Source organism: Pseudoalteromonas byunsanensis, from assembly GCF_001854475.1.
Classification (GTDB): domain Bacteria; phylum Pseudomonadota; class Gammaproteobacteria; order Enterobacterales; family Alteromonadaceae; genus Pseudoalteromonas; species Pseudoalteromonas byunsanensis.
The window spans coordinates 144,105-259,447 of the sequence record NZ_MNAN01000031.1 but is presented as its reverse complement, the minus strand read 5'-3'; the positions used below and the strand labels follow the sequence as shown (position 1 = coordinate 259,447).

The following is a 115,343-nucleotide window of genomic DNA, read 5'->3' as shown; positions in this document are numbered from 1 at the left end:
GATAAATACCTGTGTCGACCATTTGATTACTTAACCGTGATTAGTACAAAAAACCTCGCAAGGCCGTGTGTCGATGCACTGTTTGCCACACCGGTATTAGCTGTGGCTGTGTGGTATTCACAGGCTCAGTATGGCGTCAGTAGCTGGCTGCAATTTTTTATCGCCACTGTAGTGTCTTTGCTAATCCTCATCGAAATTCAAAAAGTGATTGGACTTTTATCGCTGTGGCTTGAAAAGGTGTTTGGGCTAAGAGACATCCTTTTTAGCATCATGATGTTACTTTCCGGACAGCTTTTACCGCTGAGTATTTTGCCTGGCTGGTTGGGAAGTATCGCGTCTTATTCACCCTTTGCGGCGTTATTTCATGCGCCTATCTCTCAAATTATCGACACCGGTGGGGTAACAGGCCTCGCGGCAATGCAATTGCAGCTTTTCTGGCTGGTCGTGTTTGCTCTATTGGGCAAAGGGTTATGGGTCATTGGCAGACCAAAGTATCAGTCTTTGGGTGGCTAACTTCAGGAAATTTATAATGCAATCAATTATTAAAGCACATGCACTAAGCAAGTATTACGATGTGGGAAGCATTCGCACAGAAGTGTTTAAATCATTGTCTTTTTCCGTCAATGAGGGAGAGTTTGTATCTATTGTTGGCCCCTCTGGGGCGGGGAAAACCACTTTGCTCAACACCATAGGGCTACTTGAGCGCTTTCAAAGCGGTAGTTTGGAGTTAGCAGGTAAAGACGTAAGTAAATTGAACGATGCGAAGCTATCTGCAATACGTAATCGCTATCTGGGTTTTATTTTCCAAGATTTTAACTTGCTACCAGAGTTGGATGTGTTGAGTAATGTGATGTTGCCGCTTGAAATTTCAGGTGTAAAAACACAGCACGCAAAAGACCGGGCACAGTACCAATTGCAAAGAATGGGATTGCAAGGAAGAGTGCACCATAAACCTTATTTGCTTTCAGGTGGACAACAGCAACGTGTTGCGATTGCACGAGCACTGGTTGGTGAGCCAAAAATGATCCTAGCGGACGAGCCTACAGGTAACTTAAACTCTCAAATGGCCATTGAGATCATGCAGTTATTGCAGGAAATTAATCGCCAAGGCACAACCATTTTAATGGTGACTCATGATGAACACCTGTCTAACTTGGCATCGAGAAAAATATGCTTGTCTGATGGCCAGATTCAAGAGGCCCAGCCACAGGAGCTAGCCTCATGCGGTTAAGCACTTTAGTTTCTAATCTAACATCGCAGTCATTAGTGAGTGTGCTGGTGGTGTTGCTAATCGCAACGGGCCTTGGCGCCTTTGGCACCACTTACAGCGTATATCATATTATGTCGAGTAACCCCATGTCTGACGGTCAACACAATACACGTTATGTGATTATTGATGATTGGAGTCCGGACAAAGACTTACAATGGCTCCCTCCGTTACTTAGCTATCAAGATGGTACGGCATTGCTAGAGTTATTGGGGGAAGGTAAGGGGGCGCTTACTTACGACTCTAAGCTTGTGGCTCAGCAGCCTGATTCTTCCTATGTTTATGAACTGACAACAAGGGCCACAACGCCTGACTTTTTCAGCATTTTCCGAGCTCAATTTAAGTATGGTGCCCCATGGAGTATGGCTGAGGATATCAATCGAACAGCGGTTGTGGTGTTGTCTCATCATGCTAATAAAGTACTATTTGACTCAAAAGATAGTGTTGGACAGTTGGTGTATTTAGACAGTAAAGCTTACACCGTGGTGGGGGTACTTAAGGATTTTGAAATGACACCCAAGGTGTACGATTTACATGTGGACCCCTATGCTGCAACGGAAGATCTATACATACCTTTTTATACTGCAATTGAGAATGACGTGTTGCCTCATGGTCGCCTACTTGGCTGGAGAGATGAGCCAATTAGCGGCTTTCGAGATGTACTGACAACCTCAATGATTTGGCTGCAATTGTGGACTCAATTTGACTCAACACAAAGCATGGCCGCATTCCGTTCTGCCTTGGCAGGATATACTGAACAGCAATTTTTAAAAGGCAGAATGCTACGTGGGCGTGATCAGTTTGAGTTGCTCACTCCAGCTCAATGGTTGCAGAGAAATCAGGTCGTTAATAGTGATAGTAAGCTGCTGTTGATATTAGCTGTGGTGTTTTTAGTGATTTGCTTGGTGTGTGTGGCTGCGCTGTTGTTTGCAAGTTATGCCACACGGCGTCGCTCTTTGAATGTGTATCGAGCGCTTGGCGCATCAAAGCAATATGTATCTCGCTTGCTGTTTGCCGAGCTGAGCTTATTGGCATTAAGTGGTTGCTCATTGGGGCTGTTGCTAACGGCGCTAGGCTTAAGTTACATGGAAAAGCTCTATGGCAGCAGTTATCAACAGGTAGCAAGTTTGGATATAACACCGATTATTATCGCCGCTGCATGCTGTTTGCTTGGAGTGGTTTTGGCAAGTGTGCTGCCGATCAGTCAATGTTGTCACAGCAAGAGCATCTATATTCGCAGGTAAGCTATGAACATAAAAACAATACTGAAATTTATTAGTTACCGAAAGCTACCTTTTGCGATGATGGGGGTCATTATTGCGTTGGCGGTGATGGTTCTAGTCAATGCGGTGGCGGTATTACTAAAAACCCATCAGGACATCGAGCAAACTCCTTATTTGGGGGCGAACACCATAGCATTATGGGTTAAGTATTTAGAAGAAGGGGTGGATTACAGTGCGCAGGCGCAAGCTGATAGAGAAGCGTTGTTATCTTTGCCTGAGATAGATACCGTCAGTTTTGCTTCGCCTACTCCTTATGGCGGCGGTGGCCCAGAGATGACATTAAAACGCGGCGATGCGCAAGACGAGCTAACCGTTAGTGTGTTTTATGCCGATGAACATTTTTTACCCGCGTTAGACATAGAATTGGTAGCAGGGCGTAACTTTACAGCCTCTGAAGTCGTGCCAGCCACGGCTGAAGAAGCTCAAGAAGCCACTTTGGCAATCATCAATCAAACACTGGCAACAGAGATTTTTGGAGATACTTCACCTTTGGGTAAAACCATACAAACCTCAAGCCAGAGTTACACTGTGATTGGCGTGTTAAAACCTTTGGTGGGCGCCAACTTTAAGTCACAACGGGGTAAGTTTACCCTTGTGTTACCGCAGCTGAAACTAGGGAAATGGACGTCAATGCTAGTTCATACAAGCCATGCACAGAACATCCAACAATTGCAGAAAAAGTTAGCAGATGTGATTTATGCTCAGGAGGTAAAGCGGCTGCTCACTCGGAACGAACCCTTGCTGGCACAACGTTCATTGGGTTTGCAAAAAGAAATGGCTTTGGGCGCAATATTAAAAGCGGTGATCATGGCATTTGTGCTGGTGGTGTTTGCCGCTGTATGGGGCGTGGTGAAGTTTAATTTTGTTGCTCGCAAAAAGTCGATGGGCATTGCCAGAGCTTTGGGACTGAGCGCTAATCAGCAAATACTAGCGGTAACATTGGAATTTTCTGCTGTGTGTCTGATAGGTGTTCTCACAGGTACACTGTTGTCAGCTTTTTTTGCAAATTGGTTAAACGAAGCCTTTGCCATTGCTAAGGTAAGTAACTCAATAGTGTTGGCAATAGGTACTGGGATGCTGCTATTGGTGAACTTGGTGGTTGTATTTCACTTAGCACAAACTCAAAAATCCACTCTCGCAGAGATAATTTATCGCGGATGACTATAGGCATATATCATGATTCAGCGTATAATCCGCGCCGAGTCAGCTGGATAATCGCTGCCTGTGACGAAAATGATCAGGGGGAGGAAAGTCCGGGCTCCACAGGGCAGGGTGCCAGCTAACGGCTGGGAGGCGAAAGCCTACGACAAGTGCAGCAGAGAGGAGACCGCCAGTTTTCGAGCTGGTAAGGGTGAAAGGGTGCGGTAAGAGCGCACCGGGCCACTGGTAACAGTTGGTCGCAAGGTAAACTCCACCCGGAGCAAGACCAAATAGGGTTCCTTATGGTGTGGCCCACATCGGAACCGGGTAGGTTGCTTGAGCCTAGGAGCGATCCTAGGCCTAGACGAATGATTATCGCTCGCAAGAGTACAGAACCCGGCTTATAGGCTGACTCAAATTCAAGCGTAAGCATTTGAACTATCAGGTGCTTACGCTTGAACCACTAATTTCATGGCACAAAAAATTAAAACTGTGCCAAATAGTGTGCCATTTGATGCAATACGTTATCTAACTTAGGTAACGAAATGAGACACATAAAACTCCCTGAAAACCTCATCTTACGTAACGAACGTTTTTATTTTCGCTATGTCTTTCCTCGTAAGTTTATCGGCTCCGATATACGAATCTCACTCAAAACTAAAAACCTCCAATGCGCACTTCAGCGATTAGATTTAATATCCCCACATGTAAATAGACTCAAAGAACTTGCTAGTTCTCGTAACGATATAGATACTAAACAACTAGTATTTAAAGCAAAAAGTATTACGGACGATATGAAGCAAGCCCTAACCTTTGAACTGATCCGGATGACTACCATTGATAATCATTAATGTCCTTGCTATTTCGCTGGAAGTAATCGTTTTATTGTAAGTTGTTACAAAAGTTTTAGTAACCGCTCGGTCTTTCAGGCGGTTTTCTAAAATTTCACATATCCCCATATGAATCCGAGTATCTGCAGTACATTGTTTTGTACAAACACAAAAATTTCCAACCATTTGAAATCATATAAAAGGTGTTTTTGTTCGAGGTTTAGAGGTCGAGTTATTTTTTATAAGATTCTGTCGCATGTGAAATATCTCTAGCTATGCAATTATAAATGTGAAAGAGCCAACAATTACTTAAGTCAGTACTTGTTTCTATTAAAATTTATTATGGAGAAAGAGATATGTTCTTTTCTGGAATTCAAAACACAATCAATGCTGAGCTGTTTAGCAACATGCCAATTAAGGATCAGAACACTAGTCTGCAAAATTTGTATGACAAAGGTTATTCTGTTCCTGAAATATCCAAAAAAATTGGAATTCAAAGCGGTACCATATACAAGCGAATTGATGCTCATAGAGGTCGTAAAGGGTTATTCGCAGGTTAAGTTTGGGTTAAGCCATCACTTTTGTTAAGTGATGGCTTCCTATTGAAGGGATGAATTATGACGTTGAGCAAGACAATTGAAAATTTGAAAGAAGAAACGCTAATTCGGTACCTTAGTAAGTCAGAAGTGCATTGGTATAACACGCCTGAATACTTCAGCCCTCTTTACCGAAAGTTTATTGCTACTCTGATAGAAGGTAAGGAGCCTGAAGGTTTTAGAGAAAAGTTCTTACAGCAAAGTATTGATGTTCAAAATGAGCTTATAAATGATGAATGTTATAAGAATAGCGGGGTGCTTTTTGATCGGTATTTACTTTGCATATATCCGGCACGATACGAGCCATCTAATCCTCGAAAGCTTAAAGACCATGAATTAAATGAGAGGGGGCTGCTTTCGTATTTGCAAAAAGAATATGGGCGATCATCTAATGAGCATCAATCTTTTCAACTTTCTCGAGAAATAGAGGGAATCTTACAGCTATTACCATATGAAGATGGAGATGTGGAAGGGAAAGAAATCAAGGAGAAATATAAAGTTGAAGCAAAATCATCCTGCTTTAAATTGGTAGTTCTTAAGCACAAGCTAAGTCTAATCAATAAGAAATGGATGGAGCTGATTAGGTACAGGGAGCCAAGTAAAGCCAGTCAAGCTAGCATGGATAATATCGTTGATTTCAATATGAGTAGCGACGAACACGCCAAATTGAACACTGCAGTTATTAAACGCTTTTACTTTGAAATTGATGAAGGAAAAGCTGCCGGTGATGATACATATTCGTTTCGGATTAATCAGATACCTTATTATTTGCGAGTTTTGGAAGAACAAGTTAAACAAGAACTATGGGTTGCTTTAACTAAAGGGAAAAATATAGAGTCAACAAAGGAGAGGATTTTAAATAGATTTGAAGTGTGTAAATCTGAGGTGGTTGGAGGTTTAGTTAATCATCACTACAAAGACTATGATCAGAAGTTAATGGATCAATTACAGCATACCATTTTGGTGAATCAGTTTTCTAACTCCTTCCTTGCAGAAAATGAGCTTATTAAGTTGTGTAGCGATGAGTTTTTCACCTTTTCGCACAGCACAGATTGGCTAACATCCAATAATGAGAATGAGCGAATTGAGGGACTAATGAATGAGTTGGGCATACCTGAGAACGAATTCAAAAAAGAATGGGTTGCAATGGCAAGCACGTTAGCACGTATGCTTTCGTTCACAAACAAAACCTTGCGTCAACTTATGCCTACTACCCAAATGAATATATGCATTTTAATTGTAGCTATACTAAAGAGCCCCCAATCGTCAAGAAATAAGGCTGTAAAAAGTAAGATAGCGGGGTCATCTAAAAATAATTATTCAATTTATAATGATTTGAAGAAAGCTCATGATTGGATCATCAAAAACGATCCTGATTTACGGGATAAACACAGTATCAGTAAGCTGAGACCAACAAGTTTGTCTTTCTTTAAGTCAATATATGAAGAGATACACTATTCTTTGGTGTGCTCCGTAGAAGGTAAAAAAGTTAGTCATGGCACTTTTAACAAAATGAGGTTGATTCACTTTGATATTGTGAGTGATTTGCTCGGAAAATTAAGAAAGCAATCGCATTTATACACCATTTGGATAATCGAGTCGTACTATGTAAAGAAGCGTAATGGGGACTTGGGACCACAAGAACTCCCCCTATCACTCAATGTTCCCGGTTCTAAGCATGGTTTGTTAGGGATTATTGAGCATCATATAATAAATACTGAATGGGGAGGTGCTCTTGAATCGTTAAAAGAACGCCACTCTGTTACTTGGAATCCTGTCTCTTGGATGAAAGAACAAGTTTTAGAGTCGAACATTGAACTATGATTCTTAGCATTTAGTAGTTTTTATAGAACAATTACAGTGGCCTCAGCCAGTTATGAGCTAAGCTTTAGAAACATTTGGTAGCAGCAAAATCGACAAAGAGAGACCTGTTTATCTAATTAGCAATGTTATCTGACTTTGCATAAACCCCTGTATCGAAGGTGCAGGAACAGGTTCGTATTTAAAAATTCCAAACCATCTGAAACCATGTTGGTATTTAGTCTATCCAGATTGTCATTGGACGATTCAGTTGACTTACAGGCTGACTCAATAATTTTAGTAACCGCTTGATTTACTTATGTAAGTCAAGCGGTTCGCTAAAATCACCCATCACCAAATCACATTTCCATGTACTGTTTGGTACACGGTTTTCTGCTTATGAGCAAAAAGCCACTTTATAAAACATACTATTACTCATGTCACAATCAATAATTCTCTTGAATTCCCAACGCTTGGCGTTTTACTAGCTACACTTACTCTCATACTTTGGGTTTTTACCCACGAATAAATGTGAGAGAAATCAATGGCAACAGTTACATTTTACGGTGCGGTGCAAGAAGTTACGGGGTCATGTCATCTTGTTCACTCGGATGCGCTTGGAGAGGTCCTTCTAGATTGCGGTATGCATCAAGGGATGAGAGCAAAACACTTTATTTCCCGCGAACAGTTTGCTTTTAATCCTTGCAGTATAGACATGGTCATTCTATCTCACGTTCATTTAGACCACTGTGGTCGGTTACCGTCTTTGTTACATGAAGGGTTTGCAGGCCCTATCTATTGCACCGAAGCAACGGCGCAACTATTACCCATCATGCTATTTGACGCGTTGAGTTTGTACGAAAACGATTTACGCCGGGAAAATCGTAAGCGTGCACGTAAGGGGTTACCTGATATCGAAGCTCATTATTCTAAAGAGGATGTACTCAACGTATTGGACTGCCTAAAACCACTTGCATATAAGCAACGAGTGGCAATTGGCGAAGGGGCATATGTATGTTTTCACGATGCAGGGCATATACTGGGGTCTGCGATTACCGAGTTGACGGTCACTGAAAATGGCAAACAAAAGAAATTGGTGTTCTCTGGCGATTTGGGTAATACCGATACTTTGCTAATGAATGACCCTGTGTGCTTGGAAGAGGCTGATATGGTGTTGATGGAGGGAACCTATGGGGATCGGGAGCATAAGTCTTTAGGTGATACGCAAACCCAGCTCAAGGATATTCTGCATGAGGCTTTTGTTAGAGGGGGAAATGTAATGATCCCCGCTTTTGCAGTGGGACGCACTCAGGAACTATTACTTTATCTTGGCAAGCTACAACAGGCGGGAGATCTCGATAATTGGCAGGTTTTTCTCGATAGTCCAATGGCGATTGAAGTCACTTCTGTTTATGACCAGTGGCTACCAACACTGGACTGTGAGGGAGTAAAAAAGCTTTGTACGGGTGAGCAAACGTTATTAAAGAACTTTCTCTCTACCCTGCACTTGATGGTTGACGCAGAAGACTCAATGGCTATCAATAAGATAAGCAGTGGCGCTTTGATCATAGCTGGCAGTGGCATGTGTACAGGTGGACGGATCACCCATCACTTTAAACACCGAATTTGGGATAGTCGTAATACCATTATTTTTGTTGGCTATCAGGCGAATGGCACCTTGGGTCGGATATTAGTCGATGGAGCACAACACGTTAAGTTGTTTGGTGATGATATTATCGTCAAAGCCAATATTGAAACTTTAAACGGCTTTTCTGCACATGCGGGGCAGGCGGCACTAGTTGATTGGGCGAGTCACTTTAAAACAGACCCAAAAGTGGTGTTGGTACATGGTGAACCGGATGCCCTTATGGGCCTGGCCGACAAACTTGAGCAACTGCATGGTATTAAGGCTGAAATTCCTATTTTAGGCGATACTCTTGAATTTTGAACGCTGGTGTTGATTAGCATTAAAAATCCCGCTTTTTGGCGGGATTTTTTGTCTAGCTGCTGTTGGTTAGTGGCCTAGCTGAATACGAACACCAGCGTTGACGGTAAATCCGTCGTTGCGAGACCAAAGGTCGGTTGTCCAACGTCCACTTGGCGCTTGTTGTGGCAGCAGCAAACGCTCATCCTTGGTCTGTCTTACATCAAGGAGGTTTTCGGCGTTTACGAAGTAGCTCACGCTGCCAAAAGTAATTTGACCGAGCAATCCCAAATGCCAATAGGCGTCGCCTTTCTCACGGTAAGGGTTATTCTCTAGGTGCTGTGTGCCGGTGTAATACGCTTCGAAGCCCAACAAGTGACTACCATGTTCTTCCCACATGACAACAGCACCAGCTGAATGTGTTGGAGTTAGCGATAAGGGTAAACGCCCCGTACCAGATAGGTTCTGCTTAGTCGCATCGGTGTATAAATAACTGCCGGTAATTTTCAGGTCATGCCAGCGGTAGCGTAGCAGTAATTCAGCGCCGCGGATCTCACTTTGACCAGGCGCGTTAACCAAACGCACTTGTTTATCTGTTGACTCAGCAAGTGGGTTGATAACTTCCAGCTCAGTGACATTGTCTACGTTTGAGGAGAACAGGGTGACGCTGGTTTCAACGCTATCAAACACATAACTCATATCAATCGACGCGGTGGTGGCATGCTCTTCCACAAGGTTATTGAGGGGGTCAAGGCGAGATAAACCCGCGTCCTCAATATCTTCGATAAATGGGGTTGGAGCAAAGAAGCCTTGGCCGTAGCTACCGCGAACAGTCCAGTTATTGGGGCTATAGAGCACAGATATTCGTGGACTAAATTGTGTACCATACTCGTTATGCCAGTCAGTGCGAGCACTCAATGAAAGGGATGTGTTTTCACTTGCTTCAAAATCTACTTGAGAAAATAGCCCTGGAACTTGGTAATGGTAATTGAATGCTGAAAACTCATCAGAGCTAAAGCGCTCAGACTGGTAAGCTACACCCACAAGCCAGGCAATATCAGTGCTGTAACCCGATACGCTTGATTCTAGTAAGTAACTATCATGGTTGTCATTTTCATTTATGGTGCCATACCCATGAGTGTGTCTCTGCTCCATCGCTGAACCACGGACATTGAGATTAAGCACGTCACCGACTGGCTGCTCAAAGGTAAAACCACTATCAAGTCTCAATGTTTCTTGATTTTGTATAAAAGGAGTGCCATCGGGAGTTACCGCCCCCTCAGCCGTACCGCCTTGTCGTTTTTCTTTCATTGCACCGAAGGTTAGGTAGAGGTTTGCGTCGCTCCCACCTGACCAATAAAAGCGAGGTCGAATGGTGGCTCGTTCATAACTTGCCATATCTAGCCAGCCATCGTCATCTAAGTCTTGTTGCTGCTGGTGGTGTGCGCCGGCGGTGATTGAAGCTCGGAGCCCATGACTTATCGGTGCAGCTAGGTAAGTGGTGACATCCTGCCCATTTTTAGATGTGGCATTGAGCAGCATCTCAGCTTCTAGCTCGTCAGAGGGCGTTCGAGAAATCAAGTTTACCACTCCACCTAGGGCGGAACCGCCATATAGTGATGATGCAGAGCCTTTAATGATTTCCACATCGGCCAGATCGGTAGGTGGAATTTGTAATAAACCGATAGAGGCAACTGAACCTCCGTACAGTGGCAAGCCATCACTGAGTAATTGTGTGTAGCGGCCATATAAGCTCTGCAGACGAATATTGGCGCTACCAAGTGCCGGTGAAGTGTTTTGTACACGTACTCCACCTGTTTCAGCGACTAACATGGAAATGTTGCCCGGTCGCATCAAGGCTTTTTCTTGAATTTCTTCGCCATTGATGATTTCAATTCGCGTGGCGGATTCGGTAACAATGCGACCTAATCGAGAGGCCGTTACTTGGATTTTCTCAATCTTGTCAGCATGTTCAGAGTGATGGTTTTCACTCGCGTAGGATGTTGATAATAGCAACGCGGTAGACAGCGCGACTAAAGAGTATGTGTTTAGCATTTTATGCCTCAAGCTGCATTAGCAATTGCGTCATATGCGCAATCGCCTATAAGTAAATAGGTATGTTTCTTGTTTAGTGATGCTATACGGTAAAAATAGGAGGGCGGTATAAGGAAGTGGCAAATGCCCGTGTAGCGGTTGAATTTGCTGGTAGCACAGGCTCAGTTAAATTCACTAAATTAGAATGCATTACAGGGTTTTCAATATAGAGAAAAGTAATACAGGTGTTTGCTGGGCAAATACAGTCATCTTCACAACACTCAATCTCACAACAATCATCCGAACTTTGCGATGCAATTTGTTCATCGCCTGAGGTGGCCAATGCTTGTTGATGCTCAGAGGTGTTCGAAACCAAGCTATCATTGTCTAATATCATAGATGGGTGAGCCATTGATTGCCCTATAAAGGTAGTCAGCATAATCATTATTATTATTAATTTTAACAATGGCTTGTACATCGTGTTCTCAAGTAAACGTAGCTAGATATTGTAAGGACTTTTGAACAGTATGTGAAGTTGGTAGCAGTACTCACTTTGAGTTAAGCAAGCTTTTTCTGACTGTGAAACCATTCGTTGAATTTTGGTCTACCTCTTTGGCAAGCTTGTAATCTAGCCTTTAAAGCATAAGAGGGATGTAGTCTCAATCAATATTGGCAGGTTACAAGGTAGGCTCGTGCTAGTGGATTTAGGAGGGATGTATATTCAGTGTTAAAACAGGAGCATGGGATGATTGTGGTTTAGGCCATGTCGGATAGGCAATGGGTTATAAATGTAACTGAATCAATAAATTTATCGTCAAATGAGCGGTCTCGTATATAACTCGACCGCTCTAACCTCAATACTTAAACGCGTGAATCTAAGTGTCTAACATGTCCATATGTTTGTAAGAGATTTTAAATTAACAAGGCTCGTTACCACACATTCTTGGTGGGCTTTTAATTAATGTCACAGTTTTAGATATTTCATCGGTATGGCCATCATTATCAGTCACTCGTCCCCTTACTTGGAAAGAATCCCCTGAGTTGCCATATAAACTCAATGAATCACCCGATTGCTTTACGCCATTGACCCAAAGCTCTGCTTTCACAATATGTCCGTCACTATCAACACCATGTGCTTTTACATAAGTTTCGGTTGTTCCTTCATCACGGATAACTCTCACACCGGCAACAGGCGTATATTCACACTGTAGTTCCATTGTCGGCTCAGTATGTGAATAGGGAACTTCTGCGTTACACGAGATACCTGTTCGATACGTATACTCTCTTAGCATCCATGTATTAGAATTAATAGTTGCCATACCTGACAAGGTCGTCCATTGTCGAGTTGTTTCTGGGACGTATTGGCTTAAAACCTCAGAATATGTGTGACGTTGAGACTTTCTATTTTGGTCATATCGAGTGTAGTGATGGTAAGCAGGACACGACGCTTGGCCTGCATATATTTTCGTTTCTGACACTTGTACATTTTTACAATTGACGGGATTGTTACCTGCATTTGCTGCTGTTGTAAGTAATAAACACTGAGCACTTATACCTAACAAGGCACTTTTTGACAGTATTGATTTTTTATTATTAGAAGTTGTTGAGCTGGTCATTTTATCTTTACCTTTTTTCATTTTTAATGTTTACAAAAATTGCATTCAATTAGTTCGTGCTCTTTTAGCAACACTAGCGAGCAGCGACTTCTCGAATCAGATTTGTGCACAGATTAAAGGCTTTTCTAAGCAGCTGTTAAAAAAAGAAGGACAATGAGTTACAATATCGGGACATTAAATATAAAAGCTTATATATCAAAAGTATACAGGTAGATAAAGTGTCAATATGTTGCTTTTGTTGTGTTTTTTATAATGAATGCTGTATTTGAACCGTGCTTAGGCTCAAGGAGCAAATTGTACATATTCAAGTAAAATTAAGTGTGGAGTCCATGAATATTGCCCATATCGCTTTTGTCCTAATATGCTGCCTTGTCCAATCAAGCTATGTATTTGCGTCAGAACCAAGCACGCAGTTTGAAGTTTCGGGCCCGTTGTTTCATAAAATACAGCCTACAGAAAGCTTAGTTTTTGGAAATGTGAGAAACATTGAACAGGATAATTCAGGCTTTATTTGGTTTACTTCTGCCGCAGGGTTATTTAGGTATGATGGCACACACTTTTTACATCACCCACTACCGCAAACTCCTGATGTTTTTGACATTAAGTTTTATAACAAAGCAATGTGGATAACCACTTTAGAACATGGATTGTACAAGCTTAATTTAGAGACTCAGGAGATAAAGAGGTATACCCAAAACTCTGTTGATCTTTCTAAGCGACTACCCACCAATTCATTGGCCCAATTAACCATCTCCGGAAGTGTTTTATGGATAGCTACCTCTGAAGGGATAGCTCAATTAGATCTGATAACGGAAACCATCGTGGTTAACCCAATATTAGAAGAAAAGTTACCACGCGACCTTAATAGTAAAAATGTACTAATGGACAGCAAATCTAGATTATGGATCACGACGTTTGGTAGCGGGTTATACATGTGGGAATCTAAGAATAACCTCATGCATCATTATAGTGGGATAAATAACACGGCCAATCAGATAAACAGCTCAAATGTAACTCATGTCGTTGAAGATCAAAACGGAACGATCTGGATAGGTACATTTAATGGCATCCAGTACTTTGACGAACAAAAGCAGTCTTTTATCAGCGTGAAGGGGATTGAGAAAAAATCCATTAGTAGTTTAAACGTGAATAAGAGCGCAGAGATATGGGCAGGGACCTGGGAACAGGATCTATATAAAATTGACCCGAAATCAAAGGTCGCGAGCGTTATGAGTGCAAAGCTCTCCACAGATAAATCTCTCAACCAATTGCAAGTTTACGATAGCTTTGAGGACCAAAACGGTAATATGTGGTTCGCTTCAAATGACGCCATCTATCAATTAAGGTTTTCAAGCCTATCTTTTACACACCTTGAGCACTCACTTAATGAGCTATGTTATATCAGGGGGCTATCGCTGCGTATCCGTGATGAACTTTGGTTCAGTTGTAATAATGAATTACTGGTGACAAATACACACTTAACCTCTGAAGCAAAGACTGTTTTTAGTGCACCCGATGAGATATCAAATCTAATCATTGATGGTAAAAATAACATTTGGCTGTCGTTTTTCAGGGGAAATGACCTGATTAAGTATGAACCTAATAACAACACGTACACTCACTTTAAACCCGGGACTGGTAAGGGATTACAGGGCGGAGTGGTGCTTGGAATCGAAAAGGATATTGATGGTGAGCTATGGGTTGGTACATACGCAGCGCACATCCCCGGTAAGAGTGGTCAGCTACTTAAATATGATGAGAAGAACGGACAGTTTGAACCTCACGTCACTGATATCGATGTAATTAGTTTGTCAGCATTGAATGATGGCTCGCTACTATTAGGGACAAATGATGGTATTTTCCGTTATCAGCCCCATACCAGGCTCTATACCCGAGTAGACCCATCCAACAATGTCTCAGGAATTGGCAGAATTAACTCTCATTTTAAAGACAGCCAAGGCGATGTATGGTTCAGTATTTTTGAAGTTGGCTTACTAAAGTACTCATATAAAACAAAAAAACTTAGTTTTGTGCAACTGCCTACGCACATAAGTAATAGAGAATTTCAAAGTATTTCAGAAGATGCTGATGATAACTTGTGGTTCAGCTCACAACGTAACCTTATCCGGTACTCTAAAACCGATCACACAACAGAAGTATTTACCTCTAGTGATGGCTTGAACGTAGAGACCTTTATGCGATCCTCATCGGTCTTTACTGAAGATTCTGGGCTATTATTTGCGGCGATAAATAGCATTGTTAAAATACATCCGAAAGCCTTATCTGCAACGTCGTTAGACACTCCCACAGTCTTAACTGATTTTAAAATCAAAAATCAAGCTGTGGCATTGAAAAACCAAGACCCATCATCCCCTTTAGATACAGCAATTCATGCGACGGAGAGGCTGACACTGTCACATGAAGACTACTTTTTTTCCTTTTCATTTAACAACTTAAATTACATGGATGCGTCGCTCAAACATGCTTATAGACTAGAGGGGCTTGATGAAGATTGGGTGTACACCACAGGACGTAATAATGTTGCAACCTACACAACACTACCTGAAGGGCGTTATATATTTCAGGCTAAGTCTGAAAATCTACAAGGTCAGCTTGTCAGCGTAAGTCAGCCTCTCGTTATCCAAATTACACCACCCATATGGAAGACTTGGCAAGCCTATGCGATCTACGTGTTGCTTTTGTTATTGATTTTATACGGCACGATTCATATTCGAACGAAAGTTTTGACTATACGAACCAAAGCACTTGAAGCTGGTATTCGTGAAAGAACCGCTGAATTAGAAGAGCGAAACCAAACGATAGAAGCACTGTTTAATACCAAAAAGCAGCTGTTTGCTAACGTATCTCACGAATTTAGAACACCGCTGACACTAATACTCGGACCAATAGAAAAATTGCAAGACACCCTTACCGACTCGAATGTTAGAACGCAAATTTCGTTAGTCAAAAAAAATGCACAAAGGCTACTTTATATGGTTGAACAACTACTGGAGTTGGCCAAAATAGACTCGCCTAGCCAGGTCGAAAAACAGCACTATGACCTTAACCAGAGCATTGTAATTATCATTGCTTCTTTTCAGTCTACAATCGAAGAAAAGTCACAGTCTCTTGAATATAAATCGACCTTTGATGGTGAACTGGAGCTCGTTCGTGACTCACTCGATAAAATAATGCTTAACCTAATCTCTAATGCCACAAAATATACGCCGGCGGGCGGCAAGATAACGATTGAAACACGTTTGACTCATGATGGAATAGAGATGATCGTATCAGATACAGGTATGGGTATTTCTCTCAAAGATCAAGCATTAGTCTTTGAACCCTTTATGCGAGTTAATGATCAGCATGTTGATTATGAGGTGGGCACAGGTATTGGTTTGGCGCTCGTCAAAGAGCTTATACATGCAAATGGTGGCTCTATAATAATTGAAAGTGAGCCTGGCAAAGGCGCTTCTTTCATCTTAAAGTTTCCTACTGAAACGGTCATTAGTACGTCATCAAATAGCCGGTTTTATTCTGTACCACACACATCCGATAGTGTGCCTTTACTCGTTAATAAAAGTGATGCATATAGTGAGTATGTTACTGGAACCGCCAATTCAGACCGCAAAATCGTGTTAGTCATTGATGATAATATCGAAATGTTGAATTACCTTGAAAGCGTACTCAGTAGTGAGTTTTCATGCTTGTTAGCGCAAGGTGGTAAAAAAGGACTAGAAGTAGCCACTGAAATAGTACCGGATCTGATTCTGTGTGATGTCATGATGCCAGATATAGACGGCTACACCACGGTTGAAAAGCTACGAGAAAGCGAAGTAACTAGTCATATACCTATCATAATGCTGACAGCCAAAGGAGATATGCAAAGTAGAATTGAGGGCTGGAAACGAAATGTCGATGATTACATTCCTAAACCTTTCCATCATCAGGAGCTAAACACTCGTTTAACCCGTTTATTGTCGATACGAGACAAGCTGAAAAAGAAGTTTGCCAAGAACTTACTAGACCTGAACTTTTCCGCAGGAAAGGCTTCTGTAGAAATTGGCCAAAGAGACAGTAAGTTCATAGATAGATTTGCAAAAATTATAGAGCATAACTATCAGCACGAGGCATTTAATCGAAGTCAAGCAGCCGAACTATTGGCGATGAGTGAGCGACAGCTAAATAGAAAGTTGTCAGCATTACTTGATCACAACTTCACTGAATATTTGAGAAAATATCGTTTACATAAAGCGCTCACTTTACTAGGTAAAGGTAAGCAAATACAACAAATTGCTGAGGATGTCGGATTTGCATCTGTGACATACTTTAGCCATTGCTTTAAGCTAGAGTTTGGTAAGAGCGCAAAAATATATGAAAAAGAAATGCTTGAGATGAAAAAGCAACAACTCGACAATTAGTTTATTTAGATGGCTGGGTGTTGCCTATATTGTCTGCGTAATCGGCGTGATATTTACCAGAAAATAATGATTTCGTGACTTTATTTTTTGTCATCCTTTGAATTAACTAGCCAACGTAGTCCGTCATAGACAGCGTTTAGGCAAAGACAAGTATTGTGAAATTCATATTGTTCATTCTCCGGTCAAACTCAGTAATCCAACGGGCACTGTGAGTTACAGCATTGCACCGTTGCTGGCTTAAGTTTGGGATTAGAAAATAGTTACCGAGCTGAATAAAAATACTCGCGGTTAAGTGCTCCGCCGACTAATCCACAGATAGCTATAGGTTCGCAGGGCTTATATGGACACATTGGGCGTGAATATGTAGTTTATTAAGCAAGGCATATTAGAGCCAAAAAGTTACTCTAATATGCACTTGTATTATTTTAAGAACATGCTTGAGAAGCGCTTACTGTTCTTGATTTAGCTGGGTTAACTTATCGCCAATGGGTTTTGAGAAATTATAGCCATCGTATTTATCCCAGTTGATAGACCAGGTCATCACCCCACCAAAGTTTGGATAGAGTTTACTCGGTACGATACTTGAACAGCTGACTCCTTTTATTAAGCAATCCAATGCGGCGGTAATATTCGCTATGGGAGCTTGACCTGAATTTGCTGATTTTGGGCCTGAAGGTAAACCAATCGCTACTTGATCATCACGCAGAGGCATAAAGCGTGTACCATTGGCTAACTCAAACCCTTCTACCAGCATCTTCGCATGTGCGACCATCATGTTGATTGACCCCTCAGGAGCACTGCCTGGTTCATACGGATTTGGTAAACCGCCATTGTTGTATAGCTGTACATGCAACAGATCTAGCGTGTCGCGAAGTTCATTGATCAGTGGAATGTAAGCTCCCCAAATACCAGAGTAGGCAATCATTCCTCCGTGCACATAAGGGTGTTCGGGTGCCATGGTTAACACCATATCGCCACCAATATTTTGCTCGATCTGCTTTAGGGCTCTGGGTAAGCGAGCCTGAATTTGCGAGCCATGGACTAGGTTCGAGCCGCTTTCTAGGTCAATGTCTAATCCGTCAAAGCCCCATTCATTAATAATCGCTGTGAGGCTGGCAATAAAGTTTGCTTCATCGGTGTCGGTATTGAGAGTAATAGTACCTTCTGCGCCACCCAGACTTAACACAAATACCTTTCCTTGAGCTTGCAGGTTGCGCATATCTTGCTTGAATTGCAGAGGATCTATTGGCGGACAATTCGAGTGAATATCTTTTTCAAACAGGTTGAAGTGTACTGTGCCATTTGAATTTCTATCATTATCAGCAAAAGCAATGTCTATGATATCCCAAGCATCAGACATTTGGTTAAGCGGTAATGGACAGCCAGCGGGATTAACAAAGTTGTGCCAATAGCCGATGAGTTTGTGCGTTTTGCCCAGTGGCTTTTCGATCACTTTAATGCTGACACCTTCACTGCTGGCTTCGTTACCCAAACTGTCTTTTGCGAGCGCAACAATGGTTTTATTGCCTAAACTCGCAGGAGTGTATGGTGCAGAATAAGGTGTGGTGGAATCGGTTGCAACAACAACGCCATCAACTAAGAAGCTCACTTGGGTTACTTCTCCAAGTAAAGCTGAGGCACTGGCTTTAAGCTCAACCGTATTGCCTAAGGTTAACTGTGCTCCAGCAGTTGGGGCGGAGATATTCGCAACGAGTGGTTGATCAGTCACACTGACTATCTGTTCACTTGTGCTTTGATGGCCTTCATTATCGATAGCCAAGGCTTTAAGTGATATTGTGCCTAGTTGTTGGGCTTGCCAATTTATGTTGTAAGGGGCTTGGGTTAGGCTTGCAAGCAGGGTATTGTTGGCATAAATATCAACCTGTTCTACTTGACCATCGGCATCGTTAGCGCTTACGCTGATTTCATATTGGTTGCCCTGTAATAACGTGCTATTTGGTGCAGGGCTGATGAAACTAACCTCTGGTCTGATGGCACAAATGCCTTGGTCGGTCCAAGCTTCCTGCCAGTGTTGGCCCACTCCTGGCTCATAAGCCCACAACGCGGTTGAGCTACACCAAGGGCCGATATCGCAGCGATATTTATGGTTGTTATGAGATACAAAGTCACCAGCACTATATGGACCGCCAGCTTGATACGCTGGAATGTTAGCGCAGCCACCAGAGCTAGAGCCGGTGACTGTGATCATGGCTTGCGCACTTGCTGTGGCATCTAAATCATCCGTAGCAATCACTTTAATTTGTTGTTCACCAACACCAGCTACCCATTCGTGTTCATAAGGTGCATCCGTATCTTTGGCCAATAAAGTGTTATTTAGCCAAAAGCTGACTTCTTTGATTTGGCCATCTCTATCTTGTGCATCAGCACTGATCTTAATGACCTCACCTGTTTTGTATTGACTGTTGTTTGCTGGGGTAAGTAACTCAATCGTTGGCGGCAAGTTTGGCATCCCGTCTCGCACGAATAGCACGGCGGTGTCACTCCTTTTCGTAGCGCCCTGATCATCAGTTACCACTGCGCTTACTTGATATTCACCTACAACGGTCTGCCAGTTGATTTGATACGGCTCGTCACTATCAACGCCAATGGATTGATCGTTAATGAAGAATTCCACTTGCACCACGTGTCCATCGTTATCACTTGCTTGAGCACTAAAAACAGCGCTGTCATTTACAGGTAAAGTAGTGCCGTCAGTAGGGCTGGTTAACGTGATATTGGGGGTTTGATTAGCGCTACATTGACCGAGTGATTTCCAAACGGAATAAGGAGTTGAATTGTTTATAGGTGATTCAGATCTTGTCCACCACTGAGCTTCAAATGCAGTATTTTGTTGTCTGACAAGATCACCTTTTACATAAACTTCGCTCGTTGACCAAGTACTTAGACCATCACAGTTGTAAGCAAAAACATGTAATGGTAGGGCGGATAAGCCCAGCAATACATGCAGCATCTTTCTTTTGTTTAGGTTCATGATTTTTCCTTTACAGTTGTATTAATTTTGCTCAAAGCAAATTTCAGCATATAACCTAGGTACATGTTAATCAATTGTGATTTAGTTATAAGGTGTGAGGTTTTGAGCATAATGTGTTGATATACGCTCTACAATGGTGGGTAAACAGTTGGTATCTGTTATACTTGATTTCTTACTCATGAGTTGATGAAGCTTTTATTGGCTTAAGTAAGTACAGTTGGCTGAGTAAAGGTACGTTAAGCGCGTTCATTCACTCGGGCTTATGCCACTGTTGTAATCCTATCTTAATTGTTGAAGATAAGCCCCAACACATGAGAGTTTAAATGACATTTTCTGACTTGGGTTTATCTCCCGAAATTGTTCACTGCATTACCGAAAAAGGCTATACCACACCAACACCAATTCAGGCTCAGGGGATCCCTGCTGTATTATCTGGAAAAGATGTTATGGCTGCGGCGCAAACGGGGACTGGTAAAACAGCTGCCTTCACCCTTCCGATTATTGAACAGCTATTACATCAGCCGCGCCCTCATGCCAATCAAGCTTTGGCGTTGGTGTTAGCTCCTACGCGTGAGCTTGCGTTACAAATTGCTGAGAACGTAGAGGCATATAGTCAGGGGACGCGATTGCGCTCCGCTGTCGTTTATGGGGGCGTTAAGATCAATCCGCAAATGATGCAACTGCGAAAAGGGGTTGATATTTTAATTGCCACACCAGGGCGACTGTTAGATTTATACAACCAAAATGCGGTTAAATTTAATCAATTACGCACTTTGGTGTTGGATGAAGCAGACCGTATGCTCGATATGGGGTTCATCCATGATATTAAAAAGATTATCAAGTATCTGCCAAAGACGCGCCAAAACTTACTGTTTTCTGCCACTTTCTCAGAGCCAATACAGGCGCTGGCGAAAGGTTTAATTATTGATCCTATTGAGATTTCGGTTACGCCTAAAAACGCTGCATCGAAGACTGTTACACAGTTTGTGTACGGCATCGATAAGGCTCAGAAAACGAAATTACTGAGTCATTTGATCCGTAGTAAAAATTGGCAGCAGGTGTTGGTATTTTGTCGTACCAAGCATGGCGCCAACCGTTTGGTGACACAGTTAGAGCGAGATAAGATCACTGGTGCTGCAATACATGGTAACAAATCTCAGGCGGCGCGAGTAAAGGCATTAAATGGCTTTAAAACTGGTGAGATCACAGTTCTTGTGGCAACGGATATTGTGGCGCGTGGTTTAGATATTGCTGAGCTCCCTCACGTTGTGAACTATGATTTACCTAATATTTATGAAGATTATGTACACCGTATTGGCCGCACAGGAAGAGCGGGTAGCGATGGTGTAGCAGTCTCCTTTGCTACTTTGGATGATGCTGCTGATTTATATGGTATAGAGCGTTTTATTGGTGCGTTGATCCCTCGTGCACAGGAACCTGGGTTTGAACCAACTCACCCAGTGCCAGAAAAAGCACTGGATACACGTCCGGTTAAAGCTAAAAAGCCTAAAAAGGCAAAGCCACATCAGGAACATCAGCCTGTGGATGCTAACAAGCGTCAACAAAATCCTGCTACGAAAAAAAGTAAACCGAATAGCGCAGGTAAGGCACAGCAACAAAGAGTTCGTTCAGCGATTGACAATCCAACTAATGCCAAACCAAAACGCCGTCGCTTTAAGCCAAAACCGACCAAGATATAAACACACATTGTGTTATTCGCCAGTTTAGCTCATGCTAAAGTGATTGACTAAACCGTCATTTGATGACGGTTTTTTCTGTTTACTCTGGCTAAGTGTAAGGGAATAACATGGCTGATTACGCACTGGCTTGCATTGGTATTGCTATTTTTATTTATTCAATTAGTGTTCGACAATTAAACCGGGCAGAGCTAACAGGACCGATTTGGTTTGTATCTTTAGGTTGTATTCTTGGTTGGTGGTTCGCTGATGCGTGGCACTTTCAAATTCAAGATAGCGCTTTATTGCTGCCTATCATAGAGATCACACTGGCTATTGTACTGTTCAGTGATGCGGCAAGAACGCGTTTACGGGTATTATTTCACTCCTATCAACTTCCTTTGTTAATGCTGATAGTGGCGTTGCCTTTGACCATGCTCTTTGGCACTCTACTGGCGCATTGGTTGCTGGCGCTACCGTGGTTACAAGCGGCTTTGTTGGCGGTGATCATCAGTCCAACCGATGCGGCTTTGTGCAAAGGGTTTATTACTAAAAAGAATGTTCCTGCAAATTTAAGAGAAGCCATTAATATTGAAAGTGGCTTAAATGATGGTTTATGTATTCCCGTTTTTGTTTTTTTGCTAGCGGTGGTAGCGGGGCAGATTGACGCGAGTTGGTTTGAGTTATTGGGTTTGTTTGGTAAAGAAGTTGGTATTGCGCTGTGGGTTTCAGGATTATTAACGTGGCTGGCAATCATTGCAATTTCGGCGGCACATAAAAGACATATGTTTGCTCTAAATTCCAGTCCATTTCTATTTATCGGCATTGCCATTGCCATATTTTCATGCACAGAGCTGCTAAACGGCAGTGGCTTTATTGCGGTATTCGTCAGTGGTTTGTTATTTGACCGATTCTACCAGCATAGTTTTAAAGAGCGACTAATAGAAGATGGTGAACACATTGCTGACTTTGCAACCTTGTTGATATGGGTGCTGTTTGGTGTGGTTGTCAGTCAAATTGTGCTACTTAACGCGCATCAGTTTGCGTGGCTGTATGCGTTACTGGCGGTCAGCGTGATCCGAATTGTACCAGTATTAGTTAGCTTATTACCCGCTAAGGTCAATATCTGGTCCAAATTGACACTAGCCTGGTTTGGACCAAAGGGGCTGGCATCGGTGGTACTTACGCTCATGCTGTTACAGGCCAATATAGAAGGAACAGAACTTATTGCCGAAGTGGCTGCATATACCATACTGCTCAGTGTATTTTTGCATGGGATCAGTACTCGGCCCATCGCATTGCGTTTTTTTCAAAAGAGCGTTAAGTAGGAATAACGGGTTTTTTATTTCGATTTATTAAATACTCTTCCAGATGACTATAAAATAACTACATGAAAAATAAAAATAATTTATTTTCTTTGTATATTTCAAGTTTAGAGTTTGCACTCAAATTGTCATATTGCTGCAATCAAAAAGTCATTATCAGTCCTTACACTAAGCCGCAATTTAATCAGTTGCGATTTTGGCAATTGAGCGCTCACGTTACAGGAAAGACACAATGAATAAGAAATTGCTGGCAGTAGCCATATCGGCTGTTTTATTAACCGCGTGTAATGACGACGAGACTAAAACAGTAGAGGTTATCAAAGAGGTTGAAGTGATTAAAGAAGTACCAGTTCCCACTGTTACTTCTGTAAAAAATGTCATCCTGATGATTGGTGATGGTATGGGCCCTCAACAAGTTGGTTTACTTGAAGAATATGCGCGTCGCGCACCTAATTCAATGTACAACGGTCGTGGTAATCAAACGGCACTTTCTAAGCTGGCAAACAATGGCCATTTAGGATTGTCTTTAAATGCACCACATGGGGCCAATGGTAAGCTTGTTACCGATTCTGCTTGTTCTGCAACGCAACTTGCAACGGGGCTTGCTGCAGGCTCTGAAATGATTGGTTTGGACGAGCAAGGTAATATCGTAGAGACTATTTTAGAAAAAGCCAAAAAAGCAGGTAAAGCGACTGGTTTAATATCTGACACACGTTTGACTCACGCAACTCCTGCTGCGTTCGCGGCACATCAACCTCATCGTTCTTATGAAGCTGAAATAGCTGTGCAGATGGTTGAAAGCGGAATGGTTGATGTGATGCTCTCTGGTGGTGCACGTGTATTTGTTCCTTCAGACATCAAAACGGATGAAGCAGACAGGAAAGCGATGGCTGATCTTGGCGCGCCTGAAAGTGTTTATAAAAAATCAAAACGCAGTGATGATCGCAATATTGTCTTAGAAGCAAAAGAGCAACACGGTTACACTCTGGCATTTGATAAAACACAGCTAGCCAATAGTGATGCTAATAAATTACTGGGCTTATTTGCCAACTCAGGCATGGCGGATGGTATCGCTTACAAAGCTTGTAAAGCGGATAACAGCTGTACTGAGCCTTCATTAAAAGAAATGACGCTCAAAGCACTAGATATTTTATCCAAAGATGAAGATGGTTTCTTCTTAATGATCGAAGGCGGTCAAATTGACTGGGCGGGTCATGCGAATGATGCTGGTTGGATGCTCAACGAACTATTAAAGTTTGATGAAGCAGTAGAGGCAGTATATGAGTGGGTGAAAGATCGTAATGACACATTAGTGGTTGTTACTGCGGACCATGAAACAGGTAGCTTCGGCTTCAGCTATTCTAACCACAACACGCCGGACCCTGTAACATTACCTGGCGATGGCATGAGAGGCAAAGACTACAAGCCTAAGTTCAATTTTGGCGGTTTAGAGGTATTAGATACTTTATATTCTCAGACTGGCACCTTCTATGATGTTATCGGTGAAGTAAATGGCAACTATGACTACTCAAATGCAACGGATCAGCAGTGGAAAGATGCAATTGAGAAATATACACCTTACACGATTACTTATGAGCAAGCGGCGAAAGTAAATGCTGTAAATGGCTTTAACAGCGATGGTTATCCACTGCCTAAGTTTGATGATTTTTCAGATTTCTATGTTTACGACACAGAAGATTTTACGGCTAAAGTGGGTCGAGTGCTCGCGACACAGCAAAACGTAGTTTGGGGAACCGGTACTCATACGGCAGCACCTGTGCCTGTGTACGCATTTGGTCCAGAAGGTGTTACCAAGCAGTTTTCTACTATGCAGCACCATGTTGATATAGGTCAGAAAATGATGATGGCACTTGGACTTAGCCAAGAGTAATTTAGCAAGCAGTTCCCTTAGACCTTGAGTCGTAGCCACCATTTGGTGGCTTTTTTGTTGTTAATCATTCGATATTAATGCTAATAAATCCTCTTCTGGCATGGGTTTAGCGTAGTAATAGCCTTGTCCAAAATCGCATCCAGCTTGTAGTAATAGCTGGTGTTGTGCTTGCGTTTCAATACCTTCTGCGATGACTTGTAAGCCTAGCTGATGCGCCATCATGATCATGGCTTCACACAGTGCTAAATCATCTTTGTTGTCTGCTATACCATCGACAAAACGTTTATCTATCTTAATGTAATCAGTATCCATTTGCTTGAGATAAGCCAGCGATGAGTAGCCTGTTCCGAAGTCATCTAACGCCAATGAGAAGCCTTGTGCGGTCAGTGTGTTGAGTCGCTTTTGTGTTCTTGGTTGAGCATTCATCATTAAACCTTCAGTGATCTCAATCACAATGTCACTAGGTGCTAAATGACGTTGTTTTAACTGTGTATGCCATTGGCTCAAGTAGCAATGCTTTGATGTAAACTGTACAGGAGAGACGTTAATACTTAGTTGTAGCTGTTCACCTAACTCCTTAATTTTGCATAAAGTGTTGCAAGCAGAATCAAAGATTAGCTCGCCAATTTTATGGATCAACTGCGTCTCTTCGGCTAAAGGAATAAATACATCGGGGCTGATCAAGCCTTTTTGTGGGTGTTGCCAGCGGATCAACGCTTCAGCCTTCTCTATGCTCAGGGTGTTGAGATTAACTATGGGCTGGTAATAAAGACAAAACTGCTGATGTTGCTGAGCGATACGCAAGTCTTTGAGCAGTTTCATACGATGTTCAGCTTGTTCGCGCATGTCATTACTGAAGAATGCATAGCCGCTACGTCCTTGCTGCTTGGCTTGATACATTGCTTGATCAGCCGCTTTTAGTAAGTGTTCGCTGCTATTACCATCTTTCGGGGCTCGGGCAATGCCTATGCTTGCGCTAATATGACAAGACTCATTACCAATATTGATATTTGGTTGTAGTTGTTGTAACACTTTATCCGCTAGTTCAGCGAGTGCATCATCATCTAAATAGTGGGTGACTAACACAAATTCATCGCCGCCAATGCGCGAAATTAGGCTGCATAGTGGACTAAGTTGGGTGAGTCGATTAGCAACTTCGGTTAAGAGTTGGTCGCCATAAAAATGCCCTAGGGTATCGTTTATATCTTTAAAGTGGTCCAAATCAAGCAATAAAATTGCTAATGCTTGTTTGCTTTGTCCAAGGCGACTTTTGAGGTGACGCTTGAGCTGTGTTCTATTAGCAAGCTCGGTAAGTTGATCATAGTGTGCTTGTCGCCAGATCAATTCATCCTGTTTTTTCTTTTCGGTGATGTCGGTAAAAATTGCGACTCGGCGATAGGGCTCTTTATTAGCGTTATACACACTGTTAATGGTCAACCACTCGGTGTAAAGCTCTCCGTTTTTACGGCGGTTGATTATCTCGCCCTGCCAGTTGCCATTTTTGTCTAGTTGTTGCCACATCTGTTCATAAAAAGCCTCTTCATGTTTTCCAGAAGCTAAAATGGCCGTTGTTTTACCGATCACTTCCGAGCGCTTAAAGCCCGTCACTTGACTAAATGCAGGGTTGGTATCGAGAATGTAGCCGTTGGCATCGGTTATCACCATACCTTCACTACTGTTGTTATAAACCAAAGCGGCAAGATTGATGGCTTCTTCTTGTTTTTTACGTTGACTGATATCACGGATCACTAAAATGGCTTGTTGGTGGTGAATAATAGGGCTCAAACGACATTCATATACATGCCTGACTTGCTTTTTAAGTATTGAGAATTCTAATTGGCAATGCGTGTGTTCGCTCAATTTTGATAATTCGCTGATCAAGCGTTTGTAGATATGCTCAGGAAATATCTGTTCTAATGGTTGTGCACGTTTAGCGAAGGTACCATGGCGCATTAAGATTTTACCTTGCTTGTTAAGTCTCAAATAGCTGTCAGGCATGGACTCAAGTAACGCGCTCAGTTCTGCGTGCTTATGTGACAGTGCAGATTCAATATTCAAGCGAATATTGGCCATTTGTTCAAACCTCAAGGCAATGGCATTAAATTCAGGTGTTTGTGATTTTTGTGACCAACGCACGGGCAATCCTTGTGAAAGTTCTTCAATTGCGTCAACGAGATTTTGTAAAGGCCTTAAAATAACACGTTGTAGATTCCAGTGCGCTTGCCAAATAAGTAAAGCAATGGCGAGAAAAAATAGTAGTAAAGTGATAGCTACTTCTTTATTTGCCTGCGCGATTGCTTGCTCAAAAGGTAATGAAACATGAACTGTTAGTGGGTTAGGAACGTTGTCTTGAGTCAGTGGTAGAGTAAAGTAAATACGTCTATGGCCGTTACTATCTTCCAAAATCTGTGCTTGATTTGGATTTATCTTTGGCCAGTAATCATCACTGCGGGTACCGAGTAAATCTCTATTAAATGGAGAGTGCGCAATAATATTGTGGTTTGCATCGCTGAGCATAACTTGACTATTTTGTGGTAGCGGCAGCTTAGCGAGTGCTAGGCTCCATTTGTCTAGGGGTTTAACAGCAACTAGAACGCTTTTCAGCAACCCAGCTTCATCAAATACTGGCATGGCAAAATTGACGGTTGCGCGATGAACAGAGCGGTCTTGTTGATAATGACCGATCGCAAATTGCTTAGATGAGAGAACGGTTTGAAAATAATCCCTATCGCTGATGTTAATTGGACGTGTGCCAGTTTGTAGCGAGCACAGCACATGACCATCCAATGCGACTATACCCATATTGGCAATGTCAGCAGACAAGATCTGTGCATGATCCAGAAGCGTCGGGCATTGACCATACTCGAACTCACGCATTGCAGGCTGTTGAGAGAGCTTAAGCAATAACGCCTTTGTGTTATTAATTTCTGTACTTTGCACTGCAACAATATGCTGAGCAAGCAGCAGCGCGTGATGCTCACTTTGTTCTAGTATTTCGGAACGTTCATCGAGTAATTGAGCTAGTATCACTAACAAACCAGGGATACAAATCAGAAATAGCAAACGATAAAAGCGTTTTGGTATTGATAAATTGGAAATAATCACACCTAGCGTGCAGATAAAACAACAACGCATAATACTAAACTGTGAGCTACATCGCCAAGTAATTGGGAGTTTTTTATTAATTATTAGCTAACTGAACTGTGCTAAAGGGCGTATTTTTGCTCAGTTTTTATAGAATTATTTATTATCACTGCTGCTAAAATCCTGTAATTTTTCTGTTAGGAAGTCGTAGTTTTTCATTGTTCCCACATTTTTCCACCGAATTCATAGACTTTCGCGAAACCCGCATTTTTTCTGGTCTCAAAAGCCATATAGAACCCTATATTTGCTTGACATAAAGTGCTGTCAAGCCCTAGACTGTAGTATTGTGGTAAAAAGTGGTTTTTAGTGGATCAAATTGGATCTTGAGTACTAGGCAGGTTGAGGTTGGTTTTTTAATGTTCAAAGGTGCAAGCTCGCTGAGCTTAGATGACAAAGGGCGTTTTGCGGTACCAACGAAGTACCGTCAACAACTGCTGTCAGAAGAACAGGGCGCACTGATCTGCACTATTGCTATTAACGAACCATGTTTATGGTTGTACCCCATGAGCGAATGGTATGAAATCGAAGCTCGCTTACAAAAACTATCCAATATGAATCCCAGGGCAAGACGTTTACAGCGTATGTTACTGGGCCACGCTACTGAATATCAATTAGATAAAAACGGTCGTATTTTGCTGGCACCTTCATTACGAACTCATGCAGGGTTAAGTAAGAAGATTATGCTAGTGGGGCTGTTGAACAAGTTTGAGATCTGGGACGAAGATCGCTGGCATCAACAGATGCAGCTTGACACTGAGCTTGAGCGAGGTGGTGAGTTTGAGCCTTCTCCAGAACTTGATAATTTCTCGCTGTAACAGAAAGTAAGGCAAAATTTGAGCATGACGGCGCAATTTCAACATGTGTCGGTATTGATGGCAGAAACGCTAGACGCACTTGCAATCAATCCACAAGGCATATACATCGATGGCACATTTGGTCGAGGTGGTCATTCAGGGCAAATTTTGTCACGTTTGGGTGAACACGGTCGCCTTCAGGCCATTGATCAGGATCCGCAAGCCATAGAAGCAGCGAAAAAATTTGCTGATGATAGCCGTTTTTCGATAGCACACTCACGCTTTTCAAATATCAAAGAGGTTGCCGAGCAAGCAGGCCTATTGGGTAAAGTTGATGGTATTTTGCTTGATATAGGTGTGTCTTCACCTCAGTTAGATGACGCACAGCGTGGCTTTAGTTTTATGCATGATGGTCCTTTGGATATGCGTATGGATCCAACTTCGGGTCGCAGCGCTGCGCAGTGGCTTGCTGAAGCTGATATGGAAGATATCACGTTTGTGATTAAAAAGTACGGTGAAGAGAAGTTTGGTCGCCGCATTGCGCATAAAATTGTAGAAACGCGCGTTCATACCCCTATCACAACGACTAAGCAACTTGCTGAGTTGGTCGATGAGGCTGTACCGGTTAAAGACAAACACAAGCATCCCGCAACACGTACTTTTCAGGCGATTCGTATTTACATCAACAGTGAATTAGAAGAAATTCAGACCGCATTACAAGCGTCTTTAGAGGTCTTAAAGCCCGGAGGACGTTTGGTGGTGATCTCGTTTCACTCTTTGGAAGACAGGATAGTGAAACAGTTCATCAAGAAGCAGAGTAAGGGAGAGGTGATGCCCAGAGGTCTGCCTTTAACGGATGCACAACTTAAACAAAACCTGACGTTAAAGGCAGTGGGCAAAGCCATTAAACCAAGTGCAAAAGAAGTTGCAGAAAACCCAAGAGCAAGAAGCTCAGTGTTAAGGGTGGCGGAAAAACTGTAATGAGTAAGCATATAGACAGACAGCCAAAACTATTCGTTGAGATTATTCAAGGGCTACTTGCTAACAAGTTGACCCTATTTTTGCTGCTATCTATTTTTGTTACCGCTTTGGCTGTTGTTCAGGTGACACACCTAACCAGAGCACAGTTGATCAGTCAGGATGAATTATTGCAACAACGAGATGAATTGGACTTGGAGTGGCGTTATCTACTCGTTGAAGAAGAGTTTTATTCACAGCACGCGCGCATTGAAGAAATAGCGAAAACCCAACTTAATATGAAGCGTCCAACCAGTAAAGATGAACAAGTGGTGGTGTTACAGTGAACAATAGAGGGAAAGTAGTCACGAGCCTAATCACCTGGCGTTTTGCTTTGGTATGTTGTTTATTGGTTTTGGTATTTCTTACGTTAGTAGCTCGTGCTGCATATTTACAGGTGATTGAGCCGGATAAAGCGCGCGAAGAGAACGCAAAACGCACGGTAAGGGTAGAAAAACTCAAAGTTCAGCGTGGTATGATTTTTGACCGAAATGGAAAAGAGCTGGCTGTGAGTGTGCCTGTGGTTAGTGTGTATGCGGACCCATTAGCGCTGGACAAATCTATCGCACAAAAAGTGTTAAAAGCTGCCCGTAAAAGTGGTGAAGACTACAAAGCACTGGCAGATAACGAACAAGAAATGGTACGTCGTAAACAGCAGTGGTATGAGAATGAATTGCGTTGGCGAGAATTGGCAGATGTACTCCAAATTAAAACTTCGGAAGTAGACTCTCGTTTACGTAACGACCCAAGCAGGCGTTTTGTTTACTTAAAGCGTCAGGTAACACCCGCTGTTGCTAATTATATTCGCCAGCTTAGGCTTCCTGGTATCCACTTACTGGATGAGTCAAAGCGTTTTTACCCAAGTGGCGAAGTGACCGCTCACATACTTGGGTTTACCAATATTGATGGTAAAGGAATTGAAGGCGTTGAACGCTTATTTGAAACTGCGCTGACTGGTGCAGAAGGCAGGCGCACAATCCGTAAGGATGCGCAGGGCCGAGAAGTGCAGGTACTTTCTGAAGAACAACGTGTAGAGCCTGAGAATATTGAGCTGAGTATTGATTTGCGTATTCAAGCTATCGCTTATCGTGCATTAAAAAGTGCTGTGCTTAGTTATAAAGCCACCTCTGGGTCGGCGATGGTAGTTGATGTAAAAACTGGGGAAGTGTTGGCAATGGTAAACAGCCCAAGCTTTAACCCCAATGATATGAGTGATGCGGCTCCTTACAAACGAAGAAACCGTGCTATTACCGATTTATTTGAACCAGGTTCAACTTTAAAACCGCTGGCTGTACTGGCTGGTCTTGATTATGGCGCCATAGATGCACAAGACACTATTGATACCTATCCAGGTTGGATGCGTCTAGGTGGCAGTCTAGTGCAAGATACACGTAATAATGGCGAAATGACTTTACGTGAAATATTGAAGATATCCAGCAACATGGGGGTGGCGAAAATCAGTCAGATGCTGCCCAAAGATTATATGGTTGGGCTGTACCAAAAAGTGGGTTTTGGTGAAGACACTGGCACCATGATGGTTGGTGAAAGTAGTGGTCTATTTTATCCTAATCGACGCTGGTCAGATTTTGAAATTGCGACATTAGCTTATGGTTATGCGGTATCAGCGAGTACAGCTCAGATAGCGCGTTTGTATTCCGTATTTGGCTCTGGCGGAATGCTACGTCCATTGACAATTTTAAAGCAAAAAAGCCCACCCGAGGGAGAGCGTATTTTTGCACAAGAAGATGTACGTGCGGTGGTTGAGATGATGGAATCGGTGTTTGAAAGAGGCGGCACTGCGGAAAACGTCAAAGTGGATGGTTATCGTGCAGCTGGTAAAACAGGGACTTCAAAAAAAGCGATTGCAGGCGGTTATGGAGATGAATATGTTGGGTATTTTGCGGGCATAGCACCGGTAAGCGACCCTCGCCTAGCAGTCGTTGTGATGGTAAATGAACCCGGTGGTGATGTGTATTATGGTGGCCATACATCGGGCCCAGCCTTCGCTGAGATCATGTCCAATGCGTTACGTATTTTAAATGTTGCGCCAGACAAAGAGCGTGTAGCTTACATTTCGGAGCCAGGTAATGAGTCGTGATATTAGCCAAGTGTTGAGCTCTTTCAATGTACAATGCGCAAGCATTGTGGTGGCGCACTTGCGATTGGATAGCCGACAGGTAAATGAAGGTGATGCATTTATTGCATTGCGAGGTCACCATCAAAACGGTGAAGATTATATCCCGTCAGCTTTTGAACGTGGTGCTGTGTGCGTGATAATAGATGAAAGCTGTGACGTCAACGTTGCTGAGCAGCGACTTATTCGTGTGCCAGATCTTAGCAGTCATATCGCCCGTATCGCTGCAAAGTTTTATCAATATCCGAGTAAGCAGATGTGCACGATTGGGGTAACAGGCACCAATGGTAAATCTACAACGACCACCATGATAGCCAACTTGGCAAAACATTGTGCTCACCCATCTGCAATTATCGGGACTTTGGGTTACGGTCAACCCGATGCGTTGACGCCACTGGCCAATACCACACCTTCAAATGTAGATTTGCAACGCATCTTAGCGCAGCTTGGTCAGAGTAATGAGCTGGTAGCGATGGAAGTATCTTCTCATGGCTTAGTACAAGGTCGATTGGATGAAACAGCCTTTGATGTGGCGGTATTTACCAACCTTTCGCGAGACCACTTGGACTATCACACAGACATGACAAGCTATGCACAAGCCAAGTTATCCTTATTCCAACATCACAAACCAGAATTTAGCGTACTTAATGCCGATGACGAATATGCCAAGCAGTGGCTAGATAAATACTCATTCAACAATCTAGTTGTATACGGGAAAAAGCCTGAAAATCATGCTTTTAAAAACTTCGTATGGTTTGATGGTGTAACGTGTGATGCGTTAGGTTTTGAGGTTAAGATCAGCAGTAGCTGGGGTGAGGGCAAGTTACGTGCGCCACTGTATGGTTTATTTAACGTTTATAATTTAGTGGCGGCGATCGCAACTTTGTTGACACAAGGGTTTGAATTTGAGCAGTTACTGGCTGCTTCACAGAAGCTCGAACCTGTCGCAGGGCGCATGCAAGCGTTTCGTGCGGACGATAAACCGATCTGTATTGTGGATTATGCACATACACCCGAAGCGTTGGAGTTAGCGTTACAAGCCTTGCAACAACATGTACCTGGCAACGTGATGTGTGTGTTTGGTTGTGGTGGTGATAGAGATAAAGGCAAACGGCCTTTAATGGCACAGGCTGTAGAGCGTCATGCCGATCAATTAGTAATAACTAGCGACAATCCACGCAGTGAAGACCCCCAAAAAATAATTGATGATGTTAAGGCTGGACTCAGCAATCCGCAGTATGCTGTGTGCAAAGTTGATAGGGCTGAGGCCATCCGTTATGCCATTGAGCATGCACCGATAGACGGTGTAGTGCTTATCGCGGGTAAAGGGCATGAAGATTATCAAATCATAGGAGACCAACGTCTGCCTTTTTGTGACAGACGTTATGTAGAAGCAGTTTTACGGGAGAAAAGTGCATGATCAAAGTAGATTTGGCTTGGCTTGCAGCGGTACTTGATACTCCCTTAAGTGGGGAAAATTTGGCGATTGCCAATGTCAACACAGATACCCGAACCATCAATAATAATGAAGTATTTCTCGCACTTAGAGGACCAAACTTTGATGGTCACAATTTTGTTGAACAAGCGAGAAAAAGAGGAGCAATAGCAGCGATTGTCGACACCCCTGTTGCCTGTGATATCACGCAGTTAGTTGTGCCAGATACGCGTTTAGCATTAGGGAAAATTGGCAAAGCAGTTATTGAGCGTGTCGCACCTAAAACCATAGCAATAACCGGCAGTGTTGGTAAAACGACCGTTAAAGAAATGTGCGCAGCTATTTTAGCGCGTAAAGGTAAGGTGTTGGCAACAAAAGGTAACTTTAATAACGATATTGGTGTACCACTGACTTTAATTCGTCTTTGTGAAGACGATGAGTTTGCTGTTATTGAGCTAGGAGCAAACCACATAGGTGAAATCGCCTACACCACGTCACTTACTAGTCCAGATGTTGCTGTTGTATGCAACGTTGCCCCTGCACATATTGAAGGGTTTGGTTCTATTGAAGGTGTTGGCATAGCGAAAGGAGAGATCTTTTCTGGATTAAAATCAGGTGGTGTTGCTGTTCTAAATTGCGACTGTGAATTTGTTGATATGTGGCGAGAGGGTTTACATGACGTGACAACTAAACGTTTCTCTCGTCAGCAAAACTTAGATATCTGGGCGGAAGGTGTTCACTTGAATGACACCGCCCATGCCAGCTTTTTACTTTGTACTGATTCTGAAAAGGTCCCCGTACAATTGGCCCTACCTGGTGAGCACAATGTCACTAATGCCGTTATTGCTGCAGCTTTAACTACTGAGTTGGGGGCTACATTAGGTGATGTTGCTGCGGCGCTTGAGAGCATGGCTCCTGTTAAAGGGCGCGTAAATCTAATTAAAGCGTCAGACAAGCTCAATGTCATAGATGACACCTATAACGCTAATGTTCGTTCGGTAAAAGCAGCTATCGACCTACTGATGCAGATGCCTGGATACCGTATTTTGGCGCTTGGAGATATGGGAGAGCTTGGTGAACAAGCGCGTGAATATCATCAAGAAGTTGGAGAATATGCGCAGCAACAGGGAGTGGATGCATTGTATTCATTGGGTGTGCTGAGTCGCTATAGCAGCGATGTGTTCGCCCAGCCTGAGCGACACTTCTCAACAAGAGAGCATTTATTAGAGGCATTACAACAAACATTAAAAACGCAGGACGGGGTATGTACTGTGTTGGTTAAGGGCTCTCGAAGCTCACGTATGGAATTATTAGTCAAAGATTTAGTAGGCAGTGACCATAACTCAGGCACTGATGGGGCCTCAGCATGTTAGTTTGGTTAGCAGAATATTTAACTCAGTATTACAGTGGCTTTAACGTCTTTTCATACTTGACGCTAAGAGCGATTCTGGGGATTTTAACAGCTCTATTCATTTCTTTATATTTTGGCCCGAAGTTGATTGTGGCTTTGCAAAAAATGCAAATAGGTCAAACGGTACGTGATGACGGTCCACAATCTCATTTGTCGAAGTCAGGGACTCCGACCATGGGCGGTTTATTGATATTGGCAGCTATTTTTACCAGCACCCTATTGTGGGGAGATTTGGATAATAAATACGTCTGGGTGACCTTATTTGTGGTTGGAAGTCTAGGGATCGTAGGTTTTGTTGATGACTATCGCAAAGTGATCCGCAAAGACAGTAAAGGTCTGATCGCTAGGTGGAAATATTTTTGGCAGTCTGTGATTGCGATTTCGGTTGCAAGCTTTATGTATTTTACTTCTCATTCAGCGGCAGAAACCACTTTAGTGGTGCCATTTCTAAAAGAAGTCATGCCGCAGCTGGGGTTGTTCTATTTAGTGATGTGTTATTTTGTTATTGTGGGCACATCTAACGCAGTGAATCTTACCGATGGCCTAGATGGATTGGCAATTGTGCCGACTATTTTGGTGGCGTCAGCGCTGGCAATCATCGCGTATTTAACAGGTAATGTTAATTTCTCAAATTACTTACACATTCCACATATCCCCTTGGCCAGTGAATTAGTCGTGGTCTGTACTGCGATTGTCGGTGCAGGGCTTGGGTTTTTATGGTTTAACACTTATCCGGCGCAAGTGTTTATGGGAGATGTTGGTTCTCTCGCGTTAGGTGGAGCATTGGGTATTATCGCTATTTTGGTTCGTCAAGAGCTGGTATTGATGATCATGGGTGGCGTATTTGTGATGGAAGCCTTATCGGTGATCCTGCAAGTTGGTTCTTACAAGTTGCGCGGGCAGAGAATATTCCGCATGGCACCTATACACCATCACTATGAATTAAAAGGATGGCCAGAGCCGCGCGTGATTGTGCGCTTCTGGATTATTTCTATTGTTTTGGTTCTAGCTGGGCTAGCTACGTTGAAGATTAGGTAATGCAGTATTTAAATGCCATAAGAAATAAAAAGATTACGGTGCTTGGGCTGGGTGTAACTGGTTTGGGCATTGTACGCTTTTTGCTGTCCCATAACATTGTCCCACGGATAGTGGATAGCCGCCCTGTGCCTCCAGGGGCACAGTGGCTTGCCGATAACGAGCCTGACTGTGAAGCGGTGTTTGGCCCCTTGGCTGAGGCTGGCCTATCAAGTGCAGACATGATAATTATCAGTCCAGGGATCGCTTTATATGAAGCTACTGTAGCGCAAGCGATTGCCGATGGTGTTGAGGTGATAGGTGATATAGAACTATTTGCACGTCTAAATGATAAGCCTGTTGTTGCGGTAACGGGCTCTAACGGCAAATCCACTGTTGTGACGTTAGCATCTCAAGTTCTAAGTGAAGCTGGAATGAAAGTCGGGTTGGGTGGCAATATTGGTACTGCTGCGCTTGATCTATTAGGCCAAGATTTTGATGTATTTGTGCTTGAGCTATCTAGTTTTCAGCTAGAGACCACCCATAGCTTAAAATGTGCCAGCGCAATGATTTTGAATATTACCGAAGATCATATGGACCGCTATCCAGACTTTTCGGCATATTGTGAAGCTAAACAGCGCATTTATCAGCATACAGATCATTTGGTATTCAATGCCAAAGACGAAAATACATTTAATAACCGTCAGCAAGGTGTAAGTGTCGCACTGGATAATGCCGACTACCAGCTTGTAACGCACGATGGTGAGAGCTATTTTGCGGCACATGGCAAAGCGTTGCTACCAGTCTCGTGTATGAAGCTACAGGGTAAGCATAATCAATTCAATGCGTTGGCTGTTATGGCTTTGCTCGCGCCATTCTCGTTGCCGCTTAGTGCATTTGAACAGACTTTTAGCAAATTTATGGGGCTTGCACACCGTTGCCAACTTGTCGCTGATTATCATGGCATTAAGTATTTTAACGATTCAAAGGCTACAAATGTCGGTGCGACGGTTGCAGCTTTGGAAAGCTTAGCAACTAGTGAAGGTAAGCTTATTCTGATTGTTGGTGGGGATGCAAAAGGTGCCGATCTTACTCCACTGATTGAGCCTATGAGCAAATATTGCAAAGCGATATATGGCTTTGGTAAAGATGGCTCGTTGTTTTTATCTTTACACCGTAACAGCCATTTAGTTGCAACATTAGAAGATGCGGTTAAACAAGCACAAGCAATCGCCTGCAATGGTGACTGTATTTTACTTGCACCTGCGTGCGCCAGTATCGACATGTATCCGAATTATATGGCTCGAGGTGAAGAGTTTTGCCGTCTAGTTGAAGAGGTGACGAGATGCTAGCACTGTCACAACTGAGCCTAAACTTTCAACTTAAGCAGTCTAATGCGCTATACGACATTCCTTTGCTGTATGCCATGTTGTGCTTGTTGGGAGTAGGGTTTGTGATGGTAACCAGTGCATCAATGCCGGTGGCAGAAAGGTTATTTAATAATCCATACCACATTACAATTCGCCACGCGGCGTTTTTGTGTATGGGATTTGTGTTGTTTTGGATCAGTACCAGTGCACCAATGACGTGGTGGAAACGATGCAACCCCTATCTGCTGCTTTTTGGATTAGGCTTGCTGGTGTTGGTACTGTTGATAGGCCGTGAAGTAAATGGCTCTAAACGTTGGATCCCTGTAGGGCCTGTGGGCATTCAAGCCGCTGAGTTAGCGAAGCTTTTTTTCTTTAGCTATATCGCGGGCTATCTGGTACGTAAACGGGAAGAAGTACAAGAGAACTTAAAAGGCTTTGCTAAGCCTATCGCGGTATTTTCTGTATATGCATTTTTAATCTTGATGCAACCAGACTTAGGCACCGTAGTGGTTATGTTTGTAACTACTGTGGGGTTATTATTTTTAGCTGGTGCCAAGTTATGGCAGTTCTTTGCCCTAATTCTCACCGGTATTTTATTAGTGGTATTACTGATTATTTTTGAGCCCTATCGAATGGCCCGAGTTGTTGGCTTCTTGGAGCCTTGGGACGACCCTTTCGGTAAAGGGTATCAGTTAGTGCAATCACTTATGGCGTATGGACAGGGTGGATGGTTTGGTCAAGGTTTGGGCAACAGCGTGCAAAAATTGCAGTACCTTCCTGAAGCGCATAATGATTTTATTTTTGCAGTCATAGCGGAAGAGCTCGGTTTTGTCGGCGTGGTAAGTATTATCCTGTTGCTGAGCACCTTAGTGTTTAGGGCATTGTTGATAGGTCAAAAAGCGCTCAAGGCAGGCAAAGAATATGAAGGCTATTTTGCACTGGCGATTGGTATTTGGTTTGCGTTTCAAACCATGGTGAACATTGGTGCCAGTGCCGGTATTTTGCCAACCAAAGGATTAACGTTACCTTTTGTTTCCTATGGTGGTTCCAGTTTATTGGTGATGATAGTTGCTGCGGGAGTATTACAACGCGTGGATTTTGAAACCAAGATGGCGAGCAAACAAGCAACGTCGAGAAGTGGTTCTCGAGGAGGTAAACGATGAGTAAGCGTTTACTGGTTGCGGCAGGCGGGACCGGAGGACATATATTTCCAGGCGTTGCGGTTGGCAATGAATTAAAAGCTCAAGGCTGGGAAGTTACTTGGATTGGTACAGAAGACCGTATGGAAGCCCAGGTGGTGCCAAATAATGGTTTTGAGATTGATTTTATAAAGGTACAGGGGTTACGTGGAAACGGCATAAAGCGTCTTATTAAAGCTCCTTTTATGGTGATCAAAGCGATTTTGTCTGCTCTGCGGGTGATTAAACAGCGCCGACCAGATGTGATACTAGCTATGGGCGGATATGTCACGGGCCCTGTTGGGATTGCTGCAAAACTGACGGGAACACCTTTGCTGATCCATGAGCAAAATGCTGTGGCTGGTCTGAGCAATAGGTTACTGTCGAAAATAGCAGATAAGGTGTTGGCGGCTTTCCCAACTGCTTTTGCACCAAACAAAGCGCAAATTGTGGGTAACCCGGTCCGTCATGCGGTGGCAAACTTGAACCCTAAAGCAGTATCGAAGCAAATCAATTGCTTAGTGGTCGGCGGGTCACTCGGTGCCAAAATTTTTAACGAAATGTTGCCTGCTGTGTTTGCGCAGCTCGTTACTAGTGCCGCACTTCCTTTGGCTATCAGGCATCAAAGCGGTAAAGGCCACAGTGAACAGTTGGTAAAGCTGTATGCTCAAGAGAATATAGACGCTTCGGTTGCTGAGTTTATTGATGATATGGATGCGGCCTATGAGTGGGCTGATATTGTCATTTGCCGTGCGGGTGCATTGACCGTCAGTGAAGTCGCTGCAGCAGGGAAAATGGCGTTATTTGTGCCTTATCCTCACGCGGTGGATGACCATCAAACAGCTAATGCTGCATATTTGGTGGATCAACAAGCGGCATTACTGCTACCGCAAAGTGAGCTCTGCGTAGAGTCGCTTTGTGCATTGTTATTACCGTTTGTACAGCAGCCTGAGCAAATTGAACAGCTGGCAATACGCGCTAAGCAACTAGCAAAATTAGATGCCACTTCAGCAGTGGCAAAAGTATGTGAGCAATTAAGCTCCTGAATTTGAACTTATTGATACTAAAGAGTAACGCGTGAAAGAAACCAGTAATCGTCGAGCTATGAGAAGAATTAACACCATACACTTCATTGGTATAGGTGGAGCCGGTATGGGCGGCATAGCGGAAGTACTAGCATATGAAGGATATCGCATCACAGGATCTGATATTGCGAAAAATGCGATGACAGAGCGGTTATTGAAAGCGGGCGCAGAAGTATTTATCGGTCACCACGAAAACAATATTAAAGATGCTAATGTGGTGGTGGTGTCTAGTGCTATCGATGAACAAAATCCGGAAATTATCGCGGCCAAAGCGGCACGTATACCGATAGTAAGACGTGCAGAAATGCTCGCCGAACTCATGCGTTTTCGTCATGGCATCGCCATTGCGGGCACCCATGGTAAAACGACAACAACCAGTTTGATTGCCAGCATATTTGCTCAGGCAAAACTAGACCCAACGTTTGTGATCGGTGGGTTGCTAAACAGTGCCGGCACTAATGCGAAATTGGGAACCGGTGATGTGTTGATAGCAGAGGCAGATGAGAGCGATGCGTCATTTTTGCATTTACAACCTATGGTCTCGGTGATCACAAATATTGAAGCTGATCATATGGATACATATGATGGTGACTTTGAAAAAATGAAAGACACCTATGTGGATTTTATCCATAATTTGCCATTTTACGGTTTGGCGGTGGTGTGCATAGACTCAGAAGTGGCTGCAAATTTGATCCCACGTTTTGCTCGTCCAACGATCACTTATGGTGAATCAGGATTTGCGGATTATCGCATGGAAAACTTCAAGCAAACCGTAAGTAGCAGTGAGTTCACCGTGGTAACCAAAAAAGGTGAAGCCATTGAAGTTAAGTTGAACATGCCGGGCAGACATAATGCTTTAAATGCCACCGCAGCTATTGCGGTTGCAAAAGATCATGATATTGATAATACGGCAATTTTAGCAGCGCTTGAGAAATTTGAAGGTATTGGCAGACGTTTTCAGCATTATGGTGAGTTTGATAATGAGCGCGGTAGAGTAATGTTGGTTGATGATTATGGCCATCATCCTTCAGAGGTAGCTGTAACTATTCAGGCAGCGCGTGCAGGGTGGGCTGATAAGCGATTAGTGATGATCTATCAACCACATCGTTATACTCGGACCCGCGACTTGTATGAGGACTTTGTTAAAGTGCTTTCAGAAGTTGATCAATTGATACTACTGGATGTATACAGCGCTGGTGAAGCGCCGATTGTGGGGGCGGATAGCAAGAGCCTATGCCGCAGCCTGCGTCAGCGTGGTGTTGAGCCAATCCATGTTGCTGACCATGCTGAGCTGTCTGCAATATTGGCAGAGACGTTACAAGACAATGATCTGGTTATTACGCAAGGTGCGGGTAACATCGGTCAAATCGTTAAACAATTAGCTGCTACTAAAATGTCGGTGGCGGCACTACAGCAAGGTGATGCATGAACACGTTTGGAAAAGTAGCGGTATTGCTGGGCGGCAGTTCAGCTGAACGTGAGGTGTCGTTAAAGTCTGGCGAAGCTGTACTCAATGGTTTATTGAGTGCGGGAGTAGATGCAATTGCTTTTGATCCGGCAGAGAGAAACCTGTGGGAGTTGAAAAGTTTGTCTGTTGAACGTGTGTTTATCGCGCTACATGGGCGAGGTGGTGAAGATGGTACCATCCAAGGTGCTCTGGAATATATGGGTATTCCTTACACCGGAAGCGGCGTATTGGGCAGTGCGCTTGCAATGGACAAAGTACGCTGTAAACATTTATTCAAGTCAGCCAAACTCAGCACCGCTGCGTATGCGGTGGTTGATGCGAACGCCGGGTTTGATGCCGATGCCATCATGAAAGAATTTGGTAAAGTCATGGTTAAGCCCTCGCATGAAGGCTCAAGTATTGGCATGGCGCAAGCGAACAACGCGCTGGAACTAACTACAGCATTAACCAACGCCTTCAAATTTGATGAACAAGTTTTGGTTGAGCAATGGATCACTGGGCGAGAGTTCACTGTAGCAATGCTCGGTGATGAAGCGTTACCTGTGATTGAAATGAAAACGCCGCGAGGGTTTTATGACTACGAAGCAAAATATCAAGTAAATAGTACCCAGTATTTTTGTCCTGCGGATATTTCACAAGCACATACTGCTCAATTGCAGATAATGGCCAAACATGCTTTTGAGTTAGTCGGTGCAAACGGTTGGGGACGAGTTGATGCGATGCAAGATGAAAATGGTCATTTTTACTTGCTGGAAGTGAATACGGTACCTGGCATGACGCAAAAGTCATTGGTGCCGATGGCGGCAAAAGCACAGGGCATAACTTTTGAGCAATTAGTTGTTCGCATTTTGGAGCAAACGCTTTAAGATGCGTGCATTTTTTGAAAAAGCCAAACAAATAAACCAGCGCTTGAATTGGTCGTTGCTGCTGGGAGTAGGCTTTTTCATCTTGGTGATAGTTTGTGTAGTGCGAGGTACATATTGGGTCAGCGATTGGTTGGTTGAGCACAAAGATGCACAAATCAAGCAATTAACTGTTCTGGGTGAACCGCAATATACAAAAGAAGCGGATATTATCGCGGCGATTAAACAAGTAGATTTGAGTAGTTACTTTGAGCTCGATGTGCAATCTGTGCACAGTAAAGTTAAAGCGCTACCTTGGATTGCACATGTTTCGGTGCGAAAGCAATGGCCAGATCAGCTACAGGTTTATGTCGTAGAGCATACCCCCGTTGCGGTTTGGAATAGTGATCTGTTACTGAATAAGCACGGTGAGGTATTTCAGGCGCAAAGTGATTTGGTGAGTACACAGTTACCTCAGCTATACGGACCTGAAGGTAGTGAGCAAGAAGCATGGCGGACATTTCTACAGTTTAAAGACATGTTGAATGTGAATGACTTCAAACTGGTTAGCTTAGCGCTTTCAGAGCGTTTTGCTTGGCAGCTATGGCTAGATAGTGGGATCCGATTAAATTTGGGTCGTGAAAAAATAGCGAAGAGAGTGCAAAGATTTATTGATGTCTATCCGAAAATGCGAGCACCAGAGGGCGCGGCGATAGATGTGATAGACCTGCGTTACGATATCGGGCTTGCGGTAAGCTGGAAGTATCCGCAAGAACAAGAACAACAAAGTAAGAGTGAAGCATGACTAAGTCAGCAGAAAGAAACCTAGTGATAGGGTTAGATGTAGGTACTTCAAAGGTGGTTGCGACTGTTGGCGAAATCACCGCAGATAATCAGCTTAGTATTGTGGGGGTAGGTAATCAGATCTCCCATGGTATGGATAAAGGTGGTGTGAATGATCTAAATCTCGTTTCTGAGTCTATTCGTCGTGCAATTGATGAAGCTGAACTAATGGCTGATTGTCGAATTAGCTCAGTGTATTTGGGTATCTCAGGTAAGCATATCCAATGTCAAAATGAAAGCGGTGTAGTGGCTATCAATAACGCAGAAGTGAGCGATGATGATATAGCGAATGTGATTCATATAGCGCGTTCAGTGCCAATTTCAGCTGAACGAAAAATGTTACACTCATTGCCTCAGGAATATAGCATTGACATGCAAGAAGGCATCAAAAACCCGCTCGGTATGAGTGGGGTAAGAATGGAAGCCAAAGCGCATATTATTACGTGCTCAAATGATATGGCAAAGAATTTGGAAAAATGTGTTGAACGCTGTGGTTTGCAGGTGGATCAATTGACGTTCAGTGCATTGGCTTCTTGTTATTCGGTGCTAACGGATGATGAGAAAGAATTGGGTGTTGCCGTTGTAGATATCGGTGGCGGCACTATGGATATTGCTATTTATCTCAATGGTGCACTGCGTCACTCAGCGGTTATCCCTGTTGCAGGTAATCAAGTGACGGGTGATATTGCAAAAATTTTCCGTACTCCTATTTCTCATGCAGAGTCACTAAAAGTACAATATGCATGTGCAAGTAGCCAAATGGCTAGTAACGAAGAAACTATTGAGGTCCCAAGCGTTGGTGGTCGTCCAGCTCGTTTAATGTCAAGACATACATTATCAGAGGTGGTTGAACCTAGGTTCCGCGAGTTATTAGAATTGGCGTTGGAAGAAATCCGTCGCTCGGGTTTTGAGGACCAAATCGCTGCGGGTCTGGTTATTACCGGAGGTAGTGGAAAAATGGCGGGAGCCCTCGAGGTTGCCGAAGATATTTGTCAAATGCCAGTGAGAATTGGCAAACCCATAGGTATCACTGGGTTAACAGATTATGTTAATGATCCTGCATACGCAACGGCGGTAGGTTTGTTACAATACGGCCGAACGCTGCAATCGATGAATGCACAGAAGTCGAAAGCAGAATCGGAAGGAAGTTGGTGGAGCCGAATTACAAAATGGTTCCAAGGTGAGTTTTAAGCTCAAGTCGGAGAGTGAAAATGTTTGATATTATGGAACAACACAGCGAAGAAGCTGTAATTAAGGTCATCGGTGTAGGTGGCGGCGGCGGTAATGCCGTTGAGCACATGGTGAAACAAGAAATTGAAGGTGTTCGTTTTATTGCAGCTAACACGGATGCGCAAGCTTTGCGCAAGTCATCTGCAGATGTAACGGTACAACTTGGTACCCAGATCACATCTGGTTTAGGTGCTGGGGCTAACCCTGAAGTGGGTCGCAAATCAGCGGAAGAAGATATAGAAACTATCAAGTCGGCGCTTGACGGTGCTGATATGGTGTTTATTGCTGCTGGCATGGGGGGTGGTACTGGAACTGGTGCTGCACCTGTGGTGGCTCGAGTAGCTAAAGAGCTGGGTATTTTGACTGTGGCAGTTGTGACTCGCCCCTTCGATCTTGAAGGTAAGAAGCGTATGGCTGCCGCGGATCAAGGCATCGGCGAGTTGTCAGAAATTGTAGACTCACTTATTACAATTCCAAACAACAAATTACTGAAAGTTCTTGGTAAAGGAACTACATTATTAGACGCCTTTGCTAAAGCTAATGATGTCCTATACGGAGCGGTTCAAGGTATTGCAGAGTTGATCACTCGTTCTGGTTTGATCAATGTTGACTTTGCAGACGTGAGAACGGTTATGTCAGCAATGGGAACTGCAATGATGGGAACTGCATCAGCATCGGGCCCAGATAGAGCGCAAGAAGCTGCTGAGGCTGCTATTTCAAGCCCATTGTTAGAAGATGTAGATTTAACAGGAGCAAAAGGCATCCTAGTAAATATTACAGCTGGCATGGATATTACCATTGAAGAGTTCGAAATTGTGGGTAACCATGTTAAGGCGTTAGCTTCTGAAAACGCGACTGTGGTTGTGGGTGCGGTTATTGACCCAGAAATGAGCGAAGAGCTTCGTGTCACAGTTGTTGCAACAGGTTTGGGCGGTGAACGTCGGCCACAGTTTGGCATTGTTGACAGTGGGTTCAAGAAGGTTGTTGGTTCTGATGCGGGAAGTGCGACTCAAGAGAGCACTCAATCTGCTGGTATGTTCGTACCAAGCTTCACGCAGCCGCAAACAGAAACCACGCAAGAAAGCGTGTCAAGTAAAGGCAGCTCAACAACTAGTGGCAGCCACTCTAGTGCTGGTGAAGCAAGTAAACCAAGTGGTAAAGATGCGGATAAAGAGAAAGACAATTATTTTGATATCCCAGCATTTCTGCGTAAGCAGTCAGATTAACATTTGGTTATAGATTAAACGATTGGCAGGTGGTCGTATCTGTGATACAATCCGCCGTCTATGTGTAATATAAAGTGGGCGAAGCTATGATTAGACAACGTACAATTGCCGAAGTTGTTAAAGCAACGGGTGTAGGGCTTCACAAAGGTGAAAAGGTCACGATCACTCTCCGACCTGCGAGTGAAAACACCGGGGTGGTGTTTCGTCGTGTGGATCTTGACCCCGTAGTTGACTTTGAAACTACGCCTGAAGCTGTGGGTGATACCCAGCTATGTACGTGTTTAACGAACAAAGATGGTATTCGTCTTTCGACCACTGAGCACTTGATTGCAGCTGTTGCCGCAATGGGTATTGATAACCTGATTGTGGAGTTAGACAGTGCAGAGGTGCCGATTATGGATGGGAGTGCATTACCATTCATTTATCTATTGCAAAAAGGCGGCATTAAAGAACAAAACGTAGCTAAGCGTTTTATTCGTATCAAAGAGAAAGTGCGTGTTGAAGACGGTGATAAGTGGGCAGAAATCACCCCTTATGATGGCTTTCACATCGACTTTGAAATTGCCTTTGATCACCCCGCAATTAATGACAGTCGTCAACGTATTGCACTTGATATTACAGCGCAGAGTTTCACTGAAGAGATTAGCCGAGCCAGAACTTTTGGCTTTATGAAAGACATTGAGTATATGCATGCAAATAACCTGGCATTAGGTGGTAGTATGGACAACGCCGTTGTACTTGATGACTATAAGGTGTTGAATCCTAATGGCTTGCGTTATGATGATGAGTTTGTGAAGCATAAAATATTAGACTGTGTCGGCGATATGTTCATGGCAGGACATAACATTTTAGGTAAAATTACCTGTTATAAGTCAGGCCACGGCTTGAATAACAAGTTATTACGTACCATCATGGCTACAGATTCCGCATGGGAATGGGCTACGTTTGATGAGCCTGTCGCAATGCCAGCTCCCGGACTGGAAGTCGCCACGGCTTGAAAAAAGAAGCAAAAAAAATGACGCATCAGGCGTCATTTTTTTTGCTTTGTTTTTGTGCATGAGCTGCAAGCTTTAACAGTTTCTCTTGTAGACTAGGTGGGGCATTGGTTGCTAATTCAGTTAATTGAGCTGCCGTTTGCGCACTCATCACACGCCCTGTATTAAGTTCTTTATGTTGTATCGATTGACTATCACGAGGCGTTAAACGTTGTTGTGCTTCAGGGTTGGTTACTACTTTAACTTGTGCACACTCAACCATTCCAGCTTGTCTAAACTTCGATAAAATTTCCATTTTTAAATAGTTGAGTCTAGTTGCTAAGGTTGCAGATGCTGCTTCAATGACGAGCGTACCCTCACGATAGTTGGCAACGCGCGCCTTTTTACTCAAAATAGGGCCTATTGCGTCTTCAAGACAGTGTTGCAGTTGTGCCATCGTTTGTGATTTATGAGTATAATTACTCAATTTATCTGACCACTTGCCCATCAATTCATTGAGTTGTTTTGGATCATAGCGGTTTTTTGCCATAGCGAAATGTAGCCTATTTGCTGATACTAATCTCAGTATAGCGCTGCATCAGACGCAACAGAAGCGTTATTGTACTCTTGAATTATATCAAATCGTACCCATATCTCCGTGTAACCTCGGATACCTTCTTGAGCATTACAGGCAGCTGATTGGCTTAACGTAGCAATTTATGTTTACGTTCCAACCGTTAATTGATAGTAAAACGCGGTTGATTTCATTTCAGTGGTTTGCACACTCGCTGAGTCTGGTATGATAGGGCATAATTTTAACTTCAGGCATTATAGCGAGGTTTAATTAACTTGCTGCCAAAGCGAACAGTGCGGCCTCATATGCCAATAAATAACAATATGGACATGGCGAAGGTCAGCCATCACTAGAGTGAAACGGTTTTAACATGATAGCTAATTTATTTACCAAGATTTTTGGTAGTCGCAACGACCGCACTATTAAAAACTTAAGAAAAACGGTCGCCCTAATCAATGCGTTAGAAGAACAGTACAGCACCCTTTCGGATGAAGAATTAAAAGCCAAAACGGCTGAATTCAGACAGCGTTTTGAGCAAGGTACAAGCTTAGATGATATTTTACCTGAAGCGTTTGCAACGGTCAGAGAAGCGTCTAAACGTGTTTTTAATATGCGACATTTCGATGTGCAAATGATCGGTGGTATTGTTTTACATCAGGGCCGCATATCAGAGATGCGTACAGGTGAAGGTAAAACACTTACAGCGACATTGCCTGCATACTTAAATGGTTTAACCGGAAAAGGCGTCCATGTTATTACGGTAAATGACTATTTGGCTAAGCGTGATGCTGAAACAAATCGCCCATTATTTGAATTTCTAGGCTTAACTGTTGGCTGTAATGTGCCAGGTATGATGCCGCAGCAGAAAAAAGAAGCGTATGCTGCAGACATAACCTACGGTACTAACAATGAATTTGGCTTCGACTATCTGCGCGATAATATGGCATTTAGCATTAGTGAACGTGTACAGCGTCCACTTTATTACGCCGTAGTCGATGAGGTGGATTCAATTTTAATTGATGAAGCGCGTACACCATTGATTATTTCAGGCCCTGCTGAAGATAGCTCTGAGTTATATGCCAAAATCAATACCTTGGTACCGTCTCTTGCGCTGCAAGAAAAAGAAGATGAAGAGGGCGTGGAAGGTGATGGTGACTTTACCCTAGACGAGAAATCTAAACAGGTTCATTTGACTGAACGTGGCCAACTAAAAGTTGAAGAACTATTAATTGAGCATGGCTTGATTGATGAGGGTGACTCGCTTTATTCAGCTGGTAATATCACATTGTTGAGCCATGTTTATGCAGCGCTGCGCGCGCATAAGTTGTATCAAAAAGACGTAGACTATGTTGTAAAAGATAATGAAGTTATCATTGTTGATGAACATACCGGCCGTACTATGGAAGGCCGTCGCTGGTCAGAGGGTCTGCATCAAGCGGTGGAAGCTAAAGAAGGTGTTCGAATTCAAAACGAAAACCAGACACTTGCCTCTATTACCTTCCAGAATTACTTTAGAATTTATGACAAACTGGCTGGTATGACCGGAACCGCAGATACCGAAGCATTCGAGTTTCAGTCAATTTATGGCTTAGATACCGTTGTTATTCCAACTAATAAACCGATGATCCGTGATGATCGCGCTGATTTGGTATATTTGACGCAAGAAGAAAAGTTTGAAGCGATCTTGGAAGATATTCGTGATTGCCAAAAGCGTGGCCAGCCAGTGTTGGTGGGTACAATTTCAATTGAAAGCTCTGAGTATCTTTCTCATTTCTTGACCAAAGAAAAAATAGAGCACAACGTACTAAACGCTAAGTTCCATGCCCAAGAAGCTGATATTGTTGCGGACGCTGGTTTACCAGGTAAAGTGACCATTGCCACAAACATGGCCGGACGTGGTACGGATATTGTGTTAGGCGGTAACTGGCAGTCTGAAGTGGCTAAGTTAGATAATCCATCGGAAGAGCAAATCGCGCAGATTAAAGCAGAATGGGAAAAAACGCATGATGCTGTTATTGCTGCAGGTGGTTTACATATAATTGGTACTGAGCGTCACGAATCTCGTCGTATTGATAACCAGTTACGTGGTCGTTCTGGTCGCCAAGGGGATGCGGGCTCAAGCCGTTTTTATCTGTCGATGGATGATGCTCTTATGCGCATATTTGCTGGTGAGCGTATGACCAACATGATGCGCAAGCTAGGTATGCAGCGTGGTGAAGCGATTGAGCACCCATGGGTAAACCGCGCAATTGAAAATGCACAACGTAAGGTAGAAGCACGTAACTTTGATATTCGTAAACAGCTTCTTGAATATGATGATGTGGCTAATGACCAACGTCGTGTTGTATATGAGCAGCGCAATGAGTTACTCGAAGAAGGCGATATTTCTGAGACGATTACGGCGATCCGTAGCGATGTGTTAAATAGCATAATCGATCAGTTTATTCCACCACAAAGCTTGGCTGAAATGTGGGATATTCCAGGTTTAGAAGAGCGTTTGAAAGCAGACTTCTTAATCGAATTACCAATTGCACAATGGCTGGCTGATGACGAGAAGCTGTACGAAGAGAAACTTCGTGATCGCATCTCTGAAGAAGTTGAATCAGCGTATAAGCAAAAAGAGTTGATGGTTGGACCTGACGTGCTTCGCCAATTTGAAAAAGCAGTAATGCTTCAGAGTTTGGATCAGCATTGGAAGGATCACTTGGCTGCAATGGACCACCTGCGTCAGGGTATCCACTTACGTGGCTATGCACAGAAGAATCCTAAGCAGGAATACAAGCGTGAGTCTTTCGAATTATTCTCTGAGATGTTGGAGAATTTAAAAGTAGACGTAGTAGGTATTCTGAGCAAAGTACAGGTACGTGCAGAGGAAGATGTTGAAAAAGTAGAACAACAACATCGTCGTAGTGAGCAAGCGCCAAGAGAGTATCAACATGCAGATGCTGAGCATGTGGGTGGTGACGTACCACAAGGTTCAGCAGCAGTAGCTGCGCGCACCGAACCTAAGGTTGGTCGTAACGAGCCGTGCCCTTGTCAGTCAGGCAAGAAGTTCAAGCAATGTTGCGGTAAGCTTAAGTAACAAATAAGAAAATAACGAAAAGCGACCATGAGTCGCTTTTTTTTCGGGAGCAGTAATGGAAAAGAAGATAGTCAATGTTGCCGTAGGGGTGATCATGCAAGACAGACAAGTGTTTGTCAGTAAGCGTGCTGAGCACCAGCATCAAGGCGGCTTGTGGGAATTTCCAGGTGGGAAGGTAGAGGCGCAGGAAAGCATTTTTCATGCGCTCAAAAGAGAACTTGCAGAAGAGGTGAACATTACCGTCAATAGTTCACACGCTTTAATGCGTATCGAGCATGACTATGGTGACAAGCAGGTGTGCTTAGATATTCATCTGGTTGAAGATTTTGCAGGAGAGGCTAGAGGGTTAGAAGGGCAGCTTTGTCAATGGGTTAGTATTGATAAGCTTCATGAACTGTCTTTTCCTGAAGCGAACCGAGAAATTGTTTCTAAGTTGCAGTCTGACTTTTAAATGAATATGTACACTATTTGTTACCATTGATTATCGATTTATTAGTTTGTTGAAATTGTTTTCTAGGGACTAAGCAGTTTAAGATGATGTGGTACAACTTATGGAAATATCATAAATGAATAAAATTACATTAACGGCGGCGAGTGTCGCAATGACATTTGGCTTGCTTGGGTGCAGTGAACCTGCAAGCAATACTCAAGATACTGCCCAAAAACAATCGCAGCAAGTTGCTAAAGTATCGGGGATAGACTTAAACAATATTGACCGTACCGTAAGAGCACAAGATGATTTCTATTATTATGTGAACGGAAAATGGCTTGAAAAAACGCAAATTCCCGCAGATAAGTCAAACTATGGTTCGTTTTCTCAGCTTTATGATGAATCTCAAAAAGCGTTAAAAGAAGTATTAGAGAGTGCTAAGTCAAATACTCAGGCAGCCCCTGGCAGTGACGAATACAAACTAGGCGCATTTTATGCGAGCTATATGGACGAGACTGCTCGAGAAGAACTTGGATTATCACCAATAAAGATTTATCTGAGCGAGATTAATGCTGTCAAAGATAAAGCTGAGTTACCAGCCTTAATGGCGAAGATACTGAGCAAAGGTGGGCAAAATCCATTTGCTTGGTATGTCAATAATGATGCAAAGAACTCTCAAGAATATGCTTTGTATTTATATCAGTCTGGATTGGGTCTACCTGACAGAGATTACTACTTAAAAGATAGTGATAAATTCAACACGATACGTGATGAATATACGCAATACATTGAGCAGGTGTTTACAAGACTTGGTTATAAAGATGCAAAACAAGTTGCGACAAACATTTTGACATTGGAAAAGGCAATCGCTGATGCACAGTGGACTCGGGTAGAGAGTCGTGATGCGACTAAAACCTATAACAAAATGACGTTGGCTCAAGCTGATAAGTTAATGCCAATGTTTGATTTACCTAAATACTTCAGTGCACTTGGGTTAGATCTTAAGGAACTTATCGTCAATCAGCCATCTTATTTAGAAGGTTTGTCAGATGTTTACGGCAATACTTCGCTAGAAGCTTGGCAGCAATACCTTAGCTTTCATTTTGTAAATAATCATGCAGCTTTGCTTAACAAAGACATGGTTAAACTAAGGTTTAACTTCTTTGATAAAACACTTCGAGGCCTTGAAGAACAAGCTCCTACTTGGAAGAAAGCGGTTGATGCAAGTAACGAAGTGTTAGGTGAATTGCTTGGTAAAATTTACGTAAAACAGTACTTTCCACCAGAAGCGAAAGCTAAGATGGAAGAGTTGGTAGCGAACTTGATAAAAGGGTTTGAACAAGCGGTAGATGGTCTTGAGTGGATGAGTGCTGAAACTAAAGTTGCCGCAAAAGAGAAGCTTAGTAAGTTCACTCCTAAGATTGGCTATCCAGACAAGTGGAAAGATTACTCTGCACTGCAAATTAATCGTGATGATCTACTTGGTAACTATGTGCGTTACTACCAGTGGGCATACCAAGAGATGGTTGATAAGATGGGTAAGCCGGTTGATCGCTCAGAGTGGTTTATGACACCGCAAATGGTTAATGCTTATTATAACCCAGTTAATAATGAGATTGTTTTCCCCGCAGCTATCTTACAGCCGCCGTTTTTTAACCTTGCAGCTGATGATGCGGTTAACTATGGTGCGATTGGTGCCGTTATTGGTCACGAGTTAGGCCATGGCTTTGATGACCAAGGTGCAAAGTATGATGGTGATGGCAACCTGCGTAACTGGTGGAGCGAATCAGATCTTCAGCAGTTTGAAGCGCGTGGTAAAAAACTGGTAGAGCAGTTTAATCAGTTTAAACCATTTGAAGATGCCCACGTTAATGGTGAATTTACCTTAGGTGAAAATATCGGGGACTTGGGTGGCTTGACGGTAGCTTATAAGGCGTATCAGATCTCATTAGGCGACACCAAGGCTCCTGTTATTGATGGTTATACTGGCGAACAACGGTTCTTTATGGGTTGGTCACAGATTTGGCGCAGAAAATATCGTGAAGAAGAACTGCGTAATCGTTTGGTAACTGATTCACACTCACCGAGCCACTACCGAGTAATTGGTGTGTTACCGAATATGCCGGAGTTTTATCAGGCATTTGACGTCAAAGAAGGTGATAAAATGTACTTGGCGCCAGAGCAGCGTGTAAAAATTTGGTAAGCCAGCTCTATTTTGTAAAGAAGCCCGCTATTTGCGGGCTTCTTTGTTTCTAAATACTGGTTGTTTCAAAAACATGAAAAAATAATGATAGCGCTGTCATTTTAGTTTTTATATGATGAAAGGGAAATGAATCAGCTAATAATTAATCAACTCGCACATAGAAGAACAGAAACGAAGCGAAGAGACTACCGCTTTATAAAGGAGCATACGATGAGTTTTAAGCAAACGATAATGGCTAGTGTGTTAGCCTCCGTCCCATTACTTGCCAATGCAACACTGTCAGATAGTGAACTGCAGCGCTTTACCCAAGGTACTGCGCTAACTTTTGCGGTAGAAGACAATTTTCATAATGGTGCATCGAGTTTTATAGGCTCTATGACACTGACAAATAATTCCGGCGTGGCGTTACCCAAAGGCGTGGGCGAATGGCACATCTATATTCACTCGGTGCGTAAGATCCATACCAAGCAAGCATCAGGGTTGAAGGTTGAACACATAAATGGTGATTTACATCGCTTTGTACCGACAGAGGAGTTTGCTGGACTTGCCAATGGCGAACAATTATCCGTAAAGTTTGAGGCGGGCGCTTGGATTGCTGCTTACAGTGATTTTATGCCACGCGCATTTATGGTTGTTAATGAACAGACCCCTGCTATTTTTGCCAATACCGATACCGAAGATTTACAGCAATTTATAGCGCCTATCGAAAGAGAAAACCAGCTGAGGCGTTACAACGAACCGTTAGATCGCACTCAGTTAGCGACCGCTCAGCTACGTTATGAACGAAATCAAAGCGTTGTAAAAGTATCAGAAGAGGCGGCGCTAAAAAGAATTATTCCAAAACCTAACAAGGTGGACTTTAATCGCGGAAGTGCCTTGCTAGATAGTAATTGGCAAATTCGGTTTGCAGGTCGATTAAAATCTGAATTGGAGGTCTTCCAGCAAGACTTGGCTAAATATGGCCTGAAATTAACTGCACAGCCAGATCACATTGCAGAGCAAAAACAACCTACGGTCATGTTAAAAGTTGATAGCTCAATTGCGGATGGGAAAGCACAAAGCTATCGCCTTGTAATTGACGATGAGCGAATTGAAATCGTGGGTGCGGACAACGCTGGTGTATTTTATGGTATGCAGAGTTTGTTGGCTTTGTTTCCTGCTGACGCGCATGAACGTGTGACGTTGCAAAATGTTGAGATTGAAGACAGTCCCAGATTAAGTTGGCGTGGTATGCATTATGACAATGCTCGTAATTTCCATGGTAAAGAAGCCATGTTCAAGCTGGTTGAGCAAATGGCTCGCTATAAAATGAATGTTCTACATTGGCACTTGTCAGATGATGAAGGGTGGCGATTAGAAATCCCTGGCTTACCTGAATTGACACGGATTGGTGCTTACCGCTGTTTTGATTTAACAGAGCAAAACTGTTTATTGACTCAGTTAGGTACTGGGCCATTTAAATCAGGCTCAGGTAACGGTTATTTATCAACAGAAGACTTTGTTGCGCTACTAAAGTTTGCAAAGGCAAGGCACATCAATATTGTTCCAGAAATAGAAAGCCCGGGACATGCCAGAGCGTCTATTAAAGCAATGGAAGCTAGATATAACAAGTTAATGAAACAGGGTAAAAAGGAGCAAGCAGGTGCTTACTTACTAAGCGAACCTGGTGACCAGTCACAATACATAACGGTACAAAGCTATACAGATAACTCTATAAATGTCTGCCTTGATTCTAGTTATGCGTTTATGGAAAAAGTGACATATGAGCTACAAAGTATGTATCGTGAAGCGGGTACAGGGCTAACGAATTTGCACTTTGGTGGAGATGAAGTTGGCGCTGGCTCATGGGGAGAGTCCAAGGCTTGTCAAAGTCTATTTTCTCGCTCTGGTAATGGGGTTTCGGGGGTTGCGGATTTAAAGCCATATTTTACGCAAAGAGTGGCCGATATGCTCAATAAGCGTGGCATTACACCAGGAGCTTGGGAAGATGGCTTGATGTATGACCGTGTGAATCCTTTTAATCGTGAAGCCTTTGCAAACAAAGCATTTACAGCAAATGTATGGGACAACATCTGGGAATGGGGTGTGGCGGATAGAGCGTATCGTCTGGCCAACGAAGGATACCAAGTGATCTTATCTCATGGCACACACTTATATTTTGACCACCCTTATGAAGCACACCCAGACGAAAGGGGTTATTACTGGGCAACACGCTATATTGATACTAAAAAAACGTTTGGCTATATGCCAGATGATGTATATGGCAATGCGGATTTTACGCGCACAAGAGAGCCCATTGTAAACCTTGAAGCGTTAGTTGGCCGAGAGTTACCTCAACTAGAAAAACCAGAGAACATCTTGGGGATACAAGGGCAGGTATGGAGTGAAACAATCCGTACCGAAGAGCAAGTATTAGCGATGATTTTTCCACGCATTTTGGCTGTTGCAGAGCGGGCATGGCATAAGTCAAAATGGGAAAGTACAGGGTTAAATAGTAAGGAATTCGACAAAGATTGGCAGCTATTCGCCGCAGCTCTGTCGCTCAAGGAACTGGAAAAACTACAGCAAGACAAAGTCAATGCTAACCTACCTGTGCCTGGTGCGAAGTTGGAAAATGGTAGCTTAGTTGCTAACAGCGCATTTCCCCATTTGACCATCGAATACAGTTTAGATGCTGGTCAAAATTGGCAAGTTTATACTGCTCCGGTCACTGTTAATGACTCCGCTGCGGTGCGTTTGAGAACGCGAATTGGGGAAAATAATATGAGTCGCGTGACTGGGCTAAATTAATCTAGCCCTTACCTAGACGTGAAGTAAGTGAAGTAACTAAAGCTGTAAGCGTTTGTTTCAGTTTTAGTTACATTTGTGTTTAAAATCTAACTAGTCAAAAGTAAAATTTTAACGTAAAGTTAAATGTCAGCGCTGTCATTTTTGTTTTTATATAGCAATAACGCAACTAGCTTGGACTATATGGCAATGCATGACAGTCAAAATAATGATATTAATTAGCAACAAGAAGAGATTTATGGAAGCAATCGTGGAAATTGAAGATAAAGAAAAGCAGAGTATTTGGCTCCCGATGATACTCGCAGGTTCAATGTTTTTCATTCTGGGGTGTATCACTTGGCTCAATGGCGCGATTACTCCGTTTTTACAACAAATGCTTGAGCTAACTCCGTTACAAGCCTCCTTTATTATTTCATCTTTTTATATTGCGGTGACGGTTGCAGGCATTCCCTCAGCGATGTTAATCAAACGCGTAGGCTACAAAAATGGTATGGCAATAGGGTGTGTAATTATGGCTGCTTCAGCCTTAATGTATATTCCAGCAGCAAAAATGCAAATGATAGAAATTTTCTTATTTGCACAGCTCATGATTGGTGTTGGTCAAACTGTTTTACAAACGGCAGTTAACCCTTATGTAGTAAAAATGGGCTCGGAGAGATCTGCTGCTGTGCGCGTATGTATCATGGGGCTATTGAACAAATCCGCCGGCGTTATCGTACCTATCGTCTTTGCCGCTGTTGTCGTAAGTGGTTTGGTTGAAGGCGGTGCTAAGCTGACTCAAGAACAAAAAGATATCATGGCAAACAGCCTGATAACTCCCTATATTGCAATTGCGGGACTGATTTTTCTATTTGCATTGTTTGCTAAGTTTGCACCTTTGCCTGACTTGGTGTTTAGTGAAGAAAGTAAAACGAGTAAGGGAGAACTCAAAGAAACGCTGGCTCACCCTCACTTGGTTTTAGGTGTGATAGGTATTGCTTTGTATGTAGCTGTGGAAGTCATTGCAGCAGACACCATTGGATCTTATGCCTTGCAGTTGGGGATTGCAGACTATTCTGTGATGACTTCTTATACAATGACATGTATGCTTGTTGGGTATGCAATTGGTATCGCTTTAATCCCTAGATTTATGTCTCAACAAAATGCGTTGATGATGTCGGGAATTGCAGGTATTGTAACTGTATTAGCCGTTGTATTTGGTAGCAACGACTCTTTCGCGATAGCTAACCTGTTACTCGTTCCATTTGGTGGACCTGAGTTGCCAGATCCGCTATTGTGTATTGCATTGCTTGGTTTCGCTAATGCTATGGTTTGGCCTGCTATTTGGCCATTAGCATTAGAAGGATTAGGACGATTAACAGGCACAGCGTCAGGCCTGTTGATTATGGGGATCGCCGGTGGTGCCTTAGGACCATTACTCATAGGTCTAGGCAACGTTGCAGGCTTAGGTGCACAAGGTGCATATAGTTTAATGATCCCAAGTTATCTATTTATCCTCTTCTATGCTGTGAAAGGTCACAAAATGAGAAGTTGGAAGTAAAGTATTTCTATCTATACGTAGAAATAATCCCGTGTGTAATGCCACCGAAAGGTGGCATTTTTTTTGTCTAAAATTCGTGTCTATATAGCGTTATGAAAATAGTAAGAGAAAAAAAATAGTTTGGAACCAAATAGAAAGCGTGTTTTAAAGACCGTATTAATAAATGATATTTTTATCTTTGGGGTAAGATAAATAAAGAAAAGTGGGGCGACTGATGGGACTTGAACCCACGACAACCGGAATCACAATCCAGGGCTCTACCAACTGAGCTACAGCCGCCACAAAAGAATTGAACACCTCGTTTGGTGTGGCGCGCATAATACATAAATATCTGGTACTTGCAAAGTAAAAAATGTATTTTTTTAGAAAAAAATACAAATAAAAAAATCCTTACATACAGACAATATTCATATAATCTATGTATGATGCGCACAAAATAAAAAATCATGCCTAGGAGGCCTTATGGATGTAGCTATTAATTGGCTAAATGAAAACTCAGATATGTTACTTCATTTCTCGATACAGGCCGTTATAGCCTTAATCATTTTGTTTGTTGGTCTGAGGGTTGCAAAAATGTGTGACTCTTTGACGATTAAAGCATTCGAAAAGAGAAAAATAGACAAAGCTGTTGCAGGCTTTGTTGCGAATATTGTTTTTGCTGCTGTATTTGCTGCAACGGTACTGATGGCGCTGTCGCAGGTTGGAGTTGAAACAACATCCTTTATCGCTATTTTAGGTGCTGCGGGTCTTGCGATTGGCTTGGCACTACAAGGCTCCCTTTCAAATTTTGCATCAGGTGTGTTAATTATTATTTTAAGACCCTTCAAAGCGGGTGATTATATTGAAGCTGGCGGTAAAGCTGGTAGCGTTCAAAAGATCGAAATTTTTTCTACAGAACTGAAAACGCCAGACAACAAAGTCATTATCATGCCAAACTCAGCCATCATGTCAGGTGCTATCGTTAACTTCTCAAGAGAAAAAACGCGCCGTATCGACTTAGTAATCGGCGTTGGCTACGATGCGGATCTAAAGCAAGCTAAACAAGTGTTGAAGTCTGTACTTGATAAAGAAGAACGTATTTTACAAGACCCTGCGTATACGGTTGCGGTATTAGAGTTAGCTGATTCTAGCGTGAACTTCGTGGTGCGTCCTTGGGTAAAAACGCCAGATTATTGGCCGACTTACTTTGAGTTGGTTGAAAATATTAAGATAGCTTTAGACGAAGCGAATATCTCGATTCCATTCCCACAAATGGATGTACATCTTCATAAAGACTAATTTTTCGAAAGGTTAATACGAAATGAAATTAAAAATTTTATCTCTGTGTGTGATTGCAGCCACAGTAAACAATGCTTATGCAAACAGCACAGATGTAAAAAAAACTTGGGATGTGACTAGCGAAGTGGGTGCCATAATTACCAGTGGTAATACTAAAACCACGACTTTAAAAGGCGCCCTAAAAGCAAAGCACAACCTAGAAAACTGGCACAATGAGTACAAAGTCAGTGGTATCTATAAAGAAGATGAAATAGAAAACGAACAAGGTGAGCGCATCACAGAGCGTACTAACGAAAAGTACTCTCTATCAACTCAAGGTAACTATAAGCTTCAAAAAGAAAATAGCCACCTGTTTATTTACGGTGCTTATGTGTCTGATTACTTTGGTGCTTATCGAAATGAAACCGTGGTTTCTGTAGGTTATGGTCAAAGGTTGTTTGGTACCGATGACATGTATCTAAACGCAGAAGTAGGTCCGGGTATTAAACGTTTTGAGCATCATCAAAACAGTACCGAGCTCGATGATGATGGTAATTCATTAGCTGGTGAGTCTGAAAGTGAATTGATTGGTGTGGGTAAACTAGACTTTAACTGGCAGATTTCTGAAAATGCGCGTTTCACTCAGTTGATAGCCATCGAATATGGTGAGAGCAATACTAAAACAACTGCGGAGTCAGCTTTAATGACCAAAATTAATGGTTCATTACAGATGAAAGTTGCCTATAACGTCATTCATAATTCTGATGTTGCACCAGAAAAAGACAATACAGATACAGAGACTTCTCTAACACTCGTTTATAGTTTCTAAAATTGTTTTTTGAAAAAGTGACTTTGCAACCAGTCTTAGCTCTGATTGAGAAGACTGGTTGCAAACCAATATAGCAATTGTATGGGGCTGTTTAAAAAATTAATCTAAAGCACAATGGCTTTAGATGCGTGCTAATAACATCAGTGCTTCTAACTTTTCCTGTCAATAATGTTCCATCAAAGTGACATCGTAACTGAACCTGCTTGTTCACCAAGGAGTTACTCAAAGCTCTTTACTGGTGAGCTTGATAATGTTTGAAAGTAATTTGTCTGAAAGAGTTTTATCAATTTTGGTTTTAAAGTAACTCGTGTAGAATACGCGTTTGAATTTTATTTACTCATACAGGACAAGCGAGGCATGCAGGTCAAACGTCTACTTTTGTTATTAGTTGTATTTTTAGCGGCCACTGTGCACGCTGCTACACCTTCACAGCAGCAGCTAAAGCAATTTAGTAAGTTACCAAAAAGCCAACAGAAACTATTGGCTGAGCAATACGGCATTGATTTAGGGGCACTTAATGCTTCCAAAACTGAGCTAAAAACAGCTGGCAAAGTAGAGCCTGTGGTAACTGAGCAGCAAAATAGCAAACAGAATGATTTTTTATCTGATGAAGAAAAGCGTTTTAAGCCAGAGACTGTAGCGCTTAAGCCTTTTGGTAGTGAACTGTTTTCCAGTAACTCATTTACGTTGGATGAGATGAGTGATGTGGCTGTGCCAAATGATTATGTGCTTGGTGTGGGTGATCAGCTAAAAGTTAGTTTGTTTGGTCAAGAAAATATCGAAGAATTAGTAGAAGTCGATAAGGAAGGAAGAGTAAAAATCTCTGATCTATCCCCTATGCACGTTATGGGTATGAGTTATAAAGCATTTTCAGAGCTATTACAGAAACAAGTTTCAAAAGAACTCATTGGCACATCGGCGTTTGTTTCATTAGCCTCATTAAAAAGTATTCGAGTCTTCGTTGTGGGCGAAGTGCAATCTCCAGGAAGTTATACTCTACCGTCACTATCAACTATCACACATAGCCTTTATGCAAGCGGTGGGCTTACAGATATAGGATCACTGCGTAACGTTCAATTGAAACGTAAAGGCAAGCTAGTGCAAACATTAGACTTATACGACTTGTTACTGAGCGGTAACAGTGTGGGTGATGTGCATTTAAAATCCGGCGATACGGTTTTTGTGCCTAGTGTTCAAAGCCGAGTTACCCTGAAAGGTTCGGTTAGAAGAGAGGCTATTTTTGAGCTCAAAGAAGGTGAGACATTAAGTGATCTGATTAGAATGTCTGGAGGTATGAAGGCGTCTGCATACAAGGAATCAATCCTTATTAGTCGTTATACCGATGGGGCGAAAACGGTTTTAGAAGTTGATTCTCGCAGTATGGCACAAACTCAGTTACGTGATGGCGATGAAATCTCCATTTCTGATGTGGCGACTTCTTTTGAAAATGAAATATCTCTAGTGGGTGCCGTAGTCAGACCAGGCAAATACGCTTGGAGACCAAACATAAAAATCAGGGATATCCTTGATAGTAATATGAGTAACTTATTGCCTCAGGCCGACAGGAATTACGGCTTGATTGTTAGAGGGAAAGCGTTTGAGGATACGTCTGTTATTCAATTTAATATCATGACTCAGCTGTCTGAAAACACAAAAGCAGAGCAGCTTGTGTCACTTGAACCCAGTGATAAAATTTACATTTTTAGTCGTTTTCAGTACAAAGATGACGAAGAAAAAGCATTAAGAGCTTTAGATCTTACCCAAGAAGAATTAGAGCAACAAGAACGCTCTAAACTATGGAATCTATATGAAAACCAATTGTTCCAAGCGTTTGTTAATACAAAAGCCTTGACTGAGTTGAATCGTAGGGAAGGAACAAAGACTTCTAGTTCAGATAGGGACCAAGAAGTTGATTCGAAAGAAAGTACCAATCGTTGGTTGTTTAGTGTGCGTGTTGAATCTGAGCAAGAAGATGAAGGGCGTATTCCAAGCCCGTTTTCAAGGATTTCTTTATTAGAGCCAGTATTACAGAGGTTGAACAACCAAGCCTCGCCAGCGCGACCAGTACGAATGTTCACAGTGCAAGGGCGGGTAAAATACCCAGGAAACTATCCATTAGCTAAAGATTATACAGTTGCGGATGCTATAGAAGCGGCGGGTGGCTTATTAGAGTCAGCGTATTTAGAAGTTGCCGAAATGACGTCTTATGAAAAAGGCAGCTCGATGTCAGTGGTGCATAAGTCAGTCAATTTGAAAAATGAGTTAACAAAACCAACGTTTAAACTCGCCAGTAAAGATGCTATCAACGTTTTGGCTGTCCCAAAATGGATGGATAATAACCAGATAAGTATTGCAGGTGAGGTAACCTTTCCTGGGGTATATACCATCAAGCGTGGTGAATCTCTTCAGGAGGTACTTGCAAGAGCTGGTGGTCTCACCGAGTTTGCCTCGATAGAGGGGGCAGTATTTACGCGTGAAGAAATCAAGAAGCAAGAAAAGCTTCAAATTCAAAGGTTGAGTGAAAACCTACAAAGAGAAATAGCTTCTAAAAGTTTGCAGCCTGCAACCGATAGTATCTCTTATACGGAAATCAAACAGTTACTCAATGACTTGGACGATGTCGAAGCGATGGGAAGATTAGTAATTGATTTGGATAGAATTATAGATGGTCAGCAAGAGCTCGTGCTACAGCATGGGGATGCGCTTTATGTACCATCAAAAAGAGACTCTATCAGTGTAATTGGCGAGGTAAATTACCCAGCTTCACACTTATTTGAAAATAACTTGAGTGTTTCTGAATATATTCAGCGAAGCGGTGGAGTTAAGAAGCTAGCCGATGATGAGAGTATCTATGTTATTAAAGCCAACGGAGCTGTTTTAATGCCAAAGAAAAGTTGGTTCTCTGTTGATAATACTGACAACTTAAACCCTGGAGACACCATTGTGGTGCCGTTAGATTCCAATTATATGGACAACCTAACGTTGTGGAGTACTAGCACGCAAATTATTTATCAGCTTGGTGTTGCAGCAGCAGCAATCAACAATATTTAGGGTAGTGATAATGTCAGAATATAAGAATGATGATGTTACGGTTGGAGATATTTTCTCTATCGTTAAAGCTCGGTTGATATTGATTTGCATGGTAGTCGGTATATTTGCGGTACTCGGGGTTGCTTTTGCGTTGTCTAAGCCAAACGTTTATCAAGCTCAGGTCTTACTTATTCCAGCTGCCAACTCGAGCGATAGCGGGAGTGGGTTATCAGGTCAATTTGGTGGTCTTGCTGCTTTAGCGGGAGTTAAACTCGGTGGTGGTGCTGATAAAAGCATGCTGCACCTTGAGCATTTTCAAAGTCGAAAGTTTTTGACCAAGTTTATTGCCCAACATCAACTGGAAAAGGACATCTTTGCTGCTGAAAAAATTTCAGGAGATACTGGCGAGATAGTCTATGACCAAGATAAGTTGGCACGCTTGGAACCTAATGCGCAAAACCCGGCATCCATTAACTATATCTATGAGCAATTCATTGAGGATGATTTTGTATTAGAAGCCAATAGCAAGACTGGCCTAGTTACCCTTTCAGTTTTTCATGCATCGCCTGTTATCGCAAAGAAACTAACTGATCTGTTGGTACAGGATATAAATCAAGAGATCCGCAAAGAAGAAATATTAGACGCAGATAAAAGCATAAAGTACCTTGAAGTTGCGTTAGAAAATACCAACGTGCTGGAAACCAAAAGGATGTTCTACCAACTTATTGAGCAGCAGCACAGAACAAAAATGCTAGCAACCGTTAAAGAAGAGTATGCATTTAAGGTGATTGACCCCTCTATAGTACCAGAAAGAAAGTATGGACCCAACAGAGCGCTAATCGTTGTTATATTTGCTTTGGTTGGCGGAATATTAAGTGTGTGTTTTGTCGTAGTTGTAGGCTTAAGAGCTAAGGACTAGTGAGATTGGAGCTAGGGCAAGTTCGGCTAATATTGTGCATGCTAGACAGGTGTGTTCGTGGTATTTAATAACTTAACCATCAATAAGCTCGTGTGGTTACTGGTAGCATTGTTCCCAGTGTTGCCGCATGCATTGGGGGCGCCTAACGCTCAAAAAGTACTGCATGTATTAGCTTTTGCCTTTGTATTTATAACTTTGCTTATAAAGAAGCCTAGCTTCAAAAGAAGTTTTATGGTCGCGGTATTCAGTGTTTGTGGCTTGTTGATGACTTATTACGCAAGCCTTTCACTCGCTTTTACTGACCTGCTAGTGTTTCGAGATATACCGGACTACTTAAGACCTCTCATCTATTTGTTGTATCTATTGATCCCGTTTCTTTATCCATTAGATGAGCGAGACAAAGATGAGTTTTTTGTCTTCTTTAAAAAGATTTTTGTATTTCAAATAGTTATTTCAGCATTGGTGTATGTACCTGCATTATGGCCGATAGTTGACTTATTCAAAGGCAGACCCAGTGACGATATGGCGTTGCATTTTTACCGTTGGTCTGGCACTTATGGCTACCCATCAGATTTTTCGTTCTATTTGTCTTTTTTTATTTTTTACTATTTCTGTTTTTTCGCAAGAAAAGTACCATTGAAGTTACACGAATGGTGCTTGGTTTTTATTGCGTTTTCCGCAATGGTTTTGAGTTTTAGTCGAGGTGGACTATTCTCAACTCTAGGTATTTTAGGGCTGGCTTTTTGGTGCACCGGAGCGAGAACACGAAAAACGTCTTATGTTCTACTGAGCATTTTAGGGGTATTATGTGCTGCTATCTTGATCACCTTTAGTGAACAATTTGAACAGGTGTCTTATATATTAGAGACATTTGGAGGTGAGGATGGCAGTGTTGATGACTCAACTGGCCACCGACTCAAAGAGATTGGCTTGGCGTGGGAATACCTTTCACAGTTTCCACCACTTTCGGAAGGCTCAAACAGACTAGAGTTGTTATCGAGAATAGAAGTTATTGAGTCATTTTATGGATATCACTTAATAAAGTGGGGGATCTTGGGTCTTGTTGCTGTATTGCTGGTAAAGCTAGTATTTTTCTACATGTGTACTTACGTGTATCGATTTTACAGAACAAGTAATCCGCAGCAGGCCGCATTCGCATTTGCCGTGGCGTGTTTGATAGCCTCTGAGGTGTTACTATTTGGCTTTTCGTCTGCAATAAGTGATCGTTTTAAGACTTTGCCAACTTTTTATTTATTATTAGGATATGTGATGTTTAGCTACTTTAATATTACAAATGTAAAAGTTAAGGTATAGTTGAAACATGGGCCCACTAATATTAGTGAAGCTAGGGTTGCATATAGAGCTAAATATGCTATTTTAAAGCCAATTACAGTATCCTTGAGCTAATAATTAATTTTTATAATTTTTAGCTAGCTCTTGAATTTAATTGTACTTATTATCATAATAAGCAAGCCTGGATTAGATACTACATGTTTGTGCAGTGTCGGTCGGGCCCTTTAAATTATTTAACGTTTTGCTTACTCTGGTATTCAGAGTGTGTAAATTTTAACTGAAAACATAAAGTGTCCACCGGATACATGGAGATAAAAATGAAGCGTTTTAATAAAGTCGCTTTAATCCCTGCTACAGTTGCCGCTGTATTAGCAGGTAATGCATATGCAGGTACTGAAGCTTGTTTCGAAGTTTATAAAGGTGCTGACGGTCTAGCAGTTCAAGCACATAGCACTATCTATGCTGGTGCTGCGTGTATTGCTGAAGCAACCCGTACAGCTGCAGGCGCTGCTGATTTAGAGCCTACAAATGAAGCAGGTATTGCTTACGAGCTAACTGGTAACCTTACGATTGATTTCGATGCGGTTGACGGTGTTGACACTGACCAGCACATCGTTTACATCCCTACGACAGACATCCCTGGTGGTACTAAAATCACTATCTCTTTAACAGGTGCAACATTTGCTGGTAACTCTAACCAGATCCACCTTCTAAAGAATGATGGCGTTACTACTGAAGCGGTTGCTTCTTCAGATGGTACAGTTGACGGTGCTTCAACTATCACGTTCCTAACTAAAGCTGGTATCACAATCGGTGCTGGTACTCGTCTAGCGTTCTCTCGTGGTTCTACAGCTGTTGATCCAGTAGGTATCAAGATTGCTAACACTACTTGTACAGATACAGATCAGGCTTCTCAATCTGTAACTATCGCAGCTACTGCTGCTATCACCGATGGTGGTACAGGTTATAACATCCAAGGTGCGGTTTCTAACTCTCAGAAAATCGCTGACATTTCTCCTCAGTTCTACCCACTACACGCTGGTACAACTGCTGAAGTTCTAGTTAACGCTGAAAGCTCAAACTCTGAAGGCACTGCAATCGTAGCGCGTACTGAGTTCGTATATAACGCTGATGCAACTAACCGTCTAATCGCAACTAGCTCACAAGCTATCTATAAGACTGGTTACTACAACCGTGCAGCTCTTCTAGATCAAGCAATCGTTCTAGATGCTGACGACCATGTTGAAACTGCTTTCGTAGCTTCTTCAGAGCCTGGTGCAAACGTTAAAATGCGTCTATACAACGGCCGTACAGCTGCAACTGGTGTGCTTGACACAGCGGTTTCAGTTCAAACTGGTACAGTTCCTGGCGAATTCGCTATGGACTTAAGCGATGCAACAGTGTACAACACTGAAGCTGTTGACTTGTTCACACCTGCTATCGGTGCTGGCGACGCAGAAACAAACCCAATGACAACTGCTCCTCTACTAGGTGCAGCTTACAACGAAATGTTCTACGTTGTTGAAAACAACCCAGCAACTGGTATCATGAACTTCAACTACGACGTGACTACTCACTACACGCTAGACTTCGGTACAGCTGGTGAGCTTGATCACTGTGCAGATAACAAAGTTTCTCACGAAGTTGGTGTTAACGGTGCGGTTCTTAAAGTTCCTTACGTAACTAACGCTGAAGGTAACTTCGTACGTATCACTAACGAGCACGATGAGGCTGCAGAAGTGACTGTTGATATCTTCAGTGAGTCAGCTGACGGTAACGATGGTGCTCGTAAAGTAACAGCTGTTGAGCTTGGTTCAGTTCCTGCTAAGTCTTCAGTAGTTTACTTCGTACCTACACTTATCGAAGAAGCTGTTACCCAGAAGCTATATGAAGGTGCTGACGGTGGTTATGGTGACCTAGGTGCAAACGCTGCTTACAACGCTAGCCGTCACTCAGTAACGTTCACTGTTACTGCTCCTAAGAACTCTGTACACGGTGTATCTGTGCAGAAAGTTCCTGGCCGCTCTGACCGCGTAATGCCAGTTCTTGACCAAAACGATTGGTCACAGTAATTACTACTAGCTAATTACTAGCTTTTAAGTTTGAAAACCCTCGCTTTGGCGGGGGTTTTTTTATCTTTTTAACTTGAGGACTTTCAATGAAAAACTGGATAATGCCAATTGTTTTATCAACTGTGCTGGCTGGGTGTAGTACCACGCAGCAGGCAGAATTGGAGGCATTGCGAGCTGAGGTCGAACAACTTAAAAATATACAGCAGCAAGTAGCTGTGAGAGTGGGTTTAGCGGAGCTAGTTAAGCCTGACACGCTACCTTTATCTGCAGAAGGTAAATGGATTGGTGATAAGTCAAGTGACGTTGTTGTGATTGAATACACAGACCTTCACTGTCCATTCTGTAAAAAGTTTCAGCAAGAAATTTGGCCTGAATTCAAAAAGCAATTTGTCGATACAGGCGAAGTCGCGGTATTAGCAAGAGAATTACCATTGAGTAAATTGCATCCTAAAGCTGGTTATGCTGCAGTGTTTTTGCGCTGCACAAGCCAACAAGGACAGTATGAGTTAGTCAAAGATAGGCTCTTTGAGATTGGTAACTCAATTACTCAGGAAACGACGGCTGAAATCGCCGAAGAGTTTAATTTAGATGCTGATAAGCTTACATCTTGTTTAAGTGATACGTCAGTTCATGAAGCAGTTGGCCGCTCAATTGCAGATGCTCAGCTATTGGGCATTGGTGGAACTCCCTCGTTTGTTGTCGGTAGACAAAAAGATGGAATGCTAGTTGACTATCAGGTTGTAGTGGGCGGTAGTTTGGAAAAACTTGGCGCGGCGATTAAAGCACTGAAGTAATACTTAGATAGTTCAAAATGATACCGTTGTATGTTAGATTGCAACGGTATTATTACCGTGTTGAGAGTGCGTTCAGCCTAGTGGCATTAATCCTTTACTGATTTAAATATCTGGGACTTAAGTTCAATCTGAACTTAAGTTAGCCTTTGTAGTCCTAGGCGGATAGTGAATTTCAATTTTAACAACATCGCATTATTATGAGCTTTCATATGAAGAAGTTAAGAAATAGTAACGGCTTTACGCTTGTAGAGTTATTAATTGTAATGGTAATACTTGGACTGTTGGCTTCTGTTGTGGCGCCGCGTATGTTCAGCAAAGTAAGTACAGCCAGAGAAGGGACGGCCAAGGCGCAAATGCAGGTGTTGTCGACCGCTTTGGACTCATATCGATTAGACATAGGTTACTATCCGAAAGAACTGAATGAGTTGTTACAGAGTAACCACCAAATGTGGGACGGTCCATATTTTCCTAAACAAATTCCAAATGATCCTTGGGGCAACCCATACAGCTATAAAGCCATTAGTGATAATGGCACAGAAAAGTTTGAGCTAAAGAGCTTTGGTCGAGATGGCAAACCTGGCGGTGAAGGTGAAGATGCAGACGTGGAACTCTAAAGTTCATGCATATATTGCACAAAAGCAAATATTAAACCATGACAGATTGCAGCAATTAGCTGATTTTGAGAAAGATGACCAATCAAATTTAGAATTGATATTACTCAACTCCGGTTGGATTGACGAAGACCAACTGCGCGATATGTATTGTCAGTTGCTCAATTGTTGTGCATGGGAACAAGGTTTAGATACATCTAAAGAATTTATAGCATATCTAAAGTCAACAAATGTAGAGCTGCTACTAGCAAATAATATGGTACCAGTTTTTATAGACAATAATCAGATTGACATCGCATTTTCTAACCCTCATGGGAAAGAAGCACTCGACTATCTGCGCTTCATCCCACAAGATAAGCGGTTCTATGCTGTATCAGCCAAAGAGCTAGAGTTGCTTGGCGAGCAATGTAAAGCTTTACTTAGTGACGTCCCCGATGTGCCCATTTCTACCGATAACTTAAGTGCGCTTAAAGAGCTTGCATTAGGTGCACCTACAGTTAACTTAGTGAATAGCCTCATCAATAAAGGGGTAAAGCTGGGGGCATCTGATTTGCATATTGAGCCCGTAAATGGAAAGTACCGTGCCCGATATCGAATAGACGGAATCTTAAAGGAAGCGGATCCGATACCGCATAACTTGCAGTTGGCTGTTATTTCGCGCATAAAAATCTTGTCGGGAATGGACATCGCTGAGAAAAGACGCCCTCAAGATGGCAAGATTGAAATGAAAGCTGGTACAACGGATCTTGATATTCGCTGTTCGACACTGCCATTGGGTATGGGTGAAAGCGTTGTTATGCGTTTTCTTATTAAAAACGCAGTTAAGTTTGACTTAAAAAGACTAGGTTACTCCGAAGACCTAGTAGAAAAAATAAATCAGGATTTAACAAGAACATCTGGCGTTATCCTGATGACGGGCCCAACAGGGTCGGGTAAAACGACTTCCCTTTACTCTTTTTTAAACCAAATAAACCGTCCGGATATAAAGATTGTTACGTTAGAAGACCCGATTGAGTACCAGTTGCCTGGGATAAACCAAGTACAAGTCAATGCAGAAATTGGTTATGACTTTTCTGCAGGCTTACGTAGCATTGTCCGTCAAGACCCTGACGTTATCATGGTGGGCGAAATTCGTGACAATGAAACGGCTAAAATCGCCTTACAGTCTGCATTAACAGGACACTTGGTGTTTAGTACTGTACACACCAATGACGCACCTTCTGCGTACACACGACTTATGGATCTGGGCATTCAAGAGTACCTTCTCAATGCGGGCCTGGTGTCTATTATGGCTCAGCGACTGGCTCGAACTTTGTGTGAACACTGCAAACAGCCTCTTAGTGATACTGAAACGCGAGAGTTGTATAACAAGTATTCATTATTTGATTTGGCTACAGGTGAAATTACACCTCTCTATCAAGCGGTAGGTTGTGATAAGTGCGAAAATACGGGCTATTCTGGTCGAGTGGCGTTTCTTGAGTATTTGCCATGTGATGGGGATGTTAAAAAGCTACCAAAAGACGAACGATTACTGGATAACCTTTATGAACTGATGCGTGAGAAGCAACTGCGCTCCCTCAAACAGGATGGTTTTCTCAAGGCTGTAACTGGGTTAACAACCGTTGAAGAAGTCTTGAGGGTAGCAGGGTGAGTCAGGTATTTAAGTACAAGGCTTGTAATGCCAGTGGTGAAGTTGAACGTGGTGAGATCACTGCTGAAAATGAAGCTGCTGCGCACAGTGCGCTGAAATCTAGAAGTCTACTTATTTTAGAGCTGAAGCAAGATAGTGCTCGTGCTATACGTAAGAGGGTGTCTTTGAATGAACTTGAGCAGTCAACAAGTCAACTATCGACGTTGTTACATAATGGCTTGCGAGTTGACAAGGCTCTGGAAGTTCTAGCGCAATCAAATAGAAATTCCGCTTTGGGACAGATTTGGTCTTTGGTATTAAATGAGATTAAGCAAGGGGCGGTACTTAGCGATGCTTTGGCTAGTCGACCAGATACCTTTTCCACGCTTTATATCGAAATGGTTAGAATTGGTGAGGCTACAGGTAACTTACCACAGGTATTTTCGAGACTTAGTCAGAATCTGGAATTCCAGAGTGCTCTACGTAGTAAGGTGATTCAAGCATCAACATACCCATTGTTTATTTTGGTAGTATGTATTACTGCTATTTGGGCTATTTTTAACTTTGTGATCCCCAGCATGTCATCAATGTTTGATAATGGTGCGCAGGTTCCGCCGTACACACAATTGCTGTTAGATATGTCTAGCTGGGTACAAAACTATCAATTACACTTGCTGATCAGCCTATTGTTAGCTGGAGTACTTCTATATAGTGCATTACAAAAGGCCTCGTTAAGGGTTCGTCTATTTGCCAGTGTTATAAGGTTCCCTATTGTAAAACAAATAGTAAATCATTCAGACCGCATTAAGTTCTCAACCGCATTACAATTAACATTAGAAAGTGGGGTGAGTCTTTCTGATAGCTTAGAGTTGGCAATGCAAACAGTTTCAAACCCTAATTTACAAGCTAAATTGGGTAAAGTTGCAACGGTTGTTAGCAGTGGTGGGGTACTCAGCCATGAGCTTAAACATTTAGGCTTATATGATGAGGTTGCTGTTTCTCTAGTTACGGTAGGCGAGGAAAGTGGTAGCCTAGCTAGCTCTTTTAATGAGATCGCAAAACGCTCTCGGAACAGTTTTGAAAGCTGGTTGACAAAGTTCACGGCACTGTTAGAGCCTTTACTTATTCTAATAATGGGCGGTGTAGTTGGCTCGGTTGTGATTATCATGCTGCTTAGTATAGTGTCTATGAATGATGTCTCCTTTTAAACAGTCAGGCTTTACGCTTGTTGAACTTTTAATCGTAATAGTGTTAATGGGTTTAACCAGCTCTGTGGTATTGCCTAATATGTGGAAACAATTTGAGCAGGTAAAGCGATATTCAGAAAAGCAGCAACTGACCTCTTTGTTGCATTATGCTAAACAGTATGCGGTGTATTCAGGGAAAAAACTAGAGATTAAAGTAGCTGACAACTCGGTTGAAGTGAGGGAGGTCAAACAAGCAGGTAAGCAAAATATACTTCAGAATTCGAAGAACATGCTCGACATTGTCGATGTGTTTACTGATACAGCAGAGCAAGATACTGAGCAAGATGTGGAAGATACCAAACCCTTAAAGCTCATTTCGTTTTCTTATATTGGTTTTGAGAAAGAGGCAATTGTTGAAGTGTCTTCAAAAACGTACTTTCTTGATAAGAATATAACTTTTGTCAATATAAATAGCCAGCAACGTGAAACCATTCAGTTTTAATCATCAACGAGGCATGACCCTGATAGAGGTGCTGATTGCATCCGTAATTCTATTTATCTCTATAAGTGCTATCAGCTATGTATCTAAAGCGATGTTGCTCAATGAAATGCGGCTAGCAAGAGCAACAAAATACGCTTTTGCTTTTGAGTATATCCAAGACGAGGTAAGTTATCGTTTTGAATATGAGAAGCAGCGTGAGGGAGAATATGAATTTGCGGGTTCTACCTATTTTTGGCAAGTAGAAGTGGTATCAGAAAAACCTGTAATGTCGGAGCTTGTAGTTGACGGAGAAGGCTCTATGTCCAATGGCACAATGATTTTGTATTCAACATCTGTCTTTTCTCAGTTGTCGCCGAGCCCGAAGAAAATAGCAGAGTTTAAGAGTGTGTACTGGCGTGAGTAATAGTAATGTAAAGGGTTTCACCCTAGTCGAAGTACTGATAGCCATGACTATTTTCTCTATGGTGATAGCACTTGCTGTGATGAGTTATCGTTTTTCATTGCAGCAGCTTACCAAGGAGCAAGCAAGTCATAATGTAGATCAGCTCTCTAAAGTGAAGCTTATAAATCGCGCGATCCGTGAAGCGACCCCTTTTGGATACCACAATGAACTCAGAGAAAGGGTTCCATTTTTTATTGGTACAAGTACCAGCTTCAGTTTTATCAATCGCTCGCCAATATTAATTTCTTCACCAGTGAGTATTTCTACCTTGTATCTAACAGATCAGGAAATACGCTACTGTGAGACTCCTTTTGGCTCTATTGCGTTAGAGCGCTATCGTTTTAACAGTGATAACTGTGAACAAGGCGTTACCTTTATGACCGTAAAGAAGGCGAACTTTGAATACTATGCATGGAAAGACTGGTTAGAGTTGAGTAACTACTATTCTCCCTATATGAATGTTGCGGTAAAACCTAAACCGCGTTGGAGCGTTGACTTTGATGCTTCTCAACGCCGTATCATGCCACTTTATGTTAGGCTAACAATAAGCCAAGAAAATGAAGAGCATGAAAGTCAGCTTTTATATAAGTTGATGCGTGTCCCCCCTTCATTGTTTGGAGCAGACAGTGTGTAGCTATCCTTCACAGAACCAGGGCGCTGCCTTACTGCTGGTACTTATGATTGCCGCAGCTATGGCTAGTATTATGATATATATGTCTGAAAAAGGTTCCAATTCTGCGCGAATGGCAAATCTAGTAAAACAACACAGCAGAGCAAAAATGCTGGTAGACAGCGCGCAGGCAGAGCTAATAAATGAATTGATGACCACATCACTTGGGATCCTTGGTCCGAATGGTAGTTATAATGGTATCAAACCCGAAAACCCTTCGGTCACAAACTTTATTGGCGAGCCAACGAAACGAGACCAGTTGGAAATCGTGGTGCAAGATGCCAGTGGTTTAGTATCGGTATCTCCAATGAATGACAAAGGGTTTGAAACGCTGCTCAGATACAATGGTGTATCATCTGATGATGTAACTAGAATTAAAGACCGTTTAGACGACTGGCAAGATGCGGATGGGTTGCGTCGTATTGAGGGGGCTGAAAAAGGTGATTACTCGCAAGCTTACCTGCCAACTAATACTGATATACAGATGGTCGAGGAGTTTAGGTATATCCTTGAAAACGATCATCTGTACGAGCAGATCAAGCCATTTTTGTTGGTGGGCAGTTACCCTTATATTGTTCGACAATTTACACCGAAATCTTTATACTCTGCGTTTGGTTTTGAGGGTAAGGTTTCGGAACAAAACAGTGGTGAAGGTCTCGAAAATCCATTATCCAGTGGTAAGCTTTTAATTCAAATTTCTCACAACGAAGCGGTAGCGTACTCAAAGCAGTTTATCTTTGAAAGAGGGGCTGGTTTGCGACCATATTTTATAAGTAATGAGCAAATAGTGGACTAGTTCATAATGTTGGCTAATCGAAATATAAACGACGCATCTGAGTACTTGGTGCATAAAAAGTTCTTCTTAAATCGTCAAAAAGAACTTATTGAAGTACAAAATAATGCGCCAAAAATAAAACTCGCTGAAGCTTGTGTTATTGATCGGGATTTATTCTGGGCGACCACGAGATACTACCCGAAGTCATCTCTCAAAGAAATATTTAATATTGTCAAAGCACAAAGCAAAGAGCTTCCGCCTTTTGAAGGGATGTTTTTGTGGCGAGCTAGAAACTTTGGGGCTGCGCAGTTCAGCATTGATTATTTCGTTATACCAAAAGAAAGTTATGAATTGATCCCCAAGTCGTGTCAGTTTGTGTTGCCTCTATACAACGATATAGATGAGCACAATCAGTGGCCACTTACAATGTCATATACCAGTGATGAAATGCAAGAAGCCGAGAAGACACCGTTACCATGGCTGGATTTGATAGGGCTTAGGGTTAAGCGAGAAAAGACTAAGGCACAACAGCGCCTGTCGACGACTCACTTGGTATATGGTTTGTTGGCAACAGGCGTGCTTACCGTTACGTCATTATCAGGGTATATTTATTGGACAAAAATGAGCTTACAATCGGCAAAAACACTGAATCAAGCTCAGGTTAATGAATCTCTCGAAATGCGCCAAAAATATAATCGAGAAGTCAACTCTACCGCTGAATTACAAACATTTTTTAAACAAAATCCCAATGTGTTAAGTAGGCTTGCTAGCCTCAACTTAAACTCACAAGGTATTATTTTTGACAGGGTGACCGTGACTCCTAAAGGTGTAGAGCTTCGGGGCGTGACTGATAAGTCAGCAACAGATTTGCTAAAGCAATTAGTTGCATCTGATGTTGCAAAAGAAGCAAAATTCTCAGGCCCGGTTGTAAAACAGAAAACGGGTGGCGAAGGCTTTACAATAGAAGTGGAGTGGCTGTGAACTCAAGAGAAGAAACGCTAAAGAAATGGGGAGGCGCGGCCATAGTTTTGCTTGTGTCGCTGGAATTTGTTGTTTTCCCTTGGTTAGACTGGGTTGAAAGTTCCAAGAACGAAATTCTCAATGCGCGAACATTTGCAGCAAAACAACAGAATGTTGCGTCTCAGTATGCTGACATAGAAAGCAAGTTGGCTGAACTAAAAGAACAAACCACGCTTTATGCTGGTCTACCAATATTAGGGAAAAATCAGGACCCTGCTTTGCTTTGGCTTGAGGTTGTTGAGGATGCGGTTGCTAGAGTAGAGGCTACTGTTAATAACAAAGTGCCACAGCGTGCGGTAGTGATCAATGACGATTATTCTGTGTTTACTGGAAGAGTAAGTGCAACAGGTGAATATAATCGCATTCTTAATTTATTGAATGAATTAGAGAATATCTCAGAGGGAAATCGTGTAAGACAAGTTTCCCTTCTTCAGCAGCGAGCCAGACAAGGGTATGTGACTGCAAATATTGAATTTGTGAGGGTGTACAGAACAAAATGAAAAACCTTCTAATTTTATGTGGTTCGGTAATTGCTGCACTGTGCTGGGTGGCTCAAGTCGTTTTTTCATCCTTTCCAGATATTGACGACAAAGAAATGGCACTGGCAGATGTTTCCATTACACACGAAAAGCCGCTCGATATAGCCGCATTATCCAAGAATCTGGGTGTTGATTTTATCGATCTGAATGCAAAAAAAGCTAACTTACCAAAGAGTACGGAAGTAAAGCTCTCTTTAAATGCGATATACACATCGGGTGATGTCGCTGTGGCGAGAGTGAAAGTAAGCCACAATAACCGTGATGAAACGTTGAATATTCGAGCGGGCGATGCCTTTTATCAATTTCGTGTAGAAAAGGTTGATGTGAGCAGCATAGTACTCATTACAGAAGATAAAAATACAGAAACTGTTCAGTTGAAAATGTTCAAGCCGCAAACAGTGTCAATAGAGACATCTGAGACTAATGGAGAAGTTTAGAATGATTTTAAAGCCTTCAAAGAAAGCTTGTTTGACGTTGATGTCAATAATATTGGTTTCAGGCTGTGCCAGTAAAACAGGTCTACGAGACAAAGAGTTACAAATAGAAAAATCTTTGTTGAGTAAAAACCAGTCTCAGATGAGCACATCAGTTGAGAAGCAACCGATAGAAAGTACTGTCAAAGATTTCCGAGAGGAACAAGTTGAAGACTGGGGGGGGATCACTCGTCTTCAAGAAGATGCAAAAACGGCACCAAGATTAGAAGGCGAGGCAATTACATTTTCAGCTGATGAAATGCCTGTTAAAGAGTTTACTAATAAGGTATTCCAAGAATTACTGGGTATCAACTATGTGATGTCTCCGCAGTTGTCCGCATCTAATGACACCATAACTTTAAATCTCTCATCGGCGATTGAACGTCCGGAATTTTATCGTGTAGCCATGAAAGCGCTAGAAGAAAGTGGCGTAACAAGTTACAGAAAAGATGAGATCCTCTATCTATCAAAATCGGCAGGATCTACTCAAAAAAACTCAATCGCTGTAGGCATAGGTAACAAAGAGGAAGATGTTCCGGATGTTGCAGGCCCAATTACCCATATTGTGCCATATATTTACAGTAGTAGCAGAAACGTTTCGAGCATTTTAAGCAAGTTATCCACCGCAAAAGTTACGATTAACTCGCTACAAAAGCTAATCATCCTTGAGGGTGAAAGAGCGGAGCTTACTCGCGCAATTAAAATCATCAATATGTTAGATGTGCCAAGGGCGTTTGGCAGAGAGATCCGTCTATTTGAATTTGCACATATTTCGCCACTAGAGGGCATTGAGCAAATTGAAAAGTTATTACGAGAAGATGGCTTAGCGGTATCAAAAGAGGGCGATGTGTCATTTGTACCATTACCACGCATCAATTCTTTTGTTGCCTATGCCACGAACCAAGAGACCATTGAAAGAGTAGGTTTCTGGGCAAGAAAAATTGATGTGCCACTGGCTGGGGACGAAAGACAGTACTTTATCTACAAGCCCAAATATGCAAAAGCTGACGATATGCGTGAAGCACTTTCTGTGCTGCTCCAAGGGCGCTCTCAAGGGGGAGATAGTTCAGATAGCGCGACTAAAGGGGCTGTAGGTGCAAAAAGTTCAAACGTGCAGTTTAGCTTAGACAAGCAACAGAATGCATTGATATTTTACACTGACAAAGATGAATACCGCTTAATTGAATCATTGTTAAAGAAGATGGATGTGCTGCCAGGACAAGTTATATTAGATGTAACTATTTTAGAAATTACCCTGACAGATGAGATGTCTTCAGGTATTAAGTGGTTGTATAATCAAACGGGCGCAACGGGTAGTGATTCACTAACTCTAGACTCAGCAACGGGAGCGTTGTTTGGGCAGGTTATTTCTGGTGATTGGAGAGCTGAATTTAACTGGAATGATGCGATAGGGGATGCGAGAGTATTATCACGTCCGTATTTCATTGTCAGAGATGGTGAGTCTGCTTCACTTAGCTCGGGTGATCAAATTCCTATTATTACTCAGACGGTTGAGAACATAGGTAACAATAACTCAGTATCCAATTCAATCCAGTATCGTTCTACGGGTGTAAATGTATCTATTACACCAATCATTAATTCCCAAGGGGTGGTAACACTATCTGTATCTATGTCGGTCAGTGACGGCAAGCCGAATAAGTTGGGTGTATCATCACCAACCATCACTAATCGCTCAATTACTACAGAAGTGCTGTCTGGTGATGGGCAAACCGTTGCGTTGGGTGGCCTTATTCAAGAGAAAAAGAGTGACTTCACCCAAGGGGTCCCAGGTTTAAGTAAGCTACCAATATTAGGTAATCTATTTAAAGCAAAAGAAGACACAATGCAAAGAACAGAGCTAATGATGCTAATCACAACTAAAGTGGTCAAGAATCAATCTGAGATGGACGAATTCGGAGAAGCAATCTCCGAGCTTTACAGCGCACCTATCATAATTAAGTAGTAACAGTAGTAGAGGATTAGCATGAAGCTATTATTAGTTGGGAATCATACGTGTGGTAATCGTGGTGATGCGGCTATATTGAGAGGGTTAATAGCCGAACTGAGAAAACAAGAACCAACTATTGAGCTTGATATCATTAGTCGTTTCCCGGTCAGCTCCAGCTTTTTACTTGGTGAAAAGGTGACTATGGATCAGCTTCATGCTTATCATGGTAGTGCAAACGGCTTCGTAGATAGATTATGGAAGCGTGTAAGCCAGCGTTTTCAATCATATCAGTTAGTCAACAAACTGAGTAAGCCGGTTAGTGCGTTACCTGAGCATATTCAGCAGCAGGTTGCACAATTGCAGCAATATGACGCTGTTATCCAAGTTGGTGGATCATTTTTTGTCGATCTTTATGGGCCTGCACAATTTGAACATGCAATCTGTGCTTTGTTTGCGAAAAAACCGTTGTTTATGTTGGGCCACTCAGTGGGTCCTTTTGAAAGTGAACGTTATAAAAAGCTAGCGTCAAAAGTGTTTAGTAAGGTTAACACACTTGCACTGAGAGAGTCGGTGAGCTTACAGCTCATGGAAGAGGCTAACATTGACACTAGTAAAGCTTCTGAAGGTGCGGATACTGCGTGGGTTGTGCCAAATAAAGCAGTTGCGATCCCTGAAGCATTAAGTCAATTGGTTGCAAGCAAACCTACCATTGCTATGACAATGAGGAAACTGGCTCCATTTGATAAAAGATTGGGAGTGACTCAGGAAGAGTATGAGATCAAACTAGCACAGCTCATTGATAGTTTAAATGACAAAGGATACCAGGTGTTGATAACGTCCACTTGTACGGGGATCGACAGCTACCAACGCGACGATCGTATGGTTGCGTTAACGGTCAAAGAGAAAGTTAAAAATCAAGAGCTTTGTCATGTGGTTATGGATGAGTTGAATGACGTAGAGTTAGGCAGTTTATTGAGCCTTTGTGAGTTGACCATAGGTACACGTTTGCACAGTGCTATCATTTCCATGAATTTTTCTACACCTGCAATAGCCTTGAATTATGAGCATAAATCCAAAGGCATTATGCAGCAATTAGACTTACCAGAGATGTCTATGGATGTAAGTAGTTTGTTTGATGGTACGCTACAAAGTGCCGTATTCAATAACTTGAATAATCTGGCGACACTCAAAGAAAACATGACTGTTAAAGTTACTCAAGAACGCGGTCGAGTTACAAAAATGGTTGAAAATACGCTAAGACAGATCAAGGAACAGGCATAGACATGAAAGTAACGTTTTTTCTTGGCCAGTTTCCAGTTTCATCAGAAACATTTGTCATAAGTCAGATAGTAGGCTTAATTGAGCGTGGTTTAGATGTAGAGATTGTCGCTATATCGCAAGGTGACATGACAAAGACCCACAGTCTAGTTGATAAATACAAGTTACTAGATAAAACAACGTACTTGACTCATGAAAATGCTAATCAATCTGCGCTTCAAGCTAAGTTAAGTCGTATCGGTGGGCTACTGCGACCAAGTCGATTACCAAAAATTTTGTCGGCACTAAACTACAAACAGTTTGGAATACATAGTAAATCATTACTGCTCCCAAGTATTGCAGGCAGAAACAGCAAGGTAATTAAATCCGACGTATTCATTGCACACTTTGGTACGGCTGGAGTCGTTGCAGAAAAAATGCGTCGTTTAGGCCTGCTAGAGGGTAAGATACTGACAATCTTCCATGGCGCAGATATTTCAGTCAAAGACATATTGAACACCTTCTCTAGTGATTACAAGCGACTATTTGTCTCAGGAGAGGGAATGTTGCCAATCAGTAACCTGTGGCAAAACAAACTGATTGAGCTTGGTTGTAGTGAGCAAAAAATAACCGTTAATAGAATGGGGATCAATGTTGAATTGTTCCGCTGCCGTGAGTTCGACAAGCCGTTATATCAGCCTTTAAGAATCATATCAGTAGCCCGTTTCATTGAAAAGAAAGGGTTGCAAGATGCCATCAATGCAATGCGATTGCTTAAAGAGCAAGGTGTTGAGTTTGAATATCAAATCGTGGGTGACGGTCCGCTAAAAGAAGATATTGTCGCACAAATAGAGGAATTGAAACTGAGTGAGGAAATCAAGTTACTAGGTTTTCAACCTCAAGAGCAAGTAACCACCTTGCTCGAAGCATCAGACGTCTTTTTGCTACCGTCGGTTGTTGCGAAAAATGGCGATATGGAAGGTATTCCAGTTGCTTTAATGGAAGCGATGGCCATGGGACTAATAACAGTATCTACATTCCACAGTGGAATTCCAGAGCTTATAAAGCATGAAGTTAGCGGTTTATTAGTTAATGAACGTTCACCCAATGAGCTAGCTCAGGTGTTGATAAATCTAAGTGCAAATTATTACCCCATAGCTACTATCCGAAAGAATGCCCAGCAAACGATTTATACTCAGTTTAATCAGAGTAAACTATATGATGAGTTAGCGGAAATATCGAAACAAACTCATGAGCGTTAAAAAGCAAGGAATTTGGATTTTAGGTTCCTCCGGTATTGCTGGAATAAGCCAGTTTCTAATTTATTTTTTGATAGCTTTTTATGGCAATGCAGAAGCATTGGGTATTTTAGCTATTATCAATATTGTTTTATCAATCGTTTTTTTGTTTCAGGATATGGGGCTTGCGAATTACTTTATTCACAAGCAGAACATTTCCTCATCTGAGAAAAATGCTCTGCATTTTATCAATCAAGGGTTAGGTATATCTGCAGCTGCCATGATGCTGGTGTTGGCATACCCAATTTCATTGTTTTACGATGAACCTTTAATAGGTAGTTATCTGCTAATTACCTCTGCCAATTTTATACTGCTAGGAGTGGGGGCACAGTACCAAGCTCACTATATCAAGGAAGGTCATAATGTAGCATTGGCCCAAATTGATATTCTCGCTAAACTGCTGTTATTGACTTGCACGTTTGCCTTTATTCAATTTAAGACTCCTGTGGTCCTTGCATACATATATGCGATCCTTATTGCGTCCGCACTGAGGGTGGGAGTAATGATACTCAGGGCACCCAAGGACTGGCATCCCTCATTCCATGTTGATTGGTCAATTGCTATACCGGCTCTAAAGTTTGGCAGTTATCAAATGGGTTCACAAGTAATAAATCAAGCTAAAACTCAGTTAGATCAAATTGTTATAGGGAAGTTGTTAGGGCTCGAAGCATTGGGCGTGTATTCATTCGCAAAAGAAATGGTGTTGCAACCCGTTAAGTTTGTCAGACCCCTGATCGCCAGAATGTTTTTTCCTGGTATTGCAAAGCTGCAAAGTGACGAAGATAAATTTACACTTTATCTAAATAGTTTTTTACTGAAGATATCCATGCTAAACCTTGGCATCTACGTAGCATTATATGTGGGGATATTGATAGTAAACGAATTCATGGGTATGGATAAATACGCCCAATTTTTGCCGATATTTTCTATCTTGATAATTATTGGGTTGCTTAGACCAGTTGGGAGTGTATTGGGTATGGCTGTCCAAGCGAAAGGGCTGGTGCATTATGAATTTTACTGGAACCTGATCACTTCCATTGTCAGCAGTATTACAATCATGACTATTGCCTTGGTGGGGGATATCTTCACATTTAGCTATGCAATGGCTGTTTTACAAGTGTTTTTAACATTGTTTGCGGTGATGTTCTTTGGCAGGTGTGGGGCAAAATGTACTGTGAAAACGACAGCGACAGTATTATTGGTTAATCTTGTGGCTTACGGATTAGCTTACTATACACATACGGTGTTATAGGGCTACTCGACCCTCTCTCAAGGTGTTTTATAGTAAAGTTGTAGGGCGGCTGAGTAGCTTTTCGTTATCGCCGCCTTACTAGTATACAAGCTACTTCAGGAGGTTATAGACCATACTAACTTATCGCTTTTTTATCATGTGAAAAAGGTAGCTAAATACAAACTTAGGATATTGACGTATAACTCTGTCACGCACATGTTTATGCATTACCATTCTTTGTAGCCAACGCAGCCCCAGTTTTTTGATTAATGGGTGGTAGTAATCCGGTTTAATAGACGTCTGTGTCAGGAACCCGCCGCAGGTGATAAACACTATTGGTTTAGATATATATTTCTTTGCTTCCACACAAAAATTCTCTTGATAAGGCGTTCCCATACCAACAATTACAACTTCCGCAGCTACCGCTTCAAGTTGTTTTGCCACCGAGGAAATATCGTCAATATAGCCATCTCGGTGATAAACTATATTTATCCCTGGATACTGTTGTTTTAATATCGTGACTGCTTTTTCGTTTTCCGATTCTTTGGCACCTATCACAGCTAACCTTTTGCTTTTATTTGTTATATATTCCAGAAAAGGCTTAGCCACCGAGCTGTAGTCAAAGCTAGCGCGTGATATTTTCGGCAAGAATAAATTGTGCAACTTACACAATAGAGCGCCATCAGAGAAGTAATAATCGATACCTTCGATAAGGTCGTCTCTCTTTTGAACTTCATAATATGAAAAGGGGTTCACAAAAGAAATGGCAACGGGCACTTGTTGTTCAAAGGCGGCATTTCTAATTTCAGTGAATTGTTCGCCTGAATATATTTTTTGGTTAAGAGAATGCTTCATAGTGAGTTAAATAAATTGTAGTAATTTTTAACCGCAGAGGTGAGTGTAAAGTTACTCACGTCAACAGAATGTTTGCCTTTTCCTTGCTCTATTTGCTGTATACATTTTGCAAACAGTTCTGTATCGCCAAAAGGCACCAAGTGGCCATACTTTCCAAATTGCGTTAACTCATCCGGCCCATAACGACAATCAAAGGTAACTATAGGTGTTTTTAGGTAGCTTGCCTCAACCAATACGGTTGGTAAGCCTTCCCAGCGAGATGTTAGCAAAATGGCTTTTGCATGCTTAATAAATTTATAAGGGTTGGTTGTCATGCCATGAAAAATAATCTGACGCTGTAATCCCTTATGGTGAACTAGTGCTTCTAGGTCATCTCTATCGGGGCCGTCACCAATAATAACGACTTTACAGTTTGGGTTGTTAAGCTTTATTACGCTATCAATAAGTAGATCATAACCTTTTTGATAATGGAGCCGCCCCACGCATACGTAATAATCTTGGTACTCGTGCTGTTCTTCATTTGCAAGCTGCTGTATATCATCACTTAAAACTGGGTTGTAAATACGCAGAGCATTCTTTTTGGAGCATACTTTAAGCTGAACAAGGTTGTTTAAAATCCCATCAGAGACACAGACTATACGATCCATTCTTCTATATAATAACGAAGCGGCAAGTCGCCTAACCAAATTAACAACTTTATTTTTTTCCGGCAGCTCAATGGGAACATGTTGAATTGCAACCATTTTGCATTGTGAAGAAAGTCCTAGGCCAAGTCTAGACAGACCACCTTTAGTAAAGATCACAACATCAGGCTGAAAATCTGCACTGTGCTGTTTGAAAGTTCTATGTGATGCAGCGGTGCAGCTAACTTCTACCAAAGAATCAAAATCATCTAGTAGCGGGCCGACCATTGATTGGCAACTCACTTCTATATTGCATTGATAACTTTGGACTAAGCCTTTTATCAGTTGCAACGTGACACGTTCAACTCCCCCAACAGTGAAGTTCTCTAATACGAATAGTAGCTTCATGGAATTAACGACCCATGATTAGTTTTAGGTTGTGGAGTATTGAGTATTTTAATATGGCCTTGTTCGCTAACAAAAGCTTTCTCAAAGGGATCCACTTGCCTTGGATAATTTTTTCCCAACATTGCATAGCTCGAATTTGTGAAGTGTTCATTAGGTGTCGGTGTTTATCAACAAATTGGTTAAATCCGATCAAACGATTTGGCGAACGAGTGATGCTAAAGCTTGCATCATTCTCATATTGAAGATACGTTGATGAAGGTAGTTTTAACCCCGTGCCATAGCGTGCAGTGAATCTTACCCAAGTGTCATAATCTTGCCATGCTTTGAATGATTTATCGAAACCGCCGATAGAGCGCAACTCATCAGTTTTGCAAAAAATTTGGTTCCCGACTTTATTTACAACCAGAAGATCCTGAAGATTTATTTCACCGATAAAGAATAGGTGATCTTTTTTGGTATTCCCTTTGCAGACTGTTACAGGGGTACATAAAAAGCTGTACTTATCTTGCCATGCACTAATAAATGAACTGAGTCTGTCTGGTGTGAATTCATCGTCATCATCTAAACCGGTTATAAATTCACCTTTAGCGTTGTTGATAGCTAAGTTTCTTGAAGCACATGCACCCTGTGGTGTTTCATGACGAAAGAAACGAATTTTTTCATTCTTTAAAGACTGTAAATAGTCATGTGTGCCATCTTTAGAGCCGTCATCGACAATGATCAATTCCCAATGTTCATAGGTTTGAGATAGTACACTACTTATAGCTCTTTTTAAGTCGCTCAACCTGTTGTGAGTTGGCATGTATATAGTGACTAGAGGGGAGTAGTTTGATTTTTTCACAGACTCAGTATGCATAGTTGGATGGGAACCATTATATTTTAAACGACTTGGACGAGCTTACTTTAAGGCACTTTTACCAAAGCTTGTTCATATTACAGTAGAAACAATCACCCCACTACCGTGCTGGTAATGTCTAGACTATCTATCTGCACAGCCGTTAATTATTACATATATAGTGATTTTGTAAATACCAGACTGATGTAAAAGGGACTGTGGAACATAAAAATCAACATATTACCTTTTTAACTATTTAGGTTACATAAATAACAATTAATAACATGTTTTTTCTTTATTTTTCGAAGTGTTTACGAGAATCTGTAGCTCGCAATTCATCGTGCATACGGCCTTATAATCGGCTATAATGCCTCAGTTTGGATCAAGAATGCTTAATTATCAACGTAAATGCGATCAATGACTGTAAACAGTCATATATCGACACAATACTTTAGAAGGTAGTGAATAAATTATGGTAAATTTGGGGAGTTATTAATGGAGCTCATGTTGGCTTTACTTTTTTCGTTTGCGGTGTCATTGGTTACGATTAGCTTGGTGCGACCTGTTGCTATTCGTTTCAATTTAGTAGATAAGCCGAATGAAAGAAAAAAACATGAAGGACATATCCCATTGATTGGTGGTATAGCAGTTTTTAGTAGCGTACTCGTTACCTCAAGTTTATTCTTGCCATTTAGTATTGAACTGGCGAGCTATTTGTTTGCTTCGGGTTTAATGGTGTTGATTGGTGTTATGGACGATAGGCACGATTTGAGTGTTCGTTTCCGCATATTTTTTCAACTTCTCGTTGCCTCGTTGATGATATTTTCAACCGAAAGTTACATCCAAAACTTGGGTAATTTGTTCGCTTTTGGCGATATACAGTTGGGTTGGGGTGGTGTCATATTCACCTACGTTGCAGTGATTGGGATAATTAACGCTTTTAATATGGTTGATGGTATCGACGGTCTTTTGGGTACAATGGCTATCATCACGCTTACCGCAATATCTGTTCTATTATTTATAAGTGGGCAAACAAGTATATTATCCATACTACTCGTCGTTGCATTAGTGCCGTACTTGATTTTTAACTTAGGGGTTTTTGGTACCCAATACAGAAAAATATTTATGGGTGATGCTGGTAGTATGTTTATTGGATTCACCATCGTCTGGTTGTTGGCAATAAATACACAAGGTGGTCAAAGCTCGTTTCGTCCTGTGACTGCATTATGGATAGTTGCAATTCCACTGATGGATATGGCCGCTATTATTGTTCGCAGAGTTAGAAAAGGGAAGTCTCCCTTTAGTCCAGACAGAGATCACTTACATCATATTTTTATAAGAGCGGGTTTTACGTCTAGGCAAGCTCTACTCATTATTTCAACAATTGGCGCTTTATTTGCGGCTATAGGTATAATGGGTGAAGTTTTTCAGATCGCTGAATCAATAATGTTTTTTGCTTTTATAGGCATATTTCTCATTTATAACTATGCCATCTTGCACGTTTGGCTAATTTTGAAGTGGTATAGAAAGCGCGCGGTATAAAGGTAAAAACCATGCAAATTACGGAATCATATAATATCACTGTTGTTGGGACGGGCTATGTAGGTTTGTCAAATGCTGTGTTGTTGGCCCAGCATAACAAAGTAGTGGCGTTGGATGTTGTAGCGGAAAAGGTTGAGTTATTAAACCAAAGAATCTCTCCAATTGAAGATGTAGAAATTTCAGCTTACTTATCAGAGCGTGAGTTACGTTTAGTTGCTACAACAGATAAGTCTATTGCATACAAAAATGCAGAAATAGTTATTGTCGCGACACCAACCGATTATGACCCAGATACAAACTATTTCAACACTTCTTCGATAGAAGCTGTTATTGAAGATATTAAAAAGTTTGCACCGTCCGCTGCTGTGTTTATAAAATCTACAGTACCAGTCGGTTATACAGAGAAATTTAAGGCAATGAGCGGCCTTGAAACGTTGATATTTTCGCCTGAATTTTTGAGAGAGGGAAAGGCACTTTACGATAACCTATATCCGTCAAGAATCATTGTTGGTGGCAGCTGTGAGAAAGCTAAAACATTTGCTCGTTTGATGGAGCAGGGAGCGAAGAAAACAGATATACCAGTATTGTTTACGGACCCAACAGAAGCCGAAGCAATTAAGCTCTTCTCCAATACCTATTTGGCTATGCGTGTAGCCTACTTCAACGAGTTGGACAGCTATGCGGAAGCGCACGGTTTATGTAGTCGTCAAATTATTGAAGGCGTAGGCTTAGACCCTAGAATAGGAAATCATTATAACAACCCGTCTTTTGGCTATGGGGGGTACTGCTTACCCAAAGATACTAAGCAGTTACTAGCCAACTATAAAGATGTGCCAAACAATATGATTGCAGCTATTGTGGATGCGAACACCACACGTAAAGACTTTATCGCAAACTCCATCTTAGCTAAAAACCCAGAGGTAGTTGGGATATATAGGCTAGTTATGAAGTCAGGCTCGGATAACTTTAGAGCCTCCGCAGTGCAAGGTATTATGAAGCGCATTAAAGCAAAAGGCGTGACCGTTATTGTCTATGAACCTAGCTTTGAAGGTGAGCATTTTTACCATTCTGAGGTCGTCACATCACTTGGCGAATTGAAAGAGCGTAGTGATATTATCATTTCAAATCGAATGGTGGATGAGCTGATGGATGTGCAAGATAAGGTCTATACTAGAGATATTTTCAGGTGTGATTAGGTAAAGAACAATTTCGGTATTATTTAGTGCTTGGCTATATTAAAGTTGTAAATATCACAATGAGTAGCAACGGTTGAAATGGTATAAGTTACATAGTTTTTCTACTGTGTGCTAAGCACTAATTTATTACTGATTCTATGGACACATGGTATGATTCACGTATAATCACTATCATTATTTGGAACCCGCATAGTTATCAATGGATTGTTGCATGGAACGCTGGTATTTACTCTATTGTAAGCCTAAACAAGAAGCCAGAGCTCACTCAAATTTATCTAATCAAGGTATTGAGTGCTGTTATCCTAAATACGCGATACGCAAAACTATAAACTCTTCACGAATAGAACAACCTTTGTTTCCTCGCTACCTCTTTGTGAAACTTGATCCATATTCAGTACATTTTTCCTCGGTAAAATATACCCGTGGGGTAACTGACTTTGTCCGTTACGGGAATGAGCTTCAAGTCGTTCCAAATGAGTTGGTTGAGCAACTCATGCAGCATAGTGAACATGAAACTAAGTGTGAGATAAAAGAAGGCGATATTGTGCAAATTACTGAAGGTTGCTACAAGGGTTTGCTTGCTATATATCAGCAGCCCGAAGGTGATATTCGCAGTGTACTATTAATTAAACTACTCAATCAGTATGCCTCAATTGTTGCAGATAATAGTTATATCCAAAAGGTTTAAACTTAAAAGTTAGTTTGTTGTGTTTTTTAATCAGCTCTTGATTTGTACCTTAAGTGAATTGCGATGATTGACTTTGAGCTTTGCTAAGGGCTTGGTAGTTATGGACTCAGACAGGCATTGGCAGATTTGAGCATTACAAAATTAATGACTTTTGCATATCTCTTTTAGTAGAGGATGCACTGGGGTAGTGAACAAGCATTACCATTAAGAATGATATATGTTGTAGCGTCAGCATGGATTTAAAAGTTAAAAATACTATCAGTGGTTGGGAACTGTGACCTAAGGGCGGAAGCGTGCCTCAAGGTTTGTGGAGCATAATCTTAAGTCCCAATAAATAGAATATTTTAATTTGCTAGTAGGTTTTATACGAGTTGGCTGTGACCAAGATTTTGAGTGGCAATTTAGTCCATAAATATAGGCTGTAATAGAGTTGGCGAAATAGTGCGCTTACTTGCGATTAACATTGGTGCATGGTTTAATTAGCCATCATAAAAAGGCGTTGCCGATATTTTAGTCAGTAACAATAATCAAGATTATAATTTTTGGGAAGATACGATGGCGCATAGCTGTAAAACGATCATTGCTTCTACGATATTGCTAGCAATGAGTGGGTGTACTTTAGTACCTGGCGGTCATTTTGAAGGGATTGGTTCTGGTGAGCAAACTGCAAATCTTGAACGGGATTTGGAAAAAGTAAATATTCACATCATTGACTCTCAACTTGTTCAAGAACATAAAATTAAAAAAGCAAAGCAAATAGATCGCTCTAAGCTTACCTCTGTTGATGTTTCTAGCTATGAATATCGTCTCGGTGTGGGTGATGTGATCACCATCGGTGTATGGGATCATCCAGAACTTACAATTCCTGCGGCTGTACAAAGAACGGCTGAGTTTGATGGTTTTAGGGTTCAAGCAGATGGTACGATTAACTTTGCATATGCACCAAAAGTTCCTGCTGCTGGTAGAACTGTGCATGAGCTTAGAAGTGATCTAGCTAAAAGGCTTAGTCGTGTTATCGAAGAACCACAAATAGACGTGAAAGTAGTGGGTTTTAAAAGCCAGAAGGCCTATGTAACTGGCGAAGTTTCAAAACCAGGCGTTTACCCAATTACAGAAACTCCTGTGACCTTGATAGATGCAATTAGCCAAGCAGGTGGCTTGACCGAAAATGCAGATTGGGAAACAGTCACATTTACTCGTGGAGACAAAACAGAAGTCATAAAGCTGGATGACTTCTACGCTGACGGTGATATCTCCCAAAACCGTTTATTGCAGCATGGTGACATTGTGCATATCAGCCGTAATGATAAACGTAATGTATATGTCCTAGGCGATGTCATTAGAGCGGGCAAAGTAGACGTTAATCGTTATGGCTTGAGCTTGGCTGAAGCGCTAACAGACGTTGGTGGTTTTAATGAACGCACTGCTGATGCAAATGGTGTGTTTGTATTGCGTAGACGTGACTTGCAAAAAGACGGTGTGTTAGCTGATGTGTATCAGTTACATGCAAAAAATGTAGCGTCATTAGTACTGGCTGAGCAATTTGAACTACAACCACAAGACATCGTCTATGTAACTAGCGCTCCGCTGGCTCGTTGGAACAAAGTTATTAGCTTGTTATTGCCTTCACTTTCGACAGTGGATGCACTTCAAGATATCGAAAATCAATAGTGTGAATGCTCATGTTTGATAGTGTGTTAATGGTATGTGCAGGTAATATATGTCGAAGTCCGACGGCAGAGTATCTGTTGAAAAGTAAATTGGCAGGTAAAAATGTTAAAGTGTCATCGGCCGGTTTAACTGCGTTAGAAGGAAAGTCAGCAGATGCTTTAGCGCAAGAGTTGGCTAAAGAACAGGGAATCGACATGAGCGAACATCAAGGTCGTCAATTAGGCGCGACCTTGGTGTCACAAAATAGTCTTATTTTAGTAATGGAACACAGACACCTCGAAGACTTGTGTAACCGTTACCCTCAAGCTCGTGGCAAAACTTTTTTGCTTGGCAAATGGATTGGAGATAAAGAAATTCCAGATCCATATCGCCAGTCAAGAGAGGCGTTCGAACACGTCTATGAGCTTATCGAAAGCGCCTGCGGCGCTTGGCAAAAGTATTTATAAGGAAACGTGGGTATATGAATGCTCAGCCAAACTTAATTTCTACGCAAAAGTCGCACAAAGAAGAATCTCAAGAAATTGACTTGATGGCCCTCTTTGGTGCATTACTTGATGCAAAATGGTTTATTTTAGGCGTTACTGCACTATTTATGTTGCTCGGTGTCGCATATGCAATTTTTAGCACGCCAATTTACCAAGCCACAGCGATGGTACAAGTTGAAGAGAAAGGCGGTTCAGTCCCCGGTTTTGACGATATGTCAGGTATGTTTGAGGGTACCTCCGCGGCGGTAACGGAGATTGAATTACTTAAATCTAGAAGTGTCATTGGTGAAGCGGTTGATACGCTTAATCTTGACATTGTTGTCGAACCCAAATTATTTCCGCTTTTTGGAGGTCGCAGTTATCGTAAGTTTGTGGCGCAAATGGAGGGAGAAGTTGCAGAAGCAAGCTTTGGTGCTGATTCATTTGCTTGGGGCGGAGAGAGGGTTGAAATACACCGTTTTAGAGTGCCTAACAGTGCAATAGGCCAAGAGTTTATTTTGCAAGCAAGAGCAGATGAATCATATGCTTTGTTGACAAGTGATGGTGACGAAGTGCTTGTGGGTAAGGTAGGGGCAGAGGTTAGACAAGGTCATTTTGAGCTTACTATAAAAACACTTATCGCGCGTCCTAGTACTGAATTTTCTATCCTTAAACGCAACCGTTTACAAACCATCCTTGACTTACAGAGCGCAATTTCAGCGTCTGAAAAAGGTAAAGACTCCGGTATTATTAATTTAGCACTTCAGGATAAAAGCCCTGATTATGCCGAGAAAGTGCTAGACAAAGTGGCTGGTATTTATGTGCGTCGCAACGTTGAGCGTAATAGCGCGGAGGCGCAGCAGTCTCTTGAGTTTTTAGAGGTGCAGCTTCCAGAAGTTAAACGTAACCTAGAACGTGCAGAAAAAGCCTTTAATGACTACCAAATTCGCCAAGAGTCCATTGATATTAGCCTAGAAACACAGGGCGTTTTAGAACAAATTGTAAAGCTAGAAACTAAACTGCAAGAACTAGAGCTAAAACGTCTTGAACTTGGCCGTAAATTTAAACGTGAACACCCAGCGTATCGCGGTGTTGTAGAGCAGATTGATACTGTAAAAAGCCAGCGCAATGAGCTAGCTGGAGAGGTTCAGGGATTACCAGAAACACAGCGAGAGTTGTTACGATTAAAGCGCGACGTTGAAGTAAATAATGAAATCTATACACTACTACTTGCTAAAACCCAAGAGCTAGATATCGTGCGTGCAGGTACAGTAGGTAATGTTCGAATTGTAGATTACGCTGAGGTTAATACTACACAGCCAGTTAAACCTAAGAAAGCATTGGTAGTCGTTATGGCTACTATGTTGGGTGGCATGCTTGCCATTGCCATTGTTCTTATCCAAAAGGCACTACACAAAGGCATTGAAGACCCAGGTGAAATTGAAGCATTAGGCTTACCAGTCTACGCTAGCGTACCGTTCTCTGAGTATCAAGTAAAACTAACCGGTTTTGCCAAAGCCCGAAAAGGTAAAGTTGCAAAAGCCAAATCAATATTGGCAGTAGACAATCCGGCGGACCTTTCTATTGAAGCACTTAGAAGCCTTCGTACAAGCCTTCACTTTGCTATGCTAGAAGCGAAAAATAACGTGATTGCGATCTCGGGTCCAAGCCCCGGAGTGGGTAAATCCTTTATTACTGTAAACCTCGCTACTGTTTTAGCGCAAAGTGGTAAGCGAATTCTTGTAGTCGATGCCGATATGCGTAAAGGTTACCTACAAACGCAGTTTGGTATGAAATGGGATAATGGTTTAAGTGATTACCTGTCGGGTAGGCTGAACCTGGCACAAGTCATTAAGCCAAGCCAAGTGGAAGGCTTGCATGTGATGACTCGAGGCCAAATTCCACCGAACCCTTCTGAGCTGCTAATGCATGAAAACTTTAGTAAATTGATTGGTGAAGTGAGTAAAATGTACGACTTAGTCATTGTTGATACTCCACCAATTTTAGCGGTAACAGACCCTGCAATTGTTGGCGCTCATGCAGGTACAACTTTACTTGTTACACGCTTTGGTCAAAACCATATCAAAGAGCTAGAAATTACGCGAAATCGTTTTGAGCAAAATGGTATTGATGTAAAAGGGGTGGTATTCAACGGTGTTGTTCGTAAATCAACCAATGCCTATGGTTACTACGGCTACTACAACTACGAGTACAAATCAGATAAAGCATAGCAGGTTATGTCGCTGCAACCCGTAGCAGCGACTTTACGTTACGACTCGTAGCAGCGACTTTATGTCGCGACCCGTAGCAACGACTTTATGTTACGACCCGTAGCAGCGACTTTATGTCGCGATTCGTAGCCGCGAGTTTATGCTACGACTCGTAGCAACGGCTTTATGTTATGACCAATAAGATGAGTTGTTATTGTGAGACATAGGGCAAGCCGAAGTTAGTGCAACATAAAGACTCAATGTGTATAAAGTGGCATTATGTTGAGATTGAAAGATAACCAATCAAGGTTACTCAACTGCGAATTTAATTCGTAGAATAATAGCTCTGCACGAAAGGTATAGGGCGTTATGAATAGGGAGGCTGAATAATACAAGTAAAGCCTCCTAATATCCAATCGGCATTTCTAAATAAACCAGCAGAAAAAATAAAGGGACACTCTGTGAAAGTACTTACAGTATTCGGAACAAGACCAGAAGCAATTAAAATGGCACCTTTAGTACACGCTCTAAAGCAAGATGTACGCTTCGATGCCAAAGTATGTGTTACAGCACAGCACAGAGAGATGTTAGATCAGGTTTTAGAGTTATTTAAAATTACACCTGACTATGATTTAAACCTAATGAAAGCAGGGCAGACGCTACCAGAAGTGACAAGCCGAATTTTATTAGAGCTTACTCCAGTACTTAAAGAGTTTAAGCCAGATGTGGTCTTAGTACATGGCGATACTGCAACCACATTTGCAGCAAGCTTAGCCGCTTATTATGAACAAATTTCAGTTGGTCATGTCGAAGCAGGGTTGCGTACAGGCAATATATACTCTCCATGGCCAGAAGAAGCAAACCGCAAGCTTACAGGGGCGCTTACCAGATATCACTTTGCTCCCACTGAGACCTCTAAACAAAACTTGCTAGTTGAAAATTACCATGATGAAAATATATTTGTTACGGGTAACACAGTGATCGATGCTTTGCTAATGGTTAAGCATCAAATAGAAACAGACTCCGATCTAAGCAATACTCTAGCTGCACAATTCCCCATGTTGGATGAGAGCAAAAAGCTTATCTTAGTTACAGGTCACCGAAGAGAAAGCTTTGGTGGTGGATTTGAGCGTATTTGTGAAGCTCTGGCTAAGACTGCAAAAGCGTATCCAAACTGCCAAATCCTATATCCAGTGCATTTAAATCCAAATGTGCAAGAGCCAGTTAATCGCATTTTAAGCGATATTGACAATGTTCACTTAATAGAACCTCAGCAATATTTGCCTTTTGTTTATTTAATGAATAGAGCACATGTTATTTTAACAGACTCTGGTGGCATTCAAGAAGAGGCGCCCAGCCTCGGCAAGCCGGTTTTAGTTATGCGCGATACCACTGAGCGTCCTGAAGCAGTAGAAGCTGGGACAGTAAAGTTAGTCGGGACTGATGTAGCAGCAATCACCGCTTCTTTAGAACAATTGCTAATTAATGAGAAAAGCTACGAGCAAATGAGCAGAGCCCATAACCCTTATGGTGATGGAAATGCATGCAAAAGAATCTGCGATATTTTAGCTAAATAAACACCAGTAAGCAGTTTTAAACTTCAAGATTTTCAAAGGGAAAGTATGTCATTTAATACAATTTCGGTCGTTGGCTTGGGTTACATTGGATTGCCAACAGCGGCGATGTTTGCCTCTCGTAAAAAGAAAGTAATTGGTGTAGATGTTAATCAGCATGCCGTAGACACAATCAATCGAGGTGAAATCCATATCGTTGAACCTGAGCTAGATATGATTGTTCATGCAGCAGTAAAAGAAGGTTATCTCAAAGCAACGCTTTCACCAGAGCAAGCTGATGCCTTTTTAATTGCGGTGCCGACCCCTTTTAAAAATAACGACTCACAAATTCCAGAACCCGATTTAACATATATTCATAAAGCCAGTGAAGCAATTGCACCAGTACTAAAGAAAGGAGATTTAGTTATTCTTGAATCTACCTCGCCAGTTGGTGCTACTGAGCAAATGGCAGATTGGCTAGCCGCGGCCCGCCCTGATTTAAGTTTCCCGCAGCAAGCGGGAGAAAATGCTGACGTAAATATTGCTCACTGCCCAGAGCGTGTATTGCCTGGACATGTAGTTCGTGAGTTGGTAGAGAATGATCGCGTAATTGGAGGCATGACAGCCAATTGTTCTGCTCGAGCTGTAGAGTTATATAAAAACTTTGTACAAGGCGAGTGCGTAATTACTAATGCTCGTACTGCCGAAATGGCAAAACTAACAGAGAACTCGTGTCGAGATGTGCAAATCGCTTTTGCTAACGAGTTATCGATTATCTGCGATAAACTAGATATAAATGTATGGGAGCTTATATCGTTAGCTAATCGCCACCCACGTATTAATATTTTACAGCCAGGCCCTGGTGTTGGAGGCCACTGTATTGCAGTAGACCCTTGGTTTATAGTTAGCAAAACACCAGAAGAAGCACGAATTATACATACAGCACGTAAAGTGAATGACTCTAAACCACAGTGGGTAATTGAGAAAGTTAAACTGGCAGTAGCGGACTTTTTGCAGCAAAATCCAGAAAAAACATCGAAAGACGTTACGATTGCATGTTACGGCTTAGCTTTTAAAGCTGACATAGATGATCTTAGAGAAAGCCCTGCGTTAAACATCGCTCAAGAAGTTTCTTTTCTGCATAGCGGTGTAGTTTTATCTGTGGAGCCAAATATACACATTTTACCAGAAGGTGTTGAAAATATTACTCTTTGTGATCTTCAAAGGGCTATGGAAACTGCCGATATACATTTGCTCCTCGTTGACCATCGACAATTTAGAAGTTGCAAAATTCCTGATGGATTGATTGTTGACACCCGAGGGATTTGGTGAAAGGCTCAATATATAACAGCATAAAAAGACTGATGAAAGGAGGGGTATTAGTAATTCTTATTAATATCGCCTCCTACCCTATCTTGACCTCACTTTACTCACCAGAAGATTATGGACTATTTAGCATATTTTTGTACACATCAATGTTATTTTCCACAATTAGCCTTGGAAGGTTAGAGCTATTTATTCCATCTCAATTGTGTGAAAAAAAATATAAACTTGCATTTAATGCCTCAATAAATAACTTACTTTTTGTATCTTTATTAAGTATACCTATTGGCATCGCCATACTGTACTCCAGCGAAAGTCCGGTTTTCCAAGTGTTATCCTTAAGCCTCGTTGTTTTTCTGGGTGGTGCTAATCAGTTAGTGATATCTATTTTACTTAGAGATGGAAATTACGCTCACTATAATGCTACATTAATATCACAGGTTTTTTCATCTGTAACCTTGCAGTTGGTATTGTATTTTTTATTTCCTTATTGGGAAACGTTAGTATTTGGTTATATGGTTTCATTTCTATTTTCTATATTTTGTCTTAATAGAAAGTTGGTTGTTAACTTACTATCAAATTATAAATTTGACTATTTTGAATATGTGATTTTTTTAAAGGAAAATAAAAAATCATGGCTTCCAAATAGCTTTCAGTCTTTACTTAATGTTGTTTCTATATATATTCTTGCTCAAGGAGTCAATGTACTTGGTGGTGCCAAGGAAGTTGGGTATTTTTCATTATGTCATAAGTTACTTGTTATTCCTGTAAGGGTTTTTGGTAACTCATCTAAGCAAGCGTTACTCAAAGAGCTGAGTTTAATTAATGTTGAAGATGCTTTTAGAACAGTCGTTAAAACTACATGTTTATTAGGGGTTCTTTCATTCTTATCGTTCTTAATTATTGGGCTGGTTGCACCTTATATAATAAAGCATGTATTTGGAGAAGAATGGCAAGGAGTAATTGATTATATTTTTCCAATTAGTATCTGGTTGTCCTTTACTGTTTTATATACACCGACAATAGCTCTTTGCAATGTTTTTAAGGATGTTAGAGGACATCTTTACTATGAACTAATTAACCTCCTTTCTAGAGTGGTTATACTTGCTTTTTTTTATTACTATGAGGTAGGTTTTGGTGTAATTAATTATTTATACTTCACGTCAGCTTTATCTTGTTTTTTAATCTTATTATTTATATTTTTTGCTCTTTTTTATTTTAGGAGAAAAAGTGCTTATGAAGGCAGTTAAATTTTCGCCAATGCAAGGTAATAATGTTGGTGATGTCGTAATATCTAAATGTATCGAGTATTTGTTTTTTAGAAATAAAGTTAACTTAATATCATATGATCTGTATTTTAGAGACCCTGATTCATTTGTCCACAAAAGTACCGTGGTGAATGAGGCTAGAACAGTGTCGGTTAGGAATAAAATTTCATTTTTTTTGCAAAATAGAATCCCTATACTTTTTTACTTTCTTAAAAAAATTATTTATAAAGTTAGTGGGGATAGTATTAAATATAAAAATGTCATTGACGATAGTGATGTTGTTGTTGTCGGTGGTGGTAATATAATAATGTCAAAAATGGGGTGTGATTATGGTTTTAGAGTTTCTGAAATACTGAGAGCTGCAAAAGGTAAAAAGAGAGTGGTTCTATCATGTGGTGTAGGTAGTTTTCTCTATGAAGAAAAAGAAATACTAAATGATGTTTATTCTAACTGTGAAACAATATCTGTTAGAGATGAAAACTCAAAAAAATACTTCAGTAAATATAATTTGGATGTTAATGTTATCCCTGATCCGGTTTTTATTCTTTCAGATTTGATTAGTGAAAAAATAAATAGAACAGCTCGAAATAAGGTTGGGCTTAATTTGCTTCCCAATTTTTTTACAGAAGATCAGTTAGATAGTTTAGTAAGTGAAGTCTCCAAATTGCTTGAAAGTTATGATTTAGAGCTTCTTATTATTAATACTGCATATCCTCAAGATGAGATGCTAGCACAAGATTTTCAATCCAAGCTAATGGAGTTCAACTCTAATGCAAAAGTATCCATTGTTAATCTGGATTCAAATGTTGATAAAATAGCTGAAGTTTATAGTGAGCTTGATATTTTCTTTGGTTGTAGAATGCATAGTCTTATTTTTTCTTTAGCGCTAGGAGTGCCTGCTTATGGTTTTGCATGGGATGGTAAAGTTAAAGGTATGTTCCATGAATTCTACGATGGTGAAGGTGCTGAATATATTGTAGATGAAAATAATATAAATATTTTTGATATTTATAAATCTAGAGATAGTGAGAAGGTTCACCAAAGGTTGAAGAAGATGAAGGAAAAAATTTACAATTCTGTTTCTATTGAACTAAATAAGGTCCTGTAACTTGCTTTATAAGTTTTCTTCACTTTATATCTCGAAATACTATGCTTTAAAATTCCCTAATTTCGGGCGAAATTTCAAAGTTTGTCATGGCACTTACATATCTGCACCTAAACATGCAATTGAGATAGGTTGTGATTTTTTTGCTAACGTAAACTGCTACTTGAGCACTAATAATAATACAAGGGTTAAGATTGGAGATGCTGTAATGTTTGGCCCTAATGTTCATATTTTAGGAGGAAATCATAACCTCTCTGCTACAGAGTGCCACCTTCGCTATTATCTTGAACCCGAAAATAAGTGTAGCGAAATTCTTCTGGAAAATGGTGTTTGGGTAGGTGCGATGTCAATAATCTTGGGGGGAGCCACACTTGGTGAGGGGGCCGTTTTAGCCGCAGGTTCAGTGCTAAACGGCAGCATACCGCCATACTCAATAGCAGCCGGAGTGCCCGCGAAGGTCAAGAAGAGAAGGTTTTCAACTAAAGCTGAATTGGAATTGATTTTAAGTAATACAAATTCAAACTACACTGTTTCAGAACTAGAATTGATATATGAAAAATTCGGTATTTAATCAAGAGAGCGTTGTGTCATTCCTCGTTGTGCTTGGCTTAGTCTTGCCAATAGCCCAAGGTGGATTCGTTTTATCTTATTTATATTCATACTTTGCGCTTTTTATTATTCTATTGTTATGTAGTAAAGTAAACTTATTCTTAAGTGCAGAGAATTTGGTAGTTGCTTCTGCTGTGTTTGTAGTCTTAGCATTTTCATCATATATTGATTCGTTTGATGCTGATGGTTACTGGTATTTGAGAGAGTTAATTAGAATACCTTTATTAATCGTTTTTTTGTTTGATTTTAAATTTGATAGAAACTTTCTTTTCAGAAGAATGGTGCTTTTTCTATCTGTGACTGTTATTTTAGATTTTCTTCTTCTCTATGTTTTATCTGAAACTCTGCTAGCAAATATTATAAAAAGTGCAGTAGCAATGAATGGGATGAGTGATTTCTTAGAAGCTTACTGGCGACATATAGGATTGGGTGGGAACCCAAATTTTAGCTCCTTTATCTATTCAATCTCGATAATATTCTTACTCTGGGGTATGGTTGAGGGAGAGCTAGAGAAGAAATATAGCATATTTTATTTCTGCGCTCTTGGGATAGCTTTTTTTCTATTGCTTATTTCATATTCTAGAACCTCTTTAGTGGCAACTTCTATTTCTATTTTACTAGTATATTTTAGAATTAAGTACATACCAATTCTTTTTCTTTGTGCAGTAGTAGCTTTTTTGGGTTTATTCTATGAGCAAAGTATGTTGGATAGTATGTATTCAAGGTTTAGTAGCTTCTCTTCGTTTGACGCAAGAATAAAAATGTGGGATGAGTTATTTCAGTCATATAATGCTTTTACATTTTTATTTGGTTCAGCGTTACCAGTTGATGTTGTAGATAATGATTATCTTTATTTTTTTTACAGGTATGGTTTCTTTGTATCTCTTATTGTATTAAGTTTGCCAATATATATAGGTTACAAGCTAAGAAGAGATAAATTCTTTAAATTGTACTTCGGTGTTTTAATGTTTTTCTATATCGCGGCTTTTCCTGGTGGAACATTAACTCATCCAAAAACTTTTTTCTTTATTATATTTTTTGTGAGCTCATTTTATGTTAAGCGAAGAACTGAGGGGTAAACGTCTTTATCTTGTTGGTCCGCTACCTAAGCCTATCGGTGGTGTTTCAACTTATATCTATCGTTTGTTAAAATACTTTCCGGATTCTTATTCTGCTGTCTATGATATTTATAAGAATTCAGAAAAAGAAAAGGTAAATTCTAGAAGTTTTATTTCTCCATTTGAAAATAGGTTGCTATCAATTATATGGTTAGCTTATGTTTTACCTAAAAAAAAGGATGACTTTATTCATTTTAATTTCTCTGGGGTTATTTCGTTGATCTTGTTTTCTTTTTTTGTAAAGTCGAAATCAGAATGGGGGGTCACCTTACATAATGGCGAATTGTGCGTTTCGAATTCTGTGGTTTTATTTTTTATACGAGTCATTTCCAAAAAGATAGATCGTTTTTTTTATATTAGTGATAATCAAAAGAAATTTTATAAAGAAAAGCTATTAATTGATGATGGTAAGTTGTTTAATTTAGATAGTTATGTTCCCCCGATAATACAACTCGATGAAAAAGGAAAACTTGAAGATTTTGGTATAGAACATGTTAATAAATTTGATTTCGTAGCATTAGCAAATGGATATTTCAAGCCAATATACAATTTTGAGTTTATTTTGGATGCTGCAAGATTAAAAAGTAACATCTTATTCTTGGTTGTAACCTATGGAGAGTCAAATCGTAATTACGAAGAAAAAATTAATAGCATAGCAGAATGCTTGGATAATGTTGTATTTTTAAATGAAATATCACCAGATGATTTCGTGCGTTTGCTAGATAGTATAGACATATATTTGCGCCCTAACTTTGTTGATAGTTTTGGTCTTGCTGTTGCTGATGCTGTATCTCTTTCCAAGCAGGCAATTGCTTCAGATGTGTGCGGTCGAGCTAACGGATGCATGTTATTTAAGTCCGGTTGTTTTCGTGACTTTATGGAAAAATTTGAATATATATTAACTAAAAATCAGGCGAGTAAAGATGGATTTTACACTAGAGAGAAAGTCATCAGTAAATATAAATTTTGTTATGGTATAAAAGATAAGCTGTAGGTTATAAAATGAAACAGATTCTTCAAGATATGGCGAAAGGTGGCTCTTCAATAGTGGAATCACCGGTACCACGAGATAATAAAAAACACCTAATTATTAATACGACAACAACATTAATTTCTGCAGGAACAGAGCGGATGCTAGTCGATTTTGGTAAAGCAAATCTAATCGATAAGGCACGTTCACAACCTGATAAAGTCAAAATGGTGCTCGAAAAAGTACAGACTGATGGTTTGATGACAACTCTAGATGCTGTCAAATCTAAACTCGCTCAACCTTTACCTTTAGGATATTGCAATGTTGGTTGTGTTCATAGTTTAGGCAAAGAGGTTGATGGTTTTAAGGTAGGGGATCGAGTCGTATCAAATGGCCCTCATGCTGATGTTGTACGGGTGAGTAAGAATCTTGTAGCTAAGATACCGGATAGTGTTTCTGATGAAGAAGCTTCATTTACAGTGGTGGCAAGTATTGGCCTGCAAGGTATACGTCTAGCCAACCCAACTATGGGAGAGTGCTTTGTAGTTACAGGTGTAGGGCTAATAGGGTTACTAACGGTTCAAATGTTACGAGCACAGGGTTGTAGAGTATTAGCAATAGATTATGATCAAGCTAAGTTAGAGTTGGCCAGAGAATTTGGAGCTGAGACTTGTAACCCCGGAAAAGGCGAAGATCCAGTTGCCGTGGGGCTTGAATTTAGTAGAGGTGTTGGAGTCGATGGCGTTATCATCACTGCATCTACCAAGTCTAATGATCCTGTTACACAAGCTGCACGAATGAGTCGAAAGCGGGGGCGAATTATTCTTGTAGGCGTTACAGGGTTAGAACTGAGCCGTGCCGATTTTTATGAAAAAGAATTATCGTTCCAAGTGTCATGTTCATATGGTCCTGGCCGTTACGATCCTAATTATGAGGAGCAAGGAAATGATTATCCTCTTGCGTTTGTACGCTGGACAGAGCAGCGTAACTTTGAAGCAATTCTTGATATGATGGCTGGTGGTCAGTTAGATGTTAAGCCATTAATTACACATCGTTTTAAGTTTGAAAATGCAAGTGATGCATATGAACTACTGACTACGGATAAGAGCGCCTTAGGAATTTTATTGCAGTTTGAGTCAGAACCTCAAGCACGGCACGTTAAAACAGTATCATTGAACCCCGCTGTAAACTATCCAGCCAATGAACCTGTAATAGGATTTATTGGTGCCGGTAATTATGCTTCACGAGTTTTAATACCTGCTTTTAAGAAAGCTGGAGCACAACTTCATAGTGTCGCAACGTCAGGTGGGATCAATGGAGTTATTCATGGAGAAAAATCAGGTTTTGTAGAAGCAACTACTGATACACGAGCCATGATTAAAAATGATGACATTAACACTGTTGCGATCGTCACCCAGCACAATAGCCATGCAGCTTTTGTAAAGGCTGCTCTTGAGGCTGGTAAGAATGTATTTGTTGAGAAACCATTGGCAATCAACTATGAAGAACTAGGGGAAGTTGAGACAGCTTATAAAGAGGCTTGTAAGAAGGATTTAGCACCTAAGTTAATGGTTGGCTTTAATCGTCGTTTCTCTCCTCAAATTCAAAAGATGAAACAGCTATTAGAACCAATTAAAGAACCTAAATCTTTCATTATGACTATGAATGCGGGCGCTATTCCAGCAGAACATTGGACTCAAGATAAGAATGTAGGCGGAGGTAGGATAATTGGAGAGGCATGCCATTTTGTTGACTTAATGCGTTATTTAGCCGGAAGTGAAATTGTATCTGTTCAAGCTCGAAGAATGGGAGATACTGATTCGGTAGAAGTAACTGAAGATAAAGCAGCAATAATTTTAGGCTTTGCCGATGGGTCATTTGGCACTATACATTACTTTGCGAATGGTGCAGCGAGTTTTCCCAAAGAGCGGGTAGAGGTATTTACGAATGGTAAAGTCTTACAGTTGGATAACTTTGTAAAGCTAAAAGCTTACGGATTTTCAGGATTTAAGAAAATGAACCTTTGGAAGCAAGATAAAGGGCAAAATCTGTGCTCTAAATTATTTCTTGATTCCATACGCGATGGTAAATGTGCACCAATTTCGATAGATGAAATCTTTGAAGTAGCAAAAGTATCAATCGATATTGCTGAGCAATTAAGAAATCAATGAGTAATAAAATAAAAATGGCACTTAAGGTATTTCATACTCTGAAATATCTTAAGTTTCAACAGATCTACTATAGAGTCTTTTATAGGCTAACAAAGCCGAAAGTAACTCAAGTAACTTCATCTTCGCGTAAAAAGTGGATTTGGGGTGGCTTAGATCTTAATCCGCAAAGCATATTTTCAAAAACTACTGTAGAGTTCTTAAATCAATCTGGAGATATATCAACGCCATTAGATTGGAATTGTCCGAGTAAAACTAAGCTTTGGTTGTATAACCTTCATTATTTTGACGATTTGAGTGCCCATGACTCTCGTGAAAGATACGATTTACACCGAGTAGTGATAGAACGCTGGATAGATGAGAACCCTCCCTGTCTGGGAAATGGTTGGGAGCCATATCCTATTTCTTTACGATTGGTTAATTGGGTTAAATGGTGCAGCAAACAAAAATCTATTCCTTCTAAATACAGTAGAAGCATGCTAGAGCAAGCCGAGGCTCTTTCCAAACAACTAGAATATCACATTCTCGGGAATCACTTATTTGCAAATGCTAAAGCCCTGACATTCGTAGGGGCATACTTGGATGGTATCCAAGCTGAGCGTTATTTAAGACTAGGGGTTGATATTTTAGAGAAAGAAATATCTGAGCAGTTTTTGGAAGATGGCGCCCATTTTGAACTTTCCCCAATGTATCATGAGATATTACTTTGGGATCTACTAGAGTTAATTGACCTAGCAAATACAAGTGGTAGTGATTTGTTAAGAAATTACCTTGATAGGTGGAAAGCTGTTGCAGAAAAGGCGCTTAGCTGGCTTCAGTCGATGGTTCACCCTGATGGCGAGATTAGCTTTTTTAATGATGCTGCTATAGGAATTGCCAAGAAGCCTCAAGATATTTTTAGCTACGCTCAAAAACTGGGATTGTTATTTGAGATTGATTGTAAAAAGTTGATAACGAACCTTGCTAGTGGATACAGCAGAGTGGCTTTGGATGACTATAGTCTTATCTTTGATCACGCCAATGTAGGGCCAGACTACCTCCCTGGTCACGCGCATGCTGATACTTTAAGTTTTGAACTATCAATAGGGACACAAAGAGTTTTTGTAAATTCAGGTACTTCGCTTTATGGCGTTAGTGAAGAGCGCTTGAGGCAACGTGAAACTTCAGCACACAATACGATTGTTGTTGAAGGTATAAGCTCCTCACAAGTTTGGTCTGGTTTTAGAGTTGCTAAGCGAGCATATTCAAAATTAAAAATGGCAAAATTTGATGATGGGTGTGCATTGTTGGTCGCCAGTCACGATGGTTATCTAAAACAACACCCTAAAGTTACTCATACTAGAAAAGTAGAATGTTTAAGTAACAGGGTAAAAATTCAAGATGAATTATCACATGCAAAGGCTGCTTGTTTTCACTTACATATCCATCCTGAGCTTGATGTTGTTCAAAACTCTGATTATGAGTGCGAGATTTTTAAGCACGGTATCAGATTGTGTGTATTGGCTAGTAAAAGCATTTTGCAGTTAAAAGATAGTACGTGGCATCCTGAATTTGGAAAATCTGTTGCAAACAAAAAAGTTGAAATCAGCTTTGATAACGGTAGTTTACAAACTGAAATAAGAATGATTAAGGGATTGGTGTGAAAATACTTATTTTGTCCTTTTACTTTAAACCCGATCTTTGTGCTGGCTCGTTTAGAGCCACCGCTTTAGTTGAGGAATTAAAGCAGCGAGAAAATATCGAAGTTGATGTAATCACAACTATTCCGAACCGGTATGCCAGTTTTAATGCTGGAGCTGAAACAGAGGAAGTTGATGGTAATGTGAGATTACGCCGAGTAGAGCTTCCTTCGCATAAAAGTGGTATGCTTGATCAAGTAAAATCTTTTTTTACTTTTTACAAGCGAGCGAATCAAGCTGTTAAAGATGAGCAGTATGACTTAGTTTTTGCTACTAGCTCTCGGCTATTTACTGCATTTTTAGGTGCGAGAATAGCGAAAAAAAAGAAGTTGCCTCTCTATTTAGATGTACGAGATATTTTTGTCGACACCATAAAAGATGTATTAAACCCTAAGCTAGCATTCATCATGAAGCCAATTTTGGGGGCAATTGAAAGCTATACATTCTCGAATGCGGACCATATTAATCTTGTATCTAAAGGCTTTGAAGAATACTTTTATTCACGATATAAAAGTCCAAAATATACGTTTTTTACTAATGGTATAGATAAAGAGTTTCTGGATTTTGAAAGTCAGAGTGTAAGTTCTGAAAGTGATGACAGAGTAAAAACGGTTTTATACGCTGGTAATATAGGGGAAGGGCAAGGATTAAATACTATAATCCCTGAGCTTGCTAAAGCAGGTAAACAGCAGTATCACTTTAAAATAATAGGTGATGGTGGACGCAAGGATTTACTACTCTCAAATTGTAAAGGTATTGAAAACATTTCTTTTCATCCTCCAGTTAATCGCGAGCAACTACTAGAAGAGTATTCTAAAGCTGACGTATTATTTTTACATTTGAATGACTATCCTGCTTTTAAAAAAGTTTTACCTTCTAAAGTATTTGAGTATGCAGCTACAGGTAAGCCAATTTTAGCAGGAGTAAGTGGTTATGCTGCGGAATTTATTAGAGGTGAGGTAAGCAATGCAGCTGTGTTTTATCCAGGAGATGATAAGGCAGCCTACAGTGCGTTAAATAGCCTAAATAGTGAGTATACTGATAGAAAGGAATTTAATACGAAGTACACTCGCTCGAATATTATGAAAGAAATGTCAGCATCAATTTTATCTTGTCGAAACGAAAAATGAATAGTTTATTGATTACTGGTTATTCTGGGTTTGTAGGTGGTTTGTTAGCTAGCGAATTAAAAAGCTCTAATACTTTGAAGCTCTTGGGTCGAAAAGAATCAGACTTGGGACAGGTTTATACGCATAATCTAGATGAGAATTCTGATTACTCAGATGCGCTTAGTGGTGTTAGTTGCGTAATTCACTGTGCTGCGCGAGTTCATATAATGAATGACTGCTCTGTTGACCCATTAGCTAATTTTAGAGCAGTGAATACAGCTGGCACTTTAAATTTAGCTAAGCAAGCTGCGAAAGCTAAAGTAAAGCGCTTTATATTTGTTAGCACCATAAAAGTGAATGGGGAAAGTACAACAGGAAAATCAGCGTTTACTTCATTCGATACACCAAAACCGGAAGATTTTTATGGTGTTTCTAAGTCAGAAGCTGAACTATTACTAATGGAGCTTGGTAAGCAAACCGGGATGGAGATCGTTATTGTACGTCCACCACTTGTTTATGGAGAAGGTGTGAAAGCTAATTTTGCATCTTTAATGAAACTTGTTAGTAAGGGGTTGCCATTACCGTTCAGATTAATAAACAGTAACAAGCGCAGTTTAGTATCTGTTTATAACTTAGTGGATTTAATCAAAGTGTGTATTGAACACCCAAAAGCCGCTAATCAAATTTTTTTGGTGAGTGATGATAACGATATATCAACTGCTGAGATGGTGTCGCTCATGGCGAGAGTACAAAGTAAGCCAAACCTTTCACTACCTGTGCCTTTATGGTGTTTTAACCTAGTCGGTAGGCTGTTTAATAAGCAAGAAGTCGTTGATCGATTAACCGGATCATTGCAAATAGATATCACTCACACTAAGAGCACTTTAAATTGGAAACCTCCTTACTCTATCGAACACGGTTTCAAACTTTCAGCTAAAAATTAAGACATGGAATATTTAATGATACGTTTACTCGATTTTTTATTTGCCTTATTTGGCCTTTTATTCGCATTTCCTTTCTTGGTTATTTTATACGTTATTGGCCTCTTTGATACTGGCTCACCAATCTTTACTCAAGAGCGTGTAGGTAGAAATAAAAAACCATTTACTTTAGTTAAGTTTAGAACGATGAAAGTGGATACGGCTTCTGTGGCAAGTCACCTTGCGAGTGCCTCTTCGATTACACCATTTGGTCATTTTCTTCGCAAAACGAAACTAGACGAGCTTCCACAACTTTGGAATGTACTAAAAGGTGAAATGAGCTTGGTAGGTCCACGCCCTGGTCTTTACAATCAAGGAGAGCTCACACATGCGAGAGAAGCGAAAGGCATATACTCAGTTAGGCCTGGAATTACTGGTCTTGCACAGGTTAATGAAATCGATATGTCTACCCCTGAATTACTTGCAAAAACGGATAGAAAAATGATTGATACTTTGACAGTTGCTAATTATTTCAAATATATATTGATGACGGTAACAGGGAGTGGTTCTGGAGACAGAGTTGGTAAACATTAATGTAAGAGACTCTCTTTTTAACTCGAGCTTCTTTATATTTTCCTCATACATTTTTGCTACTTTTGTGTATACTGCAGCATGTACTATGCTTTAGTTCGTCTGCGGTTTTAATTCGGATTGGAATAAAAAGGGAACACAATGGACAGTTGGTTTCGTGCCTTACTTGGGGCTTCTCGTAGCCAAAAGCGTGTACTCACGCTCGCTTTAGACTCTATTTTTATCTTCTCAGCGTTTTGGCTGGCACTTGTCGTTAGGTTAGATAGCCTAGCGCCGCTGACTAATTTTAAGAATTGGCTAATCCTCGCTTTGCTGTTGCCTATTAGTTTGTTGGTTTTTGTAAAGTTAGGATTATACCGAGCGGTACTTCGTTATGTAGGTGCAAATGCGGTAGGCGCAGTTGTCCTAGGTACGGTTATAAGTACTGTTATTTTAGTGCTGTCTTCATTTTTTACACAGACAGCAATTCCTCGTACTATGCCATTCATATATGCGTGGCTGATGATTCTGTCTGTGGGCGGTTCGCGCATTTTGGTAAGGGCACTTATTTGGCGCTTAACCTCTTTTACGAAAACACCCGTGGTTATATATGGAGCCGGAGATGCGGGCCGGCAATTAGCAACCGCATTAGCAACAGGTCCTGATTATTATGTGACAGCTTATTTAGACGATGATGAGGCCAAGCATAATGCCATTATTCAAGGTATCCCTGTAGTCGCTTTTGATGAAATTTATAACCTGATCGACAAAAAGCGGGTATGTAAGGTTCTGCTGGCCTTGCCTAGTGCACCTCGCTCTCGCCGAAAAGAAATACTTACCAAGTTAGAAAAGCTACCGCTTGAAGTAATGACAGTGCCAGGTATGGCTGATGTGATTGACGGGAAAGCGCAATTGGATGAAATCAAGGAAGTTGAAATTGAGGATTTATTAGGGCGTGATCCTGTAACGCCTCAACCAGAGCTAATGGCCGCTAATATCAAAGGTAAGGTCATTATGGTTACAGGGGCTGGAGGCTCTATTGGTTCTGAGCTTTGTAGGCAAATTATATTAAACGGACCTAAAAAGTTGGTGCTTTTTGAAGTGTCAGAGTTTGGCTTATACAGTATTGAAAAAGAACTGAACCAGCTTGCATTGAATAAAGGAGTATCATTGGAAATAATACCAGTGATGGGGTCGGTGCAACGTATCAACCGTATTGAAACTTGCATGAAAGCCTTTGGGGTGCAAACTGTCTATCATGCTGCGGCTTATAAGCATGTACCGCTTGTCGAGCAAAATGTGGTTGAGGGGGTGCGTAATAACGTATTTGGGACTTATTACACGGCTAAGGCTGCAATTAATGCAGGAGTGGAGACTTTCGTATTGATTTCTACAGATAAGGCAGTGCGCCCTACCAATGTAATGGGCGCTACTAAGCGTATGGCAGAGTTAGTGTTACAAGCCTTGGCTGAAAGTAAGTTAACATCAAAAAATACCCGTTTTTGCATGGTTCGGTTTGGCAATGTGCTTGGTTCGAGTGGTTCTGTGGTGCCTTTATTCCGTAAGCAAATTAAAGAAGGTGGGCCAATCACTTTAACGCACAAAGATATTACTCGCTTTTTTATGACGATACCTGAAGCTGCTCAGTTAGTAATTCAAGCTGGGGCTATGGGTAAAGGTGGGGATGTGTTTGTTTTGGATATGGGTGAATCGGTCAAGATTAAAGATTTAGCAACCAAAATGGTGCACCTATCAGGTCTCGAAGTTAAATCAGAATCAAATCCTCATGGGGATATAGAGATTCAGTGCACAGGTTTGCGTCCTGGTGAGAAACTGTATGAAGAGTTACTTATTGGCGACAATGTAAAAGATACTTCTCATCCACGAATTATGACGGCCAATGAAGTTAAATTGCCAATGGCAGAGTTAGATACTTTTGTTAGCGCAATGGATGCTGCATGCCATAACTTTGATCATGAGCTTATTCGAAAACTATTGTTAGAAGCTCCTACAGGATTTAATCCTACAGACGGTATTTGTGACTTGGTGTGGAATGAAAAACGCCAAGTGCCAGAAGCTCACCGAGAAACACAGGAAAATGTAGTCAAGCTCCGTAATGTTTAGAGATGGCTTTTACGATCACCCTGAGTTTAGCCTATCGGTTGTGAATATTCGTCAGCATTATAATGTTTTAACTTAACTGTTACACTAAGTTCATTGTTTGGGTTTTGCGTATTGAAACATAAATAGTAGTAAAGAATATCGATAAATTAGATACTTAGCCTAGTTACCTTTTGTAAAGGGGTTGGGTTTTTACACATATCAATATACGATAACATAGTAATATTATGACCGTGGTAGGGCTAAATTGGGTTTTGCCACATTGATTCAAGAATTTAAAATAAAAATCGGTCTGCGCACATGTCAAAAATAACAACACTTCTTGCTGGTGGAGTGGTACTTACGAGTATACCTGCATTAGCCGATACCCAAATAAATAATTACACTGCGTTTGCAGGGTACACTGGCCTACTTAATACTCCTAGTGCAGAAGTGCTTAAAAAAGGGAGTGTTGATATTGGTTACAACAACCAGCTAGACCTTTCTGGGCAACAGTATGTAGACGGGCATAATTACATTTTTTCTGCAGGTATTTTTGATGGTTTAGAGGTGAGTGGTATGATTGCCTCTAACTCAATGCACGATAATTTGATTGTAAAAAAAGGTGAAGGGCAAATTCGAGACTTGTCATTTAACTTAAAATACCAAATGCCTTTTGTACCAAAAGAGTGGTTCAACCTCGCTATCGGAGCAAAAGATATCGGGGGGGCTGCTAACCAGTATGAAACGTATTATTTAGCTGGGTCCCGTCAATGGAATGACTTTAGATTTTCAGCAGGCTTCGCCGTTAGTGATCGCGTAACAGGGCAAATGGACGGTGCGTTTGCAGGCATCGAATGGCAACCACTTGATTGGTTTGCTTTACAGCTAGAGCACGATGCTGATGCGGTGAATGCAGGGCTGCGTCTTACAGTACCAAAAGAATGGCTTTATGATGTGGGTACGTTAACCCTTACAAGCAAATTTTACAGTAATACCGACCACGCTGAAAAAGATACATTTTGGGGTATTAACTTCACTATGCCTCTGTTTACTCAAGCCAAGCTTAACGATCCGACAGAAGCTGCACCGGCACCTATTTTAGATAATCACTTGAAACGTGAGGCTGCGTTTAAAGCACATTATCAAAAACAGCGAGAGCTAGCTCAAAAACCACTGGATGAAGCTAAGCAAGAGATTTCTGAGCGTGATAGTTATAGCAAGTCTTTGACATTGCAAGCGCGCGAGTTAAAAAATGCGTTGCTAGATGATGGTTTTGAAGCGGTAAGTGTTGGCTTTAACCGCGATCCGCATATTGTTGTGAGCTTTGAAAACTACGTATTTAATCGCAATGACATCGATGCAATTGGGGTTGTATTAGGCCGAATTGCAGAACATATAGATGAGCCCAATGCGAAATACAGCATACAATTACTTAATCGTGGTATGCCAATGCTATCAGTCAGGGGACATGTTGATAATTACCGAGAATTTATCAATACAAGTGTAACGCCTGATATGGACATCCGCCCTGGTGAAATGGAACCAATCGGCAGTGTATCATGGGTGGGTATGCCAAAAACTAACAGCCCCTACTTTAAGCCTAGATTAACGGTAGGTCCATCTTTGGATACTAACCTAGCGACAGAATTAGGTGTATATGACTTTTCATTAGCCGTAAGCGCCGCTGTTGACATGCCAATGTGGTATGGTGGTGGCTTGAGTGTAGTGGCTGAAACTGAAGTGGCGAAAACCGATGACTTTGAATCACATCGTCCATTTGGCCCTTTTGCCAAGCAAAGCGGGATAACGCAGGCAACTTTATATCAGACCTTGGAACTCCCCTATGGTATTTACAATCAGACACATGTTGGCTTCTTTAAAGAGTTTCATGATTACGTTGGTATCAAAAATGAGACATCATGGCTAAGTGACAATGGCCGCCATCAAATTACAGCTGATCTAGCTTACTTAGAATATGAAGACTATGACGCTGAGCGAGATTATCAGACACTTTCATATCGTTATAACTGGGTTGAGCAAGATGTTAGCTTTCATGCAACTGCGGGTAGATTCTTTTATGAAGACAGTGGCGTAAAATTGGAAACGCGTTTTTGGTTTGGCGACAGCTACGTATCAATTTTTGCTCAAGACACCGATGTTCAAATGGTAGGGGTTGCTTTCAGTATTCCTTTAACACCGAGAAAAGATATGGCAGCAACGCCTTATGGCCAAGTTAAAGGTAATGAGGCATGGCGACATACGGTAAGTACTCGAATAGGTGAGGAACACAACAACTTAGCGATTGGTAAAGCACTACAACTTGATACCCCAGTAAGTATCAACAGAACATTGTTAAACCAAGGACGGTTGTCTAGTAGCTATATTTACGGCAATTTGGCTAGGTTGAGAGAAGCTTACTTAACATTTCGTTAAGTGGATATTGTGACAGTAAAAAGCCGTCATACAACTTTAATATTACTAACTTGCTGAAAAGTAATGTTTTGGGGTGTTTTTTAAGCGTCAAGACTTGTATAATAAAGCATCTCCCCGTATTCTACGGCGTAATTACGAGAGGGTGTTAATGTTAGACTTGAGCTCGGCGCTTAAATGGAAAAGGGCAATATAGCTAAGCTATGTACTTCTTTAATAATGGAGTGATGTAGCGGGCGCAGTTTGAGAAAGATTCAACCAGCAATGAGAATGTTGAAACTGGAAATAGCATACATGTATAAGTAGTACATTCAGCTGTAGTTTAAATTCAAAACTTTATGCTGTTTTTGTCTTGTATGGTATTAAAATTACTGCTTAACTATATAATTTGAAATTACTATAGAATTTTCTATAGTATATATTTGATTTACAAAACTCTGCGGGGGTTGTTGTGGCCTTTGCAAAAAAAATGGAACAAGGACTAATCATGCTTGCTAATAAAAAATCACTTCTTGCAGTGTCTATCGCTGCGTCATTTGCGTTAACGGGTTGTTTTAGCGACAACGACAATAACGTTGTTGTAGAACCTGAAACTCCAACTCCAACAGAGATCGTTGTACCGGATACGCTTGTAACTGAGCAACCAAGCAAAGTTTTCTCTGTAAACGTTGTAAACAGAGCTAACTCAGATGTTTTGGAAGGCGCGACAGTATCATTCCTAGTTGATGGCGAAGCTGCAACTAACTTGACTGACGTGAACAACGAAGACTTGAGCATGGTTACAGTTGATGAAACTGGTAACTTTACCTTCTTATCAAAAGAAGGCGCATCAGGTGAAGTAACAGCTCTAGTATCAGCTGAAGGCTACATCTCTAAGAGTTTTGTTGTTGATTTGTCAGCTGAACTAGACGAAGGTGAAATCGATATTCCACTTGAGTTCGGTCTGGTTTCTGTTGAGACAACTGGCGTAAAAGTAGAAACTAAGAAAGCGACTGTAGAAAGTGGCACAACTGCAGAAGCTGTAACAGCTACTGCTGAAGAAGGCACTGCTGGCTCAAGCGTTACTGTACCAGCTAACACTGTATTCCAAAATGCTGATGGTGAAGCTATCACGGGTACTGAAGTAACTATGAATGTTGTTGCTGCTGACTCAAGCAATGAAGAAACAGGTGCAATCATCCCTGATGGTTTGAACAGCGAGTCTACAACTCAAGTGCTTAAGCCTCTTGGTGTAACAAGCATTACAATGTCTGATGAGACAGGTGCTAAGATCAAAAACTTCTCTAGCCCAATCAGTGTTACTGTAGACCTACCTGCTAACAGTGCTGTAGAGCCAAATCAAGAGTTAGCTATTTCTTCACATGATGAAGTAACAGGTACTTGGACTCAAGAAACTATTACAGCAACAGTAGGCGAAGCCAATGAAGATGGCACTTTCCCTGCTACATTCTCAACAGATCACTTAACGTTCTTCTCTCTTAACAAGAACGTTCCAGTATGTGATAAAGGTATCACTGTTAAAGTTGTTGACGGCACTTTACCAGCAACAGGCTTAGCTGTAGCAATGACTTCACCAGATGGTTCTATCTCAACTTACCTTCGTTCAGATACAAAGCTAGTTATTTCACCTGCATCAACTGCTAGATTTGGTATTTCACAAGATGCGGTTGCAAAGGTTCGTGTGTATGATAGAGCTGGTAATGATTGGTACGTACAAACTAATCAGTCTATCTGTGGTAATGTTGAGGTTGATTTAGATGGTCCAGATACGACTATCATCGAGAAAAACATTACATTGAACGGTGTGTGTGCTGCTGATGCGACTAAAACTGCTAACCTTTCTGGTTCTATCGTAACTTATGCAAAAAATGGTAAAGCTGCTTCATTAGCGCAGGCGCTAGGCAACTCAACCTTCAAGCTTTCAGGTCTTGAAGTAGGCGGAAACTACAAAGTACGTGCAACTATCCGTGGTGCTAAAGTAGATGGTGGTGGTCAGTCTAAAACGTTCGAATTTGAAGATGTACAGGACGATGGCAACGCACTTACAGGCACTGTTGAGCTTGAGTGTAACGAAGTTCCAGTAACTGGTACTAACTAATCTAGATTAGTTTATAAGAAATTAAAAAACGCTGCCCTCAGGGTGGCGTTTTTTTATGCGTAAATTTGTGGCTCTTAACGTTATATAACTTTACCCTGTAACTCCCCATAAACTAGTAACTCTTCCAGTTTTAGCACACAACATTATGCCAGCTGCTACAAAACATTTACGGTTGTGTAAGGTTGAAGCGTTCTGTTCTAGCAAAAGTTAAACGCAAAATAGTGAAGGGAAATAGTCTAGTGTCTATTGATACAGGCTACTTTAGTATCAACTAATCAGCTAATCAGCTATGCCTTTCAAGAAAGCGCTGCCAGTGTACATTGCTATTGATGACTCGAATTGGGGCGATTATTTTTTTCAGAGTGATAGAGCTTGGCTGTTGCAACAAGGCCTCATCTTTTAATCCCATAAGATAATGAAATGCAGGTTTGTGAGCACGTTGAATTGCTGCGATCCTGACCTGTTGTTCAAAGTTTAATCTCAAACTGCTAATGGCTGTTTTGTGTCCTTGCTGATCTATGTTAGGTAAACCACACTTTTGTAAGTAGCCTAGTCGCTCTCCCTCTCCAGAAAACCAGATCCTTACCTTTTCACTAAATCGTCCTGATTTAGACGGTAAATCAAACAACAAGCGTGTATGGCCTTGTGCTGTGACAAAGTGAATATACTGCTCTAATCCAGCTTGCCATAGTGCTGTATGTATAGGGATAAATCGAGGCTTTAGCTTGCCATGAGTATAGAAATGAAAGCCTGTAACTGATTCATGCGTAATGATATCGGTGAGCGACAAGCTGCTTATTTCGTCACTATATGCCCCCGAATAATAAGCGATAAGTGGCATCCAAAAATGCCAATGTTTGGGTTGCTCCCTTGGTAGCTTTTCATCACCATAAATATAGCCATGGAATAGGGTGTGTAACTCCATTGCAGAAAAAGCTCGGCGGCCTAAATGCGACTTCACGCTTAAAGTTCAGCTCCTAAAGATAAGTATGGATAGTTTATCGTGTCTTGGGAAGGAGGCAAAGGGTTAACAGGGTTTTATCAAGTATTCCTGTTTCCTACAGTTGCTTTTATATAAATAAAATAACGTATGCAGTAATACACTGATTTTTATATATTATTGATTATATTGTATTATGAATGAGCCTTGTGTTTTATTTGTACAGCGCGGCGTATTTATGTGGCTAAAATGTTTTGTATATCGACACAATACGGTATGCTTTGCAAGCGTAATAGGGACTAGAGGAAATGGTTATGGAGCACAACCAAAGTTTGAAGGTGCTTGCTAAGAATCAAGAGATGATTGCTCACTTGAGTAGCAAAGCATTATCTAGTGGTGGCTTGTTAGATAAATCGGAGCGTATAAAGGTGTTTGAGCGCTCTTTTTATCCAGGTTGTCCTAAGCGCCTTTGTGAAGAACAGGCCGAGCTGTTTTTATCTTCACCACTTCATTTATCTATGCACTTCAGGGCTCCAAAGGTACCAAAATACCTTCATCAGGATTTTATATCTGTGATGACAGAGTACGCCATGGAGCTAGGCTATAAGAAGTCATCAGTGCCAAAGAGAAGTACGATAATATTTTTAGGGTTGGGGGCTGGATTACAGATACCTGCCTTGCTAAAAAAAATTAACTACACGGATGTGATTATTATTGAGAACGACTCTAACTCATTGGAGTTAGCTTGCCATCACATTGATGTTAAGCAATTACAAGCTCATTGCCAAGAACAAGGTGGAGAACTCCTTATTCTAAGCATTGAGAGCTACACTGATTTTATTGGTTCAATGCAGTCATTATTGAAAAAACACGGGTACCATCTACTTGCAGATATTAGCCTGTTTCGCCACTACAACACATCATTGTATGACGAGATAGTAGAAAAATTTAGATCTTGGCGTAATCGCTTAGCTAGTATGTGGGGGTTCTTTGAAGATGAGTTGATCGGGTTATCTCATACAATTGAAAATCAAAAACATATCTTTAAGTCTACGCCCAAGTTAGCGCGGTACTTTGCGACTCAGCCTAAAGTTATTATAGTGGGTAATGGGCCAAGTTTAGATAAAGACATAGAAAAATTGGTTCAAGTGCAAGACTTGGTTATTGTCTCATGTGGTACGGCAGTCGCGAGTTTACTTAGGCTGGGTATCATCCCTGACTTTCATGTTGAGATGGAGCGAACCGCTGATATATTTGAATTAAAATCTGATTCGTTATCTGATCCCCGTTTAAAGAACACCATATTACTCACACTTAATACTGTCTCGCCAAAACTATTAGCTCTATTTGAGTATAAGTTAGTTTTTCCAAAAGCGAATGATATTGGCACTGAGCTCCTCAGAGAGAGTGATAATACATTTGAACCTTTGTACCATTGTAACCCTACAGTTGCTAATGCGGCTTTGAGCATCATGCTAAAGCTGGGCTTTACAAATATAGCACTCATCGGTTGCGACTTTGGTTTTCGTGATGAGCAGCAACATCATAGCCAGCATTCTCAGTATCACGACAAACAAGACCCTTTATTTTTGAACAAAATGCATGCGGAGTTGAGTGTAAAAGGGAACTTTGGTGGTGTGGTGCAAAGTACCCGAATTTTAAATGAAGCAAGGTTAAGCTTAGAAGCGCTTATCTCTAGGAACAATAACGCGACGATTATTAATGCCAGCGATGGAGCATACATACAAGGTACGGCAGCTTGTACACTTGAGCTCTTTTTTAGCACACCTAGTGAAGACGACACAAAACAAAGTGTTGCAATCATACGACAAACTATTGCGTCTTACTTGCTGCAATTTGGGAATACAAGGGTGATTGATAGGGTGGAGCTGGAAGGACAAATACAGCTTAGAACAGTGCAGCAGGAGATCGAAGGCTGCCAACGAATTTTGGATTTGATCACAACTCTCAATGATTTTGTATATGACTTGGAGCAAGGTGAGTGCACGGCACGCAAAATCTTGCTCAGTGGGTCTTTAAAGTATTTAAGTGTGACTCTCGCAAGTCATATAAACCATATTGCTCCACAGTATTGGGAGAGCTATTTTTCTGTTGCTAAGACGCAGTTGTTAAATGTGCTTAGTGGCTATATTCACAGACTAAACACTATCTAACTTAAGGATAATCAATGAAGTTTAATTTAATGGCCGTTTTACCCATTGCACTTGGGACGGTTTATGTAGGAAAGACTGTTGCATCTGGGGTGTATGATATTGTTGATAATGTCAGCAAGCTAGAACAGTCTCAGCTTTACTCCAGAGGCGCAGGCGTAGAGCTGTCATTTGATGCAGACGACTCATTTGGTTCAGGTGATTCATATGGCGCAGACGACTCATTTGGCGCAGACGATTCATTTGGCGCAGACGATTCATTTGGCGCAGACGACTCATTTGGCGCAGACGATTCATTTGGCGCAGACGACTCATTTGGCGCAGACGATTCATTTGGCGCAGACGATTCATTTGGCGCAGACGA

Annotated in this window: 85 protein-coding genes, 1 tRNA gene, 1 other RNA gene and 1 pseudogene (1 of these 88 only partly in view); 77 read left to right on the top strand and 11 right to left on the bottom strand. The window is 41.3% G+C overall.

Features of this window, described 5'->3' with window-relative positions:
* The 8 genes from BIW53_RS11540 to BIW53_RS11500 all read left to right on the top strand — a co-directional run.
* Window positions 1-513 carry the 3' portion of an ABC transporter permease gene (locus BIW53_RS11540; protein WP_070992071.1) on the top strand. It extends 270 nt beyond the left edge of the window, so the window shows 513 of its 783 coding nt (coding positions 271-783); the start codon falls outside the window, past its left edge; its stop codon occupies window positions 511-513.
* A 16-nt stretch (window positions 514-529) separates the two neighbouring features.
* On the top strand, window positions 530-1,231 hold the full coding sequence (locus tag BIW53_RS11535; protein WP_245699399.1) for an ABC transporter ATP-binding protein: 702 nt from the start codon (window positions 530-532) through the stop codon (window positions 1,229-1,231).
* Window positions 1,222-2,511 carry an ABC transporter permease gene (locus BIW53_RS11530; RefSeq protein WP_070992070.1) on the top strand — a complete coding sequence of 430 codons (1,290 nt, stop codon included), beginning with the start codon at window positions 1,222-1,224 and terminating at the stop codon, window positions 2,509-2,511. Before BIW53_RS11535 ends, BIW53_RS11530 begins: the two co-directional genes overlap by 10 nt.
* A gap of 3 nt (window positions 2,512-2,514) precedes the next feature.
* Window positions 2,515-3,711 carry an ABC transporter permease gene (locus BIW53_RS11525; RefSeq protein WP_070992069.1) on the top strand — a complete coding sequence of 399 codons (1,197 nt, stop codon included), beginning with the start codon at window positions 2,515-2,517 and terminating at the stop codon, window positions 3,709-3,711.
* A 38-nt stretch (window positions 3,712-3,749) separates the two neighbouring features.
* Window positions 3,750-4,110, top strand: an RNA gene (rnpB, locus tag BIW53_RS11520) — RNase P RNA component class A.
* 766 nt (window positions 4,111-4,876) lie between these two features.
* Entirely contained in the window at window positions 4,877-5,080 is a 204-nt protein-coding gene (locus BIW53_RS11510) for a terminase gpP N-terminus-related DNA-binding protein (protein ID WP_070992067.1), read from the top strand.
* A gap of 57 nt (window positions 5,081-5,137) precedes the next feature.
* Entirely contained in the window at window positions 5,138-6,940 is a 1,803-nt protein-coding gene (locus tag BIW53_RS11505) for a hypothetical protein (RefSeq protein WP_070992066.1), read from the top strand.
* A gap of 520 nt (window positions 6,941-7,460) precedes the next feature.
* Window positions 7,461-8,864, top strand: a complete 1,404-nt coding sequence (locus BIW53_RS11500; protein ID WP_070992065.1) for an MBL fold metallo-hydrolase RNA specificity domain-containing protein — start codon at window positions 7,461-7,463, stop codon at window positions 8,862-8,864.
* Between the two features lie 66 nt (window positions 8,865-8,930).
* Here the strand turns inward: BIW53_RS11500 and BIW53_RS11495 are convergent, their stop codons facing one another.
* The 3 genes from BIW53_RS11495 to BIW53_RS11485 form a co-directional block, all read right to left on the bottom strand.
* Window positions 8,931-10,895 (bottom strand): TonB-dependent receptor plug domain-containing protein, encoded by a 1,965-nt coding sequence (locus tag BIW53_RS11495; RefSeq protein ID WP_070992064.1) that lies wholly within the window; start codon window positions 10,893-10,895, stop codon window positions 8,931-8,933.
* An 82-nt stretch (window positions 10,896-10,977) separates the two neighbouring features.
* On the bottom strand, window positions 10,978-11,286 hold the full coding sequence (locus BIW53_RS11490) for a hypothetical protein (RefSeq protein ID WP_070992063.1): 309 nt from the start codon (window positions 11,284-11,286) through the stop codon (window positions 10,978-10,980).
* A gap of 505 nt (window positions 11,287-11,791) precedes the next feature.
* The gene (locus BIW53_RS11485) at window positions 11,792-12,511 is read right to left on the bottom strand and encodes a hypothetical protein (RefSeq protein ID WP_070992062.1); all 720 of its coding nucleotides are present in this window, start codon (window positions 12,509-12,511) and stop codon (window positions 11,792-11,794) included.
* Window positions 12,512-12,819: 308 nt separating this feature from the next.
* On the opposite strand from BIW53_RS11485, the gene BIW53_RS11480 reads away from it, so the two are divergent.
* Window positions 12,820-16,911: a response regulator gene (locus BIW53_RS11480; protein ID WP_070992060.1), complete on the top strand. Its 4,092-nt coding sequence runs from the start codon at window positions 12,820-12,822 to the stop codon at window positions 16,909-16,911.
* A gap of 448 nt (window positions 16,912-17,359) precedes the next feature.
* Here BIW53_RS11480 and BIW53_RS11475 read toward each other — a convergent pair whose 3' ends face one another.
* Entirely contained in the window at window positions 17,360-19,903 is a 2,544-nt protein-coding gene (locus tag BIW53_RS11475) for an Ig-like domain-containing protein (protein ID WP_084228139.1), read from the bottom strand.
* Window positions 19,904-20,226: 323 nt separating this feature from the next.
* Here BIW53_RS11475 and BIW53_RS11470 point away from each other — a divergent pair, with 323 nt between their 5' ends.
* From BIW53_RS11470 to BIW53_RS11460, 3 genes are all read left to right on the top strand, one after another.
* The gene (locus BIW53_RS11470; protein WP_070992058.1) at window positions 20,227-21,603 is read left to right on the top strand and encodes a DEAD/DEAH box helicase; all 1,377 of its coding nucleotides are present in this window, start codon (window positions 20,227-20,229) and stop codon (window positions 21,601-21,603) included.
* Between the two features lie 107 nt (window positions 21,604-21,710).
* Window positions 21,711-22,907, top strand: coding sequence for a cation:proton antiporter (locus BIW53_RS11465; RefSeq protein ID WP_070992057.1), 1,197 nt, complete (start codon window positions 21,711-21,713; stop codon window positions 22,905-22,907).
* Between the two features lie 229 nt (window positions 22,908-23,136).
* Window positions 23,137-24,795 carry an alkaline phosphatase gene (locus BIW53_RS11460; protein WP_070992055.1) on the top strand — a complete coding sequence of 553 codons (1,659 nt, stop codon included), beginning with the start codon at window positions 23,137-23,139 and terminating at the stop codon, window positions 24,793-24,795.
* Window positions 24,796-24,855: 60 nt separating this feature from the next.
* Here the strand turns inward: BIW53_RS11460 and BIW53_RS11455 are convergent, their stop codons facing one another.
* Window positions 24,856-27,825, bottom strand: a complete 2,970-nt coding sequence (locus tag BIW53_RS11455; RefSeq protein ID WP_245699398.1) for an EAL domain-containing protein — start codon at window positions 27,823-27,825, stop codon at window positions 24,856-24,858.
* A gap of 470 nt (window positions 27,826-28,295) precedes the next feature.
* Here BIW53_RS11455 and mraZ point away from each other — a divergent pair, with 470 nt between their 5' ends.
* The 16 genes from mraZ to lpxC all read left to right on the top strand — a co-directional run bounded on the left by mraZ (window position 28,296) and on the right by lpxC (window position 45,984).
* A complete protein-coding gene (mraZ, locus tag BIW53_RS11450) occupies window positions 28,296-28,754 on the top strand; it encodes a division/cell wall cluster transcriptional repressor MraZ (protein ID WP_070992053.1) in 459 nt (152 codons plus the stop codon).
* A gap of 24 nt (window positions 28,755-28,778) precedes the next feature.
* Window positions 28,779-29,714: a 16S rRNA (cytosine(1402)-N(4))-methyltransferase RsmH gene (gene rsmH / locus BIW53_RS11445; RefSeq protein WP_070992051.1), complete on the top strand. Its 936-nt coding sequence runs from the start codon at window positions 28,779-28,781 to the stop codon at window positions 29,712-29,714.
* On the top strand, window positions 29,714-30,037 hold the full coding sequence (gene ftsL / locus BIW53_RS11440; RefSeq protein WP_070992050.1) for a cell division protein FtsL: 324 nt from the start codon (window positions 29,714-29,716) through the stop codon (window positions 30,035-30,037). The genes rsmH and ftsL overlap by 1 nt, the downstream gene beginning before the upstream one ends.
* Window positions 30,034-31,848 (top strand): penicillin-binding transpeptidase domain-containing protein, encoded by a 1,815-nt coding sequence (locus tag BIW53_RS11435; RefSeq protein ID WP_070992048.1) that lies wholly within the window; start codon window positions 30,034-30,036, stop codon window positions 31,846-31,848. The genes ftsL and BIW53_RS11435 overlap by 4 nt, the downstream gene beginning before the upstream one ends.
* Window positions 31,838-33,304 (top strand): UDP-N-acetylmuramoyl-L-alanyl-D-glutamate--2,6-diaminopimelate ligase, encoded by a 1,467-nt coding sequence (locus BIW53_RS11430; RefSeq protein WP_070992046.1) that lies wholly within the window; start codon window positions 31,838-31,840, stop codon window positions 33,302-33,304. The genes BIW53_RS11435 and BIW53_RS11430 overlap by 11 nt, the downstream gene beginning before the upstream one ends.
* A complete protein-coding gene (locus tag BIW53_RS11425; RefSeq protein ID WP_070992044.1) occupies window positions 33,301-34,692 on the top strand; it encodes a UDP-N-acetylmuramoyl-tripeptide--D-alanyl-D-alanine ligase in 1,392 nt (463 codons plus the stop codon). The genes BIW53_RS11430 and BIW53_RS11425 overlap by 4 nt, the downstream gene beginning before the upstream one ends.
* A complete protein-coding gene (gene mraY, locus BIW53_RS11420; RefSeq protein ID WP_070992042.1) occupies window positions 34,686-35,768 on the top strand; it encodes a phospho-N-acetylmuramoyl-pentapeptide-transferase in 1,083 nt (360 codons plus the stop codon). The genes BIW53_RS11425 and mraY overlap by 7 nt, the downstream gene beginning before the upstream one ends.
* Complete coding sequence (gene murD / locus BIW53_RS11415; RefSeq protein ID WP_070992039.1) at window positions 35,768-37,096, top strand: UDP-N-acetylmuramoyl-L-alanine--D-glutamate ligase; 1,329 nt, start codon at window positions 35,768-35,770, stop codon at window positions 37,094-37,096. The genes mraY and murD overlap by 1 nt, the downstream gene beginning before the upstream one ends.
* Entirely contained in the window at window positions 37,090-38,277 is a 1,188-nt protein-coding gene (gene ftsW / locus BIW53_RS11410; RefSeq protein WP_070992037.1) for a cell division protein FtsW, read from the top strand. Before murD ends, ftsW begins: the two co-directional genes overlap by 7 nt.
* Window positions 38,274-39,338, top strand: a complete 1,065-nt coding sequence (gene murG / locus BIW53_RS11405; RefSeq protein WP_070992036.1) for an undecaprenyldiphospho-muramoylpentapeptide beta-N-acetylglucosaminyltransferase — start codon at window positions 38,274-38,276, stop codon at window positions 39,336-39,338. Before ftsW ends, murG begins: the two co-directional genes overlap by 4 nt.
* A gap of 58 nt (window positions 39,339-39,396) precedes the next feature.
* Window positions 39,397-40,806, top strand: coding sequence for a UDP-N-acetylmuramate--L-alanine ligase (murC, locus tag BIW53_RS11400; protein ID WP_070992262.1), 1,410 nt, complete (start codon window positions 39,397-39,399; stop codon window positions 40,804-40,806).
* Window positions 40,803-41,711, top strand: coding sequence for a D-alanine--D-alanine ligase (locus tag BIW53_RS11395; protein WP_070992034.1), 909 nt, complete (start codon window positions 40,803-40,805; stop codon window positions 41,709-41,711). Before murC ends, BIW53_RS11395 begins: the two co-directional genes overlap by 4 nt.
* A 1-nt stretch (window position 41,712) precedes the next feature.
* A complete protein-coding gene (locus BIW53_RS11390) occupies window positions 41,713-42,492 on the top strand; it encodes a cell division protein FtsQ/DivIB (protein WP_070992033.1) in 780 nt (259 codons plus the stop codon).
* Window positions 42,489-43,721, top strand: coding sequence for a cell division protein FtsA (ftsA, locus tag BIW53_RS11385; RefSeq protein WP_070992031.1), 1,233 nt, complete (start codon window positions 42,489-42,491; stop codon window positions 43,719-43,721). Before BIW53_RS11390 ends, ftsA begins: the two co-directional genes overlap by 4 nt.
* Before the next feature lie 20 nt (window positions 43,722-43,741).
* Window positions 43,742-44,986, top strand: coding sequence for a cell division protein FtsZ (ftsZ, locus tag BIW53_RS11380; protein WP_070992030.1), 1,245 nt, complete (start codon window positions 43,742-43,744; stop codon window positions 44,984-44,986).
* An 86-nt stretch (window positions 44,987-45,072) separates the two neighbouring features.
* Window positions 45,073-45,984 carry a UDP-3-O-acyl-N-acetylglucosamine deacetylase gene (gene lpxC, locus BIW53_RS11375; protein WP_070992028.1) on the top strand — a complete coding sequence of 304 codons (912 nt, stop codon included), beginning with the start codon at window positions 45,073-45,075 and terminating at the stop codon, window positions 45,982-45,984.
* A gap of 25 nt (window positions 45,985-46,009) precedes the next feature.
* Here the strand turns inward: lpxC and BIW53_RS11370 are convergent, their stop codons facing one another.
* On the bottom strand, window positions 46,010-46,510 hold the full coding sequence (locus BIW53_RS11370; RefSeq protein WP_070992027.1) for a DUF721 domain-containing protein: 501 nt from the start codon (window positions 46,508-46,510) through the stop codon (window positions 46,010-46,012).
* Window positions 46,511-46,904: 394 nt separating this feature from the next.
* Between BIW53_RS11370 and secA the strand changes: the two genes are divergently transcribed.
* The 5 genes from secA to nagP all read left to right on the top strand — a co-directional run bounded on the left by secA (window position 46,905) and on the right by nagP (window position 56,576).
* Window positions 46,905-49,616, top strand: a complete 2,712-nt coding sequence (gene secA / locus BIW53_RS11365; RefSeq protein WP_070992025.1) for a preprotein translocase subunit SecA — start codon at window positions 46,905-46,907, stop codon at window positions 49,614-49,616.
* A 55-nt stretch (window positions 49,617-49,671) separates the two neighbouring features.
* On the top strand, window positions 49,672-50,067 hold the full coding sequence (mutT, locus tag BIW53_RS11360; RefSeq protein ID WP_070992023.1) for an 8-oxo-dGTP diphosphatase MutT: 396 nt from the start codon (window positions 49,672-49,674) through the stop codon (window positions 50,065-50,067).
* 115 nt (window positions 50,068-50,182) lie between these two features.
* Window positions 50,183-52,249, top strand: coding sequence for a M13 family metallopeptidase (locus BIW53_RS11355; protein ID WP_070992021.1), 2,067 nt, complete (start codon window positions 50,183-50,185; stop codon window positions 52,247-52,249).
* A gap of 210 nt (window positions 52,250-52,459) precedes the next feature.
* Entirely contained in the window at window positions 52,460-55,039 is a 2,580-nt protein-coding gene (locus BIW53_RS11350) for a family 20 glycosylhydrolase (RefSeq protein WP_070992019.1), read from the top strand.
* Window positions 55,040-55,274: 235 nt separating this feature from the next.
* A complete protein-coding gene (gene nagP / locus BIW53_RS11345) occupies window positions 55,275-56,576 on the top strand; it encodes an N-acetylglucosamine MFS transporter NagP (protein WP_070992017.1) in 1,302 nt (433 codons plus the stop codon).
* A 203-nt stretch (window positions 56,577-56,779) separates the two neighbouring features.
* On the opposite strand, the gene BIW53_RS11340 is transcribed toward nagP, so the two are convergent.
* Window positions 56,780-56,855: transfer RNA gene (locus BIW53_RS11340), tRNA-His, on the bottom strand.
* A 183-nt stretch (window positions 56,856-57,038) separates the two neighbouring features.
* On the opposite strand from BIW53_RS11340, the gene BIW53_RS11335 reads away from it, so the two are divergent.
* The 21 genes from BIW53_RS11335 (at window position 57,039) to BIW53_RS11235 (ending at window position 80,374) form a co-directional block, all read left to right on the top strand.
* Complete coding sequence (locus BIW53_RS11335; protein WP_070992015.1) at window positions 57,039-57,854, top strand: mechanosensitive ion channel family protein; 816 nt, start codon at window positions 57,039-57,041, stop codon at window positions 57,852-57,854.
* Between the two features lie 22 nt (window positions 57,855-57,876).
* Window positions 57,877-58,662, top strand: a complete 786-nt coding sequence (locus BIW53_RS11330; protein WP_070992014.1) for a DUF481 domain-containing protein — start codon at window positions 57,877-57,879, stop codon at window positions 58,660-58,662.
* A gap of 357 nt (window positions 58,663-59,019) precedes the next feature.
* On the top strand, window positions 59,020-61,713 hold the full coding sequence (locus BIW53_RS11325; RefSeq protein ID WP_070992011.1) for an SLBB domain-containing protein: 2,694 nt from the start codon (window positions 59,020-59,022) through the stop codon (window positions 61,711-61,713).
* Between the two features lie 10 nt (window positions 61,714-61,723).
* Window positions 61,724-62,611 (top strand): Wzz/FepE/Etk N-terminal domain-containing protein, encoded by an 888-nt coding sequence (locus tag BIW53_RS11320; protein ID WP_070992008.1) that lies wholly within the window; start codon window positions 61,724-61,726, stop codon window positions 62,609-62,611.
* Between the two features lie 57 nt (window positions 62,612-62,668).
* Complete coding sequence (locus tag BIW53_RS11315) at window positions 62,669-63,925, top strand: O-antigen ligase family protein (RefSeq protein WP_070992007.1); 1,257 nt, start codon at window positions 62,669-62,671, stop codon at window positions 63,923-63,925.
* 296 nt (window positions 63,926-64,221) lie between these two features.
* Window positions 64,222-65,976, top strand: a complete 1,755-nt coding sequence (locus BIW53_RS11310) for a hypothetical protein (RefSeq protein ID WP_070992004.1) — start codon at window positions 64,222-64,224, stop codon at window positions 65,974-65,976.
* Window positions 65,977-66,062: 86 nt separating this feature from the next.
* Window positions 66,063-66,770 carry a DsbA family protein gene (locus BIW53_RS11305; RefSeq protein ID WP_070992003.1) on the top strand — a complete coding sequence of 236 codons (708 nt, stop codon included), beginning with the start codon at window positions 66,063-66,065 and terminating at the stop codon, window positions 66,768-66,770.
* 209 nt (window positions 66,771-66,979) lie between these two features.
* Window positions 66,980-67,384 carry a type II secretion system major pseudopilin GspG gene (gene gspG / locus BIW53_RS11300; RefSeq protein WP_070992000.1) on the top strand — a complete coding sequence of 135 codons (405 nt, stop codon included), beginning with the start codon at window positions 66,980-66,982 and terminating at the stop codon, window positions 67,382-67,384.
* A complete protein-coding gene (locus BIW53_RS11295) occupies window positions 67,365-69,032 on the top strand; it encodes a GspE/PulE family protein (protein WP_070991997.1) in 1,668 nt (555 codons plus the stop codon). The genes gspG and BIW53_RS11295 overlap by 20 nt, the downstream gene beginning before the upstream one ends.
* A complete protein-coding gene (locus BIW53_RS11290; RefSeq protein ID WP_070991996.1) occupies window positions 69,029-70,219 on the top strand; it encodes a type II secretion system F family protein in 1,191 nt (396 codons plus the stop codon). The genes BIW53_RS11295 and BIW53_RS11290 overlap by 4 nt, the downstream gene beginning before the upstream one ends.
* Window positions 70,203-70,700 carry a pilus assembly FimT family protein gene (locus tag BIW53_RS11285; protein ID WP_070991994.1) on the top strand — a complete coding sequence of 166 codons (498 nt, stop codon included), beginning with the start codon at window positions 70,203-70,205 and terminating at the stop codon, window positions 70,698-70,700. The genes BIW53_RS11290 and BIW53_RS11285 overlap by 17 nt, the downstream gene beginning before the upstream one ends.
* Complete coding sequence (locus tag BIW53_RS11280; RefSeq protein WP_070991993.1) at window positions 70,681-71,103, top strand: prepilin-type N-terminal cleavage/methylation domain-containing protein; 423 nt, start codon at window positions 70,681-70,683, stop codon at window positions 71,101-71,103. Before BIW53_RS11285 ends, BIW53_RS11280 begins: the two co-directional genes overlap by 20 nt.
* On the top strand, window positions 71,096-71,776 hold the full coding sequence (locus BIW53_RS11275; RefSeq protein WP_070991990.1) for a PulJ/GspJ family protein: 681 nt from the start codon (window positions 71,096-71,098) through the stop codon (window positions 71,774-71,776). The genes BIW53_RS11280 and BIW53_RS11275 overlap by 8 nt, the downstream gene beginning before the upstream one ends.
* Window positions 71,777-71,885: 109 nt before the next feature.
* A complete protein-coding gene (locus BIW53_RS11270; RefSeq protein WP_175442124.1) occupies window positions 71,886-72,608 on the top strand; it encodes a type II secretion system protein GspK in 723 nt (240 codons plus the stop codon).
* A gap of 6 nt (window positions 72,609-72,614) precedes the next feature.
* Window positions 72,615-73,568: a hypothetical protein gene (locus BIW53_RS11265; RefSeq protein ID WP_070991985.1), complete on the top strand. Its 954-nt coding sequence runs from the start codon at window positions 72,615-72,617 to the stop codon at window positions 73,566-73,568.
* Window positions 73,565-74,107, top strand: a complete 543-nt coding sequence (locus tag BIW53_RS11260) for a hypothetical protein (protein WP_070991983.1) — start codon at window positions 73,565-73,567, stop codon at window positions 74,105-74,107. Before BIW53_RS11265 ends, BIW53_RS11260 begins: the two co-directional genes overlap by 4 nt.
* On the top strand, window positions 74,104-74,583 hold the full coding sequence (locus BIW53_RS11255) for a hypothetical protein (RefSeq protein ID WP_070991981.1): 480 nt from the start codon (window positions 74,104-74,106) through the stop codon (window positions 74,581-74,583). The genes BIW53_RS11260 and BIW53_RS11255 overlap by 4 nt, the downstream gene beginning before the upstream one ends.
* Before the next feature lies 1 nt (window position 74,584).
* Window positions 74,585-76,582, top strand: coding sequence for a secretin N-terminal domain-containing protein (locus tag BIW53_RS11250; protein WP_070991980.1), 1,998 nt, complete (start codon window positions 74,585-74,587; stop codon window positions 76,580-76,582).
* Between the two features lie 21 nt (window positions 76,583-76,603).
* On the top strand, window positions 76,604-77,848 hold the full coding sequence (gene wcaK / locus BIW53_RS11245) for a colanic acid biosynthesis pyruvyl transferase WcaK (protein ID WP_070991979.1): 1,245 nt from the start codon (window positions 76,604-76,606) through the stop codon (window positions 77,846-77,848).
* A 2-nt stretch (window positions 77,849-77,850) separates the two neighbouring features.
* Window positions 77,851-79,086: a glycosyltransferase gene (locus tag BIW53_RS11240; protein ID WP_070991977.1), complete on the top strand. Its 1,236-nt coding sequence runs from the start codon at window positions 77,851-77,853 to the stop codon at window positions 79,084-79,086.
* Window positions 79,076-80,374 carry an oligosaccharide flippase family protein gene (locus BIW53_RS11235; RefSeq protein ID WP_070991975.1) on the top strand — a complete coding sequence of 433 codons (1,299 nt, stop codon included), beginning with the start codon at window positions 79,076-79,078 and terminating at the stop codon, window positions 80,372-80,374. The genes BIW53_RS11240 and BIW53_RS11235 overlap by 11 nt, the downstream gene beginning before the upstream one ends.
* A gap of 120 nt (window positions 80,375-80,494) precedes the next feature.
* On the opposite strand, the gene BIW53_RS11230 is transcribed toward BIW53_RS11235, so the two are convergent.
* The 3 genes from BIW53_RS11230 to BIW53_RS11220 are packed head-to-tail and all read right to left on the bottom strand — an operon-like array spanning window position 80,495 to window position 83,041.
* Window positions 80,495-81,208 (bottom strand): WecB/TagA/CpsF family glycosyltransferase, encoded by a 714-nt coding sequence (locus tag BIW53_RS11230; protein WP_084228136.1) that lies wholly within the window; start codon window positions 81,206-81,208, stop codon window positions 80,495-80,497.
* Entirely contained in the window at window positions 81,205-82,239 is a 1,035-nt protein-coding gene (locus tag BIW53_RS11225; protein ID WP_070991974.1) for a glycosyltransferase, read from the bottom strand. The genes BIW53_RS11230 and BIW53_RS11225 overlap by 4 nt, the downstream gene beginning before the upstream one ends.
* A gap of 4 nt (window positions 82,240-82,243) precedes the next feature.
* Window positions 82,244-83,041 carry a glycosyltransferase gene (locus BIW53_RS11220; protein ID WP_217495711.1) on the bottom strand — a complete coding sequence of 266 codons (798 nt, stop codon included), beginning with the start codon at window positions 83,039-83,041 and terminating at the stop codon, window positions 82,244-82,246.
* 528 nt (window positions 83,042-83,569) lie between these two features.
* Between BIW53_RS11220 and wecA the strand changes: the two genes are divergently transcribed.
* The 21 genes from wecA (at window position 83,570) to BIW53_RS11115 (ending at window position 111,868) form a co-directional block, all read left to right on the top strand.
* Entirely contained in the window at window positions 83,570-84,616 is a 1,047-nt protein-coding gene (gene wecA, locus BIW53_RS11215; RefSeq protein WP_070991971.1) for a UDP-N-acetylglucosamine--undecaprenyl-phosphate N-acetylglucosaminephosphotransferase, read from the top strand.
* Window positions 84,617-84,627: 11 nt separating this feature from the next.
* Entirely contained in the window at window positions 84,628-85,812 is a 1,185-nt protein-coding gene (locus BIW53_RS11210) for a nucleotide sugar dehydrogenase (protein ID WP_070991969.1), read from the top strand.
* A gap of 211 nt (window positions 85,813-86,023) precedes the next feature.
* Window positions 86,024-86,500 (top strand): transcription/translation regulatory transformer protein RfaH, encoded by a 477-nt coding sequence (gene rfaH / locus BIW53_RS11205; RefSeq protein ID WP_070991967.1) that lies wholly within the window; start codon window positions 86,024-86,026, stop codon window positions 86,498-86,500.
* A gap of 555 nt (window positions 86,501-87,055) precedes the next feature.
* Window positions 87,056-88,171, top strand: coding sequence for a polysaccharide export protein (locus BIW53_RS11200; protein ID WP_070991966.1), 1,116 nt, complete (start codon window positions 87,056-87,058; stop codon window positions 88,169-88,171).
* 11 nt (window positions 88,172-88,182) lie between these two features.
* The gene (locus BIW53_RS11195; protein ID WP_070991964.1) at window positions 88,183-88,617 is read left to right on the top strand and encodes a low molecular weight protein-tyrosine-phosphatase; all 435 of its coding nucleotides are present in this window, start codon (window positions 88,183-88,185) and stop codon (window positions 88,615-88,617) included.
* 14 nt (window positions 88,618-88,631) lie between these two features.
* Complete coding sequence (locus tag BIW53_RS11190) at window positions 88,632-90,866, top strand: polysaccharide biosynthesis tyrosine autokinase (protein WP_070991963.1); 2,235 nt, start codon at window positions 88,632-88,634, stop codon at window positions 90,864-90,866.
* Window positions 90,867-91,306: 440 nt separating this feature from the next.
* Window positions 91,307-92,422, top strand: a complete 1,116-nt coding sequence (gene wecB / locus BIW53_RS11185; RefSeq protein WP_070991961.1) for a non-hydrolyzing UDP-N-acetylglucosamine 2-epimerase — start codon at window positions 91,307-91,309, stop codon at window positions 92,420-92,422.
* A gap of 45 nt (window positions 92,423-92,467) precedes the next feature.
* Window positions 92,468-93,730, top strand: coding sequence for a UDP-N-acetyl-D-mannosamine dehydrogenase (wecC, locus tag BIW53_RS11180; RefSeq protein WP_070991960.1), 1,263 nt, complete (start codon window positions 92,468-92,470; stop codon window positions 93,728-93,730).
* A complete protein-coding gene (locus BIW53_RS11175) occupies window positions 93,727-94,971 on the top strand; it encodes a lipopolysaccharide biosynthesis protein (RefSeq protein ID WP_070991958.1) in 1,245 nt (414 codons plus the stop codon). Before wecC ends, BIW53_RS11175 begins: the two co-directional genes overlap by 4 nt.
* Window positions 94,958-96,097 (top strand): polysaccharide pyruvyl transferase family protein, encoded by a 1,140-nt coding sequence (locus BIW53_RS11170; RefSeq protein WP_070991956.1) that lies wholly within the window; start codon window positions 94,958-94,960, stop codon window positions 96,095-96,097. The genes BIW53_RS11175 and BIW53_RS11170 overlap by 14 nt, the downstream gene beginning before the upstream one ends.
* 1 nt (window position 96,098) lies before the next feature.
* Window positions 96,099-96,665, top strand: a complete 567-nt coding sequence (locus BIW53_RS11165) for an acyltransferase (RefSeq protein ID WP_070991955.1) — start codon at window positions 96,099-96,101, stop codon at window positions 96,663-96,665.
* On the top strand, window positions 96,646-97,782 hold the full coding sequence (locus BIW53_RS11160; protein WP_070991953.1) for a hypothetical protein: 1,137 nt from the start codon (window positions 96,646-96,648) through the stop codon (window positions 97,780-97,782). The genes BIW53_RS11165 and BIW53_RS11160 overlap by 20 nt, the downstream gene beginning before the upstream one ends.
* A complete protein-coding gene (locus BIW53_RS11155) occupies window positions 97,757-98,815 on the top strand; it encodes a glycosyltransferase (protein ID WP_070991951.1) in 1,059 nt (352 codons plus the stop codon). The genes BIW53_RS11160 and BIW53_RS11155 overlap by 26 nt, the downstream gene beginning before the upstream one ends.
* An 8-nt stretch (window positions 98,816-98,823) precedes the next feature.
* The gene (locus tag BIW53_RS11150) at window positions 98,824-100,962 is read left to right on the top strand and encodes a bi-domain-containing oxidoreductase (RefSeq protein WP_070991950.1); all 2,139 of its coding nucleotides are present in this window, start codon (window positions 98,824-98,826) and stop codon (window positions 100,960-100,962) included.
* Complete coding sequence (locus BIW53_RS11145) at window positions 100,959-102,602, top strand: heparinase II/III family protein (RefSeq protein WP_084228135.1); 1,644 nt, start codon at window positions 100,959-100,961, stop codon at window positions 102,600-102,602. Before BIW53_RS11150 ends, BIW53_RS11145 begins: the two co-directional genes overlap by 4 nt.
* Window positions 102,599-103,768: a glycosyltransferase family 4 protein gene (locus BIW53_RS11140; RefSeq protein WP_070991949.1), complete on the top strand. Its 1,170-nt coding sequence runs from the start codon at window positions 102,599-102,601 to the stop codon at window positions 103,766-103,768. Before BIW53_RS11145 ends, BIW53_RS11140 begins: the two co-directional genes overlap by 4 nt.
* Window positions 103,765-104,691 (top strand): NAD-dependent epimerase/dehydratase family protein, encoded by a 927-nt coding sequence (locus tag BIW53_RS11135; protein ID WP_070991948.1) that lies wholly within the window; start codon window positions 103,765-103,767, stop codon window positions 104,689-104,691. The genes BIW53_RS11140 and BIW53_RS11135 overlap by 4 nt, the downstream gene beginning before the upstream one ends.
* A gap of 15 nt (window positions 104,692-104,706) precedes the next feature.
* Window positions 104,707-105,261, top strand: coding sequence for a sugar transferase (locus BIW53_RS11130; RefSeq protein ID WP_070991947.1), 555 nt, complete (start codon window positions 104,707-104,709; stop codon window positions 105,259-105,261).
* A gap of 138 nt (window positions 105,262-105,399) precedes the next feature.
* Window positions 105,400-107,361 (top strand): polysaccharide biosynthesis protein, encoded by a 1,962-nt coding sequence (locus BIW53_RS11125; RefSeq protein ID WP_070991946.1) that lies wholly within the window; start codon window positions 105,400-105,402, stop codon window positions 107,359-107,361.
* A 297-nt stretch (window positions 107,362-107,658) separates the two neighbouring features.
* Entirely contained in the window at window positions 107,659-109,773 is a 2,115-nt protein-coding gene (locus tag BIW53_RS11120) for a YjbH domain-containing protein (protein ID WP_084228134.1), read from the top strand.
* A 484-nt stretch (window positions 109,774-110,257) separates the two neighbouring features.
* Window positions 110,258-111,868, top strand: coding sequence for a hypothetical protein (locus BIW53_RS11115; RefSeq protein WP_070991945.1), 1,611 nt, complete (start codon window positions 110,258-110,260; stop codon window positions 111,866-111,868).
* Between the two features lie 283 nt (window positions 111,869-112,151).
* Here the strand turns inward: BIW53_RS11115 and BIW53_RS11110 are convergent, their stop codons facing one another.
* Window positions 112,152-112,829 (bottom strand): site-specific integrase, encoded by a 678-nt coding sequence (locus BIW53_RS11110; protein ID WP_070991944.1) that lies wholly within the window; start codon window positions 112,827-112,829, stop codon window positions 112,152-112,154.
* 293 nt (window positions 112,830-113,122) lie between these two features.
* On the opposite strand from BIW53_RS11110, the gene BIW53_RS11105 reads away from it, so the two are divergent.
* Both BIW53_RS11105 and BIW53_RS20895 read left to right on the top strand, forming a co-directional pair.
* The gene (locus BIW53_RS11105) at window positions 113,123-114,982 is read left to right on the top strand and encodes a motility associated factor glycosyltransferase family protein (RefSeq protein ID WP_070991943.1); all 1,860 of its coding nucleotides are present in this window, start codon (window positions 113,123-113,125) and stop codon (window positions 114,980-114,982) included.
* A 14-nt stretch (window positions 114,983-114,996) separates the two neighbouring features.
* A pseudogene (locus BIW53_RS20895) lies at window positions 114,997-115,343 on the top strand (hypothetical protein); the annotation flags it as partial.

Coding starts and splice junctions, on each gene's coding strand:
- BIW53_RS11535 (WP_245699399.1), top strand. CDS start 530: ATGCAATCAATTATTAAAGCACATGCACTAAGCAAGTATTACGATGTG.
- BIW53_RS11530 (WP_070992070.1), top strand. CDS start 1,222: ATGCGGTTAAGCACTTTAGTTTCTAATCTAACATCGCAGTCATTAGTG.
- BIW53_RS11525 (WP_070992069.1), top strand. CDS start 2,515: ATGAACATAAAAACAATACTGAAATTTATTAGTTACCGAAAGCTACCT.
- BIW53_RS11510 (WP_070992067.1), top strand. CDS start 4,877: ATGTTCTTTTCTGGAATTCAAAACACAATCAATGCTGAGCTGTTTAGC.
- BIW53_RS11505 (WP_070992066.1), top strand. CDS start 5,138: ATGACGTTGAGCAAGACAATTGAAAATTTGAAAGAAGAAACGCTAATT.
- BIW53_RS11500 (WP_070992065.1), top strand. CDS start 7,461: ATGGCAACAGTTACATTTTACGGTGCGGTGCAAGAAGTTACGGGGTCA.
- BIW53_RS11495 (WP_070992064.1), bottom strand. CDS start 10,895: ATGCTAAACACATACTCTTTAGTCGCGCTGTCTACCGCGTTGCTATTA.
- BIW53_RS11490 (WP_070992063.1), bottom strand. CDS start 11,286: ATGGCTCACCCATCTATGATATTAGACAATGATAGCTTGGTTTCGAAC.
- BIW53_RS11485 (WP_070992062.1), bottom strand. CDS start 12,511: ATGAAAAAAGGTAAAGATAAAATGACCAGCTCAACAACTTCTAATAAT.
- BIW53_RS11480 (WP_070992060.1), top strand. CDS start 12,820: ATGAATATTGCCCATATCGCTTTTGTCCTAATATGCTGCCTTGTCCAA.
- BIW53_RS11475 (WP_084228139.1), bottom strand. CDS start 19,903: ATGAACCTAAACAAAAGAAAGATGCTGCATGTATTGCTGGGCTTATCC.
- BIW53_RS11470 (WP_070992058.1), top strand. CDS start 20,227: ATGACATTTTCTGACTTGGGTTTATCTCCCGAAATTGTTCACTGCATT.
- BIW53_RS11465 (WP_070992057.1), top strand. CDS start 21,711: ATGGCTGATTACGCACTGGCTTGCATTGGTATTGCTATTTTTATTTAT.
- BIW53_RS11460 (WP_070992055.1), top strand. CDS start 23,137: ATGAATAAGAAATTGCTGGCAGTAGCCATATCGGCTGTTTTATTAACC.
- mraZ (WP_070992053.1), top strand. CDS start 28,296: ATGTTCAAAGGTGCAAGCTCGCTGAGCTTAGATGACAAAGGGCGTTTT.
- rsmH (WP_070992051.1), top strand. CDS start 28,779: ATGACGGCGCAATTTCAACATGTGTCGGTATTGATGGCAGAAACGCTA.
- ftsL (WP_070992050.1), top strand. CDS start 29,714: ATGAGTAAGCATATAGACAGACAGCCAAAACTATTCGTTGAGATTATT.
- BIW53_RS11430 (WP_070992046.1), top strand. CDS start 31,838: ATGAGTCGTGATATTAGCCAAGTGTTGAGCTCTTTCAATGTACAATGC.
- BIW53_RS11425 (WP_070992044.1), top strand. CDS start 33,301: ATGATCAAAGTAGATTTGGCTTGGCTTGCAGCGGTACTTGATACTCCC.
- mraY (WP_070992042.1), top strand. CDS start 34,686: ATGTTAGTTTGGTTAGCAGAATATTTAACTCAGTATTACAGTGGCTTT.
- murD (WP_070992039.1), top strand. CDS start 35,768: ATGCAGTATTTAAATGCCATAAGAAATAAAAAGATTACGGTGCTTGGG.
- ftsW (WP_070992037.1), top strand. CDS start 37,090: ATGCTAGCACTGTCACAACTGAGCCTAAACTTTCAACTTAAGCAGTCT.
- murG (WP_070992036.1), top strand. CDS start 38,274: ATGAGTAAGCGTTTACTGGTTGCGGCAGGCGGGACCGGAGGACATATA.
- murC (WP_070992262.1), top strand. CDS start 39,397: ATGAGAAGAATTAACACCATACACTTCATTGGTATAGGTGGAGCCGGT.
- BIW53_RS11395 (WP_070992034.1), top strand. CDS start 40,803: ATGAACACGTTTGGAAAAGTAGCGGTATTGCTGGGCGGCAGTTCAGCT.
- BIW53_RS11390 (WP_070992033.1), top strand. CDS start 41,713: ATGCGTGCATTTTTTGAAAAAGCCAAACAAATAAACCAGCGCTTGAAT.
- ftsA (WP_070992031.1), top strand. CDS start 42,489: ATGACTAAGTCAGCAGAAAGAAACCTAGTGATAGGGTTAGATGTAGGT.
- ftsZ (WP_070992030.1), top strand. CDS start 43,742: ATGTTTGATATTATGGAACAACACAGCGAAGAAGCTGTAATTAAGGTC.
- lpxC (WP_070992028.1), top strand. CDS start 45,073: ATGATTAGACAACGTACAATTGCCGAAGTTGTTAAAGCAACGGGTGTA.
- BIW53_RS11370 (WP_070992027.1), bottom strand. CDS start 46,510: ATGGCAAAAAACCGCTATGATCCAAAACAACTCAATGAATTGATGGGC.
- secA (WP_070992025.1), top strand. CDS start 46,905: ATGATAGCTAATTTATTTACCAAGATTTTTGGTAGTCGCAACGACCGC.
- mutT (WP_070992023.1), top strand. CDS start 49,672: ATGGAAAAGAAGATAGTCAATGTTGCCGTAGGGGTGATCATGCAAGAC.
- BIW53_RS11355 (WP_070992021.1), top strand. CDS start 50,183: ATGAATAAAATTACATTAACGGCGGCGAGTGTCGCAATGACATTTGGC.
- BIW53_RS11350 (WP_070992019.1), top strand. CDS start 52,460: ATGAGTTTTAAGCAAACGATAATGGCTAGTGTGTTAGCCTCCGTCCCA.
- nagP (WP_070992017.1), top strand. CDS start 55,275: ATGGAAGCAATCGTGGAAATTGAAGATAAAGAAAAGCAGAGTATTTGG.
- BIW53_RS11335 (WP_070992015.1), top strand. CDS start 57,039: ATGGATGTAGCTATTAATTGGCTAAATGAAAACTCAGATATGTTACTT.
- BIW53_RS11330 (WP_070992014.1), top strand. CDS start 57,877: ATGAAATTAAAAATTTTATCTCTGTGTGTGATTGCAGCCACAGTAAAC.
- BIW53_RS11325 (WP_070992011.1), top strand. CDS start 59,020: ATGCAGGTCAAACGTCTACTTTTGTTATTAGTTGTATTTTTAGCGGCC.
- BIW53_RS11320 (WP_070992008.1), top strand. CDS start 61,724: ATGTCAGAATATAAGAATGATGATGTTACGGTTGGAGATATTTTCTCT.
- BIW53_RS11310 (WP_070992004.1), top strand. CDS start 64,222: ATGAAGCGTTTTAATAAAGTCGCTTTAATCCCTGCTACAGTTGCCGCT.
- BIW53_RS11305 (WP_070992003.1), top strand. CDS start 66,063: ATGAAAAACTGGATAATGCCAATTGTTTTATCAACTGTGCTGGCTGGG.
- gspG (WP_070992000.1), top strand. CDS start 66,980: ATGAAGAAGTTAAGAAATAGTAACGGCTTTACGCTTGTAGAGTTATTA.
- BIW53_RS11295 (WP_070991997.1), top strand. CDS start 67,365: ATGCAGACGTGGAACTCTAAAGTTCATGCATATATTGCACAAAAGCAA.
- BIW53_RS11285 (WP_070991994.1), top strand. CDS start 70,203: ATGATGTCTCCTTTTAAACAGTCAGGCTTTACGCTTGTTGAACTTTTA.
- BIW53_RS11270 (WP_175442124.1), top strand. CDS start 71,886: ATGGCAAATCTAGTAAAACAACACAGCAGAGCAAAAATGCTGGTAGAC.
- BIW53_RS11265 (WP_070991985.1), top strand. CDS start 72,615: ATGTTGGCTAATCGAAATATAAACGACGCATCTGAGTACTTGGTGCAT.
- BIW53_RS11255 (WP_070991981.1), top strand. CDS start 74,104: ATGAAAAACCTTCTAATTTTATGTGGTTCGGTAATTGCTGCACTGTGC.
- BIW53_RS11250 (WP_070991980.1), top strand. CDS start 74,585: ATGATTTTAAAGCCTTCAAAGAAAGCTTGTTTGACGTTGATGTCAATA.
- wcaK (WP_070991979.1), top strand. CDS start 76,604: ATGAAGCTATTATTAGTTGGGAATCATACGTGTGGTAATCGTGGTGAT.
- BIW53_RS11240 (WP_070991977.1), top strand. CDS start 77,851: ATGAAAGTAACGTTTTTTCTTGGCCAGTTTCCAGTTTCATCAGAAACA.
- BIW53_RS11235 (WP_070991975.1), top strand. CDS start 79,076: ATGAGCGTTAAAAAGCAAGGAATTTGGATTTTAGGTTCCTCCGGTATT.
- BIW53_RS11230 (WP_084228136.1), bottom strand. CDS start 81,208: ATGAAGCATTCTCTTAACCAAAAAATATATTCAGGCGAACAATTCACT.
- BIW53_RS11225 (WP_070991974.1), bottom strand. CDS start 82,239: ATGAAGCTACTATTCGTATTAGAGAACTTCACTGTTGGGGGAGTTGAA.
- BIW53_RS11220 (WP_217495711.1), bottom strand. CDS start 83,041: ATGCCAACTCACAACAGGTTGAGCGACTTAAAAAGAGCTATAAGTAGT.
- wecA (WP_070991971.1), top strand. CDS start 83,570: ATGGAGCTCATGTTGGCTTTACTTTTTTCGTTTGCGGTGTCATTGGTT.
- BIW53_RS11210 (WP_070991969.1), top strand. CDS start 84,628: ATGCAAATTACGGAATCATATAATATCACTGTTGTTGGGACGGGCTAT.
- rfaH (WP_070991967.1), top strand. CDS start 86,024: ATGGAACGCTGGTATTTACTCTATTGTAAGCCTAAACAAGAAGCCAGA.
- BIW53_RS11200 (WP_070991966.1), top strand. CDS start 87,056: ATGGCGCATAGCTGTAAAACGATCATTGCTTCTACGATATTGCTAGCA.
- BIW53_RS11195 (WP_070991964.1), top strand. CDS start 88,183: ATGTTTGATAGTGTGTTAATGGTATGTGCAGGTAATATATGTCGAAGT.
- BIW53_RS11190 (WP_070991963.1), top strand. CDS start 88,632: ATGAATGCTCAGCCAAACTTAATTTCTACGCAAAAGTCGCACAAAGAA.
- wecC (WP_070991960.1), top strand. CDS start 92,468: ATGTCATTTAATACAATTTCGGTCGTTGGCTTGGGTTACATTGGATTG.
- BIW53_RS11170 (WP_070991956.1), top strand. CDS start 94,958: ATGAAGGCAGTTAAATTTTCGCCAATGCAAGGTAATAATGTTGGTGAT.
- BIW53_RS11160 (WP_070991953.1), top strand. CDS start 96,646: ATGAAAAATTCGGTATTTAATCAAGAGAGCGTTGTGTCATTCCTCGTT.
- BIW53_RS11155 (WP_070991951.1), top strand. CDS start 97,757: ATGTTAAGCGAAGAACTGAGGGGTAAACGTCTTTATCTTGTTGGTCCG.
- BIW53_RS11150 (WP_070991950.1), top strand. CDS start 98,824: ATGAAACAGATTCTTCAAGATATGGCGAAAGGTGGCTCTTCAATAGTG.
- BIW53_RS11145 (WP_084228135.1), top strand. CDS start 100,959: ATGAGTAATAAAATAAAAATGGCACTTAAGGTATTTCATACTCTGAAA.
- BIW53_RS11135 (WP_070991948.1), top strand. CDS start 103,765: ATGAATAGTTTATTGATTACTGGTTATTCTGGGTTTGTAGGTGGTTTG.
- BIW53_RS11130 (WP_070991947.1), top strand. CDS start 104,707: ATGATACGTTTACTCGATTTTTTATTTGCCTTATTTGGCCTTTTATTC.
- BIW53_RS11125 (WP_070991946.1), top strand. CDS start 105,400: ATGGACAGTTGGTTTCGTGCCTTACTTGGGGCTTCTCGTAGCCAAAAG.
- BIW53_RS11120 (WP_084228134.1), top strand. CDS start 107,659: ATGTCAAAAATAACAACACTTCTTGCTGGTGGAGTGGTACTTACGAGT.
- BIW53_RS11115 (WP_070991945.1), top strand. CDS start 110,258: ATGCTTGCTAATAAAAAATCACTTCTTGCAGTGTCTATCGCTGCGTCA.
- BIW53_RS11105 (WP_070991943.1), top strand. CDS start 113,123: ATGGAGCACAACCAAAGTTTGAAGGTGCTTGCTAAGAATCAAGAGATG.